The organism is Streptosporangium amethystogenes, from assembly GCF_000721075.1.
GTDB lineage: Bacteria > Actinomycetota > Actinomycetes > Streptosporangiales > Streptosporangiaceae > Streptosporangium > Streptosporangium amethystogenes.
The window spans coordinates 57282-172624 of sequence record NZ_JOEQ01000002.1 but is presented as its reverse complement, the minus strand read 5'-3'; the positions used below and the strand labels follow the sequence as shown (position 1 = coordinate 172624).

104 protein-coding genes (2 of these 104 cut by a window edge) are annotated in these 115343 nt (G+C 69.8%); 73 read left to right on the top strand and 31 right to left on the bottom strand.

The window, feature by feature from the left end; translation table 11 throughout:
* On the top strand, positions 1–548 hold the 3' portion of the coding sequence (locus IG98_RS0102535) for an ABC transporter ATP-binding protein (protein ID WP_030904762.1). The gene continues 1330 nt to the left of window position 1, outside the view; 548 of the gene's 1878 nt are visible here — the last part of the coding sequence; its start codon lies off the left edge, out of view; it ends in the stop codon at positions 546–548.
* Between the two features lie 70 nt (positions 549–618).
* Positions 619–951 carry a transposase gene (locus IG98_RS0102530; RefSeq protein ID WP_169750050.1) on the top strand — a complete coding sequence of 111 codons (333 nt, stop codon included), beginning with the start codon at positions 619–621 and terminating at the stop codon, positions 949–951.
* Between the two features lie 30 nt (positions 952–981).
* On the opposite strand, the gene IG98_RS0102525 is transcribed toward IG98_RS0102530, so the two are convergent.
* Positions 982–1872: a sulfotransferase family protein gene (locus tag IG98_RS0102525; protein ID WP_030904755.1), complete on the bottom strand. Its 891-nt coding sequence runs from the start codon at positions 1870–1872 to the stop codon at positions 982–984.
* A gap of 30 nt (positions 1873–1902) precedes the next feature.
* Between IG98_RS0102525 and IG98_RS0102520 the strand changes: the two genes are divergently transcribed.
* The 3 genes from IG98_RS0102520 to IG98_RS54155 all read left to right on the top strand — a co-directional run bounded on the left by IG98_RS0102520 (position 1903) and on the right by IG98_RS54155 (position 6773).
* On the top strand, positions 1903–2829 hold the full coding sequence (locus IG98_RS0102520; RefSeq protein WP_245651377.1) for a S66 peptidase family protein: 927 nt from the start codon (positions 1903–1905) through the stop codon (positions 2827–2829).
* Positions 2830–2868: 39 nt separating this feature from the next.
* Positions 2869–3813: a hypothetical protein gene (locus tag IG98_RS0102515; protein ID WP_030904752.1), complete on the top strand. Its 945-nt coding sequence runs from the start codon at positions 2869–2871 to the stop codon at positions 3811–3813.
* Positions 3814–4022: 209 nt separating this feature from the next.
* Positions 4023–6773 carry an Hsp70 family protein gene (locus IG98_RS54155; RefSeq protein WP_051751403.1) on the top strand — a complete coding sequence of 917 codons (2751 nt, stop codon included), beginning with the start codon at positions 4023–4025 and terminating at the stop codon, positions 6771–6773.
* Positions 6774–6853: 80 nt separating this feature from the next.
* Here IG98_RS54155 and IG98_RS0102505 read toward each other — a convergent pair whose 3' ends face one another.
* From IG98_RS0102505 to yczE, 6 genes are all read right to left on the bottom strand, one after another.
* Positions 6854–8779: a dynamin family protein gene (locus IG98_RS0102505; protein ID WP_030904748.1), complete on the bottom strand. Its 1926-nt coding sequence runs from the start codon at positions 8777–8779 to the stop codon at positions 6854–6856.
* Positions 8780–8843: 64 nt separating this feature from the next.
* A complete protein-coding gene (locus tag IG98_RS0102500) occupies positions 8844–10673 on the bottom strand; it encodes a dynamin family protein (RefSeq protein ID WP_030904732.1) in 1830 nt (609 codons plus the stop codon).
* Positions 10674–10773: 100 nt separating this feature from the next.
* Entirely contained in the window at positions 10774–11616 is an 843-nt protein-coding gene (locus IG98_RS46500; protein WP_051751401.1) for a nucleotide exchange factor GrpE, read from the bottom strand.
* A 103-nt stretch (positions 11617–11719) separates the two neighbouring features.
* Positions 11720–11974 (bottom strand): hypothetical protein, encoded by a 255-nt coding sequence (locus IG98_RS44405; RefSeq protein WP_051751398.1) that lies wholly within the window; start codon positions 11972–11974, stop codon positions 11720–11722.
* Positions 11975–12136: 162 nt separating this feature from the next.
* A complete protein-coding gene (locus IG98_RS0102485) occupies positions 12137–13897 on the bottom strand; it encodes a glycoside hydrolase family 15 protein (protein WP_030904727.1) in 1761 nt (586 codons plus the stop codon).
* A gap of 9 nt (positions 13898–13906) precedes the next feature.
* Complete coding sequence (yczE, locus tag IG98_RS0102480; RefSeq protein WP_051751396.1) at positions 13907–14551, bottom strand: membrane protein YczE; 645 nt, start codon at positions 14549–14551, stop codon at positions 13907–13909.
* 63 nt (positions 14552–14614) lie between these two features.
* Here yczE and yczR point away from each other — a divergent pair, with 63 nt between their 5' ends.
* Positions 14615–16063, top strand: a complete 1449-nt coding sequence (gene yczR, locus IG98_RS0102475) for a MocR-like transcription factor YczR (RefSeq protein WP_030904724.1) — start codon at positions 14615–14617, stop codon at positions 16061–16063.
* A gap of 17 nt (positions 16064–16080) precedes the next feature.
* On the opposite strand, the gene IG98_RS0102470 is transcribed toward yczR, so the two are convergent.
* Entirely contained in the window at positions 16081–16692 is a 612-nt protein-coding gene (locus IG98_RS0102470; RefSeq protein WP_211263861.1) for a trimeric intracellular cation channel family protein, read from the bottom strand.
* Positions 16693–16730: 38 nt separating this feature from the next.
* Entirely contained in the window at positions 16731–18230 is a 1500-nt protein-coding gene (locus IG98_RS0102465; RefSeq protein ID WP_030904720.1) for a peptide MFS transporter, read from the bottom strand.
* A 180-nt stretch (positions 18231–18410) separates the two neighbouring features.
* Here IG98_RS0102465 and IG98_RS0102460 point away from each other — a divergent pair, with 180 nt between their 5' ends.
* Both IG98_RS0102460 and IG98_RS0102455 read left to right on the top strand, forming a co-directional pair.
* The gene (locus IG98_RS0102460; RefSeq protein WP_030904717.1) at positions 18411–20246 is read left to right on the top strand and encodes an AMP-dependent synthetase/ligase; all 1836 of its coding nucleotides are present in this window, start codon (positions 18411–18413) and stop codon (positions 20244–20246) included.
* 123 nt (positions 20247–20369) lie between these two features.
* On the top strand, positions 20370–21206 hold the full coding sequence (locus IG98_RS0102455; protein WP_157594114.1) for a hypothetical protein: 837 nt from the start codon (positions 20370–20372) through the stop codon (positions 21204–21206).
* A gap of 82 nt (positions 21207–21288) precedes the next feature.
* Here IG98_RS0102455 and IG98_RS0102450 read toward each other — a convergent pair whose 3' ends face one another.
* Genes IG98_RS0102450 through IG98_RS53070 form a run of 3 tightly spaced genes read right to left on the bottom strand, consistent with a single transcriptional unit; the run spans position 21289 to position 24123 of the window.
* Positions 21289–22302, bottom strand: a complete 1014-nt coding sequence (locus tag IG98_RS0102450) for an NAD(P)/FAD-dependent oxidoreductase (RefSeq protein ID WP_030904712.1) — start codon at positions 22300–22302, stop codon at positions 21289–21291.
* Entirely contained in the window at positions 22299–22877 is a 579-nt protein-coding gene (locus tag IG98_RS0102445) for an isoprenylcysteine carboxyl methyltransferase family protein (protein WP_030904709.1), read from the bottom strand. The genes IG98_RS0102450 and IG98_RS0102445 overlap by 4 nt, the downstream gene beginning before the upstream one ends.
* Before the next feature lie 7 nt (positions 22878–22884).
* On the bottom strand, positions 22885–24123 hold the full coding sequence (locus tag IG98_RS53070; RefSeq protein WP_030904706.1) for a type III polyketide synthase: 1239 nt from the start codon (positions 24121–24123) through the stop codon (positions 22885–22887).
* A 195-nt stretch (positions 24124–24318) separates the two neighbouring features.
* Here IG98_RS53070 and IG98_RS0102435 point away from each other — a divergent pair, with 195 nt between their 5' ends.
* Positions 24319–25188 (top strand): UbiA family prenyltransferase, encoded by an 870-nt coding sequence (locus IG98_RS0102435; protein ID WP_245651376.1) that lies wholly within the window; start codon positions 24319–24321, stop codon positions 25186–25188.
* A 31-nt stretch (positions 25189–25219) separates the two neighbouring features.
* Here the strand turns inward: IG98_RS0102435 and IG98_RS0102430 are convergent, their stop codons facing one another.
* Positions 25220–26401 (bottom strand): FAD-dependent oxidoreductase, encoded by a 1182-nt coding sequence (locus IG98_RS0102430; RefSeq protein WP_030904694.1) that lies wholly within the window; start codon positions 26399–26401, stop codon positions 25220–25222.
* Positions 26402–26455: 54 nt separating this feature from the next.
* Here IG98_RS0102430 and IG98_RS0102425 point away from each other — a divergent pair, with 54 nt between their 5' ends.
* The 13 genes from IG98_RS0102425 (at position 26456) to IG98_RS53065 (ending at position 39652) form a co-directional block, all read left to right on the top strand.
* Positions 26456–27025 carry a PadR family transcriptional regulator gene (locus tag IG98_RS0102425; RefSeq protein WP_030904691.1) on the top strand — a complete coding sequence of 190 codons (570 nt, stop codon included), beginning with the start codon at positions 26456–26458 and terminating at the stop codon, positions 27023–27025.
* Between the two features lie 606 nt (positions 27026–27631).
* Entirely contained in the window at positions 27632–29041 is a 1410-nt protein-coding gene (locus IG98_RS0102420; RefSeq protein WP_084195083.1) for a DegT/DnrJ/EryC1/StrS family aminotransferase, read from the top strand.
* A gap of 2 nt (positions 29042–29043) precedes the next feature.
* Positions 29044–30225 carry an MFS transporter gene (locus IG98_RS0102415; protein ID WP_030904684.1) on the top strand — a complete coding sequence of 394 codons (1182 nt, stop codon included), beginning with the start codon at positions 29044–29046 and terminating at the stop codon, positions 30223–30225.
* Positions 30222–31232, top strand: a complete 1011-nt coding sequence (locus IG98_RS0102410) for a sulfotransferase (RefSeq protein ID WP_245651375.1) — start codon at positions 30222–30224, stop codon at positions 31230–31232. The genes IG98_RS0102415 and IG98_RS0102410 overlap by 4 nt, the downstream gene beginning before the upstream one ends.
* A 42-nt stretch (positions 31233–31274) precedes the next feature.
* A complete protein-coding gene (locus IG98_RS0102405; protein WP_030904678.1) occupies positions 31275–32102 on the top strand; it encodes an SDR family oxidoreductase in 828 nt (275 codons plus the stop codon).
* Between the two features lie 37 nt (positions 32103–32139).
* On the top strand, positions 32140–32991 hold the full coding sequence (locus tag IG98_RS0102400; RefSeq protein WP_030904677.1) for a class I SAM-dependent methyltransferase: 852 nt from the start codon (positions 32140–32142) through the stop codon (positions 32989–32991).
* A gap of 27 nt (positions 32992–33018) precedes the next feature.
* A complete protein-coding gene (locus IG98_RS0102395) occupies positions 33019–33894 on the top strand; it encodes a family 3 encapsulin nanocompartment shell protein (protein ID WP_030904676.1) in 876 nt (291 codons plus the stop codon).
* Positions 33895–33931: 37 nt separating this feature from the next.
* Entirely contained in the window at positions 33932–35260 is a 1329-nt protein-coding gene (locus tag IG98_RS0102390; protein WP_030904675.1) for an NAD(P)/FAD-dependent oxidoreductase, read from the top strand.
* Between the two features lie 113 nt (positions 35261–35373).
* On the top strand, positions 35374–36165 hold the full coding sequence (locus IG98_RS0102385) for an aspartate/glutamate racemase family protein (RefSeq protein WP_030904674.1): 792 nt from the start codon (positions 35374–35376) through the stop codon (positions 36163–36165).
* Positions 36166–36386: 221 nt separating this feature from the next.
* A complete protein-coding gene (locus IG98_RS0102380) occupies positions 36387–37574 on the top strand; it encodes an RtcB family protein (protein WP_030904673.1) in 1188 nt (395 codons plus the stop codon).
* Between the two features lie 217 nt (positions 37575–37791).
* On the top strand, positions 37792–38781 hold the full coding sequence (gene moaA / locus IG98_RS0102375; RefSeq protein ID WP_030904670.1) for a GTP 3',8-cyclase MoaA: 990 nt from the start codon (positions 37792–37794) through the stop codon (positions 38779–38781).
* On the top strand, positions 38778–39401 hold the full coding sequence (gene mobA / locus IG98_RS0102370; RefSeq protein ID WP_030904667.1) for a molybdenum cofactor guanylyltransferase: 624 nt from the start codon (positions 38778–38780) through the stop codon (positions 39399–39401). Before moaA ends, mobA begins: the two co-directional genes overlap by 4 nt.
* Before the next feature lie 2 nt (positions 39402–39403).
* On the top strand, positions 39404–39652 hold the full coding sequence (locus IG98_RS53065) for a DUF6457 domain-containing protein (RefSeq protein ID WP_245651382.1): 249 nt from the start codon (positions 39404–39406) through the stop codon (positions 39650–39652).
* A gap of 196 nt (positions 39653–39848) precedes the next feature.
* Here the strand turns inward: IG98_RS53065 and IG98_RS0102360 are convergent, their stop codons facing one another.
* Complete coding sequence (locus IG98_RS0102360) at positions 39849–40160, bottom strand: DUF3099 domain-containing protein (RefSeq protein ID WP_030904661.1); 312 nt, start codon at positions 40158–40160, stop codon at positions 39849–39851.
* A 75-nt stretch (positions 40161–40235) separates the two neighbouring features.
* Between IG98_RS0102360 and IG98_RS0102355 the strand changes: the two genes are divergently transcribed.
* Positions 40236–40448, top strand: a complete 213-nt coding sequence (locus IG98_RS0102355; RefSeq protein WP_030904659.1) for a dodecin — start codon at positions 40236–40238, stop codon at positions 40446–40448.
* A 64-nt stretch (positions 40449–40512) separates the two neighbouring features.
* Here IG98_RS0102355 and IG98_RS0102350 read toward each other — a convergent pair whose 3' ends face one another.
* Both IG98_RS0102350 and IG98_RS0102345 read right to left on the bottom strand, forming a co-directional pair.
* Positions 40513–41880: a TldD/PmbA family protein gene (locus IG98_RS0102350; protein WP_030904657.1), complete on the bottom strand. Its 1368-nt coding sequence runs from the start codon at positions 41878–41880 to the stop codon at positions 40513–40515.
* A gap of 59 nt (positions 41881–41939) precedes the next feature.
* Entirely contained in the window at positions 41940–43439 is a 1500-nt protein-coding gene (locus IG98_RS0102345; protein ID WP_030904654.1) for a TldD/PmbA family protein, read from the bottom strand.
* 76 nt (positions 43440–43515) lie between these two features.
* Between IG98_RS0102345 and IG98_RS0102340 the strand changes: the two genes are divergently transcribed.
* Both IG98_RS0102340 and fabI read left to right on the top strand, forming a co-directional pair.
* A complete protein-coding gene (locus IG98_RS0102340) occupies positions 43516–44220 on the top strand; it encodes a beta-ketoacyl-ACP reductase (RefSeq protein WP_030904652.1) in 705 nt (234 codons plus the stop codon).
* 1 nt (position 44221) lies between these two features.
* Positions 44222–44986, top strand: a complete 765-nt coding sequence (gene fabI, locus IG98_RS0102335) for an enoyl-ACP reductase FabI (protein WP_030904649.1) — start codon at positions 44222–44224, stop codon at positions 44984–44986.
* A gap of 66 nt (positions 44987–45052) precedes the next feature.
* Here fabI and IG98_RS0102330 read toward each other — a convergent pair whose 3' ends face one another.
* Positions 45053–45934, bottom strand: a complete 882-nt coding sequence (locus IG98_RS0102330) for a hypothetical protein (RefSeq protein ID WP_157594112.1) — start codon at positions 45932–45934, stop codon at positions 45053–45055.
* Between the two features lie 188 nt (positions 45935–46122).
* Positions 46123–47067: an aldo/keto reductase gene (locus IG98_RS0102325; protein ID WP_030904644.1), complete on the bottom strand. Its 945-nt coding sequence runs from the start codon at positions 47065–47067 to the stop codon at positions 46123–46125.
* A 65-nt stretch (positions 47068–47132) separates the two neighbouring features.
* Here IG98_RS0102325 and IG98_RS0102320 point away from each other — a divergent pair, with 65 nt between their 5' ends.
* The 5 genes from IG98_RS0102320 to mshC all read left to right on the top strand — a co-directional run bounded on the left by IG98_RS0102320 (position 47133) and on the right by mshC (position 51312).
* Positions 47133–47837 (top strand): histidine phosphatase family protein, encoded by a 705-nt coding sequence (locus IG98_RS0102320; RefSeq protein WP_030904643.1) that lies wholly within the window; start codon positions 47133–47135, stop codon positions 47835–47837.
* Between the two features lie 9 nt (positions 47838–47846).
* Positions 47847–48419: a DUF3090 domain-containing protein gene (locus IG98_RS0102315; protein ID WP_030904642.1), complete on the top strand. Its 573-nt coding sequence runs from the start codon at positions 47847–47849 to the stop codon at positions 48417–48419.
* The gene (locus IG98_RS0102310) at positions 48416–49177 is read left to right on the top strand and encodes an SCO1664 family protein (RefSeq protein WP_030904641.1); all 762 of its coding nucleotides are present in this window, start codon (positions 48416–48418) and stop codon (positions 49175–49177) included. The genes IG98_RS0102315 and IG98_RS0102310 overlap by 4 nt, the downstream gene beginning before the upstream one ends.
* Positions 49178–49268: 91 nt before the next feature.
* Positions 49269–49997 (top strand): NRDE family protein, encoded by a 729-nt coding sequence (locus IG98_RS0102305; RefSeq protein WP_030904640.1) that lies wholly within the window; start codon positions 49269–49271, stop codon positions 49995–49997.
* Between the two features lie 91 nt (positions 49998–50088).
* Complete coding sequence (mshC, locus tag IG98_RS0102300) at positions 50089–51312, top strand: cysteine--1-D-myo-inosityl 2-amino-2-deoxy-alpha-D-glucopyranoside ligase (protein WP_030904639.1); 1224 nt, start codon at positions 50089–50091, stop codon at positions 51310–51312.
* 215 nt (positions 51313–51527) lie between these two features.
* On the opposite strand, the gene IG98_RS0102295 is transcribed toward mshC, so the two are convergent.
* Together IG98_RS0102295 and def are read right to left on the bottom strand one after the other, a co-directional pair.
* Complete coding sequence (locus IG98_RS0102295) at positions 51528–51731, bottom strand: cold-shock protein (RefSeq protein WP_030904638.1); 204 nt, start codon at positions 51729–51731, stop codon at positions 51528–51530.
* A gap of 213 nt (positions 51732–51944) precedes the next feature.
* Positions 51945–52421 carry a peptide deformylase gene (gene def / locus IG98_RS0102290; protein ID WP_030904637.1) on the bottom strand — a complete coding sequence of 159 codons (477 nt, stop codon included), beginning with the start codon at positions 52419–52421 and terminating at the stop codon, positions 51945–51947.
* Positions 52422–52888: 467 nt separating this feature from the next.
* Here def and IG98_RS0102285 point away from each other — a divergent pair, with 467 nt between their 5' ends.
* The 7 genes from IG98_RS0102285 (at position 52889) to IG98_RS0102255 (ending at position 62823) form a co-directional block, all read left to right on the top strand.
* The gene (locus IG98_RS0102285; protein WP_030904636.1) at positions 52889–54208 is read left to right on the top strand and encodes an MFS transporter; all 1320 of its coding nucleotides are present in this window, start codon (positions 52889–52891) and stop codon (positions 54206–54208) included.
* Positions 54209–54374: 166 nt separating this feature from the next.
* Positions 54375–56456: a molybdopterin oxidoreductase family protein gene (locus IG98_RS0102280; protein ID WP_030904635.1), complete on the top strand. Its 2082-nt coding sequence runs from the start codon at positions 54375–54377 to the stop codon at positions 56454–56456.
* Positions 56453–57856: an FAD-dependent oxidoreductase gene (locus tag IG98_RS0102275; RefSeq protein WP_030904633.1), complete on the top strand. Its 1404-nt coding sequence runs from the start codon at positions 56453–56455 to the stop codon at positions 57854–57856. The genes IG98_RS0102280 and IG98_RS0102275 overlap by 4 nt, the downstream gene beginning before the upstream one ends.
* A 119-nt stretch (positions 57857–57975) precedes the next feature.
* Complete coding sequence (nirB, locus tag IG98_RS0102270; protein WP_030904631.1) at positions 57976–60423, top strand: nitrite reductase large subunit NirB; 2448 nt, start codon at positions 57976–57978, stop codon at positions 60421–60423.
* A 75-nt stretch (positions 60424–60498) separates the two neighbouring features.
* On the top strand, positions 60499–60852 hold the full coding sequence (nirD, locus tag IG98_RS0102265) for a nitrite reductase small subunit NirD (RefSeq protein ID WP_030904629.1): 354 nt from the start codon (positions 60499–60501) through the stop codon (positions 60850–60852).
* A 55-nt stretch (positions 60853–60907) separates the two neighbouring features.
* A complete protein-coding gene (locus IG98_RS0102260; protein WP_030904627.1) occupies positions 60908–62077 on the top strand; it encodes a uroporphyrinogen-III synthase in 1170 nt (389 codons plus the stop codon).
* Positions 62074–62823, top strand: coding sequence for a sirohydrochlorin chelatase (locus IG98_RS0102255; protein WP_063766157.1), 750 nt, complete (start codon positions 62074–62076; stop codon positions 62821–62823). Before IG98_RS0102260 ends, IG98_RS0102255 begins: the two co-directional genes overlap by 4 nt.
* Before the next feature lie 15 nt (positions 62824–62838).
* Here IG98_RS0102255 and IG98_RS0102250 read toward each other — a convergent pair whose 3' ends face one another.
* Together IG98_RS0102250 and IG98_RS0102245 are read right to left on the bottom strand one after the other, a co-directional pair.
* Complete coding sequence (locus tag IG98_RS0102250) at positions 62839–63693, bottom strand: PAC2 family protein (RefSeq protein WP_030904623.1); 855 nt, start codon at positions 63691–63693, stop codon at positions 62839–62841.
* A gap of 65 nt (positions 63694–63758) precedes the next feature.
* Positions 63759–64217, bottom strand: coding sequence for a universal stress protein (locus tag IG98_RS0102245; RefSeq protein WP_030904622.1), 459 nt, complete (start codon positions 64215–64217; stop codon positions 63759–63761).
* A gap of 94 nt (positions 64218–64311) precedes the next feature.
* On the opposite strand from IG98_RS0102245, the gene metH reads away from it, so the two are divergent.
* The 8 genes from metH (at position 64312) to IG98_RS0102205 (ending at position 75475) form a co-directional block, all read left to right on the top strand.
* Entirely contained in the window at positions 64312–67776 is a 3465-nt protein-coding gene (gene metH / locus IG98_RS0102240) for a methionine synthase (protein ID WP_030904620.1), read from the top strand.
* Entirely contained in the window at positions 67773–68453 is a 681-nt protein-coding gene (locus IG98_RS0102235) for an HAD-IA family hydrolase (RefSeq protein WP_030904618.1), read from the top strand. The genes metH and IG98_RS0102235 overlap by 4 nt, the downstream gene beginning before the upstream one ends.
* 201 nt (positions 68454–68654) lie before the next feature.
* Entirely contained in the window at positions 68655–69200 is a 546-nt protein-coding gene (locus IG98_RS0102230; protein WP_030904616.1) for a hypothetical protein, read from the top strand.
* Positions 69201–69466: 266 nt separating this feature from the next.
* Positions 69467–70468, top strand: coding sequence for an ABC transporter permease (locus IG98_RS0102225; RefSeq protein WP_030904614.1), 1002 nt, complete (start codon positions 69467–69469; stop codon positions 70466–70468).
* Between the two features lie 45 nt (positions 70469–70513).
* A complete protein-coding gene (locus IG98_RS0102220) occupies positions 70514–72277 on the top strand; it encodes an ABC transporter substrate-binding protein (RefSeq protein WP_030904611.1) in 1764 nt (587 codons plus the stop codon).
* 77 nt (positions 72278–72354) lie between these two features.
* A complete protein-coding gene (locus IG98_RS0102215) occupies positions 72355–73368 on the top strand; it encodes an ABC transporter permease (protein WP_030904608.1) in 1014 nt (337 codons plus the stop codon).
* Positions 73365–74402: an ABC transporter ATP-binding protein gene (locus IG98_RS0102210; RefSeq protein ID WP_030904605.1), complete on the top strand. Its 1038-nt coding sequence runs from the start codon at positions 73365–73367 to the stop codon at positions 74400–74402. The genes IG98_RS0102215 and IG98_RS0102210 overlap by 4 nt, the downstream gene beginning before the upstream one ends.
* Before the next feature lie 56 nt (positions 74403–74458).
* Positions 74459–75475 (top strand): ABC transporter ATP-binding protein, encoded by a 1017-nt coding sequence (locus IG98_RS0102205; RefSeq protein ID WP_037969204.1) that lies wholly within the window; start codon positions 74459–74461, stop codon positions 75473–75475.
* Positions 75476–75555: 80 nt separating this feature from the next.
* Here IG98_RS0102205 and IG98_RS0102200 read toward each other — a convergent pair whose 3' ends face one another.
* From IG98_RS0102200 to IG98_RS0102190, 3 genes are all read right to left on the bottom strand, one after another.
* Entirely contained in the window at positions 75556–76236 is a 681-nt protein-coding gene (locus IG98_RS0102200; protein ID WP_030904601.1) for a response regulator, read from the bottom strand.
* Positions 76236–77438, bottom strand: a complete 1203-nt coding sequence (locus tag IG98_RS0102195; protein ID WP_030904599.1) for a sensor histidine kinase — start codon at positions 77436–77438, stop codon at positions 76236–76238. The genes IG98_RS0102200 and IG98_RS0102195 overlap by 1 nt, the downstream gene beginning before the upstream one ends.
* A gap of 319 nt (positions 77439–77757) precedes the next feature.
* Entirely contained in the window at positions 77758–78636 is an 879-nt protein-coding gene (locus IG98_RS0102190) for a RecB family exonuclease (RefSeq protein ID WP_037969203.1), read from the bottom strand.
* A gap of 179 nt (positions 78637–78815) precedes the next feature.
* Here IG98_RS0102190 and IG98_RS0102185 point away from each other — a divergent pair, with 179 nt between their 5' ends.
* The 4 genes from IG98_RS0102185 (at position 78816) to IG98_RS0102170 (ending at position 83473) form a co-directional block, all read left to right on the top strand.
* A complete protein-coding gene (locus IG98_RS0102185) occupies positions 78816–79904 on the top strand; it encodes a site-2 protease family protein (RefSeq protein WP_084195081.1) in 1089 nt (362 codons plus the stop codon).
* 158 nt (positions 79905–80062) lie between these two features.
* On the top strand, positions 80063–81598 hold the full coding sequence (locus IG98_RS0102180) for a hypothetical protein (protein WP_030904593.1): 1536 nt from the start codon (positions 80063–80065) through the stop codon (positions 81596–81598).
* 13 nt (positions 81599–81611) lie between these two features.
* Positions 81612–82049 carry a hypothetical protein gene (locus IG98_RS0102175; RefSeq protein ID WP_030904591.1) on the top strand — a complete coding sequence of 146 codons (438 nt, stop codon included), beginning with the start codon at positions 81612–81614 and terminating at the stop codon, positions 82047–82049.
* Entirely contained in the window at positions 82046–83473 is a 1428-nt protein-coding gene (locus IG98_RS0102170; protein ID WP_030904589.1) for an FHA domain-containing protein, read from the top strand. Before IG98_RS0102175 ends, IG98_RS0102170 begins: the two co-directional genes overlap by 4 nt.
* A gap of 90 nt (positions 83474–83563) precedes the next feature.
* On the opposite strand, the gene IG98_RS0102165 is transcribed toward IG98_RS0102170, so the two are convergent.
* A complete protein-coding gene (locus tag IG98_RS0102165) occupies positions 83564–85555 on the bottom strand; it encodes a cation:proton antiporter domain-containing protein (protein ID WP_051751392.1) in 1992 nt (663 codons plus the stop codon).
* 119 nt (positions 85556–85674) lie between these two features.
* Here IG98_RS0102165 and IG98_RS0102160 point away from each other — a divergent pair, with 119 nt between their 5' ends.
* Entirely contained in the window at positions 85675–86463 is a 789-nt protein-coding gene (locus IG98_RS0102160) for a serine/threonine-protein kinase (protein ID WP_030904584.1), read from the top strand.
* Positions 86464–86543: 80 nt separating this feature from the next.
* On the opposite strand, the gene IG98_RS0102155 is transcribed toward IG98_RS0102160, so the two are convergent.
* Positions 86544–87143, bottom strand: coding sequence for a TetR/AcrR family transcriptional regulator (locus tag IG98_RS0102155; protein WP_030904582.1), 600 nt, complete (start codon positions 87141–87143; stop codon positions 86544–86546).
* An 84-nt stretch (positions 87144–87227) separates the two neighbouring features.
* Here IG98_RS0102155 and IG98_RS0102150 point away from each other — a divergent pair, with 84 nt between their 5' ends.
* Both IG98_RS0102150 and IG98_RS0102145 read left to right on the top strand, forming a co-directional pair.
* Positions 87228–88142, top strand: a complete 915-nt coding sequence (locus IG98_RS0102150; RefSeq protein ID WP_030904580.1) for a carbohydrate kinase family protein — start codon at positions 87228–87230, stop codon at positions 88140–88142.
* 67 nt (positions 88143–88209) lie between these two features.
* Positions 88210–89433 carry an aminotransferase class III-fold pyridoxal phosphate-dependent enzyme gene (locus IG98_RS0102145; protein ID WP_030904578.1) on the top strand — a complete coding sequence of 408 codons (1224 nt, stop codon included), beginning with the start codon at positions 88210–88212 and terminating at the stop codon, positions 89431–89433.
* Between the two features lie 9 nt (positions 89434–89442).
* On the opposite strand, the gene IG98_RS0102140 is transcribed toward IG98_RS0102145, so the two are convergent.
* Positions 89443–90549: a GNAT family N-acetyltransferase gene (locus IG98_RS0102140; protein WP_030904576.1), complete on the bottom strand. Its 1107-nt coding sequence runs from the start codon at positions 90547–90549 to the stop codon at positions 89443–89445.
* A gap of 159 nt (positions 90550–90708) precedes the next feature.
* Here IG98_RS0102140 and IG98_RS0102135 point away from each other — a divergent pair, with 159 nt between their 5' ends.
* The 5 genes from IG98_RS0102135 (at position 90709) to IG98_RS54570 (ending at position 96979) form a co-directional block, all read left to right on the top strand.
* Positions 90709–91578: a tRNA (adenine-N1)-methyltransferase gene (locus IG98_RS0102135; protein WP_030904574.1), complete on the top strand. Its 870-nt coding sequence runs from the start codon at positions 90709–90711 to the stop codon at positions 91576–91578.
* Positions 91579–91783: 205 nt separating this feature from the next.
* Positions 91784–93547 carry a proteasome ATPase gene (gene arc, locus IG98_RS0102130; protein WP_030904572.1) on the top strand — a complete coding sequence of 588 codons (1764 nt, stop codon included), beginning with the start codon at positions 91784–91786 and terminating at the stop codon, positions 93545–93547.
* Between the two features lie 284 nt (positions 93548–93831).
* Positions 93832–94989 (top strand): acyltransferase family protein, encoded by a 1158-nt coding sequence (locus tag IG98_RS0102125; RefSeq protein ID WP_030904570.1) that lies wholly within the window; start codon positions 93832–93834, stop codon positions 94987–94989.
* Positions 94990–95076: 87 nt separating this feature from the next.
* Positions 95077–96591 carry a depupylase/deamidase Dop gene (dop, locus tag IG98_RS0102120; RefSeq protein ID WP_030904568.1) on the top strand — a complete coding sequence of 505 codons (1515 nt, stop codon included), beginning with the start codon at positions 95077–95079 and terminating at the stop codon, positions 96589–96591.
* Between the two features lie 145 nt (positions 96592–96736).
* A complete protein-coding gene (locus IG98_RS54570) occupies positions 96737–96979 on the top strand; it encodes a zinc ribbon domain-containing protein (RefSeq protein ID WP_342666791.1) in 243 nt (80 codons plus the stop codon).
* A 48-nt stretch (positions 96980–97027) separates the two neighbouring features.
* Here the strand turns inward: IG98_RS54570 and IG98_RS0102115 are convergent, their stop codons facing one another.
* The gene (locus tag IG98_RS0102115) at positions 97028–97915 is read right to left on the bottom strand and encodes a serine/threonine-protein kinase (protein ID WP_084195079.1); all 888 of its coding nucleotides are present in this window, start codon (positions 97913–97915) and stop codon (positions 97028–97030) included.
* 214 nt (positions 97916–98129) lie between these two features.
* The gene (locus tag IG98_RS0102110; RefSeq protein WP_030904564.1) at positions 98130–98924 is read right to left on the bottom strand and encodes a serine/threonine-protein kinase; all 795 of its coding nucleotides are present in this window, start codon (positions 98922–98924) and stop codon (positions 98130–98132) included.
* A 328-nt stretch (positions 98925–99252) separates the two neighbouring features.
* On the opposite strand from IG98_RS0102110, the gene IG98_RS0102105 reads away from it, so the two are divergent.
* The 9 genes from IG98_RS0102105 (at position 99253) to IG98_RS0102065 (ending at position 107316) form a co-directional block, all read left to right on the top strand.
* Positions 99253–99462, top strand: coding sequence for a ubiquitin-like protein Pup (locus tag IG98_RS0102105; RefSeq protein WP_030904562.1), 210 nt, complete (start codon positions 99253–99255; stop codon positions 99460–99462).
* A 648-nt stretch (positions 99463–100110) separates the two neighbouring features.
* Complete coding sequence (prcB, locus tag IG98_RS0102100; protein WP_030904559.1) at positions 100111–100929, top strand: proteasome subunit beta; 819 nt, start codon at positions 100111–100113, stop codon at positions 100927–100929.
* A 25-nt stretch (positions 100930–100954) separates the two neighbouring features.
* Positions 100955–101767: a proteasome subunit alpha gene (gene prcA / locus IG98_RS0102095; RefSeq protein WP_037969199.1), complete on the top strand. Its 813-nt coding sequence runs from the start codon at positions 100955–100957 to the stop codon at positions 101765–101767.
* Positions 101768–101891: 124 nt separating this feature from the next.
* Positions 101892–102512 carry a hypothetical protein gene (locus IG98_RS0102090; protein ID WP_157594110.1) on the top strand — a complete coding sequence of 207 codons (621 nt, stop codon included), beginning with the start codon at positions 101892–101894 and terminating at the stop codon, positions 102510–102512.
* 162 nt (positions 102513–102674) lie between these two features.
* A complete protein-coding gene (gene pafA, locus IG98_RS0102085) occupies positions 102675–104033 on the top strand; it encodes a Pup--protein ligase (protein ID WP_030904553.1) in 1359 nt (452 codons plus the stop codon).
* A gap of 95 nt (positions 104034–104128) precedes the next feature.
* Positions 104129–105079, top strand: a complete 951-nt coding sequence (locus IG98_RS46495) for an FKBP-type peptidyl-prolyl cis-trans isomerase (RefSeq protein WP_051751387.1) — start codon at positions 104129–104131, stop codon at positions 105077–105079.
* Positions 105080–105221: 142 nt separating this feature from the next.
* Positions 105222–106118: an FKBP-type peptidyl-prolyl cis-trans isomerase gene (locus IG98_RS0102075; RefSeq protein WP_051751384.1), complete on the top strand. Its 897-nt coding sequence runs from the start codon at positions 105222–105224 to the stop codon at positions 106116–106118.
* Positions 106119–106166: 48 nt separating this feature from the next.
* The gene (locus IG98_RS0102070; protein WP_030904546.1) at positions 106167–106808 is read left to right on the top strand and encodes a helix-turn-helix transcriptional regulator; all 642 of its coding nucleotides are present in this window, start codon (positions 106167–106169) and stop codon (positions 106806–106808) included.
* A gap of 31 nt (positions 106809–106839) precedes the next feature.
* Positions 106840–107316, top strand: coding sequence for a DUF3291 domain-containing protein (locus IG98_RS0102065; protein ID WP_030904544.1), 477 nt, complete (start codon positions 106840–106842; stop codon positions 107314–107316).
* Here the strand turns inward: IG98_RS0102065 and IG98_RS0102060 are convergent.
* A complete protein-coding gene (locus IG98_RS0102060) occupies positions 107262–108359 on the bottom strand; it encodes a DUF3866 family protein (protein ID WP_030904542.1) in 1098 nt (365 codons plus the stop codon). The genes IG98_RS0102065 and IG98_RS0102060 overlap by 55 nt on opposite strands.
* A gap of 39 nt (positions 108360–108398) precedes the next feature.
* On the opposite strand from IG98_RS0102060, the gene IG98_RS50065 reads away from it, so the two are divergent.
* The 7 genes from IG98_RS50065 to IG98_RS0102025 all read left to right on the top strand — a co-directional run.
* The gene (locus IG98_RS50065) at positions 108399–109355 is read left to right on the top strand and encodes a helix-turn-helix transcriptional regulator (RefSeq protein WP_030904539.1); all 957 of its coding nucleotides are present in this window, start codon (positions 108399–108401) and stop codon (positions 109353–109355) included.
* Positions 109352–110308 carry a helix-turn-helix transcriptional regulator gene (locus IG98_RS50060; RefSeq protein WP_030904537.1) on the top strand — a complete coding sequence of 319 codons (957 nt, stop codon included), beginning with the start codon at positions 109352–109354 and terminating at the stop codon, positions 110306–110308. Before IG98_RS50065 ends, IG98_RS50060 begins: the two co-directional genes overlap by 4 nt.
* 24 nt (positions 110309–110332) lie before the next feature.
* On the top strand, positions 110333–110521 hold the full coding sequence (locus tag IG98_RS0102045) for a hypothetical protein (protein ID WP_030904535.1): 189 nt from the start codon (positions 110333–110335) through the stop codon (positions 110519–110521).
* A gap of 66 nt (positions 110522–110587) precedes the next feature.
* Positions 110588–110923 (top strand): Sec-independent protein translocase subunit TatA, encoded by a 336-nt coding sequence (gene tatA / locus IG98_RS0102040; protein WP_030904533.1) that lies wholly within the window; start codon positions 110588–110590, stop codon positions 110921–110923.
* A gap of 140 nt (positions 110924–111063) precedes the next feature.
* Positions 111064–111918: a twin-arginine translocase subunit TatC gene (gene tatC / locus IG98_RS0102035; protein ID WP_245651373.1), complete on the top strand. Its 855-nt coding sequence runs from the start codon at positions 111064–111066 to the stop codon at positions 111916–111918.
* 17 nt (positions 111919–111935) lie between these two features.
* Positions 111936–112811 carry a diacylglycerol/lipid kinase family protein gene (locus IG98_RS0102030; RefSeq protein ID WP_030904529.1) on the top strand — a complete coding sequence of 292 codons (876 nt, stop codon included), beginning with the start codon at positions 111936–111938 and terminating at the stop codon, positions 112809–112811.
* 83 nt (positions 112812–112894) lie between these two features.
* Positions 112895–115343, top strand: partial view of a DEAD/DEAH box helicase gene (locus tag IG98_RS0102025; RefSeq protein WP_030904527.1) — the 5' portion only. 281 nt of this gene lie beyond the right edge of the window; only the first 2449 of its 2730 coding nucleotides appear in the window; its start codon is at positions 112895–112897; the stop codon falls past the right edge of the window.

Here is a 115343-nt window from a genome sequence, read left to right as displayed (position 1 = left end):
TCAACGGCCTGGACGTGCGCGACGCCACCCTGGCCTCGCTGCGCGACACCGTGGGGGTGGTCATGCAGGACGCCCACCTGTTCCACGACACCATCGGGGCCAACCTCCGCTACGCCAGGCCCGAGGCGAGTGAGGAGGAGATCTGGGAGGCGCTGAGGGCCGCCCAGATCGCCGAGTTGGTGCTGGGCCTGCCCGAGGGGCTGGAGACCGTGGTGGGCGACCGGGGCCACCGGTTGTCCGGCGGTGAGAAGCAGCGGCTGGCCCTGGCGAGGCTGCTGCTCAAGGCGCCCCGGGTGGTCGTCCTCGACGAGGCCACCGCGCATCTGGACTCCGAGTCCGAGGCCGCCGTCCAGCAGGCACTGAAGGTCGCGCTGGCCGGGCGCACCTCGTTGGTCATCGCCCACCGGCTGTCCACGATCCGCGAGGCCGACCAGATCCTGGTGGTCCAGGACGGCCGCATCGTCGAGCGGGGCCGGCACGAGGAACTGCTGAGCAGGGGGGCGGTCTACGCCGAGCTCTACCGGACTCAGTTCAGTCAGGCGTCCTGACCGCGTCCGCGGCGCCGGCGGCGTGCCTTCGAGTGGCTCTTCCAGCGCGGATGGTGTAGATCATGGGGGCGTGGAAGACCGGCTTAGACGTGATGACCTGACCGACGACGAGTGGACACGGCTGGCGCCGTTACTGCCCGCTCAGGCCAGGCAGGGGAACCGGTGGGCCGATCACCGCACGATCATCGACGGAGTGTTCTTCCGGACCAGGACCGACTGCCCCTGGCGGAAGCTGCCCGAGGTCTACGGCAAGTGGAAGACGGTCTACAACCGGCATCGCCGCTGGTGCCAGGACGGCACCTGGGAGACGATCCTGGACGCGCTGCCGGGCGCCCCCGCCCGGCGGCCGGCCCCGCCCGGGGACATCCGTCCGGGTGCGATGTTCGAGGTCGCCAACTGGTGACCGGTTGACGGAGGGGAACGCGGGCCGGCGTCAGGGTGAGGGGACGTAGCCCAGGCGGGTGAGCTCCTCGCGGGCGACCTTGGCCACCAGCTCGGCGTCCTGGCCGCGCAGGCGGGTGCGCCAGACGCCGACCTTCGGCATGTTCCGGCCCAGCAAGGCGATCTTGGGGACCCGCGTCTCCAGGAAGCGGGAGAGCTCGCCCGCGGCCTCGGCCGGCGAGGAGGCCAGGTCCTCGTAGCGCAGGGTCAGCAACTGCTCGCGGGGCAGCTCCTGACGGAGCGAGGCCGCGAGCCGGACCGCGCTGCGCCAGCGCAGCGCGCACTTTCCCGCCGTGGGCATCGCCTTCCAGTGTTCGCGGTGCTCGCCGGAGCTGACGCCGAGGAAGGGGTTGGGGAACTCCGTCTCGTCGCTCAGCATGGCCGGTTTGAACCACGTCAGGGAGGTGGGGTCGGCCAGCATGTCGGCGGCCACATCCCGGCCGTCCCTGATCAACTGGACGAAACGGGCGTCCGGAAAGGCCTGCAACAGCACCGAGGCGCTGTAGAGCAGGTCGGGGCTGGCATCACCGAAGCGGGCCACCGAATCCGAGGCCACACAGGGGCCCGCTCCGGTCACGCCGCCCGCCTCCCGGCACGGGGGCGGACACTCCTCGCAGGCGCCGGGAACGATCTGCCAGGACTCGGCCATGGCGTCGCGGAGCACGCGGGTCGCGCCCATGCCCCGCCCCGCGATCGAGGGGCGCCGGGCGAAGGCGTAGACCACGTGCGCCACCGCCGCCCGTCCCATGGTGACGTGGAACCCGGGGGAGCGTTTCAGGGCACGGGCCAGCAGGTCCGCGCCAGAGTGCGGGGCGGCGAGCACGAACACCGGGTGGCGTACCTTGATGCCGTTGACCACCAGGATGTGAGGCGGAGGTCGCATATGAAAGCCCAGTGTGGCACCGTTTGGGGAGTGAACGAACCGGCTGCCGGCATACCGATCCCACCCTCGCCGCGCCCGGGTGACACCGTGGCGGTGGTCGCCCCGTCAGGACCTCCCGATTCCGGGAGGCTGGCGCGCGGCGTCCGCGTCCTGGAGGGGCTCGGCCTGAAGGTCGTCATCGGGGCCCACGTCCTCGACCGGGACCGCTACCTGGCGGGCTCCGACGCCGATCGCGCCCGCGACCTGCAGGACGCCTGGTGCGACCCCGCGGTGAGCGCGGTGTTCTGCGCCCGCGGCGGCTACGGTGCCACCCGGACCCTCGGTCTGCTGGACTGGGAGGCGATGCGGGCCGCCGCTCCCAAGACGCTCGTCGGCTCCAGCGACGTCACCGCGCTGCACAGCGCGTTCGCCGCGGAGCTGGGCGTCGCCTCCTGGTTCGGGCCGATGCCGGCCTGTTCCACGATCAGCGACCCGGAAGGGCCTGAGCCGCGCACCTTCGAGAGCCTCACGGCCGCCCTCGCCGGGATGCCGCCGCCGGTCACCGGTGACCGGGTGATCGTTCCCGGTGAGGCCACGGCGCCGGTCACCGGCGGTAACCTCAGCCTGCTGGCCGCGCTCTGCGGCACGCCGTACGCGCTGTCGGCCCGGGGGCGGATCGTCCTGCTGGAGGACGTCGACGAGGCGCCGTACCGGATCGACAGGATGCTCACCCAGCTGCTGCAGGCGGGGGCGCTCGACGGGGCGGCCGGGTTCGTGCTGGGCTCCTGGGTCGACTGCGGTGACCCCTACCCGGTGCTGGAGGAGCTGCTCGCGCCGCTCGGGGTACCCGTCATCGCGGGGCTACCGGTAGGGCATGGAACGCCACAATTTTCAGTATTGCTTGGGGCACTTGGTGCTATTGATGCAAAATCGTGCTCTCTGACCTACTCAACAGGGGGCGTCGACAAGGCACTCTAGGTGCGAACCTAGGAGGAAACCGGCAGAGGGGACGCACGCGTGAGACTGTTCCGGCGGCACCGTGACCGGCGAACCGAGGCGCTGCCGCGCCCGATCGAAGAGGTCGATCTCGACTCCTTGCTCGCCCTGGTCGCGGACAGTCTCGGCTATGTCTGCGCCTTCGACCCCGGCGGCGGCGTCCTGACGCTCACCGGCCCGCGCCGGGTCGTGGTGCGACTGGCGGGGTTGCGCGCCGAGGCGCTGAGGCGCTCCCGCGAGGACTGGCCGATGCTCGTCTCCGAGCACCTGGCCCATGTCCTGGCCACGGCCGACGAGCCGCTCGACGCCTGCGACCTGGACCAGGTGCGCCCGATGCTGCGGACCCGCATCCAGCTCGACGACGACCTCGACTCGGCCCGCGTGGTCGGCCGTCACCTCACCGCCGACCTGGTCGAGGTGCTCACCATCGGCTATGGCCCCGCCGGTCGCCCGGTCCGCCCCGAGGAGGTCGGCTGCTGGCCGATCACCGCCGCCCAGGCGCTCGATGTGGCCCTGGAGAACGCCCGCCAGGACGAACGGCTCTCGGTGACGGAGGGCGACCTCGGTGGCGTGGCGGTCCGCAGGCTGACCGGACCCACCGCCGGTGCCGCCGCCCACCTGCGCAGGCTGGGTGACTACCTGCCCGTCCCCTCCGACGGGGTCCTTGTCGCGCTGCCCGACCCGGCGACGCTGATCGTCCATCCGGTCGAGAGCATCGGCGTGGTCCGCGCGATCGAGCGGCTCCGGCTGTTCGCCCAGCGGGAGTTCGATCTGCGCGCCGAGGCACTCAGCCCGCAGGTCTACTGGTGGCACGGTGACCGCCTCTCCCTGATCAGGGCCGACCTGGTCAGCCAGGACGGACAGACCCGGCTGGTGGTCGCGCCCCCGCCGGACTTCGCGCGCGTCCTGGCGGCCATGGCCGCCCGCCCGCAGAGCCACCCCGACGGCGGGTCCGGCGTAGGCTGATCCGCCGGCCACCCGAGGCCGAGGTGGTGTGAGCACGCCTCGGCACCGAGAGTCCCGCACCTTTCGGTGCGGGGACGATGTCGACCGTTCGCCATGGCGACCACGGACGCGAGAGGATGTGTCCCGCCCCGCCACGCCCACCTCGGTGGCCGCCGCTCCCTTCCTGGATCGGCCGACGCCCCCGCCCGCGCCCTGGCCGTGGTCGCGAGATGGGGCATGATGAGGTCTGGATCTACGAGGAGTGGGACATGGCGCAGTGGTGCCTCGGTGTCGATCTGGGGACGAGTTTCTCCGCCGGGGTGATAGCGGCCGAAGGGCGTTTCGACGTCCTGGAGGTCGAGGGAGAGCGGCGTATCCCCTCCGCCGTCATGCTGGACGAGCGTGGGACGCTCGTGGCGGGCAGGATCGCCCAGCGGGGCATCGCGATCAGCCCCGAGCGGGTCGAGCGTAACCCCAAGCGCTACGTCGGCCGGGGCCGGATGCTGCTCGGCGGTGTCCCGGTGGACGTGGCCGACACCATGGCGGCGCTGCTGGAGCTGTTCGTCAGCGAGGGACGGCGGCGCTTCGACGGCGCCGATCCCGACTGCATCGCGCTGACCCACCCGGTGGCCTGGGACGCCGACCGTAAGGCGGTGCTGCTGGCGGCGGCCAGGAAGGTCGTCAGCGGCGTGCGGATCGTGCTGATCGACGAGCCCGTCGCCTCGGCCCGCTACTTCGCCTCCGCCGGGCGGGCGGACGGCGGGTCGCGGCTGGCCGTCTACGACCTCGGCGGCGGTACGTTCGACGCCGCGGTGCTCACCGTGGACGGCGGTGACTTCGCGGTCGTCGGCGAGCCGGGCGGCAGCGACGAGATCGGCGGCGAGGGGTTCGACGAGCAGGTCTTCGCGTTCCTCGGAGCCCAGATCGAGCGGCTCGACGCCGACTGGTGGCAGCAGGTGACCACCAACCCCGAGCGCCGCTACGTCAGCTACGCCGCGGACCTGCTCAAGATGGCCAGGGAGGCCAAGGAGACGCTGTCGAAGTTCGACACCTCCTCGCACTACGTGGTCGGCATCAACGAGGACGTGCACATCACCAGGGCCGACCTGGAGGGTCTCATCGGCGAGGAGATCGTCAGGACGGTCGACATCCTGGATGAGACGATCCGTGGCGCGGGGGTCGAGGCCGGCGAACTGGCCGCGGTGTTCATGACCGGCGGCCCCAGCCGGATGCCGCTGGTCCAGAAGGCGGTACGCGAGCGCTTCGGCGACCGGGTGCGGACCTACGACGACCCGAAGATCGTGGTCGCCTACGGCGCCGCGCAGCTGGCCTGGAAGCTCAAGGTCGAGCGCCACGAGCCCGGTGCGGGCCGCACCCCCACCGGCGGCCACCGGACGCCCACCGGTGCGGCGGGCCTCTCCGGCTCGGGACAGGCTCCCAGTGCCCCAGGCGTCGCCGGCACGGCGCAGCGGGCCTTCACAGGCCCGGTGGCGGCCGGACCGGCCGTGGGCCACCACGCGCCCGGTGTGCCCGGTGCGCCGGCGGTCGCTCCGACCGGTGGACACCGGGCCTTCACCGGTCCCGAGGGCGGCGCCACCGGAGGGCACCGGGTGCTCACCGGTCCCGAGGGCGGCGCCACCGGAGGGCACCGGGTGCTCACCGGTCCCGAGGGCGGCGCCACCGGAGGGCACCGGGGGCCCGGCGGCCGGCCCGCGGGCCGTGCGGGCGCGGCGGGCGGGGACGGGCCCAGCGTCCAGGGGATCGAGAAGGTGATGGACGGCGTGCTGGAGGCGCGCGTCGAGACGGGCCAGGTCTTCGTCCACCAGGCCTTCGAGCACGGCCACCTGCTGCGCAGGCTCGACGGGATCGAGGGCCGGTACGACCGGGAGCTCGGCTTCGGCAGGCTCGTGGAGTGGGCCGCCTCCAGCGAGGGCGTCGTGGCGGTGGAGCAGGTCGGGCCCGCGCAGGTGCTGGTCCGCGCCCTCACCCGCGACCTCGCCATCCGCGCCACCCACCCGCTGCAGATGTGGGGCAACCCCACGGTGATCGCCCACGGCCGCACGGCGTGGGTCTTCTTCCACTCCCGCCAGGTCGTCGGTGTCGACACCTCGATGGGCCTGCCCTGGGGGGAGACCGGGCAGCTGGCCATGATCGAGCTCGACCTGGGCGGCGGTTTCGCCTTCCAGGCCCCCCAGCCGCGTGAGCTGGGCCCCTACGCCCAGTGGTTCCTGAACGAGGACAACAGGCTGCGCCGGCTGCTCGACCAGGAGGCGCCCAGCGGCACCGAGCCGTCCTCCTCGGTGGGCGCGCCGGGCTGCACCGTGGTGCTCGGGCAGTTCAGCAGCAACAAGCCGATGTTCCAGAACCGCCACCAGGACTTTCGGCCGTGGCAGGTACTGTGCCTGGTCGACCCGGGCGGCGTGGTGCGCCCGACGGTACGCGAGCCGGGGCGCGGCTGGCTGCACCAGGTGGTCCTGCACCGGGGCAGGTGGTTCACCTCCGGCTCGGCGGGGCTGGAGGCCGACACCGCGGACGGCAGGACCAGGCTGGTCATGCCGCGTCCCCGGGGCGGCGCGCTGCGCTGGTTCTCCGCGGGCAACGAGATCTACGCGGTCGGCACCGACCAGGTGAGCCCCGCCAGGGGCTGGTCGGTCGGGATCTTCGACCAGCGTTCCCAGACGCTGGAGTTCCTGATGGGCAAGCAGTCGGCGACCCTGGCGGGCCACCTCACCTCCCGCCACCGCTGGGAGCGGCCGAGGCTGGTCGCCGACGGCGACTCGATGTGGATGACCATGCAGGACGCGGGCCGCAGCAGGCTGCTGCACATCACCCCGGGCGGGGCGCGGGAGGTGCATCGCACGCCGGGGATGTTCGAGCCGGTCGCCCGGGTCGCCACGGGCCTGTTCTGCCTGCACCGCCCCGACGACGCCACCGGCGCCGCCCGCGACCGGCCCGCGACCCTGGTGCACCTGCCACTCTGACCTGTTCTCGCCCCTGGCCGAGGCCAGGGGCGAGAACAGGTCAGAGACTCCAGACCCGGGTGACCGGCGCCGCCGTCCGATCAGGTCCCGGCGGGGACCGGCTGCTCGGTGCCCAGGGCGGCCACCGCACCGGCCAGTTCCTTGCGGAGTTCGTGGCCGCGCGTGGTGAGGGTGCCGATCGCGGCGATCCGGTCCTGGCCCGACTTGCGGGCCTTGAGGCGGTCGGCGGCCGAGCGGGCGGAAGCGGACTTCAGCTCGGCGCGTCTGGTCTCCAGCTCCCTGCGCCGCCGGGCCAGGGTGTCGTCGGCGGCCTGCTCGACGCTCACCCGCCAGGTGGCGACCATCCGCTCCAGGTCGAGTGTCATCTCCCTGGTGACCACGGCGAACTGGTCGCGCAGCGCCCCTCTGATCGCGGCCTGGCTGCGCTGTACCTTCTCCATCGAGCGCCGCCCCATGAAGATGGCCGCGCCGATGGCCGGGGCGACCAGGATGAAGCCCACCGGGCCGAGCAGGGCCGTGGCGAAGCCGCCCAGGGACAGCCCGATCGAGGCCGAGGGCAGCACGTCCCGGATGATGTCCACGCTTTCCGGGGCCTCGGCGGCCATGTCGCCCCTGACCTGTACCTGCGACAGGCTGGGCATCGCCTGCCTGTCGGCGGTCAGCTCGACCGGGTCGAGGCCGAGGTCGCGGGCGAAGGCGTCCAGCGTGGTCCTGGCCAGCCTCTCCACGTCGTAGACGATCTGCGACCAGGCGGCCTCCAGGGAACGCTGGACGCTCACCGGCAGCTCCGCCATGTACTGGTCGATCTGGGCCTGCTTCTTCAGCGTGGCGATCATGTTCTCGTACGGCTGGCGGATCTCGGCCACCCGCGCGCCCACGATGCCCCCCACTTCGCGTCCGATGAAGGTGTTGGCCACAATGCCCGCCCTGCGCCGCGCGGACAGCTCGGCCAGGCTCGCCAGGTCGGCGTCCACCTCGGCGAGCCGGGCGGTGACGTCGCCGTCGTCGTCGGAGCCCGCGGCGACGTCGTCCTTGGCGCTGGTCGCCAGCGAGCCCAGCACCGACAGGGCGGCGGCGACCACCGTGGCGCCCCGCGCCGACTCCCTGCCCTCGGCGAAGGCGCGCAGGTGCCGCTCCAGCGCGTCCATGCCGCTGCGTGCCCGCAGTGTGTTCGCCCGTTCCTCGCGTCCCTCGCGCCGTTTGGCCTCGGCGGCCTCGGCGAGCTTGGCGCTCACCGGGATCCACGGTGCCTCCAGAAGCGGGGCCAGTGTCGCGGCCCTGGCGGGATCGGCGGCGATCGCCTCGGTGACGAACGTCCTCAGGCGGGTCTTGTTCTCCTCCTGAAGGTTTCGCCAGTTGGTCGAATCCTCCACCTTGGTCAGCACGAACACGATCGCCTGGACCCGCTCGGCGGCCTCCGCGAGGAACTCCAGCTCGTGCCTGAGCACCGGCTGGTCCTGCGCGCTGAGCGCGAACAGCAGCGCGTCGGCCCGCTGGAGCATGGCCACGGTCACCTGCCGGTGTCCCACTGTCAGGCTGTCCACGCCGGGGGTGTCGAGCAGCCGCAACCCGTCGAGCAGGGGGTTGTCGAGGGTGATGTCCACACTCACCACGTCGCGGCGCTTGCCCGCGTCACCGCGCATCGAGGCGTAGTCGGGGATCGACTCGATGGTGATCGGTGTCTGCAGCGGCCCCGAGTCGGTGCTGCGGTGGACGACGGCGGCCAGGCGGGGGCCGCGCCGCAGCGACAGAAAGCAGTTGGTGGCGACGTCGGCGTCGACCGGGAGCAGGTCGGGGTGGCCCACCAGCGTGTTGAGCAGCCGGCTCTTGCCGCGTTTCTGCGCCCCGGCGACAACGATGTCGGTGCACTCGTCCTTCCAGCGGCCCGCGCACGCGGCCAGCACCTCCGCGAGGTCCTGCCTGCCGCACTGCCCGGCCAGCGTGTGGACCTCGTTGGCGTAGCGCAGCAGCCTGGCCACGGGGCCGGTCGGGTCGGGGGTCGTCATGATCCTTTTCTCCTGTCGGGGATGGATGGGGTGGGCCGGTGCCGCCTTCCGGCGCTGTCCCGCCTCAGGAACCGTCCGCGTGGTGCGACCAGATGGTCTCGTAGGCCTCGCAGAGGGTCTCGGCCGCCCGTCGCTGCCGCAGGGGGAGTGGCCGGTGGGTGATGGCGCGGAACCGGGCGCTCAGGGCCGCGGCATAACCGGCGATCTCGGCGCGCGGGGTCCCGGGGGGCGCCCCGAGCTGGGTGGCCAGCTCGGCCCCGGAGAGCAGCAGCTCCAGCGCCCGCCGGTCGTCGGCCGGGACCATGGGGGAGGCCCGCAGCGTCTCGATCGCGGCGGGGTCCACGCGGACCGGCGGGAGCCTCTCGCCGCCCCCGTCGCCGCCGGGGGGTGCCTGCTCCTCCAACGCCGCCGAGACGAGGTCCTCCAGGACGGTCAGCACGTCCCTGGCCCGGTGCCCGCCGGCGCGTCCCTCGCTCATCATGGCGAGCGTGCGCCAGCGCATCGACGCCGCGGTGGCGGCGGCGGCGATCTGCTCCGGGGAGGCCGTCGCGGGCAGGCCGAGCTGTTCGGCGGGCCCATCGTGGCGGGCCAGGCGCAGCAGCTCGGCGGTCATCTCCTCGTTGAGGACCAGCGTTCCGCGGCCGAGTGCCTCGGCGGCGGTGAAGATCCGCAGGCCGCCCAGGGAGGTCGCGATCGGCCGGTTCTCGTCGAGCTGGGCCGCCAGCGAGTCCAGGGTGGCGCGGTCGGCCCCCATCGCCGGCGTCCTGGCGAGCGCGCGGAGCCGGGTCAGCGCGTCGAGTGCCTTCAGCTGGTCGGCGCGGCGGGCGAAGTGGGCGAGGCCGGCGGCCACGGAGCCGGTCGCGGCTCGCCCCGCGGAGGAGTAGCCGGAGCGTTCCAGCAGGTGGGAGGTGAGCGCCTCGGGAGAGAGGATGCCTGCCGCGCGCACCGCCTCGACCGCGCTGGTGATGCCGTAGCGGTGCAGCCGCTCCACCAGCCGGTGGCGCACCTCGGCCGGCACGGGTATCTCGGGCGCGGAGCGGAAGTCGTCCAGGTCCAGGAGGTAGTCCTCCAGGTCGTCCTCGTCGAGTCCGGCCAGCGTCTCCAGGGCCGCCACCTCCTCACCGCCCAGTGGGAGGGCGCGCGCGGTCTCGGCCAGCAGGCCGATCACCGGGACCACGTCGAAGACGGAGGTGCGCAGGTCTTCGTACCCCTTGGCGGCCAGCCGCCTGGCGGTCGGCCACGGGTCGCCCTCGTCGCCGCGCCGGTCGACCTGGCCGAGCACGGCGAGGGTGTTGACGCAGCTCATCCCGCAGGCATCGGTCAGCCCGCGAAACTCCGCGAGGGTGGTGTCGTCGAACTTCTGGACGTAGCGCAGCACGTAGATCATCGCCTGTGCGCGGTCGTCCTCGTCGCCGGAGCCGAACAGCATGCTCCTGGCCGCCCGCTCGTTGGCGGCCGTCACCGTGTTCATGCCAGGGGTGTCGATGATGGTGATGGTGCGCAGCGACGGCAGGTCCAGGGAGACCCGCAGGCGCCGGATCCGGGCCACGTCGACGCCGAGCTCCGAGGGGAGCCGGTGGCCGGGCAACAGCCGGGAGTGGGCCACGCCGCCGTCAAGGAGCTCGATCGTGATGCGGCCGTCGTCCTCGCCGTACTCGTACTGGGTGACGACAAAGGTGCACTCACCGGCGTCCACCGGGGCGACGGGCAGGCCGAGCAGCGCGTTCACCAGCGTCGACTTGCCGCTGCTGACCGCGCCCGCCACGGCGACCCGCAGCGGTGCGTCGAGGCCGGCGCGCACCTGCGCCACCCGCTCGCGCAGCTCCGCGCTGGAAAGCCTGGCCGAGGTGGTGTCGCACAGGCGGCGCAGCAGGTCCGCGGGCCCGGTGCTCACACGTCACCGCCCTGGCCGTCCGGTACGTTCTCGCGACCTGCCGCGCACCCGATGTCCGTCGCGAGGTCCGGCAGGCTGCTCTCGCGGGGCGCCGAGCCGCTCACCGCTCCGCCCCGGAGCTCGGTGAGACGTGGCGGTAGACGACGACCTGCGGTACGCGGATCACCTGTCCGCCGTCGGCGTACCCTCGCCGGACGGTCTCGGCGACAACGTCGTGCAGTTCGGGGCTGTCGGCCGGCGCGGTGCCGAACGCCTCGTGCAGACGCGGGTCGAAGCGCTGCCCGTCCGCGACGATCTCCTGGACGCCGGCCCGGTTCAGCGCCTCCAGCAGTGTCCCGGCCAGCCGGGGGTGGCGTTCCGCGAGCTGGTCCCGGTAGCCCACGCAGGCCCCGACCAGGGCCTCACGCCCGGGGTGGCCTTCGGAGAAGAGCCTTTCCACCTGCTGGGTGAGCGCCGGGCTGATCCCGCTTCCGGAGACCTGGGCCAGTGCCTCGGACAGCGGGTCGTCCGACGGGCCGGCGGGTGGGCCGGCGGGTGGATCCGCCGCTGGGACGGCATGGCCGGCGGCGGGTCGGTCCGGCACCGAGCCCACCTGGCCCGCGGGGAACGGTGGCTGCGTCCCCTGCCACGGTGTCTCGTACGAGGCCGTCTGCCAGGTGCCCGGCATGGGGGCCTGGGCGGGGCGGCGGTTGCGGTGCCACAGGTACAGGCCCGCGGCCGCCGCGGCCAGGGTGCCCGCCGCCACCGCGAGCACCAGGGGCAGCGGGAGGAGCCCGATCGGTGTTCCCACCGTGATGGATCCCGTCTCCTCCGGGCGCAGGGAGCCGACACCGTCGCCTCGCAGGGATGCCGAGGGCGTGCCGACGGTCTCCCTTCGGAGTCCCGCCACCGCGCCGCAGCCGGTGAGTGCCGGCCAGGCCAGCAACAGCAGGGGAAGGAACACGCGTCGGTCCCTCATCGATCGCCTTTCTCGTCGGCGGCCCTTGTGACCCGGATCCGGGTCCCCCTCCCGGTGAGGTCACGCGGGCTCACGCCGGTTCTTTCCGTCAGACGGTCGGGAAGGGGCCCGAGTACTCGGTGTAGTCGGCGACCCCGTCGCCGTTCAGGTCGACCCGGGTCTCGTCGATGTAGCCGTCGCCGTCGTGGTCGAGGTAGACGACATCGGTGACGCCGTCGCCGTCGACGTCGTAGCGCTCCTCGTCGGCGATGTTGTCACCGTCGGTGTCGATCAGCTGGGCGTCGGTCCCTCCGTCGCCGTCGTAGTCGACCAGGTCCGTGGTGGTCACGTCGAAATCGCTCATTGGTTCGTTCCTTTCCGATGGTGTTACAGCGGATGAGAGTCACACTCGCACCGGATTGTTGCAGCCGAATCCCAGATTTCTTGATGATTTTTAAGAAATCTGTTGGCTTGGCTGCTCTATAGGGATTTAAGGGCACAAAACGGGCGGCTGGGCGTCGCCTTCTCAGCTGAGCGCGCGGGCGGTGTGGATCAGCGGGACGTGGCTGAAGGCCTGTGGGAAGTTGCCGACCATCCGGCCGTAGCGGGGGTCGTACTCCTCGGCGAGCAGACCGACGTCGTTGCGGAGCGACAGCAGGTGCTCGAACAGCTCGACCGCCTCGTCCTTGCGGCCGATCATCGCCAGGACCTCGGCCAGCCAGAAGCTGCACGCCAGGAACGCCCCCTCGCCGCCGGGCAGGCCGTCCACCTCGTTGTCGGCCGAGACCGGGTAGCGCAGCACGAAGCCGTCGGCCATCAGTTCGCGCTGGATCGCCTCCACCGTCCCGATCACGCGCGGGTCCTCCGGCGGCAGGAAGCCGACGATCGGGATCAGCAGCAGGGCCGCGTCCAGCTCGGGCGAGCCGTAGGACTGGGTGAAGGTGCCGCGTACCGGATCGAAGCCCTTGTCGCAGACCTCGGCGTGGACGCGGTCGCGCAGTTCCTTCCAGCGCGTCAGCGGGCCGGGCTTGCCGAAGGTCTCCATGTGCTTGATGGCCCGGTCGAGGGCGACCCAGCACATGACCTTGGAGTGCACGAAGTGCCGGCGTGGGCCGCGCACCTCCCACAGCCCCTCGTCCGGCTCGTCCCAGTGCTCCTCGACATAGGAGATCAGCTCGAACTGGATGGTCCAGGCCCGATGGTCGGACTCCAGGCCCGAGACGCGAGACAGGTACAGGGAGTTCAGGACCTCGCCGTAGACGTCCAGCTGGAGCTGGTCGACCGCGCCGTTGCCGATCCTGACCGGCCGGGAGCCCTCGTAGCCGGGCAGCCAGTCGAGCTCAAGCTCGGTGAGCCGGCGTTCCCCGGCGACGCCGTACATGATCTGCAGGTCCTGGCCGCGGCCCGCGATGGCCCGTAGCAGCCAGGACCGCCACGCGCGGGCCTCGTCCAGGTAGCCGGAGCCGATGAGGGCGTCCAGGGTCATGGTGGCGTCGCGCAGCCAGCAGTAGCGGTAGTCCCAGTTGCGCACGCCGCCGAGGTCCTCGGGCAGTGAGGTGGTGGGTGCGGCGACGATGCCGCCGGTGGGGGCGTAGGTGAGCGCCTTGAGCGTGATGAGCGAGCGGACCACGGCCTCGCGCCACGGTCCCTGGTAGCCGCACCGCTCGACCCACTCGGCCCACAGCTCCTCGGTCGCGGTCAGCTGCTCGTACGGGTCGATCTCCTCGGGCCGGGGCTCGTGTGAGGGGTGCCAGGTGAAGATGAACGCCATGCTGTCTCCCCCGGAGACCTCGAACGTCGCCTTGTGGGCGTAGTCGCCGCCCTGGAGCGGGACGGGGGAGTGCAGCCACACGGAGTCGGGTCCGCCGACGGCCTGCAGGAGGCCGTCGCTGCGGCGCACCCAGGGCACGATCCGGCCGTAGTCGAAGCGGATGCGGATCTCGGTGGCCATCTTCACCGTCCCCGACACGCCCTCCACGATCCTCACCAGGTCGGGGTTGGTGTGCCGGGTGGGCATGTAGTCGGTCACCCGGACCGTGCCGCCGGGGGTGTCCCACTCGCTCTCCAGGATGAGGGTCTCGCCCCGGTAGCGGCGCCGGGTGGCGTGGGGCCGCCCGGCGTCCGCGGGGCCGATCCACCACTGGCCGTTCCCGGCGTTGCCGAGCAGTGCCGCGAAGCACGAGGGCGAGTCGAAGCGCGGCAGGCAGAGCCAGTCGATGGAGCCGTCCCTGCCGATCAGGGCCGCTGACTGCATGTCGCCGATGAGAGCGTAGTCCTCGATCCACATGCCTCGAAGCTAACGCTTCGGCGCGCTCCCCGGGGGCCGGGAGCGCAACCGCGCTCCCGGACGGGTCCGCGGCATGAAGAACTGGGTCAGCGGACCGATGCCGAGGGCGAACACCAGCGTTCCCACTCCCACGGTCCCGCCGAGCAGCCAGCCCGCGGCCAGCACGGTGACCTCGATGACGGTGCGGGCCGAGCGGATGGACAGGCCCAGCCGGTTCAGGCCGGTCATCAGGCCGTCGCGCGGTCCGGGGCCGAGACCGGCACCGATGTAGAGGCCGGTGGCCGCGGCGGTGGTGACGACGCCGAGCAGCAGGTACGCCCAGCGCGCGGCGAGCGCGTCCGGGGTCGGGGCCAGCCAGATGGCCGCGTCGGCGAACAGTCCGAGCAGGACGACGTTGCTGAGGGTGCCCAGCCCCGGCTTCTGCCGCAGCGGGATCCACAGCAGCATGACCAGGGCGCCCACGATGATGATCCAGGTGCCGATCGACAGGCCCAGGTGGATGGAGAGCCCTTGGTGGAACACGTCCCAGGGACTACCGCCCAGCTGGGACTCGATCTGCAGGCCGACGCCGATGCCGTAGAGCGCCAGGCCCGTGTACAGACGGGTGAGCCGGTTGGGAAGGGAGCCGAGGGTGGGCAGGGAGAGTTCGCTCATGATAGTCCCAATCGTCCGGGCCACTGCTTCCAGACAAAAGGGCCAATTACGGAAAGTGGCCTTATGGTGGTTGGGGTGGATCGATATCTCAGTGGCCCCCAGCTCGCCCGTCTCCTGGCGATCGACCCCGGCGCCAGGCCGTACTACCGGGTGCTGGCCCAGAGCGTGCGGTCGCTGGTCCTCGACGGGCGGCTGCCGGTGCGGGTACGGATGCCCGCCGAGCGCCACCTCGCCGAGGCGCTGGGCGTCAGCCGCACCACCGTGACCGCGGCCTACGACCTCCTTCGCGAGCAGGGGTACCTGGAGAGCAGGCAGGGGGCGGGGAGCTGGACGGCGCTGCCCGACGCGGGCTCGCTGGGCGCGGACAACCCGTGGATCGCCGCCGAGGACGACGGGTTGCTGCCGATGCACACCGCGGCCCCGAGCGCGATCTCGACGCTGCCCGAGGCGATCACCGCCGTCGGCGGCCAGTATCCCCGCTACACGCTCGGGACGGGCTACGACCCGCTCGGGGTCGCCCCGCTGCGCCAGGCGATCGCCGCCCGCTACAGCGCGCGGGGGGTGGCCACCCGGCCGGAGCAGATCCTGGTGACCACCGGAGCCCAGCAGGCCATCCACCTGGTGACCACGATGCTGCTCTCGCGCGGGGACCCGGTGCTGCTGGAGTCGCCCACCTACCCGCACGCCATCGACCTGGCCAGGATGCGCGGCGCCCGGATCGTCGGAGTCGGCGTCCCCGACGAGGGCTGGCATCACCTGGACCTGCTGACCTGCGCGATGCGTCAGTCGGCCGCCCGCCTCGCGTACGTGATCCCCGACTTCCAGAACCCGACGGGACACCTGATGGACGACACGGCGCGAGCGGCCCTGGCCGGTGCGGCGCGGCGCTACGGCACGGTCCTGGTGGTCGACGAGAGCTGGTGTGAGCTGGCGCTCGACGAGGAGGCCCGGGCCACGCCGCTGGCCGCCTTCGACACCGACGGGAGGGTGATCACCATCGGCTCGGCGTCCAAGCTGTGGTGGGGCGGGCTGCGCATCGGCTGGATTCGCACCACCGCCGCCACGGTTCGCCGTCTTGCCGTGCTCCGTGCCTCCATCGACATCGCCAGCCCGCTCTTCGAACAGCTGGTGGTGGCCAGGTTGTTCGAGGACATCGAGGGGGCCAGGGCCGAGCGCGCCCGCCTCCTCGGCGCCTCCAGGGACGCCCTGGCGGCCGAGCTGGCGGCGCGGATGCCCGACTGGAGCTTCGTTCCGCCCAGGGGCGGCGGCTCGCTCTGGGTGCGGCTGCCGGAATCGTCGGCCACCTCGCTGGCCGACGCGGCGGCCTGCCAGGGGGTCCGGCTGGCCCCCGGGCAGTGGTTCGGCGTGGACGGCACGCTGGAGGGGCGGCTGCGCCTGCCCTTCACCCAGCCGCCCCGGGTCCTCGTCGAGGCGGTGCGGCGCATCGCCGAGGCCAGGCTCAGAGGGGTGTACGGCATCCGGCCCGCCGAGCCTCTCACCCCCGTCCTCTGAGCCCGCTCCGGGAGGGCCTACTCGGAGGTGACGCCTCTGGCCAGCGGGGCCCGCAGTTTCAGCCGCATGGCCACGATGCGCAGCCCGAAGGCCAGCAGGGCGGCGGCCAGCGTGGCCGGCCAGCCGTGCAGATTCAGGGTGTAGAGCAGAGCCATGACCGCCGAGCCGAGCATGGCGGGCACCGCGTACAGCTGGCGGTCGTACAGCAGGGTGGGGATCTGCCCGGCGAGGACGTCACGCAGGATGCCACCGCCGACCGCGGTGATGACCCCGAGCAGGGCCGCGTGCAGGGGGGTGAGGCCGAAGTACATCGCCTTCTCGGTGCCGACCGCGCAGAACAGGCCGAGGCCCGCGGCGTCCAGCACGTTCACCGCGGGCATCACCCGCTCCACCTGTGGGTGCCAGAAGAACACGATCACCGTGGCCAGCACCGGCACGACCACGTAGCCGATGCTGGAGAAGGCGGCGGGCCGCACGTTCAGGATCAGGTCGCGGGCGATTCCGCCGCCCAGCGCGGTTATCTCGGCCAGCACGGCCATGCCCACCACGTCGAGCCGCCTGCGCACGCCCACCAGGGCACCGGAGAGAGCGAAGACGAAGATCCCGACGAGATCGAGCACATTATTCACGGATAAATCATCCCATGACCGGATATATGAGATTTCCGTCAAGGCGGCGGGGTGGTGTTCGGCGGCCGGTGCTCGCGCATCATCGTGTGGAGCCTGCCGGCGAACGCGAGCAGCACCAGCGACGCCACGACGGCGATCAGCGCGAGGGTCAGGAAGTACGCGGGCTCCGACATGTGGTTCTTCAGCCGCCCCGTCTGCCCGCCCACGGCGTCGCCCACCGAGATGGAGATGAACCACAGTCCCAGCAGCTGGCTCTTGAACGCCTCGGGGGCGAGCTTGGTGGTGACCGAGAGGCCGACCGGGCTCAGCGACAGCTCGCCGAAGACCTGGACGAGGTAGACCAGCACCAGCCACCAGACCGAGATCCTCCCGCTCTCGGCCAGCTTGGCGGCCAAAGCCATGATCATGAAGCTCAGGCCGTTGATGAACAGTCCCACCGAGAACTTGTGCGGAGCGGTCACCCGGTTGCCCAGCCTGACCCAGAGCGCCGCGAAGAGCGGCACGAAGATCATGATGAACAGCGGGTTGAACGACTGCGTGGTGGCCGGGGTGATCCGGATGCCGAACAGTGACAGGTCCGTCTTGTTCTGGGCGAAGAACAGCAGCACGGTCGGCGCCAGGTCGTAGATCGTCCAGAAGATGGCGGCGGCGATGAACAGCCAGATGTAGGCCTTCATCCGGGAGTGCTCGTCATCGGTCAGGTTGTGGCTGCCCAGCAGGATGTAGCCGAAGTAGAACACCGGCACGGTCACGATGAACAGCGTCATCACCAGCGCGAAGGTGTCGAGGTCGAAGGTGCCCGACGCCGTCCAGGCGGCCAGGCCACCACAGGTCACGAGCGCGGCGACGGCCGCCGCGAGGCCGAAGTGCCTGCGCTCGCGAGGGGTCAGCCGGTGTCCCGGCCGCTCGCCCACGCCCTTCAGATGCCGTCTGCCCAGCACGTACTGGGCAAGGCCCAGGGCCATGCCGACCGCCGCCGCGCCGAAGCCCAGGTGCCAGCGGTTGCCCGAGGCGAGCCAGCCGACGACGAGGGGGGCGATGAAGGCGCCTATGTTGATGCTCATGTAGAAGATCGAGAATCCGGCGTCCCTGCGTGCGTCGTCGTCCTGCGGATAGAGCTTGCCGACCATCGTGGAGATGTTCGGCTTCATCAGCCCGGTCCCGGCGATGATGAGGAGCAGTCCGAGCGCGACGAAGGCGCCGGTCTCGACGGGGATGGCCATGCTGATGTGGCCGCACATGATGACGGAGGCGCCCCACAGCACCGCCCTGCGGGCACCGAGCATCCGGTCGGCGATCCAGCCGCCGGGCAGGGCGACGAGATAGATGAGGGCGCCGTAGATGCCGACGACCGCCTGGGCGGTCTGCTGGCTCAGGCCCAGGCCGCCGATGGCGGGGGAGGCCGCCATGAAGGTGGCGAGGATGGCCCGCAGGCCGTACCAGCTGAAGCGCTCCCATATCTCGGTGCCGAACAGCGTCGCCAGGCCGCGTGGGTGCCCGAAGAAGGTCTTCTCGCGGGCACGTCTCCCCGATGGCATGCGCCCCCCAGAATGTCACAGTGTGATCAATTGGCAACTCTACGTGCACCCCCTGCCGGGGTGCCGAAGGCAACTGTGCATTGTGATGTTTCTTCTCCCTTTCAGGGTCTTGTCCGGGAGGAACGGCGTGTGGTGCGATGCATGCCACTCGTGCAAGTGAGCACTTTCAGGAGGCTCTGTATGACCGGTGTCCTTGAGGAGCGGGCGGCCATCGAGAGGGAGATCGCGGGCCGTACGGTCTGTGGTCAACTGAAGGAGGCGGCCGAGGGCGACCCCGACGCCCCGGCGTACTCCGACCCGGTCGAGGGGGGCTGGTCCACCCTGACCTACTCCGAGGCCCGGCAGCGGGTTCTGGAGATCGCCGCAGGGTTCGCCGCCCTCGGGCTGGAGCCCGGCGAGGCGGTCGCGCTCATGATGGTGAACCGCAGTGAGCACGTGCTGGCGGACCTGGGCGCGGTGCACGCCGGCGCGGTGTCGTGCTCGGTCTACTCGACCTTCGCCCCCGAGCAGGTGGCCTTCGTCGCCGGCGACGTCAAGGCGAAGATCGCGGTGCTCGGCGGACCGGCGGAGCTGGCCAGGTGGGAGCCGGTCCTTGACGACCTTCCCGAGTTGCGCAAGGTGATCGTGCTGGAGGGTGCCCCGGCCGGTGACCGGTTCGTCTCCTGGGACGACTTCCTGGCCCTCGGCCGCGACCGGCTCGCGGCCGACCCCGCCGCCGTCGATGCCCGCTGGCAGGCGGTGACCGCCGACGACGTTCTCACGGTCCTGTACACCTCGGGCACCACCGGCAACCCCAAGGGCGTGCCGCTGACCCATTCCAACGTGTTCTTCGAGGTCGTGGCCACCAACAGGATGGCCAACCTGCCCAGCAGGGGCACCCAGATCTCCTACCTCACCTACGCGCACATCGCCGAGCGGGTGCTCAGCCTCTACCTGCCGCTCTTCAAGCTCTCCCACACCCACTTCTGCACCGACCTCGCCCAGCTCGGCGCGACCCTCGGCCAGGTCAAGCCGGTGCTGTTCTTCGGCGTCCCGCGCGTGTGGGAGAAGATGATGGCCCGCCTGCAGGCACTGCTGGCCACCCAGCCCGAGGAGCAGCAGGAGGGCGTGCGCAACGCGATGGCCGCCGGGCTCGCCTACATCGAGGCCAACCAGTACGGGCGCACCCCCTCGCCCGAGGTGCTGGCGGCCTACGAGCAGGCCGACGCGGCGCTGCTGTCGATCATCCGATCGATGATCGGCTTCGACAACGCGGGCTGGCTCGCCACCGCGGCCGCGCCCATGCCGCTGGAGGTCCAGCGCTTCTTCGCCGGCCTCGGCCTGCGGGTCCTGGACGTGTACGGGATGACCGAGACGACCGGTGCCTTCACCGCCAACGCCCCCGACAGCTTCAAGCTCGGCACCGTCGGTCAGGCGGGTCCCGGCGTCGAGGTCCGCATCGCCGAGGACGGCGAGATCATCACCCGTAGCCCGGCCAACACCCACGGCTACCTGGGACAGCCGGAGGCCACCGCCGAGCTGATCGACGCCGACGGCTGGCTGCACACCGGTGACGTGGGCTCCATCGACGACGACGGCTTCGTCAGCATCCTCGACCGCAAGAAGGAGCTCATCATCACCGCGGGAGGCGAGAACATCTCCCCGGCCAACATCGAGAACTACCTCAAGGAGCACCCGCTCATCGGTCAGGCCCTCGCCTACGGCGACCGCCGGCCCTATCCGGTGGCGATCCTCACCCTCGACGGCGAGGTGGCCCCCGGCTGGGCGCAGGCCAACGGCATCACGTTCACCACCCTGGCGGACCTCGCCGAGCACCCCGACGTCCTCAAGGCCGTCGAGGGCGCCATCGCCGTCGCCAACGAGAAACTGGCCCGTGTCCAGCAGGTCAAGCGCTGGAGCCTGCTGCCGGTGGAGTGGACCGCCGAGACCGCGGAGCTCACCCCGAGCCTGAAGCTCAAGCGTCGCATCATCCACGCCAGGTACGCCGAGATCATCGACGGCATGTACGAGGACTGAGCGCCGCCCGCCGGCGCCGGATTCGGACTGCGGTCTCCGGTGCCGGCGGGCGGGCGCCGCTTTGCCCAACGGGGCGTGTGTCCTCTACCTGCCTGTTACCGGTGGACTCCTAGCCTCCTGGTCATGACGTTGAGAGTCCTTCTCGCATCCCTGGCGGCGGGGACCGTGGCCCTGCCGGTACCGGCAGGAGCTCCGGCGGCCGCCGCCGAGGACCTGACGATCCGCTCGGTGACCCTGCGTCCCGCGAATCCCGTGGTCGGGCCCGCGGACACGGTACGCATGGTGATAGAGGTGGTGGCCCGAGGCGTCACCGGCCCCGAGGGGGTGACGATCAAGGTCGAGCCGGGCGCGATCCCCGCTTCGAAGGGGACGTCCTTCCCCGTCACCGCGTCCCGCCCGGGCGGCGGTCCCGGCAGGGGCCCCGCCCTCGCGCCCGGCCCCGTACCCGGCCCGACCGTGTCCGCCCGCCTCGCCCCGGGCGCGGCGGGGATGACCGGGTTCCGCCCGGGGGAGGGGTGGGAGACCTGGCGGTTCGCGCCGGAGAAGAGCCTGAGCCGCTGGTATCCGGCCGGACCCTGGACCGTCTCGGTGACCGCGAGGGGCACGGACGGCGCCGAGGTCACCGGACATACGGGCTTCCTGCTGAAGCGTCTGACCAGGTTCGGCGGAGTCCAGGTGGCCCCAGGGGGCTCGGGGGTGCGCGTGACGGGCGCGCTGAACCGGGTCGACCCTCAGGGGCACCTGGACTATGCTCCCTTCCCCGGCCAGCCCGTCGAGATCATGCACCGGGCCGGTAAGGACGCCGACTGGACGAAGGCGGCCGGTGCCACGACCGACTCCCACGGACGCTTCACCAGGGTGGTGGGAGGGCGTACCGGCGGTGAGTGGCGGCTCAGGTTCGAGGGCACCACGCACTACGCCCCCAGGCTGGGGGTCATCCACCGGGTCTCGCCACGCTGAGGTGAGCTCACCTGCCGCCCCGACGGCCGCGCGTCCGGGACCTCCGTCTGGGAACGGGGCAGTGTGGAGCCCGCCGGTCGGGTCAGGCCAGGGCATGCACCGCCGCGCCGAACAGGGCGGGCAGCCGCCGGGCGGCCGGAACGATCAGCCGTCCGGCCGCCCGGTAACGGCGGCTGCCCACCAGCGCCCCGGTGAGCAGCCGGTGCCGTCGCGACAGCCGCAGCCAGGCGGCCTCGTACGCCCCGGGGACACCGGCCCTCAGGCAGTCGACCAGCAACCGCGCGGACGTCAGCGCGAGCGACACCCCCTCTCCGGTGAGCGCGTCGACGTAGCCGGCCGCGTCGCCGACCAGCAGCACCCGCCCCGCCACCCGGGCGCGGACCCGCTGGCGCAGTGGCCCCGCCCCGCGCACCGGGGTCGCGGCCGGTCCCTCCAGCCGCTCCAGGAGCGAGGGGAAGTCCGCCAGGTGTTCCGGATAGCCGCGCCGTCGGGAGCTCAGTACTGCGACCCCCACCAGGTTCTCGCCCACCGGCGTCACGTACGCCTCGCCGTCCGCCGCCCAGTGGACCTCGACGAAGTCCGTCCACGGCGCGACCGGATAGTGCCGTCGAAGCCCGTACCTGCGCGGCCCGCGGCAGGGCAGTTCCAGTCCGAGCAGGGCGCGCAGCGGGGAGTGCAGGCCGTCCGCGGCCACCAGCCAGCGGGCTCGCAGCCCCGCCGCCTCGACGAGACGGCAGTCCTGCCGCACGCCGTCCACCTTGCCGGGAACGACCCGCACGCCCAGTTCCCGCGCCCGCAGGGACAGTGCGCTGTGCAGCGCGGTCCGCCGTACGCCCAGGCCCGATCCGTCGCGGAACGCCGCCTCCGCCTCGTGCCGGCCGTCCAGGTAGCGGATGCCGCGCAGCGGCCTGCCCTCGACCCGTACCCCCAGCGACCGCAGGGCCGCGACCCCGGTGGGCATCAGCCCCTCGCCGCACGCCTTGTCCACCGGTACGGCTCTGGGCTCGACGACGACGGCCTCCATCCCGGCCAGGGCGGCGTGGATGGCGGTGGCCAGCCCGGCCGGGCCCCCGCCCGCGATCAGGACGTCGATCATGACGGCGTTCGCCCGGTGGTGGGCGGCGCACCGGCCGGTGGCGCCGGGGCTAGTGAGGTCAGAGCGTCCTCCTCGCAGCGGATCCGCACCCTCATCAGCGCGGCGTTGAGCACCGTGAACGTCAGCGCGGTGACCCACGCGCCGTACACCAGCGGCAACGCCGCCCCCTCGACGGCCACCGCCACGTAGTTGGGGTGGCGGAGCAGGCGCAGCCGGTAGGGCCCCCGCTCCACCAGCGGCAGGCCCGGCACCGTGATCACCTGGGTGTTCCACTGAGGGCCCAGCGAGACCACGCACCACCAGCGCAGACCCTGCGCGGCGACCACCAGGGCGAGCATCGGCCAGCCGAGCGCGGGCACGAAGGGCCGGCCGGCCAGACCCGCCTCCAGCAGGCATCCGGCCAGCAGAGCGGTGTGCAGGGCGACCATCCACGGGTAGTGGCCCCGCCCGTACGTCACCCCGCCGCGCGCCGTGCTCCATCGCGTGTTACGGCGGGCGACGATCAGTTCGGCGACCCGCTCAAGGCCGACGAGCAACACCAGCAGCAGGTACCAGGACGACAGATGCCAGGACATCGGGCTCCTACCAGCGCAGCAGTACGAGTTCGGAGCAGAATCCCGGCCCCATCGCCAGGAGCATCCCCGGGGTGCCGGGCGGCGGTGGCCGCAGGGCGAGCGTGTCCCGCAGGACGTGCAGGACCGAGGAGGAGGAGAGGTTTCCGATCGCGGCGAGCGAGCGCCAGGTGAGGTCCAGCGCGTCCTCGGGAAGCCGCAGCGTCTCGGCCACCGCCTCCAGGACCTTGGGGCCGCCCGGATGGCAGACCCACGCCGTCACGTCCTCGCTGCCCAGATCGTGGTCGGCGAGGAAGTCGTGCACGTCGTCGGCCAGGTAGGTGCGCACCACATCGGGAACACTCGCGTCGAGCACCACGCGGAAGCCGGTGTCGCCGACGTGCCAGCCCATCACGTGCTCGGAGCCGGGATACAGATGGCTGCGCGAGGCCACCACCGCCGGAGCCGCCCGTCCGGATGACCGGTGGGAGGCCGGCTCGCCGCCGGAGGGCGAGGAGCCCGCGGGGCCCGCGGGCCAGGCGGTCGCGGGAGCGCCCGCCGCCGGAGAGGACCCCGCGGGGCCCGCGGGCCGCGTCGTCGCGGAGGCGCCACTCGCCGCGCCGGCCCTGGAGGTCGCGGGCGAGCCGGTACGCCGGGGTCGCCACTCGTCACCGCAGGCCACCACGGCCGTCGCCCCGTCGCCGAACAGGGCGCTCGCCACCATGTTGGCGACGGAGGCGTCACCGCGCTGCAGGGTGAGGGAGCACAGCTCGACCGAGAGCAGCACCGCCAGCTGCTCGGGCCAGCCGTGCAGGTAGTCGTGGAGCCGGGCGATGCCGGCCGCCCCCGCGACGCAGCCCAGTCCGAAGATGGGGATCCGCTTGACGTCCGGGCGCAGCCCGAGCCGCCCGGCCACCCTGGAGTCCACCGAGGGGGCCGCGACGCCGGTCACCGAGGTGAAGAGGATCATGTCCACGTCCTCGGGGAGGGCTCCGGCCTCCTCCAGCGCGCCGCCCAGCGCCTCGGTGCCCAGTTCCACGGCCATCTCCACGAAGATGTCGTTGGCCGCCCCGAAGCCGTCCACTTTGGCGTACTGCTCAAGCGGTAGCGTCAGGTGCCGTGACTCCACCCGCGCGGAGGTGTGCAGCCGGTCGAGCAACCGGCGGTTGGCACCCTCGGGCAGGCACACCCGTGCGAACGCCTCGGTGATCTCTGCCTGGGAGTGCCGGTTCGGCGGGAGCGCGCCGCGGACAGCGACGATTCGCGTCATAAACAGACCCCCGGCTTGCGAACAGCGGACACCTGCCTTTTGCCCAGCTGGATCTGTGGCATGCGTCGCAACAGCCTCGGTGTCCGTTTCTCGGAGCATCTCACCTCGCAACTTTGTCGGTTTCTTAGAGTGATGTCCGCTTTTTTGAGATGTTCGGTACCCGCTTGCCCGGACCCCTCGGCCTACGATCGATCCGTGACGACGAGCCGGCCGATGTGCCCGGGGACAGGGCCGGCGCTCAGGGTCGTGCGGGGGCTGCTGCTGGCCTGCCACCCCGGGCCGAGTGTGGCGGTCACCGTCCTGGTGACCGCGCTGGCCGCGCTGAGCGGGCGTGACGCGGCCGGGTGCGTCCTGGTGGCGACGGCGGTGCTGACCGGGCAGCTCTCGATCGGCTGGTGCAACGACGCGGTGGACGCGGCGCGGGACGCCGCCGCGGGTCGTACCGGCAAGCCCGTCGCCGGTGGCGCGGTGAACGTCCGCACGGTGTGGGTCGCCGCGATCGCGGCCCTGACGTTCTGCGTGCCGCTCTCCCTGGCCTCGGGGTCGGCGGCAGGTGCGGTCCACCTCGTCGGCGTCGCCGCGGCCTGGGCCTACGACCTCGGCCTGAAGGCGACCGCGCTCTCCTGGCTGCCGTACCTGGTGGGCTTCGGCGCGCTTCCCGGGTTCGTGACCCTGGGCCTGCCGGGACATCCGTGGCCCGCCTGGTGGGCGGTCCTGGCCGCGGCGCTGCTCGGCTGCGGAGCGCACCTGGCCAACGTGCTCCCCGACATCCCCGCGGACCTCGCCGGTGGGGTCCGGGGCTGGCCGCAGCGGCTCGGCGTCGCCCGCGTCCGCGTCCTGATCCCGCTGCCGCTGCTGGCCGCGACCGCCCTGCTCGTCTTCGGCCCCACGGGGTCGCCGGGCGCGGGAGGTTGGGCGGCGCTGGCGGTGGCCGGAGCCTTCACCGCCTGCGGGGTGGCGCTGGGCCGAGACTCGCCGCGCGTTCCCTTCGCCGTGGCGGTCGCCGTCGCCGCGGTCGCCGTCGTCCTGCTCCTCGCCCGCGGCACCGCCATCACAGCGCCCTGACCCTGCCGGTCGCCTGCCGGTCGCCTGCCGGTCAGCCGGACGCCGCGGATGCCGGCTCGTTCCAGGAGATCCGGTAGTCGTACATCCAGGCCAGCGCGTTCCTCCTGTTCACCTGCCGCATGATCACCGGTAGTGCGAGATCGCGGAAGAGGGCGCCGACGGCTCCCTGCGCCTTGCCGCTCCCGTTACGTCTGCCCTGCTCCACGATCCGCTCCACCCGCTTCCGCCGTGCTGCCTCGAAGGCGGCGAACGCGTCGCGGGTGCCGGGGACGTCTCGCAGGCATTTGGCCAGCACCACGGCGTCCTCGATCGCCATGGACGCCCCCTGGCCGGAGGAGGGCGAGGTCGCGTGCGCGGCGTCACCCACGATCACCATGCGCTCGTTGAACCACTTCGGCACGGTCGGGACGTCGTAGGTGTTCCAGCCGGGCATGATGTGGTCGGTCGCGCCGATGATGTCGAGCATCGGTCCGGTGTCGTCGCCGAACAGTTCTGTGAGCCTGGTGCGCCACCGCGCCGGGGTGATCGCCGAGAGTTCCTCCGGTGTCGGCTCCCCGGGGCTCGGCGGGTTGGCGAACCACCACACCTCGCCGTCCGGATGGATCAGGTAGCCGAAAAAGCATCTTTTGCCGAAGATGAAGTAGCTCGTTCCCGGCTCGCCGGGCACCTCGACGCCGCGTGCGAAACCGCCGGTGTTCAGCAGGCCGACGTGCCGGGCGCGAGGTGCTCCGGCGTCGATGATCGCGCGAGTGCGCGAGTGGAGCCCGTCGGCGCCGATCAGCAGATCGCCTTCCGCCGCGCCGCCGTCGGCGAAGACCGCGCGCACCCCGGTCTCGGTGATCGAGGCGTCGGTGAGGCGCCTGCCGTAGTGGATCCGCACGCCGCGCCGTACGGCCTCGTCGCGCAGCACCCGATAGAGATCGGCGCGCCTCAGCGTCCGGCTGGGCTGCCAGGTGGAGGCGAGCGGCCTGCCGCGCCCGTTGAGCATCAGCATCCGCGAGGAGTCCATGCCCAGCTCGCCGACGAGATCGTGCAGGTCGAGGGGGCGCAGGGCCTCCAGGCCGTTGACCGCGAGGGTGAGGAAGGCGCCCACGCCATCGGAACCTCGGTCGTACGCCTCGAAGACCTCGCTGTCGATGCCGGCGCGTCGCAGGGCCATCGCCGTCACCGGGCCGGCGATGCCTCCGCCGACTATCAGGGCTTTTTTAGTCATAAAATGACTATACATAAAATAACTATTGCTGGATAGGCCGTTACGATGTGCACCATGTCTACGAGGCGATCCCCCCTGGCCATGGCGCTGCTCTCGCTGGTCTGTGAGGCGCCGATGCACGCGTACCAGATGCAGCGGATGATCAAGGAGCGGCACAAGGACGACGTCGTCAACGTCGCGCAGCGCAACAGCGTCTACCAGACCATCGACAGGCTGCTCCGCGACGGGCTCATCGCGGTCCGCGAGACCTCGCGCGAGGAGAACCGGCCCGAGCGGACCGTCTACGAGCCCACCGACGCGGGCCGGGACACGCTGCGGCAGTGGATGCGGACGATGCTCTCCGTGCGGGCCCGCGAGTTCCCGGAGTTCCCCGCCGCACTCGCCTTCATGCCCGTGCTGCCGCCCGATGAGGTCCGGGCGGCGCTCGACGAGCGCCTGATCTCCCTGGAGGCGCGACTGTCGGAGTTGGACCGCGACCTGACCGAGGGGGCGAAGTTCCTTCCCCGCCTCTTCCTGGTGGAGACCGAGTACCAGCGGGCCGTGCTCAAGGCCGAACTCGACTATGTCCGGGGCCTCGCCGACGACCTACGCGCGAGCCTGATCGACTGGGACTTCCGTCTCTGACGCCGGCTCGGTGAACACCGAGGGGTGACCGCTCATCCGAAAAGCCTTTCGGATGAGCGGCGGGTATTGATCCGGCTGCGCGGAAAACGCCACGACATCATTGCCGGCGTCCGGAAGGTTTTTTCTCAAACACCGGTAAGGTGTCGGCCGAAACCGGGATGTCAAACGTCTTCCGGGAGTGTGAATAGGAAATGACGCCGGTTGGCGGCGGCATTCATTCCTGGTTTTCGAGTTTTATTATAGGTTTTGTGGGTTTTCCTGTTCCGGGGTCGGTGCGTCATTATTGGTCTCATAACATTCTCCCCCATTGACACCCTCCGGACATTTAGGGAACATTCAAAAGATTTTCCTTGGCCGACAATGTGATCAATAAGCCCCTCGGACTCGTCGGGTGGACCCTCGGGAGAGTCGGCCTCCCGTAGTTTCCCGGCCGACCAACAGCGCCGTTTCCGGTTCGCTCCAGCCCCGCGGCCACAGCGGGGGAGCGACGGACAAGTTCACCGCCGCCACCTTCGACAGCACCACCACCGCGCCGGTGGTGGTGATTAGACCTGCCCGGAGAACATCGACGAGAAAACCAGCCAGCCAGCAACAAGGAGCTCGACGGTGAACAGAAACAAGGAGGGTCCGGTGCCGGTCCGGCCGTTGCCGGAGACCGGACAGACCGAGGACACGCGGCTCGCCGTGAACGGTGGTGACCCCGTCCGGCACACGCCCTGGCCGACCTACGACAAGGGGGCCGTCTTCGTCCATTCCGAGGACGAGGAAGCGGCGTTACGCGCCATCCGCAGCCATCTCTACTTCCGCTACGACTACCGATCCCAGCAGGACACCGAGTGCGGCAAGTTCGAGGAGGAACTGTGCCACTATTTCGGCAGCAAGCACGCGCTGGCCGTGTCCAGCGGCACCACCGCGCTCGCGCTCGCCATCATGGCGGCGGGGATCCCGCCGGGCTCGCTGATCGCCTGTCCCGGCTTCACCTTCGTGGCCACCCCCAGCGCCATCGTGCTCGCCGGATGCACACCCATCCTGGTGGAGGTGGACGAGAACCTCCACATGGATGTCGACGATCTCCGTCGCCGCTGGACACCCGAGATCAAGGGAATCCTGGTGGTCCACATGCGTGGCTTCGCCGCCGACATGGAGGCGGTGACGCGCTTCGCCGCCGACATGGGCGTGCCGGTGTTCGAGGACGCGGTCCCGGCCCTCGGCGCGGAACTGAAAGGCAGAAAACTCGGCACCTTCGGCCTCGCGGGCGCCTTCAGCACCCAGTCCGACAAGTCGCTCAACTGCGGCGAGGGCGGTTTCCTGGCCACCGACGACAGCGTGCTCTTCGCCCGCGCCGTCGTGCTCTCGGGCGCGTACGAGGGACGCTTCCGGCGGCACTTCCCGGACGGCGAGACACCGATCGCCACCGATCTCGACCTGCCGTTGTTCAGCTTCCGCATGGACGAGATCCGCGCGGCCCTGCTGCGCGCCGAGATGACCCGGCTGCCGATGCGCCTGGAACGCTTCCGCGGCAACTACGCCTACGTGACCGCGGCCCTTTCCGACCTCCCCCAGATCGCGATCCGCCAGCCCGTGGACCCCGGCGCCTATCTGGGCGAGGCGTTCATCTTCCGGGTTCCCGGCGTGGACGCGAAATGGTTCGCCCGCGCGCTCTGCTGCGAGGGCGTCGACGCGCGAAACCTCGGCTCCGACGAGGACACCAACGTGCGGGTCTTCTGGAACTGGCGGTTCATGTTCGGCGCCAGGGGCGTCGAGGAGATCAAGGCGTTGCTGCCGAACACCACGCGATACCTGGAGCAGGCGGTGGACATCCCGCTGTCCTCCAACCTCTCGGCGCAGGACTGCGATCACCTGATCAGGGCGGTCCGCAAGGTGGCGGCGGCCGTCGCGCCGGACCGCGGCCGGCGAACCCCTCTGGTAGACGGGTACGCCTCCGTCGACCAGGGCTCCGCCCTGCCGGCGGATCCGGTCACCGGGCTGGCCGACACCGCGCCCGTCGGGCAGTAGCGATGGAAGCCCCCACGGAGAAGAGCACGATGCCACGCCTCGCCCTCGCCGGGGTCTTTGGAGGACTCTTCTGCGGTTACCTGGGCCTCACCGCGGCGATCCCGGTGCTGCCGGGCTTCGTCAGGGAGAGCTTCGGCGCCGGCGATTTCGCCGTCGGGCTGGTGGTCATGGCGACGGCGCTCACGGCCCTGCTGGTGAGGCCCGTCTCCGGCCACCTGGCCGACCGGTACGGCCATCGCCTCGTCATGCAGGCAGGCGCGCTGGTCATCGCCGTCGGCGGCCTGCTCTACTTCCTGCCGCTCGGCCTGAGCGGCCTGGTCGCCGTCCGCCTGCTGGCCGGCGTCGGCGAGGCGTCGCTCTTCACCGCGGGTGCCGTCTGGGTCGTCTCGCTCGCGCCGCACAACCGCCGCGGGCAGCTGATCGGGCTCTACGGCGTCAGCATGTGGGGCGGGATCTCGGTGGGGACCTTCCTGGGCGCGCTGCTGCTGAACTTCGGTTACGGCGCGGTGTGGGGCTTCAGCGCCGCCACCGCGCTGGTCGCCCTCCTGCTGATCAGCGCGGTTCCCGCCCCCGCACGCGCGGGGCAGCCGGGCGAGGTGCGGCAGAGCGGTGGGCACACCCTGCTGCCACGCCCGGTACTGCTGCCGGGGCTGGCCCTCGGGCTCGCCGCCGCGGGGTACGCGGGCCTCGCCGCCTTCGTCGTCCTGCACCTCCAGGCCCGCGGCGTCCAGTCGGGCGTCGTGGTGCTCAGCGGCTTCAGCGCCGTCTACGCCGGCACCAGATTGTTCATCGGCCACCTACCGGACCGGCTCGGGCCACGCAGGGTCGCCACCTGGTCCGGCATCGGCGAGGCCGGCGGCCTCGCGATCATCGCCCTGGCGCCGAACCTGCCTGTCGCCGTGTTCGGCAGCCTGGTCATGGGAGCCGGGTTCTCGCTGCTGCACCCGTCGCTCGCCCTGATGGTGATGAACCGCACCGACCCGTCGAGGCAGGGGGCCGCGATCGGCGCCTACACCTCCTTCTGGGATCTGGGCCTGGCCGTCTGGGGGCCGCTGATCGGAGTGGTCGCCGCCGGTTTCGGCTACCCCGCGGTGTTCGTCGCCGGCGCCGTCTGCGCGATGTTGGCCGTGGCCGTGGCGCTCTGTGTCCGCGGGCAGGACGCGCAGCCGGCGGCCGTGAGTTGAGTCAGGAGCACGTCATCAACGGATCGAACCTCTCGAAGACATCTCTCAAGATCCTCTGCATCACCGGATGGTGCCGCAACGGCAGCACCATCATCGGCAACATCCTCAACGAGGTCCCAGAGGTCTTCCACGTCGGGGAACTGCACTTCCTGTGGAAGAACGCGGCGGGCAGGGGAGCGAACAGCTCGTGCGGCTGCGGCAGGCCGCTGACCGAATGCCACATCTGGTCGAGGATCCTCCCGCTCGGGCGGCCGGCCGGGGTCTCCGCGCAGGCCCACGCGGACACCGTCATCCGCCGCCAGCTGGCCTGTGTGCGGACGAGGCACACCTGGCGGGTGCTCGACCGCGGGCTGCACTCCGAGGAGATCCGCGAGCACGCCGCCCTGATGACGCGGACCTACCACGCCGTCGGCGAGCTGACCGGCGCCCGCGTCCTCGTGGACACCACCAAGATCCCCGGCGAGGCGGCCCTGCTGCCGCACCTCGACGGGGTGACGCCGTACTACGTCCATCTCGTACGCGACCCCAGGGCGGTCGCCCAGTCGTGGAGCCGGGAGAAGCAGTACTGCTACGTCATGTCGTCCAGGAAGAGCACCGCCTACTGGCACGGTTTCAACGTGGCCTCGCAGGCGATCGTCCGCCGCCATCGGGACCGATCGATGTTCCTGCGCTACGAGGAGTTCATCGCCGATCCGGTGGGAACGGTCGACGCGCTGCTGCGGCTCTGCGGCGAGGACCCGGTCGCCAATCCGATGCGGGGCCGGACGATCGAGCTCCGTACCAACCACACGGTCACCGGCAATCCCGATCGTTTCCACACCGGCACCACCATCATCCGGGACCGGGACGACTCCTGGCGGACCGATCTGCCGCTGCCCGCCAGGCTGGCCGCGGCGACGCTGTCATGGCCGCTGTTCCGGCGCTATGGCTACCGCTACGGCGGCACGCCTCCCACCGGTTCACGACGGGCCGGCACCGCGCCGCCGCGGGCGACCGGGGAGCGCTAGGGGCCGGATGCCGAACAGCCCGCACGGCAAGGAGGAGGACGTTTGGAACTGGGGCTTGAGAACAAGGTCGCGCTCGTCGCTGGCGGATCCAGCGGCCTCGGCCTCGCCACCGCCATGGAGCTGGCCAGGGAGGGCGCGCATGTCGCGATCGGCGCACGCGACCGCGACCGGCTCGCGGAGGCCGAACGCGGCCTCAAGGAGGTGGCACGTGGCCGGATCCACGCCACGAGCGTCGACATCACGGACGGGGAGGCGGCGCGTCGCTGGGTCGACGAGGTCGCCGCCGACTTCGGCGTCCTGCACATCGTGCTCGTCGGCGGCGGCAGCCCGCCGATCGGCACCGCCTCGCAGTTCGAGCAGGCCGATTACCAGGCGGCCATCGACAAGGTGCTCTCCCCGGCGCTGACCCTGGCCCTCGCGGCGCTGCCGCACCTGAAGGCCGCCCAGTGGGGCCGGTTGCTCTTCGTGGCCTCGGAGACGGCGAGCGTCCCCATAGCCCAGCTGGCGCTCTCCGGGGTGACCCGCGCCGCCATCGTGCGCTTCGCCCAGTCCCTCGCCTCCGAAGTCGGCCGCGACGGCATCACCGTCAACGTGCTGGCACCCGGTACGACCCGTACCCCACCGGTGGAGCGGGCGGCGGCGAAGCTGGCCGAGGACGGCGACGTCGAAGCCCGGCTGCGTGCCATGGGCCGGCACAACGCCCTGGGCCGCGTCGGGGACCCGGCCGAGTTCGCCGCCGTCGCGGCCTTCCTCGCCGGAGAGCGGGCCTCGTTCGTCACCGGCGCGCTCCACCTGATCGACGGCGGCGCCAGCGTGGTGGGGCCGGAGCCGGCGCACCTCACGTCCGCGCGCCAGGACACCTACACATGACGACCCAGGTCATCTCCACCGAAGGAAGGACCCCGTGATGTCAACGACCGGCCAGGCCTACACCGAGAGGGACGTCAGTGACTTCTTCGACCAGACCCTTCAGACCTACCTGAGCTTCTGGGACGGTGACGGAGTCCTGCACACCGGCTACTTCGCGGACGACGCCGACGACGACTACCGTGCCGCCGCCGAGCGGACGTCCGACATCCTGGCGGCGGACGCCGGAATCGACGGTTCGTCGTTCGTGCTCGACGTCGGCTGCGGCTGCGGCAACTTCCCGATCCACCTCGCCAGGCGGTTCGGCTGCCGCTGCGGGGGACTCGACCTGAGCGCCGAGCGCGTCAGGTTCGCGCGAGAGGCCCTGACCGCCGAGAACGGGCTCGACATCGAGTTCCGCCAGGGCTCGGTCACCCGGATGCCGTACGAGACCGGCACCTTCAGTCACGTCGTCAGCCAGGACGCGCTCTGCCTCGTACCGGATAAGCCGCGCAGTCACCTCGAAATCCACCGCGTCCTGCGGCCCGGAGGCGTCTTCGCCTTCTCCGACTTCCTCCAGCCCAAGAAGGAGATCGGCGAGCGCGCCCGCAGGCACGTCTACGACCGGGTGAGATGGAACGGCGGCTACTCCTTCGTCGGCTACCAGGCCGCTCTGGAAGAGGCCGGATTCGAGATCCTCCTCGCCCGCAACCTGGAGAGCCACATCCGGCAGACCTACCGCGTGCTGGGCAGGATCGCCCGCGAGCGCGCAGAGGCGACGCCGGACGCCTCGGCGCGCGACTGGATGCTGGCCTTCTCCGAGTCCTGCGCGGAGATCCAGATCGCCATCGACGACGGCGAGTTCGGCTGGGGGATGTTCGTCACCCGCAAGCCCGGCAACGCCACGCCCTAGCGCCGAACCACCAGTAGCGAGGAAGCCATGCAGCGCACAGAAGGCATGAAGTCGACGATGGCGGAAGTCGTCGCCGAGCGGAAGAAGCAGATGTCGCCGGGCCGGCTGTTCGTCGAGGCCTGTGCCGCCAAGGGACTCGAAGCCTCGGTGGAGTACGACGTGACGATCACCGACTCGCTGACGAGTTCGCGGCGCAAACCGCGCTACCCGGCGCGCAACATGCTCAAGGTCGTCGACCTCTCCAGGGACCCCCGGCGGTTCTACTGGCACGAGAGCCCGCCCCTTCCCGGCGACCCTCAGGTCACCGAGGCCGACCTGAGACGCGAGGCGGCCAACCGCTTCCACCGGTCGCCGATCCCCGAGCTCTATCCCACCACCGCGTGGGTGCAGGTTCCGCCGGACCTGTGGGAGGACCCCGAGACCTTCGAGTCGTTCATCAACTACCGGCTGATCGTCCGTCTCGGCACGGCCGAGAACCACACGATCATCCGAGGCAGGGGCGGGTTGCTGAACATCCCGGGGGTCATCCGCATGACCTCGAAGGGACCGTTCGGCTCGACGATCCTCGCGGCGTGCAACGAGGCGGAGCAGATGGGAGGCACCGCCGACGGCCTCATCATCAATCCCGTCGACTACTACAGGTTCATGGGGCAGGGCCGCCTGATGGACGATCTGGAGCAGAACGGCGTCTTCATCGTGCGGACGCGCCTGGTCGATCCGGGAACCGCCATCGTCGGCGACTTCGGGCACGGCGCCCAACTGTTCGACGCGGGACGCTCGGTGATCCGCTTCGCCGAGCCGCCCCCGGGAACCTTCGCCGAGCCCGGCATCGCGCTGATGGCCGAGATCTACGAGCGGGTCGTGATCAACCTGCTGACCAACTTCTTCATCGTGACCCTGTAGTCGCGCCCCGTGATCGTGTCGCCGTAAAGGACAGCAGATGCCGACGATGCCCTCCCCGAACCCGGCCCCCCTCCGGTACGACCCTGACGTCCTCGTCATCGGCGGCGGCGTCGTCGGCCTGTTCTGCGCCTACTACCTGCGCCGCGCAGGCAACAGCGTGACCGTCGTGGAACGGGGGCCGGTCGGCGGCCTCCAGTCCTGTTCGTATGGAAACACCGGCTTCGTCGGCACGCAGGGCGCGCTTCCCCTCGCCGAGCCCGGCGTGATGGCCCAGGGACTGCGCTGGCTGCTGAACCCGGAAAGTCCCTTCTACATCAGACCGCGCCCGGACCCCGAGCTGTTGTCGTGGCTCTGGCACTTTCGCCGTGCCTGCAACGAGCGCGACGCGAAGGCCGGTTTCCAGGTACTGGTCGACATGAAGAAGCGGAGCCTCGGGATCCTCCGTGAGCTCTGCGCGTCGGATGGCCTGGCCTCCACCTTCACAGCCCAGGGGATGCTGCTCGCGTACCGGACACGGCAGGGATTCGAGAAGGCCTGCCGGGCGGTGCCGGGAACGGTCGCGAGCGGCGTGCCGCTGCGCGTCCTCGGCCCGGGGGAGCTGCGCGCGCTCGAACCGGACGCCGAGTTCGACATCCACGGCGCCCTGTACAACGAGGAGGGTGCCTACCTGCGTGTCCCCGACTTCGTCACCGGACTCGCCCGGACGCTCGGCGACATGGGCGTGGAGATCCACGAGCACACCGGGGTCGTCGGTTTCGAGGTCGCGGGAGCCGAGGTCAAGCGGGTCAGGACGGTTCACGGGGACTTCAGCCCTCGCGAGACGGTCATCGCCGCCGGGACCTGGTCGGCGGAATGCGCTCGCGGGCTGGACATCGGGCTCAGGCTCCAGCCCGCCAAGGGCTACTCCGTCACGGTCAAGGCACCGGGCAACGCGCCCCGGCTGCCGGTCCTGCTGGGCGAGGGGAAGGTCGCGCTCGTACCGCTCGGCGACCGCCTCCGCTTCGGCGGAACCCTGGAGCTGTCAGGCATGGACACCGCGATCTCCCGCAGCCGGGTGGACGGCATCCTGCGAACCGTTCAGGTGTACCTCCCGAAGATGGAGAGCACCGAGACTCTCGAAACCTGGAGTGGGTTTCGTCCCTGCAGCCCGGACGGCCTCCCCTTCCTGGGGCGTGCCGCCCCCTACCGCAACCTCTCCGTCGCGTGCGGTCACGGCCACATCGGCATGGGGCTCGCACCGGTCAGCGGCAGGCTGATCGCACAGCTCGTCGCCGGAGAGCGACCCGAGATGGACCTCACCCCGCTGAGTCCCGGCCGCTACGGTGGCGGGCCCCCGCGCCGCCTCCGCCTGCGTCCCGGGCGATGAGAGGCGTCCCACCCCCCCGCTTGCGGCGATGGGACACCGGACCTCGCGCCGTGACCGGCCCGGATCCCGCCGCCAGACGACACGACCGCAACACCCGACGGGAGAGAACCGCCATGGCCACCGGAGCGGAAACGGAGCACGACGTCGCGATCGGCGTCCTGTGCTGCGACACCAACTTCACCAAGGTCCCGGGGCACATCCGCAACCGGGCCACCTTCGACTTCCCCGTCATCTACCGGGTCGTGGACGGCGCGACCGCCGAACGCGTGGTGACCCAGGCCGACCCGCGCCTGCTCGACCCGTTCATCCAGGCCGCTCAGGAACTCGAAGCGCGGGGCGCGGCCGCCATCACCGGTGCCTGCGGCTTTCTCGTCATCTTCCAGAGGCAGCTGGCCGACGCGGTCAACGTCCCGCTGCACGCCTCAAGCCTGATCCAACTGCCCATGGTGCACCGCATGATCCGCTCGGATCAGAAGGTCGGGCTGCTGGTCGCCAAGAAGCCCTCCCTCACCCGGCGTCACCTGGCGGCCGTCGGCGCCGAGCACGTCCCGGTCTGCGTCGTCGGCCTGGAGGACCAGCCGGAGTTCCGCGAGGTCATGCTCGAAGCCCGGCGCCCGGACCTCGACGCCGACCGCCTGGGCCGCGAAGTGCTGGGCCAGGTCGAACAGCTGGCGAAGGAGAACCCCGACATGGGGGCGCTCGTCATCGAATGCACCGACGTGGTGCCCTATGCCCACCAGATCCAGGCACACCTCGGCATACCGGTCTTCGACATCGTGACCCTCACCGAAATGGTCCACCGGAGCCTGACCCGCCGACCCTTCGGCGCCTCCGGCACGGGCCAGTGCCCCGTCGACGGTGGTGAACACGCGGTTCTGAATCCGGGTTCCCCGGGAGGCCCCTGACCGCACCGGCACAGAGGCTGATCGCCTTGGCGTCGCCCGGCCGTTTTCGAGGATCAGGGCTCAGGGGCGGGCCGGCTCGCCGGCTGAGAGGTGGGTGTCGCCCGGCTCCCCGGGGAGCCCTTCCGGGGGTCCTGTTCGTATGGTTATTGAGTTGCGGGGAGGTGGGGGTTCTGGCGTTATTGATCTCGTTCGGGATGTGACCGGGAGGAGGCGATGTGGAGATGTCGTACAACGAGGTGATGGGTGGGCGTGCGCCGATCCGCATGTGGGCCGACCCGGCCGAGGTCGAGCCGAACGTGATGCAGCAGCTTCGTAATGTGGCGAACCTGCCGTGGGTGCAGGGGGTCGCGGTGATGCCGGACGTGCATCACGGGATGGGCGCGACGGTGGGGTCGGTTATCGCGATGCGTGACGCGGTCTCGCCCGCGGCGGTCGGGGTCGACATCGGCTGCGGGATGACCGCGGTGCGGACCTCCTACCGGGTGGAGAGCCTTCCCGACAATCTGGCCTACCTGCGTTCGAAGCTGGAGCAGGCGGTGCCGGTCGGCTTCGGGCACCACAAGCGGCCGGTCGACCCGACCAGGCTGCAGGGGTTCAAGGCCGCCGACTGGGCGGGCTTCTGGAAGGACTTCGACACGCTGGCCCCGGCGGTACACCAGAGGAGGGAGCGGGCCGAGGTGCAGATGGGCACCCTGGGTGGGGGGAACCACTTCCTGGAGGTCTGCGCCGACGACGAGGGCGTGGTCTGGGTGGTGCTGCACTCCGGGTCGCGCAACATCGGCAAGGAGCTGGCCGAGCACCACATCGGACAGGCCCAGGACCTGCCGCACAACCAGGACCTGCCGGACCGCAACCTGGCGGTGTTCGTCGGGGGCACCCCGCAGATGGACGCCTACCGGCGCGATCTGTTCTGGGCGCAGGACTACGCGCGGCGCAACCGGACGGTCATGATGGCCCTGGTCTGCGACGTGCTCCGGCGCCACCTGGCGGGCATCACCTTCGAGCAGCCGATCTCCTGCCACCACAACTACGTGGCGGAGGAGCGCTACGACGGTGTGGACGTGCTCGTCACCCGAAAGGGTGCGATCCGCGCTGGATCCGGTGAGTTCGGCATCATTCCCGGCTCGATGGCGACCGGCACCTACATCGTGAAGGGCCTGGGGAACCCCGCCGCGTTCAACTCGGCCTCGCACGGCGCGGGTCGCCGGATGAGCCGGAACAAGGCGAAGAAGACCTTCACCCTGGCGGACTTCAAGGCGCAGACCGCCGGCGTCGAGTGCCGCAAGGACACCGGGGTGATCGACGAGATCCCCGGCGCGTACAAGGACATCCAGTCGGTCATGGCCGCGCAGACCGACCTGGTCGAGGTGGTCGCGCACCTGCGGCAGCTGGTCTGCATCAAGGGCTGAGCGATCGGTCCGCGACCAGGGCGTGCGCCGTTTTCGAGGGACGTGAGGACGCGGGGACCTCAGGGACCGGATCGTCCGGACAGACCAAGCAATACCTCAAGGAATCAACCATCTCGTGGTGATGTTGGAGTGGTCGAGGCCCGTTTGGGGCTGGGTAGGGGGCTGGCCATAGGCTGGCCCCCTGCTCGATAGGTGACCGACTGGGAGGTGGCGCCCCGTGTTGCAGGATTCATTCGGCCGTGTGGCGACCGATCTGCGGGTGTCCCTCACGGACCGCTGTAACCTGCGCTGTTCTTACTGCATGCCGCCCGAGGGCCTGGAATGGTTACCCAACCCCGAACTGCTGACCGCCGACGAGATCGTCCGGTTGGTCACCATCGGGGTGGAGCGGCTGGGCATCACCGAGGTCCGCTACACCGGGGGCGAGCCCCTGCTCCGCCGCGAACTGGTCGACATCGTGACCCGCACCACCGCGCTCGTCCCCACCCCGCAGGTCTCGCTGACCACCAACGGGATCGGGCTGAGCCGGATGGCCGGCTCCCTGGCCGTCGCCGGCCTGCACCGGGTCAACGTCTCCCTCGACACCCTCGACCGCGAGACCTTCAAGAAACTCGCCCACCGTGACCGGCTGGCCGACGTTCTTGCGGGCCTGGAGGCGGCGCACGCCTCCGGCCTGCGCCCCGTCAAGGTCAACACCGTGCTGATGCGCGGGATCAACGACCACGAGGCCGTGCCGTTGCTGCGCTACTGCCTGGAACGGGAGTACGAGCTGCGGTTCATCGAGCAGATGCCGCTGGACGCCCAGCACGGCTGGCGCCGGGAGAACATGATCACAGCTGACGAGATCCTCGCCCGGCTCCAGGCCGCCTTCGACCTGACCGACGCCGATCCGGTGGAACGCGGTAGCGCTCCTGCGGAACTGTTCCTCGTCGAGGGGGGCCCGGCCAGGGTCGGCGTCATCGGCTCGGTCACCCGCCCGTTCTGCGGTGCGTGCGACCGGGTGCGGCTCACCGCCGACGGCCAGATCCGCAACTGCCTGTTCGCCACCGACGAGTCCGACCTGAGGAGCGCGATGCGCTCGGGGGCGAGCGACGACGAGATCGTCGAGCGTTGGCGGTCCGCGGTCCGGATCAAGAAGGCAGGTCACGGCATCGATGACCCGACCTTCCTGCAGCCGTCCCGCCCGATGTCCGCCATCGGCGGATGATCGCCCGCCACGACGCCTGCGTCCTGGCGGGCGGTCTCGCGAGACGGCTCGGCGGCCGGGACAAGCCCGCCCTGCACGTCTCGGGCCGCCCGCTGGTCGAGTCGGTGGCCGCTGCCGTACCCGGCGCCGGCAGGCTGGTCGTCGTCGGGCCGCCCCGCCCCGGGCTGCCACACGCGATCTTCCGCCGTGAGGATCCACCCGGAGGCGGCCCCGTTCCGGCGCTGCGGGCGGGGCTGGCCGAGGTGACCGCGCCGTGGGTGGCGCTGCTCGCCGCCGACCTTCCGTTCCTGACCGCCGAGCACGTGTCCGCGCTGCTGGACGCGGCAGGCGCGGGAACGGGGACGATGGCGTACACGGAGGGGGCGCGGGCGGGAGCGGTGCTCGTCGACGACGGTGGCCGCGAGCAGTGGCTCGCCGGGGTCTGGCATACGGCGAGCCTGGTGCGGGCGCTCGCCCGCTACGAGGGGCGGTCGCTGCACGGGCTGCTGGCCCCGCTCGACCCGGTCACGCTTCGTCTCGCCGGGCAGCCGTGGTTCGATTGCGACACGATGGACGATCTACAGCGGGCACGGGCTTCGAAGGCCCAGGTGGCACCACCGCTGAGAGGGAGTGAGAGTTGAACGTGCTGACGGAGTGGACCGCGCTGGTCTGCCGGGAGTTGGGCATCGATCCCGCGACGGTCGACCGTGACGAGGTGCTCGACCTGACGAAGGAGGTCGCGCACGGAGTGGCTCGGCCCGCCGCGCCGCTGACGGCCTATCTGCTCGGTGTGGCGCTGGGGGCGGGCACGGCGCCGCCGGATGCCGTGGAAAGGCTGACCGCGCTGGCGCGTAACTGGGAGCAGACAACCGATACTCAGGGTGAGAAATAATGTCAAGGAAAAGGTGAGGACAACTAAAAGTCATAAGAAAAGGGCGACGCCGGGTGGTTACGGGGGCAAACCACCCGGCGTCGCTTCATCGGCGTTCCGACGGGGGCCCGGAACGCCGGCACCAGTGCCCCGACGGGGGACCAGGGCACTTGGCTAAAGCGTACACCTACAACCCTTAGAGTGCGTCAAGACTTAGTCACGACCCGATCTCGCGTCGGTGGCGTGGAATCTCACTCTGTCCGGAATCTTCCACGTCAGGGGCTCCCGGCACCCCGCGTGGCGGCGCATTGGCCCCGATCACGGCAATATATGGTAAAAAGATCGCCCCGGCGAAGAGCAGCAGCCGTACGGGTAGCGGAGCGGGCACGGTGAAGGCGAGGATCAGGCAGATCAGCCGGATCCCCATCTTGATGAAGTAGCTCTTCTCGCGCTTGCCGATGTCGGCACTCAGGGAGGGCTGGGCATCCGTCACCTGATGAACCACCGGGCGCTTGTGCCATCCCTTCACGATTCCCAATCTAGGCCTCATATCGGCTGGTGGCGAACGGTCATGTAATCATCGCTTTCCGGGAAGAAGCATGAGATGACAGATCGAACGTACCGGGTGACCGAGATAGTCGGCACTTCGGGGGAGAGCATCGAGGCAGCCGTGCGCAACGGAGTCCGCCGTGCCTCCCGGACCCTGCGTCACCTCGACTGGTTCGAGGTGACCGAGATCAGAGGGCACATCGAGGAGGGGGAGGTCGGCCATTTCCAGGTCGGGATGAAGGTCGGATTCCGGCTGGAGGACGACTGAGCCCGCCCGCGGCGGCCCCCCGATGGAGGACCCCTTCGGCACGGCACGATCCGCCCGGCAGGGCCTAGCTGGCCTGGCTGACCGTCGACATGTTGAAATCGGGCACCCGGATCGCCGGCATGATCGCGCGATTGAAGTAGTCGCTCCACTCGCGCGGCAGGGTCTGCTCGGAGGCGCCGACCTCGGTGAGGCGGCGGAGCAGGTCCACCGGGCTCTCGTTGAAGCGGAAGTTGTTCACCTCGCCCACGACCTCGCCGTTCTCCACCAGGTAGACGCCGTCGCGGGTCAGGCCGGTCAGTAGCAGCGTCTGCGGGTCGACCTCGCGGATGTACCACAGACAGGTGAGCAGCAGGCCGCGCTCGGTGGAGGCGATCATCTCCTCCAGCGACCGGCCGCCTTCGGGGCCTCGCATGATCAGGTTGTCGATGGCCGGGGTCACCGGCAGGCCGGTCAGCTCGGCGGAGTGCCGGGTCTGCAGCAGGTTGGCCAGTCTGCCGTCGGAGATCCAGTCGGTGGCCGCCAGTGGCAGCCCGTTGTCGAACACCGAGCTCTCCCGGCTGGAGGCGTGCGCCACCACGAACGGCGGGCACTCGATACCCGGCGCGGCGGGGTCGGCGTACAGGCGGATCGGCGACTCGGAGAGGACCTCGCCGACGCGGGTGCCGCCGCCGGGCCTGGAGAAGACGGTGCGTCCCTCCAGGGCGTCGCGGGCTCCGGCCGTCCAGTACAGGTAGATCATCAGATCGGCCACGGCCGTCGGCGGCAGCAGCGTCTCGTACCGGCCCGCGGGCAGGTCGACACGGTTCTCAGCCCACTCAAGCCGCCGGGCCAGCGTGGCGTCCAGGGCCGCCACGTCGACGTCGGAGAAGTCGCGGGTGGACACGCCCGTCCACGCCGAGCGCTTCATGTCCAAGGACTTGGCGTTGAGCTCCAGGCGCCCGGTGGGCTGGGTGTGCCGCAGCCTGGTGCCCGTGGAGGTGCCCACGAAGGTCGTCGTGACCGTGTGCTCGGCGAATCCGTACAGCCTGCGCCCGCTCGCCTCGGCCACGGTGAAGGCCTCGCCCAGGGCGGGGGCGAAGGCGCCGAACACCCCTATCGAGGTCGGTTCGGCCGGGTCGTCCCAGCCGTCGGATCGGGTGCCCTCCAGCAGCGGCCGGGCGTCCTCGGAGGGCTGGGCGTCCTCAGCGGCGTGGTCGGCGGCCGCCACGACGTCGTCGAGTTGCTCGGGGCGGACCGCCGCCCGTGACACCACGCCCACCCCCCGGCCCACGATCGAGATCACGGTGAGCTGCGCGGAGCGGGACACGCCGTTGGTGGTGAGGGTGTTGCCCGCGAAGCGCAGGTTGGCGCTCGACCCCTCGTCCACGATCACAACGACCTCGTCGGCCGTGGAGAGCTCAAGAACCTTCTCGATCATCTCCTGGGGGCTCATGCCGCTCCTCTCCTGCCGGCTCGTCCGGCCGCCGCCTTCGTCCGCCTCACCGTACGCGCTCAACTGCCACTCTCCTGGGCGGTGTTGAGGACGCGCACGCCACGGAAGAGCGCCGACGGGCAGCCGTGGCTGACCGGGGCGACCTGGCCCGGTTGCCCCTTGCCGCAGTTGAACGCCCCGCCGAGCACGTACGTCTGCGGCCCGCCGACCGCCGCCATCGACCGCCAGAAGTCGGTGGTCGTGGCCTGGTATGCGACGTCGCGCAACTGTCCGGCGAGCCTGCCGTTCTTGATCAGATAAAACCGCTGACCGGTGAACTGGAAATTGTAACGCTGCATGTCGATGGACCAGCTCTTGTCGCCCACCACGTAGATGCCCCGGTCGACACCGGAGATCAGCTCCTCGGTGGTGGGGCCGTCGGGTGCCGGTCGCAGCGACACGTTCGCCATGCGCTGGATCGGGGGGTTGCCGGGGGAGTCGGCGAAGGCACAGCCGTTGGAGGCGCCCAGGCCCTTCAGCAGCGCCATCCGCCGGTCGAGCTGGTAGCCGACCAGTACGCCGCCGGAGACGATGTCGAACTCCCTGGTCGCCACCCCCTCGTCGTCGTAGCCGATCGTGGCCAGGCCGTGCTCGGCGGTGCGGTCACCGACCACGTTCATCACCTGCGAGCCGTACACCAGCTTGCCGAGCTGGTCGAAGGTGGCGAAGCTCGTCCCGGCGTACGCCGCCTCGTAGCCGAGGGCGCGGTCGAGTTCGGTGGCGTGCCCGACCGACTCGTGGATCGTCAGCCACAGGTTCGACGGGTCGATCACCAGGTCGTAGGGGCCGGCCTCGACGGAGGGAGCCCTGAGCTTCTCCTCAAGGAGTTCGGGAACGCGCGCCAGCTCGCCGGGGAAGTCCCAGCCGGTGCCGGTGAGGTACTCGTACCCCCGGCCCGCGGGCGGGGCGAGCGTCCGCATCGAGTCGAAGCGGCCGTCCAGCACCCGCGTCGCCTCCAACTGGGGGTGGACGCGCACCCGCTGCTGCGTGGTGGAGGTCCCGGCCGTGTCGGCGTAGAACTTCTGCTCCTTGACCTGCATCAGCGACGCCTGGACGTGGTCCACCCTGGGATCTGCCAGCAGGCCGCGGGACCAGTCGGCGAGCAGCTCCGTCTTGTCGCGCATCGGCACCTCGAACGGGTCGAGTTCGTAGGAGGAGACCCAGGTGACGTCGGAGTGCACCGGTTCCGGCGCCAGCTCGACGGGCTCGCGGTTGATCGCCGCCGAGACGAGCGCCACCTCCACCGCCTGCTCGGCGACGCGGACGGCCGCCTCGGGGGTCAGCTCGATGCCTCCGGCGAAGCCCCAGGTGCCGTTCTTGACGACCCGTACGGCATAGCCGAGGGTGTCGGCGTCGATGGAGCCCTCAAGCGCGGCGTCGGACAGGCGTACGGTCTCTCCGCGGATGCGTTCCAGCCGGAAGTCGGCGTGCTCGGCGCCCAGGTCCCGGGCGCGCCGCAGGGCCGCGTCCGCCAGCCGCCGCAGCGGCAGGGCGAGAAAGTCGGAGTCGATCTGGCGCATGTCAACGATCCTAACCCTGTGATCTTGTCCTTCCCGGACAAGAGGGTTACCCCCAAGTAGCCGATACCGTCTGACCATGGCTCGATCTGTTCTCGTAACCGGCGGCAATCGCGGCATCGGCCTCGCGATCGCCCGCGAACTCGCCCAGGCAGGCGACGCCGTCGCCGTGACCTACCGTTCCGGACAGCCCCCCGAGGGGCTGTTCGGCGTGCGCTGCGACGTGACCAGCACGGCCGACGTGGACGCCGCGTTCGCGAAGGTCGAGGCCGAGTACGGCCCGGTCGAGGTGCTCGTCGCCAACGCGGGCATCACCAAGGACACGCTGCTGCCGATGATGAAGGAGGAGACCTTCACCGATGTCATCGACGCCAATCTGACCGGCGCCTACCGGGTCGCCAAGCGCGCCACCCGCGGCATGCTGCGGCTCAAGCGCGGGCGTATCGTGCTGATCTCCTCGGTGGTGGCCATGCTCGGCTCCGCGGGGCAGAGCAACTACGCCGCCTCCAAGGCCGGGATGATCGGTTTCGCCCGGTCGGCGGCCAGGGAGCTGGGCTCGCGCAACATCACGGTCAACGTGGTCGCCCCCGGTTTCGTGGAGACCGACATGACGGCCGAGCTCGACGAGTCGTACCAAGAGCAGATCAGAAAGAACATCCCCCTGGGCCGCTACGCCAGCCCTGAGGAGATCGCACGCGTGGTCAGATTCCTGGCCGGCGAGGACGCCGCCTACATCACGGGAGCTGTCATCCCCGTTGACGGCGGCCTTGGAATGGGGCACTGACGTGGGAATTCTCGAAGGTAAGCGGCTTCTGGTCACCGGGGTGCTCACCGACTCCTCCATCGCCTTCTCGGTGGCCAAACTGGCCCAGCAGGAGGGCGCCCAGATCGTGCTCACCGGTTTCGGCCGGCTCAGCCTGGTCGAGCGCATCGCCAAGCGCCTGCCGGAGCCGCCGCCGGTGCTGGAGCTCGACGTCACCAGCGCCGAGCACCTCGACTCCCTGGCCGACCGGGTCGGCGAACACCTCGGCGGCCTGGACGGGGTGGTGCACGCCATCGGTTTCGCCCCGCAGACCGCCCTGGGCGGCAACTTCCTGAACACCTCCTGGGAGGACGTGGCGACCGCCGTCCAGGTCTCCACCTACTCGTTCAAGTCGCTCGCGGTGGCCGCGCTCCCGCTCATGAAGGAGGGCGGTGCGATCGTCGGCCTCGACTTCGACGCCACCAAGGCCTGGCCGGTGTACGACTGGATGGGGGTGGCCAAGGCCGGCCTGGAGTCCTGCTCCCGCTACCTGGCCCGCGATCTGGGCAAGCACGGCATCCGGGTCAACCTTGTCGCGGCGGGTCCGCTCCGGACCATGGCCGCCAAGAGCATCCCCGGCTTCGGTGAGTTCGAGGACAGCTGGCCCGCCAAGGCCCCGATCGGCTGGGACATCAACGACCCGATTCCGACGGCCAAGGCGTGTGTCGCCCTGCTGTCGGACTGGTTCCCCGCCACGACCGGTGAGATCGTCCATGTCGACGGCGGCGTGCACGCCATCGGAGCCTAGGTCCTGTCCCGCGGGTCAGGTGGCGCCGGTGACCGAGGTGGGCAAAAAGATCCAGGGAGCAGGGGTCTAGGCCACCCGGTGATGGCCCGGCGGCACCGGCTCGAAGGGGATCGACTCCTTGACCCTCCGCCTGCTGTACAGCAGGCGGACCGCGAGGATGGCCAGAGTGAGCAGCGCGGTGGTGAGCACGGTGCCCGCCGTGTTGGATGGCCGGCTGGGTGTCACCGGCCGTTCGTTCGACATCTGCCGCTGTAACTCCTGCATCAGCGGGGCCGGCCAGAGCAGTTCCACCCGGGGGGCCTCGGCGTCGACCACGGGTGACGGCTCGGAGGTCACCGGTGCGTCCACGCTGGTCGTGGGCGTGTCGGCCTCCGGATACAGCGGCAGTGAGGGCTGTCGCGCCCGGCCGGTCGGCACCGGTTCCTTCCGCGCGGGCTGGTGACCGTGGTCGCGCGAAGGGCTCGGCGACGGCTTGGACCGGGCCGCCTCCTGAGAGGGGGAACTCTCCGACGGGTCTGGGCACTTGGGGGAGGCCGCCGTGGGCCGGCAGGTGCCGGCGGGATTCTCGGGGCGCGACTCGTTGCCCGAGGAGGTCTCCTTGCCTTCTGCGGGGCGGGTTTTGGCGGCCGAGGTGGCCGGGGCCGGTGTCTCCTCCTCGGCGGCGGGCGTCTTCTCGGCGGCGGGCGTCTGAGCCGTGGTGCCGGCGGTGTCGTCGCCGGCGGCCGAGGATGAGAGCGGGGACAGCAGGGGGGAGAGCGGGGAGGCGCTGCCCGTGATGCCGCTCACCACGTTGTCCACGGTCCGGCAGATCCCGCCCGTCACGGTACCCAGCAGTCCTCCGTGATCGCAGTCGTCCACCCGTGTGACGGTGTCCCCCCAGGCGGTGTCCACCGGCGAAACCGCCGGGATCCCGCTGCCCAGCACCAGCGCCATTGCGCCTGCCGACATCGCGGTTCGCACTCGTCTCCCTTCCCCCGGTCGGATATCGGCCGTGATGTGCTGCCGACATCCGGGTGCCCCCGCCACCTGCTTTGACAGTCTTGTGGGGAGGCCCGGTTTTTTCACGGAAAGTTGCTATTCGGTATCGACTAGTGATACGCGAGGCGAATTCTCGTTCGGTTTCCGTTCTGAGCGTCTCAGTCGGCCGACACGTCGTCGAGTGCTTCCCTTATCTCCACGGGCAACGACAGATCCTCGGCCTGGAGCACCCCGGACAGCTGCGCGTGGGTGCGGGCGCCGACGATGGCGGAGGCCACCCCCGGCTGGTCGCGTACCCACGACAGGGCCACCGACAGCGGCGAGACGCCAAGCCCCTCGGCGGCGGTCGTCACCGACTCCACGACCCGGCGGCACCGCTCGTCGAGGTAGGGCGTGACGAAATCGGCGAAGTGCGGGGTCGCGGCCCGAGAGTCGGCGGGGATGCCCGTGCGGTACTTGCCGGTGAGGACCCCGCGCCCGAGCGGCGACCAGGCGAGCACCCCGGCGCCGACATGCTCGGCGGCGGGGATCAGCTCGCGCTCGGCCTCTCTGGCCAGGAGCGAGTACTCGACCTGGGCCGCGACGATCGGCACCCGCCCTGGAACCGCCCGTTGCCCGACTGCGGCGGTCGCCAGCTGCCAGCCCGAGTAGTCGCACACCCCGGCGTACGCGGCCCGCCCGGAGGACACGATCGCGTCCACGGCGGCCAGGGTCTCCTCCAGCGGGACGTCGGGATCAAAGGCGTGCAGCTGCCACAGGTCGACCTCGTTGACGCCCAGGCGGGTCAGGGAGGCGTCGATCGCGGCGACCAGGTGCTTCCTTGAGGCGTCGCGGGGTCTGCGTCCGGCGGGGGTGAGCACGGCCTTGGTGGACAGCACCAGCTCCGAACGCGGTACCGAGTCGCGCAGCAGCCGCCCGAGCAGCCGTTCGGCGTCGCCGCCCGTGTAGACGTCGGCGGTGTCGATGAGCGTGCCGCCGGCTTCGGCGAACATGCGGAGCTGCGCCGCGGCCTCCTCGGCGCCGGTGTCACGCCCCCACGTCATCGTCCCCAGTCCCAGGCGGGACACCGACAAGCCGCTCCGGCCCACATAGCGCTGCTCCATGATCCGGCCAGATTACCGCTCGGCCACTTAAAAGTAGTGGAGTGAGGGCTGCAAGACTTGCCCGCGTGACGACCTTGTTGCTGGCCAGACACGGCCTTACCCACCTCACCGGTCCGGTCCTCGCGGGATGGACCCCGGATGTTCACCTCAGCGACGCGGGACAGGCCCAGGCGAAGGCCCTCGCCACCCGGCTGACCTCGCTGGAGCTCGACGCGATCGTCTCCAGCCCGCTGGAACGCTGTCAGGAGACCGCGCAGGCGGTCGCCGAGGGGCGGCAGGGGGCGGAGGTACTGACAGACGAGCGCTTCGGCGAGTGCCGTTACGGTGACTGGACGGGCCGCCCGATCGCCGAACTCGTCAAGGACCCCCTCTGGCCGGTGGTGCAGGCCCATCCGAGCGCGGTGACGTTCCCCGGCGGGGGAGAGTCCCTGTCAGCGGTCCAGTACCGCGCCGTGGCGGCGGTCAGGGAATGGAACGAGCGTCTGGGCCCGAAGGCGGTCTACCTCGTCTGCAGCCACGGAGACGTGATCAAGGCCATCGTGGCCGACGCCATGGGTCTGCATCTGGACCAGTTCCAACGGATAACCGCTGATCCGGCCTCGCTCACCGTCATTCGCTACACCCCCTTGCGCCCCTTCGTGCTCAGGCTCAACGACACGGGTGGAGATACGGCCGGATTGCGTGCCGCGGAGGGTTCGGAAGGCGAGGACGGGGGAGAAAATCCCACCGGGAGTGATGCCGCAGTCGGCGGCGGATCCGGGACCACGTAAGGTCGGGCTATGCCGGTCTTCGACTACGATCCACCCGAGAGATTCGTGGCCGGTGCCGTGGGGCAACCGGGATCACGAACCTTCTTCCTGCAGGCGCGGGGACAGGGCAGGCTGACCACCGTGGCGCTGGAGAAGTTCCAGGTGGCCGCGCTGGCCGACCGCCTCGACCAACTGCTCGACGAGGTGTTGCGGCGCGGCGAGGCCGGTGTCCCGGTGCCCGCCGTCGCTCCGGCCGCGCTGGCCGACAACGCCCCTCTCGACATGCCGATCAGTGAGGACTTCCGTGTCGGCACCATGGCCCTGGCCTGGGACCCCGAGGCCGACCAGGTGGTCATCGAGGCCCAGGAGGCCGAGGTCGAGGAGGAGTTCGAGCCGTCCTCGTCCGCCGATCTCACGGTGCTGCGCGTGCACATCAGCCCAAGCGCCGCCAGGGCCTTCACCAAGCGGGCCATGGCACTCGTCGCCGCCGGGCGTCCGCCCTGCCCGCTCTGCGCCCAGCCTCTCGATGCCGAAGGGCATATTTGTGTGCGGCTCAACGGTTACCGGGGTAGTAGCGCTTCATCTGGTGGAGGAGGCGAATGAGCGCTGAGAGCGAGCCGACGCTGAGCACGGTGCCGGCCGCGGGGCTGGATGACGAGACCGCGATACGTCTGCTCCGTGACGGACGGCTGGATGTGGCGGGTCGCCTGGTCGAGGCGACCAACATGACGCTTTACTGCTCGGTCCGGCTCGGCGGGCTCGCGGCGGCCTGTGTGTACAAGCCGGTACGGGGGGAGCGCCCGCTCTGGGACTTCCCCGACGGGACCCTGGCCGCCCGCGAGGTCGCCGCCTACGAGGTCTCCGCGGCGATCGGCTGGCGGATCGTGCCGCCCACCGTCTACCGGGACGGCCCGTTCGGCCCGGGAATGTGCCAGCTCTGGATCGACACCGACCCCGAGATCGACCTGATGGTGCTGATCCGCAGCCGCCAGCCCTCGCTGCGGCGGATGGCCGTCTTCGACGCGGTCGTCAACAACGCCGACCGCAAGGGTGGCCACCTGCTACCGCTCGCCGACGGCCATGTCTACGGGGTCGATCACGGGGTCTCCTTCTCCGCCGAGGACAAGCTCCGTACCGTGCTCTGGCAGTGGCGCGGCAAGCCCCTGTCCCGCGAGGCCATGAACGTCCTGACCCGTCTTGAACGCGACCTGGAGCAGGGGCGGCTTGGCCGCCGCCTCCGAGAACTCCTCACCCTCCCCGAGGTCGAGGCGACCTGGTCGCGGGTCCGCAGGCTTCTCGACACCGGCCTGCACCCCCTTCCCTCCAAGGAGTGGCCGGCGATCCCGTGGCCGCCGATCTGAGTCCCCGGGTGGCGGTGCCGTGACCTCGGACCCCTTGCCGGTGAAGGACCCCGCTCCGCGTCCGTTCGCGGCGAAGGCGTAGCCTCCGGGCATGTGCACGGTTGTCATCAGCATCGATCCGAGCGCCGAGATCCCCCTGATCGTGGTCGGGGTGCGTGATGAGTTCACGGGCCGCCCCTGGGTTCCACCGGCGGAACACTGGCACGAGGACCGGCCCGGCCTGATCGGCGGTCGTGACCTTCAGGGCGGGGGCACCTGGCTGGCCGTCGACCCCCGAGGCAGGAGGGTCGGAGCCCTTCTCAACGGGCACGGCGTGCTCGCCTCGGAGGAGACGCGCCGCTCACGCGGTGACCTCCCGCTCCTGGCGGCCGCCGGAGGCCGGCCGATGGAGGGCGACCTTGCTTGCTATGACCCCTTTCACCTGCTGTGCGCCGATCCCGCCGGGGCCTGTCTGTGGCACTGGGACGGGATCGCGCTGGAGCGGAACGTCCTTCCTCCGGGAACCCACATGATCGTCAACAGCGGCTGGGAACGCGGTGCGGAGAACGAGCGCGTCGCGTTCTTCCGCCCCCTGTTCGCCAAGGCGGGCCGCCCCGCGGAGCTCGACGGCCCCTGGACGGAGTGGCGGGAACTCGCCACCGGGGCGGGGATTCCCCCCGAGGACCCCCGGTCCATGATCATTCATCATGAGCTGCCCGACGGGCGGATCTTCGGCTCTCTCTCCGTCACCCTGCTCGCCCTGGCGCCGGGCGGCGTCCGCTACGACTTCACCGCCGCCCCCCGTGATCCGGGCGCCTTCCGCGAAGTCCGCACGGAATGATCTGGGCGCTTCACGGAGTTGAGACGAATGCCTCTGTATCCCGCCACTCCGAGCTGATCGGGGTGGTCTGTCTGCTCGATAGGCTCACTTTATGAGATCGTGGTCTACGCCGAAGGTTCCTCGGCTTCCCGGTGCCGGTGTCCCGCTGCGGCTTTTCGACACCGCCGTGCGAGATGTCGTCCCCACCAAGCCGGGTCCCACGGCACGGATGTACGTCTGCGGCATCACGCCCTACGACGCCACCCATCTGGGCCACGCCAACACCTACCTCGCCTTCGACCTGGTCAACCGGGCCTGGCGGGATGCCGGGCACGAGGTGCACTTCACTCAGAACGCCACGGATGTCGACGACCCCCTGCTGGAGCGTGCGGCGCAGACCGGCATTGACTGGCGCGACCTCGCCGAGCGCGAGATCGAGCTGTTCCGGTCGGACATGGAGGCGCTGCGCATCCTCCCGCCGCGCGACTACGTCGCCGTGACCGAGGTGATCGATCAGGTCGCGACCCTGATCGAGCTGTTGCGTGACAAGGGTGCCACCTACGACCTGGAGGGGGACGTCTACTTCGACATGGCCGCGGCCCCCAAGTTCGGTGCCGTCTCCGGTTACCCGGAGGAGCAGATGCTCGCCCTGTTCGGCGAGCGCGGAGGGGATCCGGACCGTCCAGGCAAGAAACACCCGCTCGACTGGCTGCTCTGGCGTGCGGAGCGCCCGGGGGAGCCGTCCTGGCCCTCGCCCTTCGGCCAGGGAAGGCCCGGCTGGCACATCGAGTGCACCGCGATCGCTCTGGCGAACCTGTCCAGTGGCTTCGACGTCGCCGGTGGCGGCTCGGACCTGATCTTCCCGCACCACGAGTGCGGCGCCCACGAGGGCCACGTGGCGTGTGGCGAGTGGCCTTTCGCCAAGGCCTACGTGCACGCGGGCATGGTCGCCCTGGATGGCGAGAAGATGTCCAAGTCGAAGGGCAACCTGGTCTTCGTCTCCCGCCTGCGCCAGGAGACCGATCCGATGGCCATCCGGCTGGCCCTGCTGGCGCGTCACTACCGTTCCGACTGGGAGTGGACCTCCGACCAGCTGGCCTCAGCGGAGGTGCGGCTGGCGCGCTGGCGCTCGGCGGCGGGCCTGCAGACCGGTCCCGACGCCGATGTCGTGCTCGACAGGGTCCGCGCCCGGATGGCCGACGACCTGGATGCTCCCGGCGCCCTCGCGGTCATCGACGACTGGGCCGAGCGTGCCCTGTCGGAGGGCGGCAGGGACCCGGGCGCGCCACTCCTTGTCGGGCGGATCGCGGACGCGTTGCTCGGAGTCGCGCTCTGAAGGGCCTTTGAGGGCAGGGTGTTTTAAGGCCACCTATGGCGCAGGTCGGGGCTCTCGGCCGCGCTGAGAGCCCCGACCTGCCCGCTCCGAGGTCGGTGCTCTTCGGGCGGCCACCCGAAGAGCACTCCCTGACGGGGAGCGGGGGCCGGAAAATGACTGAGCCCGCACCGCTTGCGCGGTGCGGGCTCAGCCCGAAGCCTTTAGGTCAAACCAGGTCAGATGAGCTCGACCTTGTCGGCCTGCGGGCCCTTCTGGCCCTGCGTGGTGACGAAGCTGACACGCTGGTTCTCCTCCAGGCTGCGGTAGCCACTGGAGTTGATAGCCGAGTAGTGCACGAAGACATCGGCGGTGCCGTCATCCGGTGCGATGAATCCGAAGCCCTTTTCGGCGTTGAACCACTTAACGGTGCCCTCAGACAAAACTACTTCTCCTCATTGGGAGCCTCACCGAACCACCAGGTCGGCGGCACGGGGCTGCGTTGCGGACCCTACCATGCACCCGCGGAAACCATCCGGAGAAACTGTAACGTCCGCTGTCGGCGGACTTCTCATAAGCACTTGAGATGATAAGGCTAAGCTGAGAATTACGACTGCAACCACAACACTCTATCGGGCATTTGTGAGGTGTGCAAGTCAAGAGATCGAAGCGAGGAAGCGTTCCCGCTCCTCCTCTGGGAGGCGGTCGACGAAGAGGGTGCCGTCGAGGTGGTCGGCCTCGTGCTGGAGGACGCGGGCCAGCATGCCCAGGGCCCGGACGGTGACGGGTTTGCCGAACATGTCGCGACCGCGGGCCGTGACCATGTAGGAGCGTTCCAGTGGCCACCAGTGACCGGGGGCGGACAGGCACGCCTCGTCGGCCACGATCCTTCGCTCGGACAGTTCCAGCCGCGGGTTGACCAGGTGGCCGGACTTGCCGTCCAACTCGTAGACGACGACCCTGAGCGGGACGCCGATCTGCGGGGCGGCGAGCCCCGCGCGGCCCGTGCCGGCGCGCATCGTGGCCTGGAGCGACTTCACCAGGACGCGCAACGCGCGGTCGAAGGTGGTCACCGGCTCGGCCACCGTGCGCAGCACGGGATCGTCGAACAGTCGGATTGGCTGGACGGCCACGCGCACTCCCCGAGGCGGATGAATCGGCACCGGTGACGGTTCCCGCTGTCGCGCCGGCTCAACCATTGCCGTTACTTGTGAATGCGCTTCGGTAAGCGCGCTCCGACCGGCCCGCGCCTTACGGCATGAGCGTTCTCCCGCTTCGAGCCCGTCGCCCGGCCCGGTCTCACCTCGGCTCCACGAGCGTTCGGCGTCTCCCCGTGCCTCCGGGCAGCATGATCATGAGTGCGATCAGCACCCTGGGAGCCGGCCGCACCGCTACCCTGGCGGCGCCGGAGCGTGGCGGAACGGTCGCAGACTTCCGCCCCCCAGGTTTCCGGAATGTTGCGAGGGTGCGGCGTGTGCATTGCGTATTTCCAGGGTTAGTCACGTGTAACCGGCGCACCATCACAGACAGTGAATGTGCGTAACGCCGCCCTCCTAGTTTCGGGGATCGAAGCCCCCCCGAAACCACAGGAGGACAGACGATGAGGCCCTGGATCAGTGACTGGCGGCCCGACGATCCGGATTTCTGGCAGGAGCACGGCCGGAAGGTGGCCAGGCGGAACCTGGTCTTCTCCATCTTCGCCGAGCACCTCGGGTTCACGCTGTGGACCGTCTGGAGCATCGTGGCCGTGCAACTCGGCTCCTACGACTTCTCCACCGACCAGCTCTTCTGGATCGTCGCCCTGCCCAACCTGGTCGGCTCGGCGCTGCGCATCCCGTACACCTTCGCCCCGGCCAGGTTCGGCGGCCGGAACTTCACGGTGGTCAGCGCTCTGCTCCTGCTCGTGCCCGCGGTGCTGCTGGCCATCGCGGTCGGCGATCCGGGCACCCCCTACGGGGTGTTCCTGCTCATCGCGGCCACAGCGGGACTGGGCGGCGGCAACTTCGCCTCCAGCATGGCCAACATCACCCACTTCTACCCTCGGGACAGACAGGGGGCCGCACTCGGGCTCAACGCGGCCGGCGGCAACATCGGGGTCAGTTCCGTCCAGCTCCTCATGCCGTTGGTGATCGGGGCGTTCGGGCTGGCCGCCGCGGGGCTGTTCTGGATTCCCTTCATCCTGGCCGCCGCGGTGGGCGCCTACTTCTTCATGGACAACCTGACCTCGGCCAAGGCCAGTCCCGCGGACCAGCTGAAGGTCGTCGGCCGGGTCCAGACCTGGATCATGTCAGTCCTGTACATCGGCACGTTCGGCTCCTTCATCGGCTACTCCACCGCGTTCCCGCTGCTCATCAAGAGCCAGTTTCCCGAGCAGGCCTCGCTGGTCTGGCTGGCCTTCCTCGGCCCGCTGCTCGGCTCCCTGGTCCGCCCGGCGGGCGGCTGGCTGTCGGACCGGCTCGGCGGGGCGCGGGTGACGTTCGTCAACTTCGCCGCGATGGCGGGCTCGGCGGTGCTGGTCTGGCAGGGGCTGTCCCAGCGCGGCTTCGCGCTGTTCTTCTGTGCCTACATGCTCCTGGTCGCCACCACCGGTATCGGCAACGGCTCCACCTACCGGATGATTCCGGCGATCTTCCGGGCCAAGGCGGTCGCCGGCGTCACCCCGGGCACGGCCGCTCACGACGCAGCCGTGGCCGTCGGAAAGCGGGACGCCTCCGCGGCCATCGGAATCATCTCCGCGATCGGCGCCTTCGGCGGGTTCTTCATCAACCGCGGATTCGGCAGCTCCATCGCCGCGACCGGCGGGGTGGGCGCCGCACTGGCCTCCTTCGCCTGCTTCTACCTGGTGTGCGCGGCCATCACCTGGGCCTGTTACCTGCGTGTCGCGGGCGGTGTGCCGAGCCTGGCGGCGGCCCGGGTGTGAGGCCGCGGCCGGGCCGGGCACCCGCCCTGTTCACATCCGGCACCGGGCCGGCCGACGGATAACTCACATCCACCTCATTGCGAATGTGAACACGGTTAGTGGCTTGTAGCACATCGGTAACAGGGGAGACCTCGCGGTGAAACCGCCTGAAAGCACCATCGGATCCATGCCGGTCTCACTTCCCCCCCAGACACCTGTGAAGGGTGGGACGGCGACGCACTGCCCCTACTGCGCTCTGCAGTGCGGCATGAACGTCGCGGTGGACGAGACCGTCACGATCACTCCGCGTCACGACGTCCCGGCCAATGCGGGAGGACTGTGCCAGAAGGGCTGGACCGCCGGTGAGCTCCTCACCGGCGAGCGACTGACCGTCCCGCTGTTGCACGGCGAGGAGGTCGGCTGGGACGAGGCGCTCGGCTTTGTCGCCGACCGGATACGTGCCGTCCAGGCCGAACACGGTCTCGACGGCGTGGCCGTGTTCGGCGGCGGCGGCCTCACCAACGAGAAGGCGTACCAACTCGGCAAGTTCGCCCGGGTGGTGTTGCGGACCAGCCAGATCGACTACAACGGCCGGTTCTGCATGTCCTCGGCCGCCGCGGCCACCAACCGGGCCTTCGGGATGGACCGTGGCCTGCCCTTCCCGATCACCGACCTCGCCCGCGCCGACGCGGTCCTGATCGCGGGCGGAAACGTGGCCGAGACCATGCCGCCGTTCGTCCGTCACCTCACCGCGATGCGTGCGGCGGGCGGCCGGCTGATCGTCATCGACCCGCGGGCCACCGCGACCGTTCGGCAGGCCGACCTGCACCTGCAGCCGACCCCCGGCACCGACCTGGCGCTGGCCCTGGGCCTGCTGCACATCGTGGTCGCCGAAGGCGATGTCGACGAGGACTACGTGGCCGCCAGGACGAGCGGGTTCGACGCGGTCCGCACCTCGGTCGCGTCCTGGTGGCCCGAGCGAGTGGAACGGATCACCGGTGTGCCGGTCGCCCGGATGCGCGCCGCGGTCGCGATCCTCGTGGGTGCGAGCCGGGCGGCGATCCTCACCGGGCGCGGCGCCGAGCAGCACGCCAAGGGCACCGACACCATCAGCGCGTTCGTCAACCTCGCGCTCGCTCTCGGGCTGCCGGGGCGCGAGGGGTCGGGCTACGGCTGTGTCACCGGGCAGGGCAACGGACAGGGAGGTCGCGAACACGGACAGAAGGCCGACCAGCTTCCCGGCTACCGCCGGATCGATGATCCGGCGGCCCGCGCCCACGTCGCCGCAGTGTGGGGCGTCGACCCCGGTGACCTACCGGGGCCCGGCCGCTCCGCCTACGAACTGCTGGACGCGCTCGGCACCGGCGGCGGCCCCCGGGCGCTGCTGCTGTTCGGCTCCAACCCGCTGGTCTCCGCGCCGCGTGCCGGGCACGTCGCCGAGCGGCTCGGATCACTGGACCTGCTCGTGGTCTCGGACCTGGTCCTGTCGGAGACGGCCGCGATGGCCGACGTCGTGCTGCCCACCACCCAGTGGGCCGAGGAGAGCGGCACCATGACGAATCTGGAAGGCCGGGTGCTGCTCCGCCGTCAGGCGGTCGCTCCGCCGTCAGGGGTGCGGAGCGACCTCGAGATCCTTCGGGGGCTCGCCACGAGACTGCGCGGGACATCCGGAGCCGAGGGTTTTCCCACCGATCCGCGCGAGGTCTTCGATGAGCTCCGCCGGGCCTCGTCAGGTGGGATCGCCGACTACGCCGGCATCACCTATGAGCGGATCGCCGCCGAGACCGGGGTGTTCTGGCCCTGCCCGGCCGAGGACCACCCGGGTACTCCCCGGCCTTTCCTGGACGGCTTCGCCACGCCCGACGGGCGCGCCCGGTTCGTACCGGTCGAGCACCGTCCGCCCGAGGAGGAGGTCGATCCGGAATATCCGCTCCATCTCACGACGGGGCGGGTGCTCGCGCACTACCAGAGCGGTGCGCAGACCCGGCGGATCGCCACCCTGAACAGGGTGGCACCCGAGGCGTTCGTGGAACTCCACCCCGACCTCGCCGAGCACCTGGGCGTGGCCTCGGGGGAGATGCTGCGGGTGGTCAGCAGGCGTGGCGCGACCGAGGCACCGGCCAGGGTCAACCCGGCGATCCGGCAGGACACCGTGTTCATGCCGTTCCACTGGCCGGGCGTCAACCTGCTCACCAACCCCGCGCTGGACCCGGTGTCGAGGATGCCGGAGTTCAAGGTCTGCGCGGTCAGAGTGGAGCGTGCCGGATGACCCGGATCGTGGTCGTGGGCAACGGGATGGCGGGCGCCCGTCTGGTGGGCGAGATCCGCGCCCGTGACCGGCACGTCGGGCTGACCGTGTTCGGGGCCGAGGAGTCGCAGCCCTACAACCGCGTGCTGCTGTCGAACGTCGTGGCCGGGACGATGCCGCCAGAACAGGTGCGATTACTCGACCCGGCCTGGTACGCCGACCATTCGGTGACGGCGCTGCCCGGGGTCGAGGTGACCGCCGTGGACCGGGAGAACCGGGCCGTGCTCACCGCCACGGGCAGGCGCGAGCCGTACGACGTCCTCGTGCTGGCGACGGGCAGCGAGGCGGTCGTGCCGCCGGTACCGGGCGCGGACAGGGCCGTCACGTTCCGCACGATGGACGACTGCAGGAGGATCCTGCGGGCCGCCGGCGCGGCGCGGCACGCCGTGGTGATCGGAGGTGGTCTGCTCGGAGTCGAGGCGGCGCGTGGCCTGGCCGGGCGCGGCCTGCCGGTGACGCTGCTGCACCTGGCCGGGCACCTGATGGATCGTCAGCTGGATGCCGAGGCCGGGCTGGTGCTCGGCCAGACCCTGGGCGGGCTGGGGGTGAGGACCAGGACCGGCGTCGTGGTCGAGGAGATCCTCGACGGCGGTGTGCGGCTCGCGGGAGACGAGACGGTCGAGGCCGATCTGGTGGTGCTCGCCTGCGGGGTCCGCCCGGTGACCGGGCTGGCTCGCGAGGCCGGGCTGGAGGTGGCGCGCGGGATCGTCGTCGACGACGAGATGCGCACCGACGATCCGTCGATCTTCGCGATCGGCGAGTGCGCCGAGCACCGGGGCAGGGTCTACGGGCTGGTCGCGCCCGCCTGGGAGCAGGCCACGGTGGTCGCCGACATCGTCACGGGGGCCGACAAGGCCGCCCGATACCGGGGGTCGCGGCTGGTGACCCGGTTGAAGGCCAGGAGCGTGGAGCTGGCCGCGATGGGTGAGACGCATCTGACCGAGGACGACGCAGAGGTCGTGCGGTTCAGCCACCGGGCGGCGGGCACCTACCGCAAGCTCGTCATCCGGGACGGCCGCCTGGTCGGTGTGATCCTCCTCGGTGAGACGTCGGCGGTGGGCAACCTCACCCAGTTGTTCGACCGGGGCGGGCCGCTGCCGGGAGACCGGGCCGGCCTGCTCTTCCCCGGTCCGCAGGGCAACGCGGTGGCCGAGAGCCCGGTCAGGATGCCGGACGCGGCGAAGGTCTGCCAGTGCAACGACGTGACCAAGGGGCAGATCAGGGCCTGCTGGGAGTCGGGCGCCAGAGACGTCGCGGCCGTGGCCGCCGCGACCCGTGCCACCACCGGCTGCGGCGGCTGCCGCGACGCGGTCGAGGGCATCGTCGGCTGGCTCTGCGAGCAGGAAGGAGTCTCGGCGTGACCGGCGAGGGAGGCGGGGGAACGGCCGGGTGCCGGGCAGGCACGGAGCCGCCCCGCCCGATGAGCGGAGCGATCCATCGGGGACGGGCGGACGGAACGGAAGGAAAGGTGAGCGCGATCATGTCACGACTTGTCGTGGTGGGAAACGGACCGACATCGCACCGGCTGGTCGAGGCCCTGGTCGCCAAGGGGTTCACGGGCCGGATCACGGTGCTGGGGGAGGAGCCCCGAGCGGCCTACGACCGGGTGGCGCTGACCTCCTACCTGGCGGGCAGAAGCGTCGAGGATCTCACCTACCCGGTGCCGGAGGGGGTCGTGCCGCGCCTGTCGTCCAGGGTCGTCGACATCGACAGGCGGAAGAAGGAGGTCACCACCGCGGACGGCCGTCGCGAGCCGTACGACGTGCTGGTGCTGGCCACCGGGTCCAGCCCGTTCGTGCCGCCGGTGCCGGGCAGGGAACTGGACGGCTGCTTCACCTACCGCACAATCGACGATCTCGACGCGATCAGGGAGGCCGCCTCGGCCGCCACAAGCGGCGTCGTGATCGGCGGGGGGCTGCTGGGGCTGGAGGCCGCCGACGCCCTGCGTGGCCTGGGCCTGTCGACGCACGTGGTGGAGATGGGCGGCTGGCTCATGCCCCGGCAGGTCGACGAGGGCGGCGGCGCGGTCCTGCGCGGTCACGTGGAGGCACTCGGTCTGAGGGTGCACACCGACGCGGGGGTGAAGGAGATCGTCGCGGGCCCGGACGGGCGGGTGGCGGGCCTGGTCAAGCCGGACGGGGAGACCGTCGAGGCGCAGATCGTGGTCTTCTCCGCCGGGGTCAGGCCCCGTGACGAACTGGCCAGGCAGGCCGGCCTGGAGGTTGGCGGGCGCGGCGGGATCGCCGTGGACGACCGGATGCGTACCGCCGACCCGGCGATCTACGCGATCGGCGAGTGCGCGTCGCACGAGGGCGTGGTCTACGGGCTGGTCGGCCCGTGCTTCACGATGGCCGAGGTCGCGGCCGACCGCGTCCTCGGCGGCGGGGCGGTCTTCACCCGGGCGGATCTCTCCACCAAGCTCAAACTGCTCGGCGTGGAGGTCGCGCAGTTCGGCGCCATGGACGGCGCGCTGGACGTGACCTTCATGGATCCGGTGGGCGGGGTCTACCAGAAGCTGTTCGTCAGCGACGACGCGCGCACCCTGCTCGGTGGGATCTGCGTCGGCGACGCCACCCCGTACAACACCCTGAAGCCCTTCGTCGGCCGCGATCTGCCGGGATCGCCGAGCGAGCTGTTGTTCAGCGGTGGCCCGGCGAGCACGGAGCTTCCCGACGACGCGCAGGTCTGCTCCTGCAACAACGTCACCAAGGGTCAGGTACGCGCCGCCGTCGCCGACCACGGCCTCACCGACGTGGCCGGGATCAAGGGGTGCACCCGCGCGGGCACCACCTGCGGCAGCTGTGTCCCGATGCTCAGCCAGATCCTCGCCAAATCGGGTGTCGAACCCTCCAAGGCGTTGTGCGAGCACTTCGCGTACAGCAGGGCGGAGCTGTTCGACATCGTCCGGGTGCGCGCCATCACGACCTTCTCCCGGCTGATCGCCGAGCACGGCACCGGGCGCGGTTGTGACGTGTGCAAGCCGGTGGTCGCCTCGATCCTCGCCTCGCTCGGCGGCGGCCACATCCTCGACGGAGAGCAGGCCGCCCTGCAGGACACCAACGATCACTTCCTGGCCAACATCCAGCGCAACGGCACCTACTCGGTGGTGCCGCGCGTCCCCGGTGGGGAGATCACCCCGGACGGGCTCATCGTGATCGGCGAGGTGGCCCGCGACTTCGGCCTGTACACCAAGATCACTGGCGGGCAGCGGATCGACCTGCTGGGGGCCCGGGTGGAGCAACTTCCACTGATCTGGAAGCGCCTGGTGGACGCGGGCTTCGAGTCCGGGCACGCGTACGGCAAGGCGCTGCGCACCGTGAAGTCCTGCGTGGGGTCGACCTGGTGCCGGTACGGCGTGCAGGACGCCGTCGGCCTGGCCATCGCGTTGGAACTGCGCTATCGGGGGCTGCGTTCGCCGCACAAGCTGAAGTCGGCGGTCTCCGGCTGCGCCCGCGAGTGCGCCGAGGCCAGAGGCAAGGACTTCGGCGTCATCGCCACCGAGCGAGGCTGGAACCTCTACGTGGGCGGTAACGGCGGCTTCAGCCCGCGCCACGCCGACCTGTTCGCCTCCGACCTGGGCACCGAGGAACTGGTCCGGGTCATCGACCGGTTCCTGATGTTCTACATCCGTACCGCCGACCGCCTGCAGCGCACCTCCGCCTGGCTGGAGGCACAGGGGGCGGCCTATGTCAGGGAGGTCGTCCTGGAGGACTCCCTCGGGATCTGCGCCGACCTGGAGGCGCAGATGGAGCGGCACGTGGCCGGCTACGCCGACGAGTGGCGCACCACGATCGAAGACCCGGAGAAGCTACGGCGGTTCGTCTCCTTCATCAACGCCCCCGGGACGCCGGACCCCTCGATCGCCTTCGAACCCCAGCGTGAGCAGGTGAAACCGGTCCTCGCCCCACTGGAGGCGGTCCGTTCCTGACCGGCCGCCCCCATGTCCCGCATCCCCCGCCGGAGCTGGCCTCCAACGCCGACATCCCGAGAGAGGCACCCACCGATGACCGTCCTGAGCGAAGAGCTGGAGCAGGCTGGCTGGACGCCGGTCTGCTCCTACACCGATCTGCTGCCCGAGCGCGGCGTGTGCGCGCTCGTCGGCGGTCGTCAGATCGCGCTGTTCCGTGCCTTCGACGGCACCCTGTTCGCGATCGGCAACCGCGACCCGTTCAGCGGTGCCCACGTCCTGTCCCGCGGGATCATGGGCACCAGGGCCGGCGAGCCCGTGGTGGCCTCCCCCATGCACAAGCAGGCTTTCTCCCTTGCGACGGGGGTGTGCCTGGACGACCCCGCGACGGCCGTGCCGACCTACCCGGTCCGCCTCACCGGCGAAACGGTGGAGGTGGGCACGGGGTGAGCCCGCAGGCGGCCGGACACCTGAAGAAGATCAAGTGAGGAGTGGTGAACGACAGATGAGCATCGCCGTTCTGGACAGCCCCGTCGACTCTCCCGAGACCGCGCCCGACGCGCTGGCCGGGTTCACGATCGGGGTCACCGCCACCCGGCGGCGCGAGGAGTTCTGCGCGCTGCTGGAACGCAGGGGCGCCAGGGTGGTGCGCGCTCCCGCGATCCGCCTGGTACCCCTGGCCGAGGACGCCGACCTGCTGGCCGCGACGCGCGCCGGCCTGTCCGCCCCGATCGACGACGTGGTGGTCACCACCGGCGTCGGCTTCCGGGGATGGATGGCCGCCGCCGAGGGCTGGGGGCTGGCGGGCGACCTCGCCGAGCACCTGACCTCCGCGCGGCTGCTGACACGCGGGCCCAAGGCCCGCGGCGCGGTCAGGGCCGCCGGACTGAACGACCACTGGACCCCGTCCACGGAGTCGTGCGAGGAGGTCAAGCAGCACCTCCTGGCCCAGGACCTGCGTGGCCGCCGCATCGCCGTGCAACTGCACGGGGAGCCGCTGACCGACTTCGTGGCCGCACTGCGCGAAGCCGGTGCGGAGGTCATCGAGGTGCCGGTCTACCGGTGGCTGCCCTACCGGGACGTGTCGCCGCTGCGCCGCCTGGTCAGCCAGGCGATCTCCGGCGGGGTGGACGCGGTGGCCTTCACCAGTGCCCCGGCCGTGCTGGCCATGCTCAACTCGGCCCGCGCGGACGGCCTGGAGGACGCGCTGGTCGCGGCCTTCGCGGGGCCGGTCGTCGCCGCCTGCGTGGGCCCGGTCACCGCCGGGCCCCTGGAGGCGCGCGGGGTGCCCACCGTGCAGCCCGAGCGCTCCCGTCTGGGCACGCTGGCCCGTACCCTCGCCAGGCACCTGCCCGAACACAGCGTCACCCGCCTGGTCGCGGGTGGCCACCGGCTGGAGATCCGCGGTCACGCCGTCGCGGTGGACGGCGAGCTGAAGCCGCTGCCGCCGGCGCCGATGGCGGTGCTCAAGCGTCTGGCCGACAAACCCGGGCACGTGGTGGCCCGCTCCGACCTGCGGACAGTGCTCCCCGGCGGCCCGTCGCGGGACTCGGCCGAGCACGCGGTCGAGATGGCCATCACCCGCCTGCGCCGGGCGCTCGGCCCCTCGGGAATCGTCGAGACGGTCGTCAAACGCGGTTACCGCCTGGCCTGCGACCGGGGCGAAGGCCTGTGACGACGCTGGTCCTCGCCGGGCACGGGACGCGCAGCGCGAGGGGGGAGGAGACCCTGGCCGGGCTGCGTGACCTGGTACGCGAGGGCCGCCGGGGAACGCGTGTCGAGCAGGCCTTCCTGGAGATCAGCTCACCCCCGCTGGCCGACGTGCTCGTCGAGGTGCCCGGCCCTGTCGTGGTGGTCCCGCTGCTGCTGGCGGGCGGCTACCACGTCCACATCGACCTGCCCGCGGTGGTGGCCGCGGCCAGGCCGGACGCCACGGTGACGGCCCCGCTGGGGCCGCATCCGCTGCTCGCGGCCGTGCTCGCCAGACGACTGGCCGCCGCGGGGCTGAGGGCGGCGGACTCGGTGATCCTGGGAGCCGCGGGGTCGTCCGACCCCGCGGCGCTGGCCGACGTGCGGGCGGCGGCCCGGCTGCTTTCGGTCCGGATCTCGCGCCCGGTCACCGCGGCCTTCGCCGCCACGGGCACCCCCTCGATAGCCGAGGCCCTGGAGCGGCTGCGTTCAGGGCCCGCGCCGCGGATCGCGCTCGCCTCCTACCTCCTGGCCCCGGGCTTCTTCCAGGACCGCCTGGAGGCGTCCGGCGCCGACCTGGTCACCGCCCCCCTGGGGGTGGACGCCGACCTGGCCGCGCTGGTGTGGGCCCGGTTCGACCAGGCGTGCCCGGCGCCGGTGACCTCGGACCCGTACCGAAGGCGCCTGGTCTCCGCGCGCCCGGTCCTGGAGGAGCGGAACGACCGGTGGTGACCGCCGGCCGCGGGCTCAGCCGTCGGAGTCGCGGTCGCGTCGGCGCAGGTAGCGCTCGAACTCGGCGGCGATGGCGTCACCGCTGGCCTCGGGCAGCTCGGCGGCGTCCTTGCGCTCCTCCAGCTCCTTGACGTACTCGGCGACCTCGCTGTCCTGGGAGGCCAGCTCGTCGACGCCGTGCTCCCAGGCCCGGGCCTCCTCGGCCAGCTCGCCCAGCGGCATCGGGATGTCGAGCAGGTCCTCCATCCGGCTGAGCAGTGCCATGGTGGCCTTCGGGTTGGGGGGCTGGGCCACGTAGTGCGGCACCGAGGCCCACAGTGACACGGCGTGCAGCCCGGCCGCGCCCAGGGACTGCTGGAGCACGCCGACGATGCCGGTCGGTCCCTCGTAGCGGCTCAGCTCCAGGTTGATCGCCCTGGCCAGCCCCTCGTCGGTCGCCGAGCCCACGATCGGCACCGGACGGGTGTGCGGCGAGTCGTTGAGCAGCGCGCCGAGCAGAACCGCGAGCTCGACCCCCAGCTCCCGGCAGACCAGGACGATCTCCTCGCAGAAAGCGCGCCAGCGCATGTTGGGCTCGATGCCGCGGAGCAGCACCACGTCGCGGTCGACGCCCGGCGGCCTGGCCACCGACAGCTTCGTGGTCGGCCAGGTGATGGAGCGTGTCAGCCCCTCGCCCATCTCGACGATCGGGCGGGTCACCTGGAAGTCGTAGTACTCCTCGGGGTCCAGGGAGACCAGCGGGGTCGCCTTCCACTCGCCCTCGAGATGCGCGATCACTCCGCTCGAAGCCTCGCCCGCGTCGTTCCACCCCTCGAACGCGGCGATCATCACCGGGTCGACGAGCTCGGGCAGACCTTCGATCTCGATCACGCGCCCCCTCCTTCTCACCGCACCGTCCTATCCGGCTAAGCCTATGCCGTGAGGGGGCCTTCACGTCACCTTCCGGATGTGGTGTGGACGATCAGGACGTCGCAGCCCGCGCGCTGGGACACGCCGGACGGCACCGAGCCGAGCAGCCGCCCCGCCAGGCTGTTGAGCCCCCGGTTGCCGACGACCACGAGATCGGCCCCGTGCCTGCCGGCGAGCGAGACCAGCACGTCCACCGCGTCGCCCTCCTCGGCGGCCAGTTCGATCGTCCGGGCGCCCGCGGCGACCGCGCGCTCCCGGGCGGCGCGCAGGGCGTCGTCCGCCGGGGTGGAGCCGGTCACCTTGTAGGAGAGGTCGCCGAGGGCGTCGGCGGCGGCGTTGCGGTCGCGCTCACGCATGGGGGAGTAGGCGCAGGCCAGGATCAGGCCGGCGCCGGTGGCGGCGGCGAGGGAGGCGGCCGAGGAGACCGCGCGGAGGGAGGAGGTGGAGCCGTCGGTGCCGACAAGGATGGTGCGGTAGGTCGCCATCGGTGCCTCACAGGGGTGACCGTATTAATTGGACAAGAAGTTCAATTGCTGTCAACAACAATAACGGCCAGGTGGATCCCAGTACTCTTGTCTCATGACAAGCACCCCGTCTTTCCGTGAAGTCCTGGCCGAGCGAGTGATGGTCGCCGACGGGGCAATGGGGACGATGCTTCAGGCCCACGACGTCACCATGGACGACTTCCAGGGTCACGAGGGCTGCAACGAGGTGCTCAATGTCACCCGCCCCGACATCGTGCGTGCCGTGCACGAGGCCTACTTCGAGGTGGGGGTCGACTGCGTCGAGACCAACACCTTCGGGGCCAATCTTTCGGCTCTCGGTGAATACGACATCTCCGAGCGGGTCTTCGAGTACTCGGAGGCCGGTGCCCGCGTCGCCCGGCAGGCGGCCGACGTCTGGTCCACCCCCGAGCGGCCGCGCTTCGTGCTCGGCTCCATCGGCCCCGGCACCAAGCTCCCGACTCTCGGGCACAGGCCGTACGCCGTGTTGCGCGACGCCTACTACGACAACGCCGCGGGGCTGGTCAGCGGTGGCGCCGACGCCCTGATCATCGAGACCGCCCAGGACCTGCTCCAGGTCAAGGCGGCGGTGATCGGCGCGCGCCGGGCCATCGCCGACGCCGGCCGGGACGTGCCGATCATCGCCCAGGTGACCATCGAGACCAACGGTGCGATGCTGCTGGGCTCGGAGATCGGCGCGGCACTGACCGCGATCGAGCCGCTCGGCGTCGACGTGATCGGCCTGAACTGCGCGACCGGTCCCGCCGAGATGAGCGAGCACCTCCGCTACCTGGCCCGCCACGCCCGGGTCCGCCTCTCGTGCATGCCCAACGCCGGACTGCCCGTGCTGACCTCCGACGGCGCCTACTACCCGCTTACCCCCGAGGAACTGGCCTCGGCGCACGAGAACTTCACCCGCGACTACGGCCTCTCCCTCGTCGGCGGCTGCTGTGGCACCACGCCCGAGCACCTGCGCCGGGTCGTCGAGAGGGTACGCGGGCTCCAGACGGCCTCGCGCCGGCCCCGCCCCGAGGCCGGCGCAGCCTCTCTCTACCAGAGCGTCCCCTTCCGCCAGGACATCTCGTACATGGCCATCGGCGAGCGCACCAACGCCGTCGGTTCCAAGGCCTTCCGGGAGGCGATGCTCGCCCAGGACTGGGAGGAGTGCGTGGAGATCGCGCGGGCGCAGGCCCGTGACGGCGCGCACATGCTCGACCTCTGCGTCGACTACGTGGGGCGCGACGGCGTGGCCGACATGAAGGAGCTGGCCTTCCGCTTCGCCACCGCCTCCACGCTGCCGATCGTCCTCGACTCCACCGAGCCCGCCGTGCTGGAGGCCGGGCTGCAGATGCTCGGCGGGCGCGCGGTCGTCAACTCGGTCAACTACGAGGAGGGCGACGGCGTCGAGTCGCGCTTCCACAAGAACATGAAGCTGGTCCGCGAGTACGGTGCGGCCGTGGTGGCCCTGACCATCGACGAGGAGGGCCAGGCACGCACCGCCGACTGGAAGGTCCGGATCGCGCTGCGCCTCATCGAGGACCTGACCGCGAAGTGGGGCATGAACGTCGAGGACATCCTCGTCGACGTGCTCACCTTCCCCATCGCCACCGGCCAGGAGGAGACCAGGCGCGACGCGCTGGAGTCGATCGAGGCGATCAAGGAGATCAAGCGACACCACCCCGGGGTGCAGACGGTCCTGGGCCTGTCGAACGTGTCGTTCGGTCTCAACCCCGCTGCCCGCATCGTGCTCAACTCGGTCTTCCTCAACGAGTGCGTCAACGCCGGCCTCGACGCGGCGATCGTGCACGCCTCCAAGATCCTGCCGATGGCGCGCATCCCCGAGGAGCAGCGCCAGGTCGCCCTGGACATGGTCTACGACCGGCGCCGGGAGGGTTACGACCCGCTGCAGCGGTTCATGGAGCTGTTCGACGGCGTCGACGCCGCCGCTCTCAAAGCGAGCAAGGCCGAGGAACTCGCCGCGCTGCCGCTGTGGGAGCGGCTCAAGCGCCGGATCGTCGACGGCGAGCGCAAGGGCCTGGAGGCCGACCTCGACGAGGCCCTCGCCCAGCGCCCCGCTCTGGAGATCGTCAACGATGTGCTGCTCGACGGCATGAAGACCGTCGGCGAGTTGTTCGGCTCCGGCCAGATGCAGCTGCCGTTCGTGCTCCAGTCGGCCGAGGTGATGAAGACCTCGGTCGCCTACCTGGAGCCGCACATGGACCGGGTCGAGGGCGAGACCAAGGGGCGCATCGTGCTCGCCACGGTCAAGGGCGACGTGCACGACATCGGCAAGAACCTGGTCGACATCATCCTCTCCAACAACGGCTACGAGGTCGTCAACCTCGGTATCAAGCAGCCGGTGTCGGTCATCCTGGAGGCCGCGGAGGAGAAGAGGGCCGACGTCATCGGCATGTCCGGACTGCTGGTGAAGTCCACGGTCGTCATGAAGGAGAACCTGGAGGAGATGAACTCCAGGGGCATCTCCGACAGGTTTCCCGTGCTGCTCGGCGGGGCCGCGCTGACCCGTGCCTATGTCGAGCAGGACCTCGCGGAACTCTTCCAGGGCGAGGTCCGCTATGCCCGCGACGCCTTCGAGGGACTGCGCCTGATGGACGCCTTCATGGCGGTCAAGCGCGGGGAGAAGGGCGCGAGCCTGCCGCCGCTGCGCGAGCGCCGGGTCAAGACCGGAGCCACGCTGGTCAGGACACCGATGGAGGAACTGCCGGCCCGCTCCGACGTGGCCGACGGCAACGCGGTGCCGACGGCGCCCTTCCTCGGCGAGCGCGTCATCAAGGGCGTACCGCTCGCGGAGTACGCCGCGTTCCTTGACGAGCGGGCGACGTTCATGGGGCAGTGGGGCCTCAAGGCCGCCCGCGGCGGTGACGGGCCCTCCTACGAGGAACTGGTCGAGACCGAGGGCAGGCCGCGCCTGCGGATGTGGCTGGAACGGATGCAGACCGAGGGCCTGCTGGAGGCGGCGGTCGTCTACGGCTACTTCCCGTGCGTCAGCGACGGCGACTCGCTGATCATCCTGGACGAGGGGGGCAACGAGCGCACCCGGTTCACCTTCCCGCGCCAGCGCCGCGACCGGCACCTGTGTCTGTCCGACTTCTTCCGCTCCAAGGACTCCGGCGAGGTCGACGTCGTCGCCTTCCAGGTCGCGACGATGGGCAACCGGGTCTCCGAGGCGGCGGCCGAGCTGTTCGCCAAGGACGCCTACCGCGACTACCTGGAGTTGCACGGCCTGTCGGTGCAGCTGACCGAGGCACTGGCCGAGTACTGGCACGCACGGGTACGCACCGAACTGGGCATCGGCGGTGACGAGTCCCTGGAGGACATGCTCAAGGTCAACGTCATGGGCTGCCGCTACTCCTTCGGCTACCCGGCCTGCCCCAACCTGGAGGATCAGGTCCAGCTGATGGGGTTGCTCGACCCCTCCAGGATCGGCGTCGAGCTGTCCGAGGAGTTCCAGCTCCACCCCGAGCAGTCGACGTCCGCGCTGATCGTCCATCACCCTGAGGCCAACTACTTCAACGTGTGACCGTCTGCCGGAAGGGCTACAAGGGCATGGAAGCGGTTCTCTTCGACATGGACGGGCTTCTCGTCGACAGCGAGAAGATCTGGTTTCAGGTCGAGACCGAGGTGATGGAGCGGCTCGGCGGCGAGTGGGGGGCCGCCCACCAGGCGAACATGGTGGGCGGCTCGATGTCGGCGGCCGTGGCGTACATGCTCCGGGTCTCCGGCGGGAGCGCCGCCCCCGAGGAGGTGGAGAACTGGATGCTGGAAGGCATGATCTCCAGGCTCGCCGGTGGTGTGGAGATGATGCCGGGCGCCGCCGAACTACTGGCGGGAGTGCACGGGGAGGGCCTGGCCACTGCCCTGGTCACCTCCTCGGCGCGGCCGATCGCCGAGACGTGCCTGCGGAGCATCGGCAGGCACCACTTCGACCACGTGGTCACCGGTGACGATGTCGCGGGGACCAAGCCCGATCCCGAGCCCTACCTGACGGCGGCCCGTCTGCTGGGCGTGGACCCGGCCCGCTGCGTCGCGCTGGAGGATTCCCCGAACGGGGTGACATCGGCCACCTCGGCGGGCTGCCGGGTGGTGGCGGTGCCGAGCGTGCTGCCGATTCCCGGTGCGCCTGGCCGTCTTGTCGTCGGATCGCTGCACGAGATCGATGTGGAGGTCCTGCGCTCACTGTCCGCCGGTGCTCTCTGAGCGGCCCTGTCGTCCGGCGGGCGGGATGAAGATCCGATGCGCTCCTTTCATGAGAGTGCGCGATTGGGGATCCTCCCTGATCTTTCATGCGATCCTGGCCGTATCCCCCTAGGGGATGATCCCTCCTTGAGAAGGAGAGCTCGTCCCGATCCGACGTGCCAGGATGGATGTCGGATAGGTCAACATGAGGGGCGGTCCGCTGTGTCGTTCAATCAGATCGCGTGGTTGCCGCTCTGCGCCGGGGTCACCGGTGTGGGGCTGGTGCTGAGTTTCCTGCTGATGCGGCGCCGTGGCGTCGTGGCGGGATTGCGTGCCGCGGCCTGGTCACTGCTGCCCGTCGCCGCCTTCCTGACCGGCGCGCTTCCCACCCTGTGGCAGATCGGTACGGCGATCATCGGTTTCCTCACAGGTCTGGTGTTCAACCCCGTGGTGTGGTCCGGGGTGGCGGTGACCGGACTCGCCGTGCTGCTCTTCCTGGTCTCCGGGTTCCTTCGTGGCCGCCGCCTCAGGGCCGCGGCATCTTCGACGTCTCCGGTGTCCTCTGCGCCCTCTGCGCCCGCTGTGGCCGCGGCGGGCCCCGGCGGGCGGGACGGGGCCGCGACGGCCGCCACGCAGCCGTTGCCCAAGCGCAAGGTTGCGCCCGCGCCCGCCTCCGGGCCCGCCGCGGCCAGGCCCGCCGCGAAGCCGGCCGCCGACGACGATTTCTCCGACATCGAGGACATCCTCAAGCGTCGAGGGATCGGGTAACGCTGAGTAATCGACTCGTTCCCGTGTCACGAATCCAAGACAGAAGCGGAACGGCTTCCGGACATTGGCTCCAAGATCAGAACGAATGAATTTCACGTGAATCACAGTTAAGCCACATAGCGCCCCAGGGGGCTGGTCAGCGCAGTTCAGCCCATAGATTCTGCGCACGGGGCCACGAACTACTGGCCCGTAGACTTACGGCGCGCTACCCGACCCGGGAAACGCGTTGACGGACAACGTCGTCTGGGATCCAGGGGGCCAACTGTATGACCGCACCGCTCGACGCCCCCGGTAAGACCACCGAGGTCGTACCGGAGGCAGTGCTCGCGGGAGCGGGCGTGAAGGCCGTCCAAGGCCGCTCGCTCGGGCAGATCGCGTGGATGCATCTGAAGCGCGACAAGGTCGCGCTCCTCGGTGCCGGCGTGGTCATTCTGCTGATCGTCATTGCGATCTTCGCTCCGCTGATCGTGGACGTGTTCGGTCATCCGCCGAACGAGTTCCACCAGGAGATGATCGACACCTCCACCATGACGCCCAAGGGCGGCACGGGCATCAGCGGGGACTTCCTGTTCGGGGTGGAGCCGGTCAACGGTCGTGACCTTTTCAGCAGGGTCGTCTACGGAGCGCGGATCTCGCTGCTGATCGCGGTCCTCGCCACCATGCTCTCGGTGGTCATCGGCACCGTCATGGGGGTTATGGCCGGTTACTTCGGCGGCTGGGTCGACACCGTGATCAGCCGTACGATGGACGTCTTCCTCGCCTTCCCCCTGCTCGTCTTCGCGATGGCGCTGGTCGGGGTCCTCGGCCAGTTCGAGAAGAACCTCGGGGTGACGGGCGACACGCTACGCATCGGTCTGCTGATTTTCGTGATCGGTTTCTTCAACTGGCCGTACATCGGCAGGATCATTCGCGGCCAGACGCTGTCTCTGCGAGAACGCGAATTCGTCGACGCCGCCCGTAGCCTGGGAGCCCGCGGACCGTACATCCTGTTCCGCGAGATTTTGCCGAATCTGATCGCGCCGATTCTCATCTACGCGACGTTGCTCATTCCGACGAACGTCATGTTCGAGGCGGCGCTCTCGTTCCTGGGAGTCGGTATCCAGGCGCCCACGGCGACCTGGGGAGGCATGATCTCGCAGGCGGTGAAGTTCTACAACGTGCCGCATTTCATGTTCTTCCCCGGTATGGCGATCTTCATCACGGTGCTGGCCTTCAATCTCTTCGGTGACGGGCTGCGCGATGCCCTCGACCCGAAATCGTCCCGTTGACCCTCAACCTCCCGTTCTCCTGGAATTAACAAGGGGTGCAAGTAAATGAACAAGAGATCCGCACTGGCCTTCGCGGCCGCGGGTGCCGCTCTCTCCCTGGGGCTCTCCGCCTGCGGCGGCGGCGGCAGCGAGACGAAGTCGGCCGATGGTTCGTCGGCCGCGCCGGCGACCGCGGACGCGTTCAACGCCGGGCTCGAGGCGGTGTTCAACCCTTCTGACAAGAAGGGGGGCGTCCTGAAGATGGCCATCTCCGAGGACTGGGACTCGGTGGACCCCGGTGACACCTACTACGCACTCTCCTGGAACTTTGTCCGGATCTACGGTCGTTCGCTGGTGACCTACACCCCGGCTCCCGGTGCCGAAGGCCGCAAGCTCTCCCCCGACCTGGCCGAGAAGCTGGGCGAGTCGAGTGACGGCGGCAAGACCTGGACCTACAAGCTCCGCGCCGGTCTGAAGTTCGAGGACGGCACGCCGATCACGTCCAAGGACGTGAAGTACGCGGTTCTGCGCTCCATGGACAAGGAGACGCTGGTCAACGGTCCGACGTACTTCAACGACTGGCTGGACCTGCCGAAGGACTTCAAGAGCGTCTACAAGACCCCGGACGTCAACACCGACTCCGCGATCGAGACGCCGGACGACCAGACGATCATCTTCCACCTGAAGAAGGCCTACGGCGGCTTCGACAACTTCGCGGCCCTGCCCGGCACGATCCCGGTCCCCAAGGACAAGGACACCGGCGTCAAGTACCGCGAGCACGTGATGGCCTCCGGCCCCTACAAGTTCGACAAGGTCGAGGCCGGCAAGCAGTACACCCTGGTGCGCAACGAGCACTGGGACCCGGCGACCGACCCGATCCGCAAGGCGCTGCCGGACAGCTACGAGATCTCCCTCGGTGTCAACGCCGACGACCTGGACAACCGGATCCTCTCCGGCGACCTGCACATCGACCTCGCCGGCTCGGGCGTCCAGCCCGCCGCGCTCGGTCGCGTGCTGGGCGACCCGACGCTGAAGGCCCGGGCGGACAACCCCACCGGTGCCCGCACCTGGTACACCTCGATCGTCTCCGACGTGCCCCCGCTGGACAACCTGGAGTGCCGCAAGGCTGTCATCTACGGCGCCGACCGGGTGGGCCTGCAGAACGCCTACGGCGGCGAGTTCGCCGGCGGTGAGATCGCGACCGGTCTGCTGCCGCCGTCGATCGGAGGCTGGAAGAAGCTGGACCTCTACCCGTCCGGCACCGGCGACGTGGAGAAGGCCAAGGCAGCACTCGCCGCCTGTGGCAAGCCTGACGGCTTCGAGACCATCATGTCCTACCGCGCCGACCGTCCCAAGGAGAAGGCGACCGCCGAGTCGCTCCAGCAGGCGCTGGCCAAGGTCGGCATCAAGCTGGAGCTCAAGGGTTACCCCACCGGTGACTACTTCGCGCTCTACGCCGGCAAGCCGGACTTCGTGAAGAAGAACGGCATCGGCCTGGCCGTCAACGGCTGGGGTGCCGACTGGAACGACGGTTTCGGCTTCATGTCGCAGATCGTCGACAGCCGCACCATCCGTGAGTCGGGTGGTAACTACAACATCAGCATCAAGGACAAGGAAATCGACGCGAAGATCGACCAGATCTTCGCGGAGACCGATGTCGCCAAGCGTGACGCGCTCTGGGGCGAGATCGACCAGAGGGTCATGGAGCAGGCCTACGTGCTGCCCGGGGTCTGGTCCAAGAGCGTCCTCGTCCGTCCCCTGGGTGTGACGAACGTCTTCGTCACCGGTGCGTTCGACATGTACGACTACCTGAACCTGGGTGTCCAGTAACCGTCGGAAATCCTGTTCAGTTAGTCGAGGCTTGAAGGGGCCGGCCCACAAGGTCGGCCCCTGGAGCCGGGGGGACTGTGGTCACTTACATCATCCGGCGCCTGATCGGCGCGGTGCTCATGCTCGTCATCGTGAGCATGGTCACGTTCTCGATCTTCTTTGTGGTTCCCCGTATCGCGGGCGCCACAGCTGAGGGCTTCGCCAGCCGCTATATGGGCAGATCCGCCAACGCGGAGATGATCGCGGTCACGGCGGAAAAACTCGGGTTCAACGACCCGCTTCCCGTGCAGTACGGCCGCTGGATCTCAGGTGTCTTCGTCGGCTCGGAGTACGACACCGGTGCCACCATCGAGGAGTGCCCAGCTCCCTGTTTCGGCTACTCCTTCATCAGAAGGCAGCCGGTCTGGCCCGACCTGGTGGATCGCATCCCGGTGACCCTCTCGCTCGCCTCGGGCGCGGCGGTCATCTGGTTGCTCTGCGGCGTCGCGACAGGTGTGCTGTCCGCGCTGCGAAAAGGCACGGTCTTCGACCGGGCGGCGATGAGCATCGCGCTCGCCGGGGTCTCCCTGCCGGTCTTCTTCACCGGCATCGTCTCCCTCGTCATCTTCAGCTACGGGTTGGGCATCACCGCGCCGGGCGGCAGCTTCACGCCGTTCCTGGAGAATCCGGTGGAATGGGCCTACAGCCTCCTCCTGCCATGGATCACCCTCGCGTTCCTCTATGCCGCCTCCTACGCCCGTCTGACCAGGGCGGGAATGCTGGAGACCATGAGCGAGGACTACATCCGCACGGCCAGGGCCAAGGGCATGAAGGAGTCCAGGGTGGTCGTCAGGCACGGGCTGCGCGCCGCGCTGACCCCCATCCTGACGATCTTCGGTCTGGACCTCGGCCTGCTGCTCGGTGGCGCGGTGCTCACCGAGAGCACGTTCTCGCTGAAGGGCATCGGCGACTACGCCGTCCAGGCCATCGTGACGAACGACCTTCCGAAGATCATGGGCGTCACCATGGTCGCGGCACTCTTCGTCGTGCTGGCCAGTCTGATCGTCGACCTGCTGTACGCGGTGGTCGACCCGAGGGTGAGGCTGGGATGAGCGCTCCGTCGAGCTTTCTCGAACTGAGGGACCTGCGGATCCACTTTCCGACGGACGACGGCCTGGTCAAGTCCGTCGACGGGCTCTCCTTCCAACTGGAGCGCGGCAAGACGCTCGGGATCGTAGGCGAGTCCGGATCAGGCAAGAGCGTCACCTCGCTGGGCATCCTCGGCCTGCACAAGGGCGGCCGGGCGAAGATCTCCGGTGAGATCTGGCTGGACGGCGAGGAACTCGTCACCGCCTCCGCGGACCACGTCCGGACGTTGCGCGGCAAGAAGATGGCGATGATCTTCCAGGATCCGCTCTCGGCGATGCACCCCTTCTACACGGTGGGTGCGCAGATCGTGGAGGCGTACCGGATCCACCACCCGGTCAGCAAGAAGGTCGCGCGCAAGCACGCCATCGACATGCTGGGCCGGGTGGGCATCCCGCAGCCGGAAAAGCGCGTCGACAGCTATCCGCACGAGTTCTCCGGCGGCATGCGCCAGCGCGCGATGATCGCCATGGCGCTCTCCTGCGACCCGGAACTGCTGATCGCGGACGAGCCGACCACGGCCCTCGACGTGACGGTCCAGGCACAGATCCTGGACCTGATGCGCGACCTGCAGCGTGACTTCAACGCCGCGCTGATCGTCATCACCCACGATCTGGGTGTCGTCGCGGAGCTGTCGGACGACATCCTGGTGATGTACGGCGGAAAGGGCATCGAGTACGGCACGGCGGAGGACATCTTCGAGCGGCCCGAACATCCCTACACGTGGGGCCTGCTGGGATCGATGCCACGCCTGGACCGGGAGCGGAGTGAACGGCTGCTGCCGATCAAGGGCGCTCCTCCCTCGCTGATCAACCTGCCCTCCGGCTGTGCGTTTCACCCGCGTTGCGTCTATGCCGACCGCACCGGTGGAAAGTCGAGCGCCGAGGTGCCTGAGCTGCTCGAGAGCGACGGCGGCCATCTGGTCCGGTGCCACCTGCCCCACGAGGTCAGGCGGGACATCTGGGAGAACGAGATCAAAGTGAACCTGGAGTCCTCGTGAGCGAGCGAGCCGACAAGCCCGTTGCTCCGGACGCGCGTTCGACGAACGGAAAGCCTGTGACCGAGCCAATTCTGTCAGTGCAAGGGCTGGAGAAGCACTTCCCCGTCACCAAGGGCCTGCTCAAACGCCAGGTCGGTGCGGTCAAAGCGGTCGACGGGATCAGCTTCGACGTCTTCAAGGGGGAGACCCTCGGCCTGGTGGGCGAGTCCGGCTGTGGCAAGACCACGACGGGGCGCATGATCACCAGGCTCATCGAGCCGACCGGCGGGAAGGTCCTCTTCGAGGGCCACGACATCACTCACATGTCGCAGTCCAAGATCCGGCCACTCCGGCGCGACATGCAGATCATCTTCCAGGACCCCTACTCCTCGCTCAACCCCCGCCACACGGTCGGCACCATCGTCGGTGCGCCGTTCCGTATCCAGGGGGTCAAGACCGAGCAGGGGATCAAGAAGGAAGTCCAGGACATCCTTGCCCTGGTCGGTCTCAACCCCGAGCACTACAACCGTTACCCGCACGAGTTCTCCGGTGGCCAGCGCCAGCGCATCGGCATCGCCCGCACGCTCGCGCTCAAGCCCAAGCTCATCGTCGCCGACGAGCCGGTGTCCGCGCTGGACGTGTCGATCCAGGCCCAGGTCGTCAACCTGCTGGAGGACCTGCAGAACGAGCTCGACCTGACCTATGTGGTCATCGCGCACGACCTGTCGGTGGTCCGGCACATCAGCGACCGGGTCGCGGTCATGTACCTCGGCAAGATCGTCGAACTGGCGGATCGTAAGAACCTGTACGAGTCGCCCATGCACCCCTACACCACCGCGCTGATGTCCGCGGTCCCCATTCCGGACGTCAAGCGGCGCGAGGGGCGCGAGCGCATCCGCCTCCAGGGCGACGTGCCCAGCCCGCTCAACCCGCCGCCCGCCTGTCGCTTCCACACCCGGTGCTGGAAGGCCCAGGAGATCTGCAAGACCGTGGAACCGCCGCTGGCGGAGCTGGCGGCGGGCCACCAGGTGGCCTGTCACTTCCCGGAGAACGCCCCCAAGGAGCAGCCGTCTCCGCAGACCGCCTCGGACTGATCGATTCCCGGCCGGGGCCCGCGCACTCGCCGTGCTGACCGGCCGGTGCGCGGGCGTGCCCGTTCGCGCCGGATGCCGGATCAGGCAGGCGAGCCGGGGGTGATCAGGCCGGTCTCGTAGGCGAGGACGACGGCCTGGACGCGGTCGCGCAGGCTCAGCTTGGTGAGCACGTTGCCGACGTGGGTCTTGACCGTCGTCTCGCTCACCACCAGCTCGGCGGCGATCTCCGCATTGGACATGCCCTTGGCGATCAGCTTGAGCACCTCCAGCTCACGCTCGGTCAGCCGCTCCAGACGATTGGGGGTGGACTGCCGGTGGGTCGGCAGGTGTGCGCCGAACCTGTCCAGCAGTCGCCTGGTGATGCTCGGCGCGACGATGGCGTCGCCGGCCGCCACCACCCGGATGGCCTGCACCAGTTCCTCCGGCGGGACGTCCTTCAGCAGGAAGCCGCTGGCTCCGGCACGCAGCGCCTCCACGATGTACTCGTCCAGGTCGAAGGTCGTCAGCACCAGCACCCGGGGCACGTGCGCACCCCCGGCGGCCTCCCGTACGATCCGGCGGGTCGCCTCGATGCCGTCCACGCCCGGCATCCGGATGTCCATCAGCACCACGTCGGGCAGCAGTGCCCGCGACTGGTCCTGCGCGGTCTTGCCGTCCCCCGCCTCACCGACCACGGTGAGGTCGGGTTCGGCCTCGAGGATCAGGCGGAAACCGGTGCGCAGGAGTGGCTGGTCGTCCACCAGCAGCACTCTGATCGTCATCATGTGTCCTTGAGGGGGAACCGGGCATCGACCTCGAATCCGCCCTCGGGACGTGGGCCGATCCTCAGAAGTCCACCATAGAGGGCAACGCGTTCGCGGATGCCCACCAGGCCGTGACCGGTCGCCCCCTCGCTCGTTTCGCCCGCTTTCTGGCCGAGGCCGTCGTCGGTGACCCGCACGGCCAACTCGCCTGACTCGTGCCGCACCGTCACCCAGGCTCGTGCCTGCGGCCCCGCGTGCCGCAGGCTGTTGGTCAGGGCCTCCTGCACCAGCCGGTACGCGGCCAGGTCGACTCCGGGTGGCAGCGCCCCAGTGGTCCCGCACTCGTCCTCGATCCACAGCTGTGTCCGCAGCCCCGCCTCGCGCATCTGGTCGACCAGGGCGGGAATCTCACGCATCCCCGGCTGCGGATTGCGCTCGGCGGGCACCGCGTCGGTCCTGAGCACGCCCACGAGGCTGCGCATCTCCGACATCGCGGTCCGGCCCAGTTCCTCGATCGCGGACAGGGCCTCTCGGGCCCCCTCGGGGTTTCCGGCCAGCACCCGGCGTGCCGCGGCCGCCTGGACGGTCATCACGCTCACGTGGTGGGCCACCACGTCGTGCAGCTCACGGGCGATGCGGGAGCGCTCCTCGGCCCTGGCCGCCCGGGTGTCGGCCTCCCGGATATGCTCCATGCGCCGTGCCCGGTCGTGCAGCTCCGCCTGGTAGGCCCGGCGCAGCCGCACGTTCCGGCCGGCGATCCACAGGGAGGCGGCGAAGACGACCATCAGCAGGTGGGTGCTCCACTCGCCAAGCCCGCCGCCGGCCGCCGCAGACAGGAAATGGCCGGCCAGGGCCAGTGCGGGAGCGCACAGGCTGACCGCCAGGCCGCGCCGGACGGCGATCGTGTAGACCAGCACCAGGGCGGCGAGCCAGAGCAGGGAGGGGTTCCGTCCCGTCGCGGCCAGCGTGATCTCGATCAGGCAGACCAGACAGAGCAGCAGGAAAGGCCAGTGGCGGCGCAGCGCCACCGACAGGCAACCGGTCATGATCAGGCCGAGACCCATCGCGTCCGGCTCCCCGAGCCGGGCCGGGTCGCCGAAAACCTGGGTGACGTGGGCGAAGGGAGCCGAGGCGGCCGCCAGCGCCCCCCCGAGGAACAGATCAGGGATCAGCGGATGCCCGTGGAACCACGCCCGCAGGCTACCGATGGTGTTGCGCACACAACCAACCTAGGTGCCCTTCCTGCCCGGCCACCCTGCCACAGGTGGATATCCCACTCATCCCCACGTAGGACGGTGTTGATTGCGACGCGGGTTGCCGGCGACGCTGGCGCGTCGCGGTTCGGCCGCTGGGATCCGGCTCCTTCCCTCGTCGAGAGAGGTCGCTCGTTCCTCGCGACCTCTCTCTCCTCGGTCCAGTCGCCGGCGCGGCCTCACGGGTCGTCCCTCAAGGACAGATCGCGGGCATGTCTCCAGGGAGGCTTCCCGAGGTAGGTCACGTTGGGCGGTTCCAGTCGTCCTCAACGTGACGACACAGCCGCTACAGCTCGTCGGTGGCGGCCCTTGAGGTCTTGGCGGGGCGGCGGTTGCTGCGGACGGTGTCGCCCGGCTGGCGCTCGGGCACCGGCGGGGGAGTGCCGCCGAACTCCGGACACAGGTCCTTGTAGCTGCACCAGCCGCACAGCCTGCTGGGCCTGGCCCGCCACTCGCCCGTCTCCAGCGCCCGCTCGATGGCCTGCCACAGAGCCTGGACCTTCCTCTCGGTGGCCAGCAGGTCGGCCTCGTCGGGGGCGTAGCGCAGGACCTCGCCGCCACCCCCCAGATACATCAACTGGAGCAGGCGGGGCACCGAGCCGCGCAGCCGCCACAGCACCAGCGCGTAGAACTTCATCTGGAACAGCGCCTTGGCCTCGAAGGCGGGCCCCGGGGCGCTGCCGGTCTTGTAGTCGACGACGCGGACCTCGCCGCCGGGTGCCACGTCCAGCCTGTCGATGTAGCCTCGCAGCATCAGGCCGCTGCCGAGCACCGCCTCCACGTAGAGTTCCCGCTCGGCGGGCTCCAGGCAGGTGGGGTCCTCAAGGGTGAAGTAACTTTCCAGCATGACGCGGGCCTGGGCCAGCCACTCGGCGCGGTCGTCGTCACCGGTGAACATGTCGGCATACGAAGGGTCCTCCTGCTGCAGCCTGTGCCACTGCGGCTCCAGCAGGTCCTGGGCCGCGGCGACCGTGCGACCGGGGGCGGGCAGGTCGTACAGCCGTTCCAGCACGGAGTGGACCATCGTGCCGCGCACGGCGGCCGGCGACGGAGGCTCGGGCAGCCTGTCGATCACCCGGAAGCGGTAGAGCAGCGGGCACGTCATGAAGTCACCCGCCCGCGACGGCGACAGGGCTCCGATGATCGTGGGCTCGGTCAGCGACATGACCGCACTGTAGGTCACGGTGACGACAGTTTGCGCCCGAGGTGCCCTTGTGGCGTCTGCCGGTGGTCCGGCGGCGCGTACCATCGAGGCTTGAGGGTGGATTGAACACGGGTTGAACGAGGAGTGGTGAGCCAGCGGTGAGCAGCGACAGCCCACGCCGGGACAGTTCAGGGCTGCGGATGGGCCGGCCGTTCGGCATCCCGGTCTACGTCTCGCCGACCTGGCTCATCGTGGCGGCGTTCATCACCTACTCGTTCCAGGGCGTGGTGGCCTTCTGGCTGCCCGAGCTGAGCATCCCGATCACGTACGTCGTCGCATTCGTCTTCGCGGTGCTGCTTTATGTCTCGGTGCTCCTGCACGAGCTGGCGCACTGCGTGGTCGCCAGGATGTACGGCCTGCCGGTCCGGCGCATCACGCTCTACCTGCTCGGCGGCGTCTCGGAGATCGAACGTGAGCCGGAGACGCCCGGCAGGGAGTTCATGGTGGCCTTCGCGGGCCCGCTGCTCTCGCTCGGCCTGGCCGCGCTCGGTTTCGCCGTCTCCCGGGTCATCGACCCCGGTACGATCGTCGGCGTCCTGGTCTTCCAGCTCTGGTTCGCCAACCTGATCGTCGGTGTCTTCAACATGCTGCCGGGATTGCCGCTCGACGGGGGGCGCATGCTCCGCGCGGGCGTCTGGAAGATCACCCGCAAGCCCGGTACGGGCACGGTCGCCGCAGCCTGGGCGGGCCGGGGGCTGGCCGTGGCCCTGGTCACGATCCCCATCGGGCTGGCACTGGCGACCGGGTCGGCGCCGGACATGACGTTCGCCTGGTCGGTGCTGCTGGCCGCCTTCATCTGGTTCGGCGCCACCCAGGCGCTGCGCGGTGCCCGGGTGCGCGCCCGCATCCCCAAGGTCAACGCCCGTGCCCTGGCCAGGAGGGCCATCGCGGTCACCGGTGACGTGCCGCTGGCCGAGGCCCTGCGCCGGGCGGCGGAGGCGCAGGCGGGGGCGATGGTGGTCGTCGACCATGAGGGCCACCCCACAGGCATCGTCAACGAGGTGGCGGTGGAGGCCACTCCGGAGAGCCGCCGCCCCTGGGTGACGACGGGTTCGCTCTCGCGCAGCCTCGAACCGTCGCTGGTGCTGGCCGCCGACCTGGAGGGGGAGCCGTTGATCGACGCCATGCGTGAATCCCCGGCGGGTGAGTATCTCCTGGTGGAACGTGGTGGCGAGATCTTCGGGGTGCTCGCGACGTCTGACGTGAATCGAGTGTTCAGCGGAGTTTAAGCGAACCACATGTCATTTGCATGCGTCTCACTGAATACTCGCCGAAGGCAGGACGACCAGAGAAAATTATCCCTGTTTGTCCCACTCGTTTTCGGCTCGTACCAGGACTAGGGTTTTGGCTAGTGAACTGGCTGGCCATGTAGCTTAAGGGACGTCAATTGGCACCCCCCCACACGCCGGCTCCGGCCGGCGATCTGACGCCGGATCTCCTCGGCGCGCCCGAATGGACCGACCAGATGGTCGCCGCCGCGGGCATACCCATGTACGACATCCCGTTCCTCACGGTCGGTGGCGGCATGGGCTCCTTTGTGACGCTCGACTATCTGCGGATTTACGGCGTCCCCACCTCGCAGATGCGGGTGGTCTCCAATATCGATCACCCATGGCAGACCTACGAGTTCCTCACCAGGTGCTCGCAGATCCCCCGTGGGGAGCGGATCCGCTCCGACTCCTCCTCCCGCCCGGACAACCTGTGGGGGTTCCCCTCCTACGCCCTGGAAGAGGCGTGGAAGGAGAAGAAACTGTCGTACCTGTGGCAGATCCTCACCGAGCCGCTCCTGAACGACTACTGGACCCCGCGTGCGGGCACGGTCTTCAAGAACCTGGAGCGCGAGGCCAAACGCATCAACTACTGGGACATGCTGGTCAAGGGACAGGTGCGGATGGTCCGACGCCGGGCCGGTGGCGGCTACTTCACGGTGGTCACTCCGCCGGACGGCGCGGCGGCGACCAAGCGCATCATCTTCCGCTCGCGCTTCGTGCACATCGCGATCGGCTACCCGGGTCTGAAGTTCCTGCCCGACCTGCAGGAGTTCCGGACCAAGCACGGTGACTACCAGCACGTCGTCAACGCCTATGAGCCGCACGAGCAGGTCTACGAGTTCCTGAAGACCAGGCCGGGCACCGTGGTCATTCGCGGCGGTGGCATCGTCGCCTCCCGGGTGCTCCAGCGACTGTTCGACGACCGGGAGCGGCACGGCCTGCAGACCCAGATCATCCACATCTTCCGCACGTTCGTCAGCGGCTCCCACGGCCCGCACATCTGGGCGCGCCGCAAAGGCGGGGACGGCTGGGCCTACCAGGGCTTCAACTACCCCAAGTCGGTGTGGGGCGGTCAGCTCAAGGCGCAGATGCGCAAGCTGGAGGGCACCGAACGGGCGAAGAAGTACAAGGAGATGGGCGGCACCAACACCCCCTACCGGCGGCGCTGGCAGGAGCAGATGCGCGCGGGGCGCAGCGGCGGTTACTACCACCCTGTGCAGGGCACCGTCGACCGCGTGGAGCACAGCCAGGACGGGCGGCTGGTCAGCTACGTGCGCAGCAGCGACGGCATCGTCCGCGAGCCGGTCTCCGACTACATCATCGACTGCACCGGCCTGGAGGCCGACATCGCCGAGCATCGGATCTTTGCGGACCTGCTCCAGCACGGTGGGGCGTTCCGCAATCCGGTGGGCAGGCTCGAGGTGGAGCGCCACTTCGAGGTGAAGGGGACGGCCAATGGTGACGGTGCCCTCTACGCCTCGGGATCGGCCACGCTCGGAGGTTACTTCCCGGGCGTCGACACCTTCCTCGGCCTGCAGATCGCGGCTCAGGAGATAGCCGACGACCTGGCAGGACGAGGGTTCGTCAAAAAGATGGGACCGCTGCGCTCGACCTCGCAGTGGTTCAAGTGGGCCTTCAACTCGTCGGTGTAAGGAGTAGTCCCCCGTGGTTCCGACTCTGTGGGGCCGTATTCAGACGCGCCTCTTCATGCTCGCCACCGTTGGTGCGATCATCACCCTGCTGATCGTGCCGGTGCTTCCCGGCTCCTCCGGGCCGCTCTCCGAGCGCTACGTCAACGGGTTCCTGGTCCTCGCGGCGGTAGGTGTGCTGGGGATCATCTGGGAGCTGATATACCACTTCCTGATGCAGTTCAGATGGGAGAAGGACTGGCCGACCCTCTTCGGTCTGCTGACGCTCGTACCCGAAGGCCTTGTGCTGTACTTTTTGCTACGGTCCGGTGCAGTCGATGTTATCGATCCGGTTCCGCCGGCCGCCTTCTGGACGCACTTCACGGTCGTCTGGGTATGCATCTGGCTGGTGACGAACGGCCCCATGCGGGTGCCGTTCATCCGGTGGCGTTTCCGGGGAGGGAGAGTTCTGTGACCGACCAGGGCTTCGGGGTGGTGCGTCCGCTTCCGGGCAACGGGCTGGTGGCCTATGTAGGCGGCCTGCTGCTGGTGTGCGACGCGGCCGAGGCCGTCGTTGAGGATCTGCTGGGGGCGCTGCGGGAGACCGCGGCCTCGGGCGGCGACGGCCGGTCGCTGGCCCGCCGGGTCGCCCAGATCCTCGCCGTCGTGATAGGCGAGCCGGTGGCGTGTGCCGTCGCCGGTCCGGTCAGCGGGGGAGTGGCCGTCCTGGTCAGCGGTCCGGCATTCGCGGCGGTGACCGGCGCGGCCGGTGAGATCCAGCTCGCCGGGCGTGACGCGCTCACCTGGTCCGACCGCTTGGTTCCCGGCCCGGTGACCCGGGTGGAGCTGAGCCTGCCCGACGCCGGGGCCGCGCACCCGTTGTCCCGGCTGGACGCCGGAGTGATCGTCGCGGGAGGCGTCTGGTGCGACCTGACGGAGGTGGGGGCCGCCCCGCAGGCCATGCCGCGGATGGAGCCCGCCGCGCCACAGGTCCAGCAGGCGCCCCGGATGGAGCCCGTGGCCCCCGCGCCAACCCCGATGCCCGTGCCACCCGAGCGGCCGACCTCCCCCGAGTGGTCGGCCCCACCGGAGAGCGCCCCGCCGGCGCCCTATCCGCTGGGCCCGGCGGATCCCTATCCGCCGGTCATCGCCCCGCCGCCGATGGAGCCGCAGCCGCAGGCGTGGCACTCCGAGCCGCACCCCGGGGCCTCCCCGCAGGGGCCGATGCCCTCCACCGGACCCGCTCCCGCGATGGTCCACCATGAAGAGGTCCATCACGAGGACATCGACACGGCCATGGCCAGTGGGATGGGCGGGGATCCCGTCGACGTCCGCGACCAGCCGTTCGAGTACGAGTTGCTGACGCCCGGCGCGGCCGAGCCTCCGGGGCCCGCGCCGAACTCCGGGGCCGAACCCGAGGCACGGCCGCTGGTCTACGGGGTCGACTGCAAGAACGACCACTTCAACGACCCTCGCGTGCCCTACTGCGCGGTCTGCGGTATCGCACTGGTCCAGCGCACCCTCGTTCCCTACAAGGGGCCGCGCCCGCCGCTGGGGGTCCTGCTCCTGGACGACGGCCTCACGCTGCGGCTCGACACCGACTACCTGGTGGGCCGCGACCCTGAGCGGGCACCCGAGGTGGCCGACGGCTCTGTGCGCCCGGCCAAGGTCACCAGCCCCGACGGCTCGGTCTCCCGCCGGCATCTGCGGGTGGCGCTGGACGGCTGGGACGTCAACCTGGTCGATCTGGGATCTGTCAACGGCACTCAGATCCAGCCGCCCGGTGACCCCAACTTCTACGACATCCCGCCGAACGAGCCGGTTACGATCATGCCCGGCACCACCGTGCGGATCGGTGTCTCGCGCACCATGCGCTACGAGTCGCACCGTAACCGCTGAGAACGCCTTCCGGGTGGTTTCCGGGTGGTACGAGGCCGTACCACCCGGCGTGTCCCGGGGGGTCTTTCGCCATGCCGCTCGCGTGCCAGGTCAGAGCTGCGGGGCCGGGGCGCGTAGGGCGGAGACGGCCTCGGCCCAGTCGACCGGATCGGGGTCCTGCTCGGTGCGGACCAGCAGGTGCGTGCCCTCCGAGGTGGTCCCGGTGTCGGCGGCCACGACCAGCGCGTTCTCGGGGATCGCAGCCGCGGTGGCCGCGACGCCGAGCTTGGACAGCCGCTGGGCCAGGGCTGAGGCCCGGTTCCCGCCGGTGACGATCAGTGGCCGGTTCCACAGCATCGCGAGGGTGAGCGCCACGTGCGCGGCCGCGTCGTCACCGGAGCCGTAACGTACCGCGACCGGCCCCGGCTCGGAGCCGGACTCGGCCTGTTTTGGCACGGGTAAGAACACGGTCACCACGCGGCAGACCGCGCCGTCACGCACGGCGGCATAGCCGGGGACACCGGCGGGCAGCACCAGCAGGTCGGCTTGGGCACCGGCGGCCAGCTCCGGCAACTCACCTGCCACATCCGCGCTGAACCGGCTCACCACCCTGGTCTCCGAGCCGCGCTCGCGGGCACTGCCGGCCAGCGCCTCCAGGTCGTGGAGGGTCTCGGCCAGCTCGGCCAGCTCCGAGGAGAGGCCGCTGCCGACCTCCAGGCGGCCTGCCGGGTAGGGGCGAAGGTGGCCCAGGACCACCTCGGACGGCGACCTGGACAGGGCCAGGGTGGTGGTCAGGCCGACCAGCGGGGCCTGCTCGGCGGGTGGATCGGGCACGATCACCAGTATCCGGTGGGCGGCGGTTACGCCGAGGGCGGCACGTTCGGCCTCGGCGATGTCGCGGGCCACCCGCCTGTCGGGGTAGATCCTGCGCACCAGTGGGCCGGTCATCGCGGTCGTGACGAGAGCCATGACCACCATCAGCGAGTAGAGCTCGTCGTCGAGCACGCCCTTCTGCAGGCCGACGGTGAGGATGACGATCTCGGTGAGCCCTCGCGTGTTGAGCAGGGAGGCCAGTGCCCAAGACTGCCGGTTGGGCAGCCGCTGGGTCCGCGCGGCGGCGTAGGAGCCGAGCAGCTTGCCACCGATCGCGACGACCAGGATCGCGGAAAGCGTGCCGAGGCTGGACAGGTCGAGTTCGCGCAGGTTGACGTTGAGCCCCGCCACCACGAAGAACATCGGCAACAGCAGCAGTACGGCGAGCTGTTCCAGCCGCTCCAGGATCTCGTGGTTGAGCCGTTCCGCCCCCTCACGGGGCATCACCGCGCCGAACACGAACGCGCCGAAGATGAAGTGGACGTGCATCCACTCGGTGGCCCAGGCCGATCCGATCAGACCGAGGAGCACCAGGGAGAGCAGGCCGGGCGTCAGCCGCCTGGCCTGCTCGTACGCGGGCACCAGCCGGGCCAGCAGAGGCTTGACGACCAGGAACATCACCAGTACGTACGGCAGGGCGAGCAGGACCTTCCACTGCCCCTCGGACTCTCCGGCCCCCGCGATGCCCACCACCACTGCCAGGACGGTCCAGGCGAGCACGTCGATGACGGCCGCCGAGGCCAGGGCGAGGCCGCCGAGCGTGATCCGCTGCATTCCCCGGTCGGTGAGGACCCGCGCCAGCACCGGGAAGGCGGTGGCGGCCATCGCCGCGCCCATGAACAGCACGAACGGCAGGGTCTTGTCGCCTCCCACGTGCTCACCCGCGATGGCCAGCGCGAGCACGCAGCCCAGGACGAACGGCACCACGGTCGAGCCGAGTGCCACGGTCACCGCGATCCGTCCCTTGCCCCTGACCAGCTTCTGGTCCAGTTCCAGGCCGACGACGAACATGAACAGCACCAGGCCGACGTTGGCCAGGGCCTGCAACGGAGGCCGCATCTCGGAGCCGAACAGTTCGTCACCGATCAGAGGGCCCAGCAGGGTGGGGCCCAGCAGGATGCCGGCCACGATCTCGCCGATGACCGGAGGTTGGCCGAGCCATCTGGCCAGCGCTCCGAAAAGCCGCGCGGCCGCGAGGACGATGACAAGGTCCAGGAGGAGCAGATCCATGTGCAGCAATTGCGAGCACGCTTTCCGTATGCAAAGAAAAGCCCCGAGAATGGCAAAGGCGACGTTACCGTGTGTGGGATGTCGTCGCGAACGTTGCGCAGGCATGGAGGGAGACCGTTGTGGAAGGCATCGCCGACTATGAGTTCATCCGGCCACTGGGAGCCGGTAATCACGGTGAGTTCTACTTGGCGAAAAGGCCCGAGCGGTTACCCGTCGAGGCGGATCTGGTCGCGGTGAAGGTGGTGGGGGGCACGGGGAACGACGCCTTCCGCCGGGCCACGAGAGAGTTGAAGGCGTTCGCCGCGGTGCGCTCCCCGTATCTGGTGCGGCTCTACGACGCCGGTCAGCAGGGCGGGGTGTTCTACTACTCAATGGAGTACCTGCCGGACGGCTCGCTGGCGCATCCCGCGGAACGGCCGTCGCGTGAGCGGGTGCTGCGCTCGATCGCCTGCGTCTCCCACGCGGCGCAGGCACTGCACGAGGAGGGCATCGTCCATCGCGACATCCGCCCCGGCAACGTGCTGCTCGCCGACGACGGGGGCAAGCTCTCCGACCTGGGCCTGTCGCAGGTGCTGACGCCGGGCGTGACGGTGACCGGGATGGGGGACATCGGGTCGGTGGAGTTCACCGACCCCGCGTTGCTGCAGGGGGAGACGCCCACCCCCGGCGGCGATGTGTGGTCGCTGGGCGCGACGCTGCACTGGGCGGTGAGCGGAGTCGGGCTTTACGGGAAACTGCCCACCCACGATCCGCTGCTGACCCTGCGGAAGGTGTACAGCACGCCGCCGTCGATCGATCCGGGGTTGGAGCCCGAGCTGTCGGATCTCGTCCGGGCATGCCTCGGTGACGTGGCCAAGCGGCCCACCGCGCGGGGGGTGGCCGACCGGCTCTACGCCCTGCTGGTCTGAGCTTCCGCCCGCGCGCTCCGGGCCGTGGCCTCGGCTCCCTGAGCGTACGTGCCGGGAGCCGGGCGGGCACGGGCGGGCGGCTACGTGTCGGTGGGGCGCAGGCGGTCCAGTTCGGCGTTGAGCACCCGCTCCAGGCGTGCGGTGCCGAGCCTGTCCGGATAGAGCAGGCGGTGCACGCTCAGCCCGTCGACCAGGGCGAGTAGCCGCTCGGTCACGTCGTCGAGGTCTTCGGTGGTGGAGATCTCCCCACCGGCGACCGCGGCGCCAAGCAGGCTGCGCACCAGGTAGCGCAGTTCCTCGGCCTCGGCGCGTTGTGCCTCCAGCATCGCCGGGCTGGTCATGCTGCGACTCCAGAAGCCGACCTCCAGCCCGCTCTCCCGGGTGCGCTCCTCGTCCAGTGGCAGGTTGTCGAGGAGGAGCTCGCGGAGCGCCGCCAGCCCGGTGAGGCCGGCCAGCTTGCCGCGCAGGCGCTCCACGATGCGCCGGTGCGAGGAGCGCAGCGCCGACAGCATGATGTCGTCCTTGTCGGCGAAGTAGTGGGTCAGCACGCCGTTGGAGTAGCCGGCCTCCTTGGCGATCGCCCTGGTCGTGGCGGCCTCGATGCCCTCGCGCAGGATGATGCGGCGAGTGGCCTCGATGACCTCCTCGCGGCGCTCTCCATGATCGACGATCTTTGGCAACTCGGTTCCCTCCCGAACGGAATCCGTTGACATTGTAGTCGGTCGCCCGTCTATTATCCGCTGAAGACATGAGGAGGACTCGCTATGACCGTCGTAGCCCTCGGGGTGCACATCGTGGACGTGCTCGCCAGGCCGGTGGAGTCGATTCCCGCCGGGCAGGACACCCACCTGCTGGAGCAGATCCGGGTCACCGCCGCGGGTGCCGCGGCCGCGACCGCCGTCGACCTGGCCGCGCTCGGTGTCCCGGTGGCCTCGGTGGGGGCGGTCGGCGACGACGAGCTCGGAGATCTGCTCGTCATGATGATGGGGCGGCGCGGCGTCGATGTGACCGGGGTGGTCCGCAGGCGGGGAGAGCAGACCGCCGCCTCGATCCTGCCCATCCGCCCGGACGGCGGGCGCCCGTCCTTCCACGTCCCCGGAGCCAACCTGGGCCTGGCCGTCGCCGACGTCGGCCGCGAGCGGATCCTGGGCGCGCGCGTCGTGCACCTGGGGGGCATGGACGTGACCTGGGGTCTGTACGACCCCGCTTTCTTCGCGCTGCTTGACGAGGCACGCGCGGCGGGCACGATCATCACAATGGACCTTCTGTCCAACATGCCGGACCTCATGCAGGGGGTTCGGAGCTTTCTCCCGCACGTCGACTACCTCCTGCCCAACGAGGAGCAGGCACTGCTGATGAGCGGTGCGGGCAGTGCGGAGGAGGCCGCGCTGGCCCTGCTGGCGGAGGGGCCCTCGGCGGTCCTGGTCACGCTCGGCGCGGACGGAAGCCTGATCGCCGAGGCGGAGGGCGTCACCCGCGTTCCCGCCCTCGACGTCGAGGTGGTCGACACCACGGGGTGTGGCGACGCCTACTGCGCCGGGTTCATCGCCGGCCTGGTCGACGGCCGTGACGTGGCCGGCGCCGCACGGCTCGGCACCGAGCTGGCCGCTCGCGTCGCGGGCGGCCTGGGGTCGGATGCCGGCCTGGACGGGGCGCGCGCACTACGTGAGGAGAAGTGATCCCGCCGCTCGCGGCCGGACACGGCACCGAACCGCCCGAACCGATCCAGATCTGAAAGGACGACGCATGTCCATCGACGCCAGACTCAGGGAGCGGGCCGCCAAGGTCGTCCCCGGCGGTATGTACGGCCACCTCAACGCGGCCCTGCACGGCCCCGCCTACCCGCAGTTCTTCGTCGGCGGCGAGGGGTGCCGCCAGCGGGACGCCGACGGGCGCGAGTACGTCGACCTCATGTGCTCCTGGGGTCCCGTCGTGCTCGGCCATCGCCACCCGTCGGTCGAGGCCGCCGTCGCGGCCCAGCTCGCCGTGGGCGACTGCCTCAACGGCCCCGGCCCCGTCTACGTGGAGCTCGCGGAGCTCCTGGTGGACACCGTCCCGCAGGCCGACTGGGTGATGTTCTCCAAGAACGGCACCGACGCCACCACCCAGGCGCTGATGGTGGCCCGCGCCGCCACCGGCAGGACCAAGGTCCTCATGGCGCACGGCGCGTACCACGGGGCCGACCCGTGGTGCACGCCCAGTACGGCGGGGACCACTCCCAGCGAGCGCGCGGACCTGGTCGAGTTCACCTACAACGACCTCGCCAGCGTCGAGGCCGCCGCGGCGCAGGCGGAGGGCGACGTCGCCGCGATCATCGTGACGCCGTTCAAGCACGACTCGTTCGAGGACCAGGAACTCGTCGCCGCGGAGTTCGCCCGGGGGGTGCGGGCACTGGCCGACCGGATCGGCGCCGCCCTGGTGATCGACGACGTACGCGGTGGCTGGCGGATCGACCTGGGCGGCTCCTGGGAACCCCTGGGTGTGCGCCCCGATCTGTACGCCTTCAGCAAGGCCATGGCCAACGGTCACCCGATCGCCGCCGTCACCGGTGTGGACGCCCTGCGGGGGCCCGCCCAGACGCTCTACTCCACGGGTTCCTTCTGGTTCAACGCCGCTCCGATGGCCGCGGCCAAGGCCACCATCGAGACGTTGCGCGACATCGACGGTATAGCCCTGATGGAGCGCGCGGGCACCCGCCTGCGGGAGGGCCTCGCCGCCCAGGCCGCCTCCCACGGCTTCACGGTCAACCAGACCGGCCCGGTGCAGATCCCCTGGCTCTCCTTCGAGGGGGACGCGACGCTGGACAAGGGCATGTTCTGGGCGGCGGCCTGCCTGCAGGAGGGCGTCTACCTTCACCCGTGGCACAACTGGTTCCTGTCCGCGGCCCACACCGACGCCGACATCGACCGGGCGCTGCAGGGCACCGACGCCGCCTACGCCAGGCTCAGGGCCCACTTCGGCGCCGACTGAACGCGGCCCCTAGTGTGGGGCGTCCCGCAGCCGGCACCACTGCAGGTCGTCCAGGCGGGTGCCGTCGGGACCGGGCAGCAACCCGCGCAGCAGCGCCTCGCGGGTGAAGCCCGCGCGCTCCAGTACACGCTGCGAGGCGACGTTGGCGGGGGAGGTGCCCGCGATGATCCGGTTCAGGGAGGTGTGCTCGAAGGTCCAGCCGACCAGCAGATTCACCGCCCTGGTGGTGAAGCCCCTGCCGCGGAACGCCGGTAGCAGACTGTAGCCCGTCATGGCCTGCCTCAGCGGCGGGGTCACGTTGGAGAGCTGGATCTCCCCGGCGAACGCGCCCGTCGCGGCGTCCGTGATCACCGCCTCGAGCCCCCAGCCGGCCAGCTGGTTCGCGCCCGCCGCGCGGCACCGCTCCTCGGCCTGCTCGGCGCTTTCTGGCTCGGGCGGGACGCTGTACCTCACGACGTCGGGCAGGTTGCGCAGCGCCAGATAGTCGGCGGCGTCGGCGGAGGTGAGCGGCCGCAGCCGTACGACCCCGTCGGTCAGTGAGCCGCCGGGGAAGTCCGGCAGGAACAGCGCCACGCGCTCGCCGGAGTCGCCGCGCAGGCGTGCGAAGGACACCAGGTCGCGGCGGGTGCCGTCACGCTGCTGCTCGGCCCCGCGCCGCACGCCCTCGCGCTGGAAGCCGGCGGCCAGGGCCACCCGCTGGCTGGCCAGGTTCTCCACGTCGGCGAGGAGTTCGACGCGTTCCACCCCGTGGCCGAAGCCCCATCCGGCCAGCGCGGCGGTGGCGGCCGTGGCCACCCCCCGGCCCCGCGCCCACGGGGCGACCAGGTAGCCGATCTCGTTGGTGTTCCGCAGGCGGGAGGGTTTGAGGCCGATGTTGCCCAGCCACTCGCCCGTCTCGGCGTCCGCGATGGCGAACGCGGCTCCTCCGCTCTTCCAGTCCTCCTCGGCCATCTCCAGGTACTGGAGTGCGTCGTCTCGGGTGTAGGGCACGGGCACCAGGGGGAGGAACCGGACGATCTCCGGGTCCGCACAGGCGCGGACGATCGCTTCGGTGTCCGCAAGGGTGAGGGGCCTCAGGACGACGGAGCCTGCCGGAATCACATCTTGGGGAAACATGCGACAACAGCTACCAGTTCCCCCGTAGTGGGGCGAACTTTTTTGAGGACCGTCGCTGTCCGCCCGCTCCGGACAGCGGTGTCCGTTTCCCGCTGCCCGGCCGCGGCTCCCAGGCCGAGGCGGGATCGGCCGCGGTCGCGCGCCGTTAACCTTGCGGTCATGGGTTTTCGCAGGCATGGGCCGTTTCAGGCCGGGGATCAGGTTCAGCTCACCGACCCCAAGAACAAGCGTCACACGGTGACGTTGAAGGAAGACGGCGTGTTCCACACGCACAAGGGCGGGATCCCGCACAGTGAGCTGATCGGCCAGCCCGAGGGCTCGGTGGTGCGTTCGTCCGGGGGCACCCAGTATCTGGCGTTCAGGCACCTGCTCCAGGACTACACGCTCTCCATGCCGCGCGGCGCGGCGGTCATCTACCCCAAGGACTCGGCGCAGATCGTGGCCATGGCCGACATCTTCCCGGGTGCCCGGGTGGTGGAGGCGGGGGTCGGCTCCGGCGCGCTCACCTGCTTCCTGCTGCGCGCGGTGGGCTCCGAGGGCACCGTCACCTCCTACGAACGGCGCCAGGACTTCGCCGAGATCGCCACCAAGAACGTGGAGAAGTTCTACGGCGGCCCGATGTCGCAGTGGCGCCTGGTGGTCGGCGACTTTGTCGCGGACCTCGACGAGAGTGACGTCGACCGGATCATCCTCGACATGCTCGCCCCGTGGGAATGTGTGGACGCCGCAGCCAAGGCTCTCACCCCTGGCGGTGTGATCTGCTGTTATGTCGCGACCACAACCCAGCTGTCGCGTACGGTCGAAACTCTCCGGGAGCACGGGAGTTTCACCGAGCCCCATGCGTGGGAGACCCTGGTTCGTGACTGGCATGTCGAGGGGCTGGCTGTGCGGCCCGACCACAGGATGGTCGGCCACACCGGCTTTCTGGTCACGGCCCGTCGCATGGCCGACGGGGTGACGCCACCACCTCGACGTAGACGTCCGGCGAAGGGTGCACAGGGTGAGGACTCCACGTCTTCCGCCACATGATGACGATTCGGCCACGACGGTCCGTGAAGGAGTGACACGGGAGCGGACCTTCGTGTTCTTATGCTTCTAGTACTAAAAGCGCCAAAAGGGATTAATCATCACGCACTTAATGTAGTCATACGAACACTGCTCAGCCAGGTAAGGGACAGCCCTTAGATGGGTAGGGTTTTGAGTAGTCGGTCTCGACTGGGAAGGAGGTGACGCCGTGGCAGCTCGCGACGACGCTGAGGCTCGAGCCGCGCAGCGCGAACGGGAGGTCGCTGACCTCACAACACAGGTCTCCTTCCTGCAGGAGGAGATCACCGTGTTGCGTCGGAAGCTGACGGAGTCTCCCCGGCAGGCCAGGATCCTTGAAGAGCGTCTCCATGACTTGCAGGCGAACCTCGCGGCCGTAACCGGCCAGAACGAGCGTCTGGTGGCCACCCTCAAGGAGGCCAGAGACCAGATCGTCGCCTTGAAGGAGGAAGTAGACCGGTTGGCGCAGCCGCCATCCGGGTTCGGCGTGTTCCTCGAAACCAGAGAAGACGGCACGGTGGAGGTTTTCACCGGTGGCCGCAAACTCAGAGTGAACGTCAGTCCGGCGGTGGACGTCGACTCGCTGAAGCGTGGCCAGGAGGTCATGCTCAACGAGGCGCTCAACGTGGTCGAGGCCCTCGGTTTCGAGGAGCTTGGCGAGATCGTGATGCTCAAGGAGCTCCTTGAGGACGGCCAGCGCGCCTTGGTGATCTCGCATGCCGACGAGGAGCGGGTGGTGAAGCTCGCCGAGTCGCTGGTGGGCCAGCCGATCCGGGCAGGCGACTCCCTGTTGCTCGAACCCCGTTCCGGCTACGTCTACGAGCGCATCCCCAAGTCCGAGGTCGAGGAGCTCGTCCTGGAGGAGGTGCCCGACATCTCCTACGAGGAGATCGGCGGGCTGATGCGGCAGATCGAGCAGATCCGGGACGCCATCGAGCTCCCGTACCTGCACGCCGACCTCTTCCGCGAGCACAAGCTCCGCCCGCCCAAGGGCGTCCTGCTCTACGGACCACCCGGCTGTGGCAAGACGCTCATCGCCAAGGCCGTCGCCAACTCCCTGGCCAAGCAGGTCGCGGAGAAGACCGGCCAGTCCGGCAAGAGCTTCTTCCTCAACATCAAGGGTCCCGAGCTTCTCAACAAGTACGTCGGCGAGACCGAGCGGCACATCCGCCTGGTCTTCCAGCGGGCTCGCGAGAAGGCCTCCGAGGGCACTCCGGTGATCGTGTTCTTCGACGAGATGGACTCGATCTTCCGGACCCGAGGCTCGGGTGTCTCCTCCGACGTCGAGAACACCATCGTCCCCCAGCTCCTGTCGGAGATCGACGGCGTCGAGGGCCTGGAGAACGTCATCGTGATCGGCGCCTCCAACCGCGAGGACATGATCGACCCGGCGATCCTGCGGCCCGGCCGCCTGGACGTCAAGATCAAGATCGAGCGGCCGGACGCCGAGGCGGCCAGGGACATCTTCTCGAAGTACCTCATCGCGGAGCTCCCACTCCACTCCGAGGACCTCTCCGAGCACGGCGGGAACCGGCAGGAGACCATCTTCGGGATGATCCAGCGAGTCGTCGAGCGGATGTACACCGAGAGCGAGGAGAACCGCTTCCTTGAGGTGACCTACGCCAACGGGGACAAGGAGGTCCTGTACTTCAAGGACTTCAACTCCGGTGCGATGATCCAGAACATCGTCGACCGCGGCAAGAAGATGGCGATCAAGCAGTTCCTGGAGACCGGGCAGAAAGGTCTGCGGATCCAGCACCTGCTGGCGGCCTGCGTGGACGAGTTCTCCGAGAACGAGGACCTGCCCAACACCACCAACCCCGACGACTGGGCCCGTATCTCCGGCAAGAAGGGCGAGCGGATCGTCTACATCCGCACCCTCGTGACGGGCAAGCAGGGCACCGAGGCCGGGCGTTCCATCGACACGGTGGCCAACACCGGTCAGTACCTGTAACAGCGGCACGCGTGCCGATCGACGGCGCGGCCTCCCCGGGGGTCGCGCCGTTGGCATCTCGCCAGATTTTTGTCTAGTTTTGCGATGTTTCGCGGCGTTGAAAGAATTTTGTCGCTTTTTTGAGTGCTTGTTACTCATACTCGGCTGGTGCGGACCCGCCGCCACCCGTATCTCCGGTCACATCCGTCCCAAAAGTGACTGGAAATCAACAGCCGTCACAGGGAACCCGAATGATCGAAGCGCCGTCCAAGTGGCGTGCGTGAACATTCCGGCCCGGCCGTCAGGTGACCGGCACGGGGTCTCGCGAGGCGCTTGGGGGAAGCGGCCGCCTCGCCGAACTCGACCTCCTGCGCTTCACCGCCGCCATGGCGGTGCTCGCCTTCCACTACTTCATCGCCTTCGCCTCGGTGTGGGGCGACCGTCCCGCCACGTTGTTCCCGGCGATCTCCACGATCTCCGGACTCGGCATCCTCGGCGTCGAGCTGTTCTTCATGATCAGTGGCTTCGTGATCCTGATGAGCATCTGGGGCCGGGGCCTGGGGGCGTTCGCCCTCTCTCGGCTGGTGCGGCTCTTTCCCGCCTACTGGGTCAGCGTGGTGGTCACCGCCGCGGTCTACGGGCTGACCGCGGCCACGGCCCTGGACCCCAAACTCAGCCTCGGCGAGTACGGGGTCAACCTCACCATGCTTCAGCGGGCCTTCGGCGTCTATGACGCCAACGGTGTCTACTGGTCGCTCTGGGTGGAGCTCCGCTTCTACGTGCTGATCTCGATCCTGGTGATCACCGGGGTCACGCTCAACCGCTGCCTGGCCTTCATGGGCGTCTGGCTCCTGGCCGCGGGTTTCTTCGCGGGAAGCGATGAGGCGTGGGTCGAACTCGTGATCATGCCCAAGTACGCGGCCTACTTCGTCGGTGGCATGGCGTTCTTCCTGATGACCAGATTCGGTCCCAGGCTGGTCCTGTGGTGTCTGGCCGGGATCAGTGGCGGCCTGGCCGTCAGCGCGGCGCTCGATCGGGTGGCCGGGCGGGTGGAGAAGGTCGGTTACGCCGCGATGCCCGTGCCCGACTGGGCCGTCGTCGCCACGGTGGTCGGCTTCTACGTACTCATGGCGATGGTGGCGCTCGGCTGGCTGCGCCGGCTGCGCTGGCGCGGCCTGGTGGTCCTGGGCGCGCTCACCTACCCGCTCTACCTCTTCCACACCGCGGCCGCCGTCCTGATCGTCCCGGCCCTGCGGGACACGCTGCCGCCGCCGCTGACCGCTCTGGTCACCGTGCTGGCCGCGATGGCGTTCTCCTACCTGGTGTACCGGGTGGCCGAGCGTCCCCTCCAAGAGTTCGTCAAGTCGAGGAGGCGCGGGAAGGCCGCGCAGGCGTCGCCCGCACAGCCTCCCGGGTTCTCCTCGATCCCTCTCGCAACGGGCGAAAAGGCTTCGGTGCCATAACTGTCCGACCACCGGGCATAGTGAAGGGTCTAGGGTCGGGAATAGATACCTCGGAGAGAAACAGTCCCTGATGAACAGAGGGTGCGCATGACGGTACGGCGGGTGATGGGCATCGAGACCGAGTACGGCATCTCCGTGCCCGGACAGCCGGGGGCCAACGCGATGGTGACCTCCTCTCAGGTCGTGAACGCCTATCTGGCGGCCTCGGCGGCCAGAGCGCGGCGCGCGCGGTGGGACTTCGAGGAGGAGAATCCGTTGCGCGACGCGCGAGGGTTCGACCTCGCGCGGGAGGTGGCCGACCAGAGCCAGCTGACCGACGAGGACCTCGGCCTGGCGAACGTGATCCTCACCAACGGGGCCCGGTTGTACGTGGACCATGCCCACCCCGAATACTCCACTCCCGAGTGCACCAACCCTCGGGCGGCGGTGCTCTGGGACAAGGCAGGCGAGCGGGTGATGCACGACGCGGCGGTTCGCGCCTCGGCGATGCCGGCCAACGCCCCGATCCAGCTTTACAAGAACAACACCGACAACAAGGGCGCCTCCTACGGCTGCCACGAGAACTACCTCATGCGCCGGGCGACCTCGTTCGCTGACATCGTCAGGCACCTGACGCCGTTCTTCGTCTCCCGGCAGGTCGTCACCGGCGCGGGCAAGGTCGGCATCGGCCAGGACTCCCGGGGCGAGGGCTTCCAGATCAGCCAGCGGGCCGACTTCTTCGAGGTCGAGGTGGGCCTGGAGACGACGCTCAAGCGGCCGATCATCAACACCCGGGACGAGCCGCACGCCGACCCGGAGAAGTACCGCCGCCTGCACGTCATCATCGGTGACGCCAACATGTCGGAGATCTCGACCTACCTGAAACTGGGATCCACCGCGCTCGTCCTGGCCATGATCGAGGACGGTTACTTCACCCGTGACCTCACCGTGGACAACCCGGTCCAGGCGCTGCGCGCGGTGTCGCACGACCCGACGCTCAAGTACGAGATCTCCATGCGCGACGGCCGCAAGCTGACGGCGGTGCAGCTCCAGATGGAATACCTGGAACTCGCGCGTAAGTATGCCGAGGAACGCAGCGTCAACGGCATGGACGAGCCCACCAAGGACGTCCTGGAGCGCTGGGAGTCGGTTCTCACCCGCCTGGCGGATGACCCGATGCAGCTGTCCAGGGAGCTTGACTGGGTGGCCAAGCTGGAGCTCCTGGAGGGCTATCGCACCCGCGACGGCCTTTCCTGGTCGCATCCGCGCCTGCAACTCGTCGACCTTCAGTACTCCGACATCCGCCCCGACCGAGGTCTCTACAACCGGCTGGTCGCCCGGGGGCGCATGCAGCGCCTGGTCACCGAGGAAGAGGTGCAGAGGGCTGTCGAGGTGCCGCCCAACGACACCCGCGCCTACTTCCGAGGCCGCTGCCTGAGCCAGTACAGCGAGTCGGTGGCCGCGGCCTCCTGGGATTCGGTCATCTTCGACATCCCCGGCCGCGAGTCGCTGCAGCGTGTCCCCACCCTTGAGCCGTTGCGCGGTACCAAGGCCCACGTGGGCGAGCTGTTCGACCGCTGCCGTACCGCCGCGGAGCTGGTGACGGCGCTGACCGGTGAGTAGTGACGCTTCCCGAGGGGGAGGCTCCCGGCGGCCTCCCTCTCGATTCAGGTTGTCCTTACCTGCCACACGAGGTCCATGCGGAAGCGGCCGTCCGGCCCGACGGTGATCGATAGGTGCCGCACGGCCTGCCCGTCTGACCGAAAGCGTGCGCGAGGTGCTACCGAATTACCGCGGGTGGATGTGTTCATGTGGTGTCGTCCACGACCGGGACGTCAATGCCGCACGTAATGTGCCGACCGAAGGGAAGCACATCGTCGCCGCTGGACGGAAACCTGTCGCCATGGCGCGGCGGGAGGCGGAGACGTTAAACGCCTGTGGAGGCCAGGTAGGACCACCGCTCGCGGTGGCACAGGCCGATGAGGCAGGAAACCACCGAAGCGCCGCATGAGCGTGTGCGGCACAGGCGGAATTCCCGGGCCTCAGCCCGGAGAGCACGTCAAGCGTGGGCGTCCGGTGGCAGCCGGGCCGCGGGCAGTCGCGGCCGGGCCAGGGCCACGCCCTCCGCGTGCAGGACCGCCGAGAGCATGCGACCTGCCTGGCCTATGCTGATGCGAGCCGCCGGGTCGCGCCGGAGCAGCCCTTCCAGAACGGGACGCAGCGTTCCCGCCCTTACCATCGTCTCCGGGTTCCTGTCGGCGGCCGGGCCCCGGGGCGTCGGCGCGCGGTGACCGGAGCGCGGCGGCCGGCCCTCCACCGCGAAGTACAGGCTCGCCCCGAACGACCACAGGTCGCCCGCCGGGGTCGGTGAGCCGCCCCGTAGTCGTTCCGGCGCGATGAAGGCGGGAGCATGGGTGAGCGGCAGGGTCGTGGAGGTGCCCGAGTCGCGGTGCAGCGCCGCGATTCCGAAGTCGGCCAGCACCACCCGGTCGCCGGTCAGCAGGATGTTGCGCGGGTTGATGGACCGGTGCAGGACGCCGGCCCCGTGCGCGTGGCGCAGCCCGCCCAGCAACTGGAAGCCGATCCACGCCACCCAGTGGATCGGCAGGTGGCCCATGTGCCGCACCGTCTCCTTGAGTGTGAGGGCCTCCAGCAACTCCATGACGATCCAGAGCCGCCCGTCCTCCTCAAGCAGGTCGTGCACGGAGATCACCGCCGGATGGTTCAGCCGCCCGGCCGAGCGCGCCTCACGCAGGGCTCGCCGCCGCGCGTCGCGCATGTCCGCCCCGTATTCGCCGAACCGCGGCTGGATCTCCTTGATCGCCACATTCCGCCTGAGCAGGGAATCATGGGCACGCCACACAGTGCCCATGCCGTCCTGTCCGATCGGCGAGGTCAGATGATAACGATCACCCAGTGGGCGTGCCTTTTCTGCGCCTGTTCCCATGAATCACCTGTTGCACATAGAAGCCGGGCCCCTCAGCTGATTCATATTTTCACCCTGGAACGGTGCACTATGTGGTTACTTATGGTAATTATGTGTAACAATTTAGTTGCGCAGGCATGATGGAATTTTGTTTCGCGCCCTTAAATCCCTATTCTGTATTCAGAAAAACTGCCCAGAAGTCGGTGAGTACACCGGAAAAACACCGGGAAACACATCAGGCCGCGCTGAAACAGCGCACGTCCTCCAGCATCTTCGACGTCCGCTCGGCGCTCAGCCGAGCCCGTGGATCCTTGCGCAGCAACCCTCGCAGCACCGGTTCCAGGGCGCCCGCCCGCTTCGGCGCGCGCGGCGGCTCTCGCAGCGCCGCCACCAGGGACGCCATCGAGTTCACCGTACGGAACGGGGTTCTGCCCTCCACCGCCATGTAGAGCGTCGCGCCGAACGACCACATGTCCGCCTCGCGGGTGCCGCCCCTGCCCTGCAACGCCTCCGGCGCGATGAAGGCCGGCGTGCCCCGCATCGATGTCGTCGCCGCACCCTCCGGCGCCGCGAACCCGAAGTCGGCCAGGACCACCCGATCACCGGTCAGCATGATGTTGGCCGGCTTGATGTCGCGGTGGATCACTCCGCCGTCATGCGCGTGCCGCAGCGCGTCCAGCAGGCGGCACCCCATCGCCGCCACCAGGTCTACCGGGAGCGGGCCCGCCTGCACGAGCGTGTCGTGCAGTGTGAGGGCCTCCAGGAACTCCATGACGATCCAGAGGCGCTCGGCCTCCTCGGTCAGGTTGTGCACCGTCACGATGCCGCGGTGGCTCAGCCGTGCCGCCATCCGCGCCTCCCGGACCACCCGCCGCCGCTGCTCGGCCGCGGCGGGTCCAGGTGGCAGGGGTATCTCCTTGAGGGCCACCTCTCGCTCCAGAAGCAGGTCGTATGCGCGCCAGACGACGCCGGTCGCCCCCTGGCCGACGCGGGAGACGAGCTTGTACCTGCGCGCGATGATGGTGCTCACCCCTCAATGATCGCAGTTTTCGATTCGATAGGCCTACCTGGAACGTTCCCCACCTTCCCGTGAGCGCCGGATAAGCCCGGATTCGCTAGTGATGGTGGTCACACAGGGCCGATCAGGGCGGCGGCCTGCCCGAGTGCGACGGCATCTCGTCCAGGAGAACGGGGCCGAGGGGATTTGCCGCGGAGCCTCTGGGGAGGTTTCCTGACGGGAGGTACCCCGGGACGGAGCAGGGGAGCTCCCGTAAAGATCGCGGGACGATCCGCGCGCAATGTCGTCCGGTTCGGGGAAGATATGAGTCAGATGCGTCCCCCAAGCGGAGGTGCCACAGATGGCAAGTAAGGACACCGGCGGCCAGAAGCAGACCGGCCGGACCGACAAGGAAGTCGAGGAGACCGCCGCGGCGGAGACCTCCGACGTCCAGGAGCGTCACGAGAAGCTCTCCGACGACGTCGACGCGATCCTCGACGAGATCGACGAGGTTCTTGAGGAGAACGCGGAGGAATTCGTTCGGAGTTACGTGCAAAAGGGCGGGGAGTAGGGGGCCGAGCGGGAAAAGCCGGCAGGGAGCGGCCGGAGGGTTCCACCGGCCGCGAATATCGTCGGAGATACCAGGCGACCAGGCCGTAGGCCGAATTCAACCGTGACCGAGCACGACCAGATGGACTGACTTCTCACCGCAGGCCCTGTCGCAGCTGGATGAAAGAGGGCCGGCGAAGTCAAGAACCACGGCGGCGAGCGCGGCTACCGGCCGAAACCGAGCCATGGCACTACCGAGAGACGTCATCGAGGCCGACGTCGGTCGGATGTTCGCCGAGTGAGTCGGCTTCCGCTCGATCCACCGGGCGGAAGAGCGGAGCGGCGGGAGGAGGGGGCCCGGGCACCGGGTGGGTCTTCGGCCCGCCCGCCCGCGCGCCCGGGGGCAGGCCGTGCGGCTCGCGCCTGGCGTCGACACCAAGGTGCGCTCGCCCGCGCCCGGGGGCAAGCCAGTGGTCCGGCATGTCGCGACGACTCGGCCACTACACGGATGTAGTCGCCCGTAAAGATTCAAAAGCCCGGCGGAGGTGGGTTCGCGCTGAGCTGATCCAGGGAAGTGCAAGCAGGACGGCAAGATGAGTAAGGTCGGGCCTTAAAGGACCGCACCTTTGGAGGGAGTCGCGTGGGATCGCACAGGGACCTGCCCGCCGGCATGGTGAACCATATCTTTACCGACACCGGGAGCTCCTCGTTCACCGAGTTCGTCAGGTCCCATTCGCCGGACTTGTTGCCTGGTCGTAACGAGACTCTGGCGACCCCGGTGGGTGACCAGATCCCGCATGCCACCACGATCGTCGCGGCGATATGCGCGGGTGGCGTGGTGATCGCGGGAGACCGCCGGGCGACCTCGGGAAACATCATCTCCCAGCGTGACATGGAGAAGGTGTTCCGCACGGACGACTACTCGGGCATGGGCATCGCGGGGGCGGCGAGCGCCGGTATCGAGATGGCCCGCCTCTACCGGGTGGAACTCGAGCACTACGAGAAGCGGGAGGGCCGCACACTCTCGGTGGAGGGTAAGGCCAACCGGCTCGCCACGATGATCCGCGGCAACCTGCCGATGGCGATGCAGGGGCTTGCGGTCGTGCCGCTCTTCGCCGCCTACGACCCCGATGTCGACGGCGGCCGGATCTTCAGCTACGACGTGGGCGGTGGCCCCTACGAGCAGCGCCAGCACCACGCGATCGGGTCCGGCTCGATCTTCGCGCGGGGCGCGCTGAAGAAGCTCTACCGCGAGGGCGCCTCACCCGAGGACACCGTGCTGACGCTGATTCACGCCCTCTACGACGCGGCCGACGACGACTCGGCGACCGGCGGCCCCGATGTGATCCGCAAGATCTGGCCCGTCGTCGCGGTGATCACCGCCGACGGATACCACCGACTCCCCGACGAGGAGGTGGGGGAGTTCGTCCGGACCGTGATCGATTCCAGAACGAACTTCCCCGACGGCCCCATCGCCCCGCTGCGCTAACACGAGAGGATCACCCCAGGTGTCCATGCCTTTTGGATATGTCTCGCCCGAGCAGCAGATGCGAGACAAGGCGGACTACGCGCGCAAGGGGATCGCGCGGGGCCGTAGTGTCGTCGTCCTGCAGTACGAGGACGGCATCCTGTTCGTCGCGCCCAACCCGTCCCGCGCCCTGCATAAGATCAGCGAGATCTACGACAAGATCGGCTTCGCCGCGGTGGGCCGTTACAACGAGTTCGAGGCGCTGCGCCTCGGCGGCATCCGCTACGCCGACATCAACGGCTACACCTACGCCCGTGACGACGTCACCGCCCGCGGCCTGGCCAACCTCTACGCGCAGAATCTCGGCCAGATCTTCACCGAGTCGCTGAAGCCGTTCGAGGTGGAGATCGTGGTCGCCGAGGTCGGCGACTCCTCCGACGAGGACCACATCTACCGGCTGACCTTCGACGGCTCGGTCTTCGACGAGGCGGGTCTGGTTGCCATGGGCGGCCAGGCCGAGGCGGTGGCCGGCCGGCTCAAGGAGCACTACCGCGACGGCCTGTCGCTGGCCGAGGCCCTGGAGGCGGCGCTGTTCGCCCTGACCGAGCCGGGCGGCGAACGCTTCCCCGCGAGCCAGCTGGAGGTCGCGGTCCTGGACCGGAACCGGCCGCACCGCAAGTTCCTGCGGCTCAGCGGCCCGAGGCTGGAGCGCCTGCTTTCCGACGGGGCCCCCGCGGCCGAAGCGGCCACCCAACCCGCTCAACCCGCCCAGCCGGAGAGTCCCCTTTCCGCGCCCGAGACGCCCGGTGCCCCGCCGACCGCGCCCGACGGCGACATCGACACCGGGGCGAACGGCTGACCGGGCCCGACGATCGACCATGAGACACCGAGAGCGCCGCCCTGCCCGGGGCGGCGCTCTCGGTGTGTCCTGGATCACCTCTTCTCCTGACAACCGAACCCGCTCACCGATGGTCACAGTCTGTGTGAGAAACGCCACCCCCCGAGCCTGGACCAGGCTCGCTTTCCCCTTTGCCGGTCCCGCCGCGCTCGCACTGCTCGCGGCCATGGTGCTGACGTCCGGCTGTGGCGGGACGCCGGCACCCGCCTCCTCGCCGCGGGCGGCCGCCCCCGCCACCTCCAGCCTCGCAGTCACCCCCGAGCTTTTCGGCACCGAGTTCCAGACCGCTCCCGAGCACGACTGGAGCAAGGGTGGCCCGCCCCCCTTCGAGGGTGTCCTGCGCGGCTGGCTCACCGACGTGGACGAGGGCGGCGTGGCCGAGTACCGGCCGATCCGCTTCACCCAGAGCGGCGGCGAGGACGGCCACTTCGACGGCCCCGAGGAAGGCGACGTGACCCGCTACGCGGCACCCATCGCCGAGGACGTGCTGTTCCTCGCGGACAGTGGCTGCGACGGCTCGTCGCAGACCTACGACAAGGCCACCAACCTCGGCACCGAGAGGTGCACCCGCCAGAGGTTGATCGACAACGTCAAGGAGGCGGCGTCCCTGGCCGGGGTGGAGGGCCTCTACCGGCCGGCCCTGATCACCACGGAGAACGGCAGGATCACCAAGGTTGTCGAGATCTTCTGGCAGGGCGGCGGCTGATCCGGCCCACTGGGCCCGATGCCCGCGCATCGCTCGCACCCGGCGATGATCCGGGTGCGAGACGCGTCCGCGCTTAGCCGCTCACAGCCCGGGGCATAAGCCGTACGACCGAAAACCCCATGATCCCTCCCACGAGAGGGGTTCGGCGAATAGTGTGAGGCAATGGATCGTCGCATCTTCGGGCTTGAGAACGAGTACGGCGTCACCTGCACATTCAGGGGGCAGCGGCGGCTGTCACCCGACGAGGTAGCGCGTTATCTATTCCGCCGTGTCGTCTCCTGGGGCCGATCGAGCAACGTCTTCCTCCGCAACGGGGCACGCCTGTATCTCGACGTGGGCAGCCACCCCGAGTACGCCACCCCCGAGTGTGACAACGTCGTGGAGCTCGTCACCCACGACAAGGCGGGCGAGCGCATCCTGGAGGGCCTCCTCGTCGACGCCGAGAAGCGCCTTCGCGAGGAGGGCATCGCCGGCGACATCTACCTGTTCAAGAACAACACCGACTCCGCGGGAAACTCGTACGGCTGCCACGAGAACTACCTGGTGGGCCGGCACGGCGAGTTCGGCCGCCTGGCCGACGTGCTGATCCCGTTCCTGGTCACCCGGCAGATCATCTGCGGGGCCGGCAAGGTGCTGCAGACCCCGCGTGGGGCGGTCTACTGCGTCTCCCAGCGGGCCGAGCACATCTGGGAGGGCGTCTCCAGCGCCACCACCAGGTCACGCCCGATCATCAACACCCGTGACGAGCCGCACGCCGACGCCGAGCGGTTCCGCCGCCTGCACGTCATCGTCGGCGACTCCAACATGAGCGAGACGACCATGCTGCTCAAGGTCGGTGCCACCGACCTGGTGCTGCGCATGATCGAGGCGGGCACCGTGATGCGTGACCTGTCCCTGGAGAATCCGATCAGGGCCATCCGGGAGGTCTCCCACGACATGACCGGGCGGCGGCGGGTCCGGCTGGCCAACGGCAGGGAGGCGTCCTCGCTGGAGATACAGGAGGAGTACCTCTCCAAGGCCCGTGACTTCGTCGACCGCCGTGGCGGCGACGAGATCAGCCACCGGGTGCTGGAACTGTGGGAGCGCACGCTCAACGCGGTCGAGACCGGCAACCTCGACAAGGTGGCCCGCGAGATCGACTGGGTGACCAAATACCAGCTGATCGAGCGTTACCGCAAGAAGTACGACCTGCCGCTGTCGAGCCCCCGGGTCGCCCAGCTCGACCTCGCCTACCACGACGTGCACCGCCGCCGCGGCCTGTTCTACCTGCTACAGAAGCGTGGCGCGGTGGAGCGGGTGGCCTCCGATCTGAAGATCTTCGAGGCCAAGTCGGTGCCGCCGCAGACCACCCGCGCCCGGCTGCGCGGGGAGTTCATCCGTAAGGCGCAGGAGAAGCGCCGTGACTTCACGGTCGACTGGGTGCACCTGAAACTCAATGACCAGGCACAGCGCACGGTGCTGTGCAAGGATCCCTTCCGCAGTGTCGACGAGAGGGTGGACAAGCTCATCGCCGGAATGTGATGGTCACGCTTCGGCAAGCTCCTTTAATGCTTACCTCCTCCGTATGCCAGTACGGGTAGTGTGGCGCGAACCTGACGTCTGCTTGAGGGATACCTATGCGCCGCCGCAGCATGGCCGTACTGGCCGCAGTGCCTCTGATGTTCGCCGCAGCATGCGGCTCGGGAGGGGAGACCGCCACCGGCGCCTCCACTTCTGCCGGCAGCGGAGTCACCGAGCCACAGGTGACCGGGGCGATCGGTGCCAAGCCGAACGTGGTCTTCCCGGCCAAGGTCATGGAGACCTCCTCCTACAAGGTGCTCACCCCCGGCACCGAGGGGGAGACCGCCAAGCTCGGCACCAATGTGGTGGCCAACTTCACGGTCTTCGCCTGGGACGGCAAGGAGAACAAGCTCGCCGGCTCGACCTACGACGAGGGCGGTCCACAGGTCATCACGCTCAACGAGCAGGTCCCGGAGATCCTCAGAAAGGGCTTCGCCGAGACCAAGAGCGGCGGCAGGTTCATGTCCGTCGTCGGCAAGGACGCACTGCCCCAGGAGCAGCAGGCGCAGGCCCCCGCGGGCCAGTCGCAGGTCTTCGTGGTCGACGTGGTCGGCGTCCCCGAGGGGAAGGCGGCCCAGGGCACCGCGACCGACCCCGGCCTCGCCGGCGTCAAGGTGGAGAACCCGGGCGGCGAGACCGCGCCGAAGCTCACCACCAAGACCAAGGAGAAGGCGCCCAAGGAACTCGTCGTCAAGACGGTGATCAAGGGTGCGGGGCCCAAGGTCAAGTCCGGTCAGTCGATCCTGGTCCAGTACGCCGGGAAGATCTGGGGCTCGGACGTCGAGTTCGACAGCAGTTGGTCCCGCGGTGGCCAGCCGATCATGTTCCAGATCGGCACCGGCAAGGTCATCAAGGGCTGGGACCAGGGGCTGGTCGACGTGCCCGTGGGCAGCCGGGTGCTGCTGAGCATCCCGCCGGACCTCGGCTACGGCAAGGCGGGCTCCGGCGACAAGATCAAGGGAACCGACACCCTGGTCTTCCTGGTCGACGTGCTGGCCGCCTACTGACGCTCCCCGCGGAGCGACTCACCTTCGAACCCGGCCGTGCGCGTACGGCCGGGTTCGCGTTTTCCGATCGCGATCTCCAGCTACTGACAATTCTCCCAATAGGGCGTTAGGGTTGGCGCAGCCACCGGCCCCGGGAGTTCGGATGCGTCCCACGGCACTGCTCGCCGCGCTTTCGCTCGTGCTGGTCACCGCCTGCGCCTCCGGCGACGGGCAGGCGGGGCCGGAGGTCGAGGTGCTCGGGAACTTCGGTGACAGGCCCACCGTGCGCTTTCCCGAGGGCGCGCCCTCCGGCGGCCTGAAATTCACCGAGCTGATGACGGGCACCGGCGCCGAGATCGGGGGGAACGACCTGGTCGTCGCCCAGTACACCGCGCACGTGTGGGACGGCAAGGACAACCGTCTGCTGGCCTCCAGCTTCAACCAGGGCGCCCCGGCGTCCTTTCCGCTGAACCAGACGATCACCGGTGTGGGCAAGGCCCTGCGCGGCCACAAGGTCGGCAGCCGGGTGGTCGTCGCGGTTCCGCCGGAGGAGGCGTACGGCCCCAACCCGCCCGGCGGGATGACCGTCGAGGACGAGCTGTTCTACGTGGTCGACGTGCTCGGCGCCTTCCCGCCCGACGCCGCCGCGAAGGGCGGGGGCGGGGTTCTCGACGGGGTCAGGGTCACCGGAACCTCCGGTGGGCGCCCGGCCATCTCCCTGCCGGGCACCGCGCCTCCCGGCGGCCTGAGGAGCAAGATCCTCGTCCGGGGCGCCGGGGCCGAGACCCGTGCGGGGCAGCTCGTCGTCACCCAGTACGAGAGCAGGGTCTGGGGCAAGGACGCCTCCGACTCCACCTGGGCGGCGGGGCACCCCAAGGCCTTCCAGATCGGCAAGGGCCGCGTCATCGCGGGCTGGGACCGGGCGCTGGTCGGCGTTCCGGTGGGCAGCCGGGTCCTGGTGATCGTCCCGCCCAGGTTCGGCTACGAGAACGGCCTGCCGCCGTCCGTCGAACCCGGCGAGACGCTCGTCTTCGTCGTCGACGTGCTGGCCGCCTACTGATCCGTGCGCCGGACGCGACCTTCGCCGCCCCCACCTACAATCCGGGCTGTGAGCGGTGATGACCTCGACAAGGTGGCGGTACTTCACGACCCGGTGCGCCGGGCCGTCTACGACTATGTGACCTCCCGTGGCCGGGAGGTGGGGCGAAACGAGGTGGCCGAGGCGGTGGGGATCCAGCGGACTCTGGCCGCCTTCCACCTCGACAGGCTCGTCGAGGCCGGCCTGCTTGACGCGGGCTTCAGGCGGCTGACGGAGCGGACGGGCCCCGGCAGCGGCCGGCCGGCGAAGGTCTATCACAGGGCGCCGGGGGAGTGGCAGGTCAGCGTGCCCGCCAGGGACTACCGAACGCTCGCCCTGGTGCTGGCCGAGGCGGTCGAGTCGCTCGGCGGGGAGGAGCGGGCCGAGCAGGTCGCGCGACGCGCCGGGGCCGGGTTCGCGCGGCAGGACGATGATCTCGTCGGGGTGCTGCGGCGGCGCGGCTACGAGCCGTACGAGGAGGAGGGCAGGGTGCGGCTGCGCAACTGCCCGTTCCACGTGCCGGCCGAGGAGCATCCGCTGCTGGTCTGCTCGGTGAACCTGGGGCTGTGCAGAGGGCTGCTGGAGGCACTTGGCCAGGACACCTCGGCGGCCCGTCTGGACCCGCGCCCGGAGGAGTGCTGCGTCACCTTCTCTAAAAACAATGAGAATTGACATAGAAGCGTCGGAATGATCTGCTGTGCTCATGCACTTGGCCCAACTGAACATCGCCCACATGCGCGCTCCCGTCGACTCCCCGGAGCTGGCCTCCTTCGTCGCCGGTCTCGACCCCATCGACCGGCTGGCCGAGGCGACCCCCGGTTTCGTCTGGAGGCTCAAGGGCGGTGACGCCCCCGAGGACACGGTCAAGCACGACTACGGTGACGACCTGCTGGTCAACTTCTCGGTCTGGGAGTCGCGCGAGGCGCTGTGGGACTACGTCTACCGCAGCGGCCACCTGGAGTTCCTGCAGCGGCGCAGAGAATGGTTCCTGCGCATGGCGGAGCCGTCCTCGGTGATGTGGTGGATTCCCGAGGGGTACGAGCCGAGGCTGGCTGAGGGAATGGAACGTCTGGAGCGGCTCAGGAGGGAAGGCCCCACACCTGAGGCCTTTACCTTCAAGGACTTCTACGACAGCAGCGAGGTCGTGTGGCGTCCGGCGGCGGCCGAGGCCAGGAAGTAGGCCAGGTCCTCGTCCAGGCCGCGGCCCATCGTCGACAGCCTGACCGGAGACTCCCGCAACGCCGCGTACAGCCCGTCCACCGGTACCTCGACCAGCTCGTGCCGCGCGGCGAGCGGGCGCGACTGCTCGGTCACCCGCCTGCCGAAGTCGCCGGGCAGCACGGGTACGGCGATCTGGGCGGGGGCCAGCGCCACCCGGCCGTAGGCGGTCAGCGAGTGGTGGGAGACCCCGACGTGGCGCTCGCGCAGGTCCCCCTCGCTGACCCGCAGCGCCGCGACCGGCCGGCCCCCGAGGACGGCGGCGGCGTTGACCGCCTCGCCGGCCGAGACGCCGGAGAAGCCCCAGCGGGTGCCGCTGCCCAGGTTGCCCGGCCCCTGGGTGACGATCGCGACATCGGCCCCCAGGACGTGCCGGGCCGCCAGCAGGCCGGTGTGCGGCGTCACCGCCTCCACGTCGCCGCCGAAGGCCTGGCCCACCGTGACCACCCCGCACAGCCAGCCGGCCTCCCGTAGCCGCGCGCACGACATGGAGAACCAGGCGGGCAGCGCGCCCCCGTCGAGCATCACGTAGGCGACCCTGGCGGGCCGGTGCCCGCCGGACTCCCCGGTACGCGGCGGATTCGAGCCGTACAGGCCGCAGAGAATCGCCGGCAGGGCCGAGTGCAGGTCGGCGACGATCACCGGCATGCCGTCCACGGAGTCGGCGTCACGCAGGAGGTGGTGGAAGGGCGAGTCCTGCTCGTCCGCGCCGAGTACGGTGGTCTGCAACGGGGTGTAGCGTGCCTTCACCAGGTGTCCGGGACCTTGAGGATCTTGTGGCAATCGGTCGGGAACAGCCACCACCATGGCGTAACCTCCCGTACCGAGACCCATCGCGAGCGCGGTCGTGTTGAGCAGCACCACGTCACCGGGCTCGGGGCGTCCCACCAGGGCCGGATAGGCGAGCGCGCGCGCCTCACCGTCCTCGGTGGTCACGTCGAGTTCCATTGCCCCCGGCCATTCGCGCCGGATCCGTACGACCTCGCCCCTGCGCCATCTGATCACGGGGGAAGGGTAGCGTCACTTGAACAGGGAGGAGGCCGGATGTCGCGTCGGAAGACCGAGCGGCTGCTCAATCTCGTGATCTGCCTGCTGGCCACGCGGCGGCCGCTCAGCGCCGAACACATCCGCCAGGCGGTGCCGGGCTACGACGCCGACAACGACGAGGCCTTCCAGCGGATGTTCGAGCGGGACAAGAACGAGCTGCGTGAGATCGGCATCCCGATCGAGGTCCACAAGGACCCCTGGGAGGAGGATCCCGGTTACCGGATCGTCCGCCAGGCCTACGAGCTGCCGGAGATCACCCTGGAGCCGGACGAGGCCGCGGTGGTGGGCCTGGCGGCCCAGGTGTGGCAACGGGCCAGTCTGGCCGAGGCGGCCAGTGGCGCGCTGCTGAAACTGCGCGCCGGGGGCGTGGAGACCGACGAGGCGTACGGGGTGCTCGGCGGGGCACTGGAGTTGCGCGTCGACACCCAGGATCCGGCCTTTCCCGCGCTCTGGGAGGCCGTGCGTGACCGGCGGGCGGTCCGCTTCGCCTACCGGGCGGCGGCCAGCCAGAACGTGCTGACCCGCACCGTGGAGCCGTGGGGCGTGGTCAGCCGCCGCGGCCGTTGGTACATGGTCGGCCACGACCGTGACCGGGACGCGCCGCGGGTCTTCAGGCTCAGCCGGATCGGCGGGGCGGTCACCACCGTCGGCCGCCCGGGCTCCGTGGTGGTGCCCGAGGGCGTCGACATCAAGTCCATGGTCGTCTACAGCGACGCCGCGATCCGGGAGCGTACCGCCCTCGTCCGGGTCAGGCAGGACACCTGCCAGGGACTGCGCCAGGTGGCGAAGGCGGTGCGGCCCGTCGGCGACGGATGGGACGAGCTGGAGGTCGACTTCACCGATCCCGGCCGGCTGGCCGGGTGGATCGTGGGCTTCGCCGCCGACGCGGAGGTGGTCGGCCCGCCGGACGCCCGCGACGCGGTGATCTGCCGTCTGAAGGGAGCACTCGCGTGAGCACCGCCGATCGCCTGCCCAGGTTGCTGGCGCTGGTGCCCTATCTGATGTCGCACCCCGGGGCACAGGTGCCCGAGGTCGCGAAGATCTTCGGCCTGAGCGAGAAGCAGCTCATCGACGACCTGCAGCTGGTGTGGATGTGCGGGCTGCCCGGCCACACCCCCGGCGACCTGATCGACGTGTCGTGGGACGGTGGAGAGATCGTCATCGACAACGCCGACACCATCGCCCGCCCGCTGCGGCTGGGGGTGGACGAGGCCAGCGCCCTGCTGGTCGCGCTGCGCCTGCTCGCCGAGATGCCGGAGTTCGGGGAACGTGACGCGCTGGCCCGGGTCATCGCCAAGTTCGAGCAGGCCTCGGGCGAGGGCGCGGCGGCGGTCAGCAGCCAGGTCGCGGTGGAGGTCGACGCCGCGCCCGACGCGCTGCCCAGCGTCAACGAGGCGCTGCGGCGCGGTAGACGGCTGTCGCTGCGCTACTACGTGCCGGGGCGCGACGAGATCACCCCGCGCGAGGTCGACCCGATGCGCCTGGTCGTCGTGGACGGCCGTCCCTACCTGTCGGGCTGGTGCTACCGGGCCGAGGCGGTCCGGCTGTTCCGGCTGGACCGGATGCTCTCCGTCGACGTGCTCGACGTGCCCGCCGACCCGCCCGCCGACGCCGTGCCGGACGAGGTGACGCCCGGGGTGTTCCGGCCCTCGCCGACCGACGAGCTGGTGGAGCTGGAGCTGACCGCCGCGGGCCGCTGGGTCGCCGAGTACTACCCGTGCGAGCGGGTCACCGAGCTCGGCGAGGGCCGCGTGCGGGTGGCGCTGCGGGCCAGGGACCAGGGCTGGGTGGTACGCCTGGCGCTGCGCCTGGGCGACACCGGCAGGGTGATCTCGCCCGCCTCGCTGGACGAGAGCGTGCGCGCCGCCGCGACGGCCGCGCTGAATCGTTACGAATCGATCTTCTGACGTGCGGTACTAGGATCTCCCACCATGAGCTGGATCATCGCCGCGCTCTCGCTGGCCCTCGTGGGGCTGGGAACCCTCGGTTTCCTGGCCGTTCGCGTACTGCGCGCGGCCACCGAACTCGGCCGCGAGATCGACCGTGCGCACGGGAGGCTGGAGCCTGTCCGGGTGCTGTTCGGCGAGAGCGGGGGGACGATACGTGTTCCGAAGGGGTGAGTCTGCCCCCGGGGCAGCGTACGATCGGATGCAGAGACTGCACGTCGTTCGGCGTAAGGATGTGTAATGCCAAACCTCGGACCCACTGAGCTGATCATCATCGGCTTGATCCTGGTGCTGCTTTTCGGTGCCAAGAAGTTGCCGGAAGCCGCCCGCGGGCTCGGCCGGTCGCTGCGCATCTTCAAGTCGGAGACCGCCAAGCTCCGCGATGACGACGAGGCCGACAACGCGACCACCACGGTCGTCCAGGCCCACGCCCAGCCCGCCGCCCCGGCACCGCAGCCGATCCCGGCCGCGACTTCGACGCCGGCCTCCGCGCTGAGCGTCGAGGAGCAGGCCCGCCAGCTCGAGGAGCAGGCGGCCAGGCTGCGGGCCCAGGCTGGAGCGCCCAAGACGCAGTGATCGGCGGTAGCCTGAAGATCTACCCCTGATCAACCGACTCGTCACCCCAGGATTCGTGAATGGCGCTGCTGAAGTGGCCTAAACCGGGCCGGAACGGGGCGGAACCGCCCGCTGACTCTGGCGACGGTCGTATGCCGCTCATGGAGCACCTGCGCGAGCTGCGCAACCGGCTGATCATCGCCATGCTCGGCCTGCTCGCGGGCATCGTGGTTGGTTTCATCTTCTTCGGCCCAATCTGGCAGTTCGTCTCCGCCCCTTACTGCGGGCTCCCCCAGGCGCAGGAGCTGCGGCCCGGGCAGTGCACGATGCTGATCCTCGGCGTCTTCGACTCCTTCTTCGTGAACCTCAAGGTCGCGGCGATGTTCGGCCTCGTCGTCTCCTCACCGATCTGGCTCTGGCAGATCTGGGGTTTCGTCACCCCCGGCCTGTACCGCAACGAGAAGCGCTACTCGATCCTGTTCATCGTGCTGGCCGTCCCGCTGTTCCTCGCGGGCGCGGCTCTGGCCTACTTCGTGATGGACACGGGGCTGTCGATCCTGCTCGGGTTCGCCCCGCCGGGAACGCTGACCGGCATCACGATCGACGAGTACCTCGGCTACGCGCTGATCATGCTCATCGTGTTCGGCATCTCCTTCGAACTGCCGCTGCTCATGGTGTTCCTGAACATCATCGGGGTGCTGCCGCACGCGCTGGTGGCCAAGCACCGCCGTATGGTCATCTTTCTGATGTTCGTCTTCGGAGCGATCGCCACCCCCGGTGGCGACCCGTTCACGATGATCGCGCTCGCCCTGCCGATGGTGCTGCTGTTCGGCCTGGCCGAGGGATTTATGTACCTGCGGGAGAAGAGGCAGCCGAAGGGCGAGGACTTCTCCCACCTCGACGACGACGAGGCCTCCTCACTCGACGACGACGCCGCGCCCTTGGGCGACGTGACACCCATCGGTGATCCGGCTCCTATCGATTCGAGAACGACCGACACCGATCCCAGTAAATAGGGGATAAGTTCCGGTCTGTGCCCGCAGAGATCGCAGTCCTCGTCAATCCCGCCGCCCGTGGCGGCCGTTCACGGGGACTGCTCTCCCCGGTGCTCGACCGGTTGCGGCAGGGCGGTCGCGAGGTCTCGGTGATCCTCGGAGACTCCGCCGCCGACGCCCTGGACCGCGCCTGCACGGCCGTGGCCGAGGAACCGGAGGCGCTGGTGGCCTTCGGCGGTGACGGCCTGGTCCACCTGGCACTCCAGGCGGTCGCGGGCAGCGGCGTGCCGCTGGGCGTCATCCCGGTGGGCACCGGCAACGACATCGCGGGCGCGCTCGGCATCCCGCTGAAGGCGCCCCTGGCCGCCGCCGACACCGTGCTGCGCGGGCGGGTGCGCACCGTCGACGCCGCGAAGGTGGGCGAGGAGGAGTGGTTCGCCGGGGTGGTGGCCTGCGGCTTCGACTCCCGCGTCAACGAGCGGGCCAACCAGATGACCTGGCCGCCAGGCATGGCCAAATACCTGGTCGCCCTCGCCGAGGAACTGCGCTCCTTCCGGTCCATCCCGTTCCGGATCGACCTGGACGGTGAGATCGTCGAGCGGGAGGCCATGCTGGTCGCGGTCGGCAACACCCGCTCGTACGGCGCGGGCATGCGGGTGTGCCCCGATGCCGTGCCCGACGACGGTCTGCTGGACGTGACGATCCTCGGCGCCGTCCCCCGGGGGGAGTTCCTGCGCGCCTTTCCCCGCGTCTACCGGGGCTCGCACGCGAGCCACCCCGCCGTCACCATGCACCGCGCCCGAAGGGTGCGGCTGGAGGCCCCCGGAGTGATCGCCTACGCCGATGGCGAGCGGGTCGGTCCCACCCCGCTGACCTGCGAGGTCGTTCCCGGAGCGCTGGCGGTCCTGGTTTAGGGCGGCGCCGCCCGCGCGATCGGCCGGATCGCCGGGTAAAAAGGGGGACGGACCGGAATCCCGATATCGGTAGGCTGAGAGGTATGACGACCCCAGCGGAACGATACGCTGCCTTCCGTCAGAGCCAGGCTGAGAGTGGGCCGGCGCTGACCTCGTTCCGCGGCCTGTACGACTTCGATCTGGATGACTTCCAGATCGACGCCTGCCGGGCGCTGGAGGCGGGCGACGGGGTCCTCGTGGCGGCTCCCACCGGCTCGGGAAAGACGGTCGTCGGCGAGTTCGCCGTGCACCTGGCCCTGGCGGAGGGCCGCAAGTGCTTCTACACCACCCCGATCAAGGCACTGTCCAACCAGAAGTACAACGACCTGGTCAGGCGGTACGGCGCGACCAAGGTGGGCCTGCTCACCGGTGACAACAGCGTCAACGGCGAGGCTCCCATCGTCGTCATGACGACCGAGGTGCTGCGCAACATGCTCTACGCCGGCTCCGGCACCCTGGCGGGGCTCGGCTTCGTCGTCATGGACGAGGTCCACTACCTCGCCGACCGGTTCCGTGGCGCGGTCTGGGAAGAGGTGATCATCCACCTACCCGAGTCGGTGCGGCTGGTCGCCCTGTCCGCCACGGTCAGCAATGCCGAGGAGTTCGGCGAGTGGATGGGAGAGGTCCGCGGCGACACCAGCGTCATCGTCGACGAGCACCGCCCGGTCCCGCTCTGGCAGCACATGCTCGTCGGCAACCGGATCTACGACCTGTTCGTCACCGGCGACGAGGATCGTCGCCCCCAGATCAATCCCAACCTGCTGCGCATCGCCAGGGACGAGGAGCGTCAGGCGTACGGCAAGGGCCGCCGCGGCTACTCGCGGCCCCGCAGGAGCGGCCCGCCGGACCGGGCCGCGGCCATCGAGCGGCTGGACGCCGACGCCCTGCTGCCCGCGATCACGTTCATCTTCTCCAGGGCCGGTTGCGACGCCGCCGTCATGCAGTGTCTGCACGACGGCATCCGGCTCACCACCGACGCCGAGCGCCACGAGATCCGCCAGATCGTCGACGAGCGCACCGCGCACCTGCCCGACGAGGACCTGGCCGTGCTCGGCTACCTCGAGTGGCGCGACGCCCTGGAGCGGGGCCTGGCCGCCCATCACGCGGGCATGCTCCCGGCCTTCAAGGAGGTCGTCGAGGAGTTGTTCACCCGCGGCCTCGTCAAGGCCGTGTTCGCCACCGAGACCCTCGCGCTGGGCATCAACATGCCCGCCCGCTCCGTGGTGATCGAGAAGCTCGACAAGTGGAACGGCGAGACCCACGCCGACCTCACTCCCGGCGAGTACACCCAGCTCACCGGGCGAGCCGGGCGCCGCGGCATCGACGTGGAGGGCCACGCGGTGGTCCAGTGGCAGCCGGGCACCGACCCCCTCCAGGTCGCCGGCCTGGCCAGTACCCGCACCTACCCGCTGCGTTCCAGCTTCCGCCCCTCGTACAACATGGCGGTCAACCTGGTCGGCCAGGTGGGCAGGGAGCGGGCCAGGACGCTGCTGGAGTCCTCGTTCGCGCAGTTCCAGGCCGACCGGGCCGTGGTGGGCATCGCCAAGCAGGTGCGCCGGGCCGAGGAGGCCCTGGAGGGCTACCGCCAGGCGATGACCTGCCATCTGGGCGACTTCGAGGAGTACGCCGCGATGCGCAGGGCACTGTCCGACAGGGAGGCCGAGCTGTCACGCCAGCGCGGCGCGGCCCGCAGGACGCAGGCGCTGCGCTCGCTGGAGGCGCTCAAGCCCGGCGACATCATCAGGATTCCCGGCGGGCGCCGCGCCGGCCTGGCCGTCGTTCTCGATCCCGGCCTCAACTCCCGGGGCGAGGGCCCGTCCCCGCTGGTGCTGACCATCGGCAAGCAGGTCAAGAAGCTGTCCCCGGCCGACTTCCCCGTCCCGGTCGAACCGGTCGAGCATCTGCGCATCCCGAAGAACTTCAACGCCCGCTCGCCGAAGGAGCGGGCCAACCTGGTCTCCTCGGTACACGCCAAGATCGGCGACCGGGACTTCGGCAAGCCCGTCAGGGCACGCGACCATGCCACCGAGGACGAGGAGATCACCCGCCTGCGCCGGGAGATCCGCCGGCACCCCTGCCACGGGTGTGACGAGCGTGAGGACCACGCCCGCTGGGCCGAGCGCTACCACAAGCTGCTCCGCGAGACCGAGGGGCTGCGCCGCCGGGTCGAGGGCCGCTCCCACGTCATCGCCCGCACCTTCGACAAGGTCTGCGGGGTGCTCGACCAGCTCGGCTACCTCGACGGTGAGAGCGTCACGACCGAGGGCCGCCGCCTGGCCCAGCTCTACACCGAGCTGGACCTGCTGACCGCCGAGTGTCTGCGCGCCGGACTCTGGAACGACCTGGACCCGGCCGAGCTGGCCGCGTGCGTCTCCTCGCTGGTCTTCGAGTCCAGACAGGCCGACGACGCCCGCCAGCCCAGGATTCCCGCGGGCGGCGCGCAGCAGACGCTGGCCGACATGGTCCGTCTCTGGAGTGAGCTGGAGTCGATCG

Excerpts from the sequence above, each read along its gene's own strand:
- IG98_RS0102525 (WP_030904755.1), bottom strand. The coding sequence starts at position 1,872 with ATGCGACCTCCGCCTCACATCCTGGTGGTCAACGGCATCAAGGTACGC.
- IG98_RS54155 (WP_051751403.1), top strand. The coding sequence starts at position 4,023 with ATGGGGCATGATGAGGTCTGGATCTACGAGGAGTGGGACATGGCGCAG.
- IG98_RS0102505 (WP_030904748.1), bottom strand. The coding sequence starts at position 8,779 with ATGACGACCCCCGACCCGACCGGCCCCGTGGCCAGGCTGCTGCGCTAC.
- IG98_RS44405 (WP_051751398.1), bottom strand. The coding sequence starts at position 11,974 with ATGAGCGATTTCGACGTGACCACCACGGACCTGGTCGACTACGACGGC.
- IG98_RS0102485 (WP_030904727.1), bottom strand. The coding sequence starts at position 13,897 with ATGTGGATCGAGGACTACGCTCTCATCGGCGACATGCAGTCAGCGGCC.
- yczE (WP_051751396.1), bottom strand. The coding sequence starts at position 14,551 with ATGAGCGAACTCTCCCTGCCCACCCTCGGCTCCCTTCCCAACCGGCTC.
- yczR (WP_030904724.1), top strand. The coding sequence starts at position 14,615 with ATGGTGGTTGGGGTGGATCGATATCTCAGTGGCCCCCAGCTCGCCCGT.
- IG98_RS0102465 (WP_030904720.1), bottom strand. The coding sequence starts at position 18,230 with ATGCCATCGGGGAGACGTGCCCGCGAGAAGACCTTCTTCGGGCACCCA.
- IG98_RS0102460 (WP_030904717.1), top strand. The coding sequence starts at position 18,411 with ATGACCGGTGTCCTTGAGGAGCGGGCGGCCATCGAGAGGGAGATCGCG.
- IG98_RS0102455 (WP_157594114.1), top strand. The coding sequence starts at position 20,370 with ATGACGTTGAGAGTCCTTCTCGCATCCCTGGCGGCGGGGACCGTGGCC.
- IG98_RS0102450 (WP_030904712.1), bottom strand. The coding sequence starts at position 22,302 with ATGATCGACGTCCTGATCGCGGGCGGGGGCCCGGCCGGGCTGGCCACC.
- IG98_RS0102445 (WP_030904709.1), bottom strand. The coding sequence starts at position 22,877 with ATGTCCTGGCATCTGTCGTCCTGGTACCTGCTGCTGGTGTTGCTCGTC.
- IG98_RS53070 (WP_030904706.1), bottom strand. The coding sequence starts at position 24,123 with ATGACGCGAATCGTCGCTGTCCGCGGCGCGCTCCCGCCGAACCGGCAC.
- IG98_RS0102430 (WP_030904694.1), bottom strand. The coding sequence starts at position 26,401 with ATGACTAAAAAAGCCCTGATAGTCGGCGGAGGCATCGCCGGCCCGGTG.
- IG98_RS0102425 (WP_030904691.1), top strand. The coding sequence starts at position 26,456 with ATGTCTACGAGGCGATCCCCCCTGGCCATGGCGCTGCTCTCGCTGGTC.
- IG98_RS0102415 (WP_030904684.1), top strand. The coding sequence starts at position 29,044 with ATGGAAGCCCCCACGGAGAAGAGCACGATGCCACGCCTCGCCCTCGCC.
- IG98_RS0102400 (WP_030904677.1), top strand. The coding sequence starts at position 32,140 with ATGTCAACGACCGGCCAGGCCTACACCGAGAGGGACGTCAGTGACTTC.
- IG98_RS0102395 (WP_030904676.1), top strand. The coding sequence starts at position 33,019 with ATGCAGCGCACAGAAGGCATGAAGTCGACGATGGCGGAAGTCGTCGCC.
- IG98_RS0102390 (WP_030904675.1), top strand. The coding sequence starts at position 33,932 with ATGCCGACGATGCCCTCCCCGAACCCGGCCCCCCTCCGGTACGACCCT.
- IG98_RS0102385 (WP_030904674.1), top strand. The coding sequence starts at position 35,374 with ATGGCCACCGGAGCGGAAACGGAGCACGACGTCGCGATCGGCGTCCTG.
- IG98_RS0102380 (WP_030904673.1), top strand. The coding sequence starts at position 36,387 with ATGTCGTACAACGAGGTGATGGGTGGGCGTGCGCCGATCCGCATGTGG.
- mobA (WP_030904667.1), top strand. The coding sequence starts at position 38,778 with ATGATCGCCCGCCACGACGCCTGCGTCCTGGCGGGCGGTCTCGCGAGA.
- IG98_RS0102355 (WP_030904659.1), top strand. The coding sequence starts at position 40,236 with ATGACAGATCGAACGTACCGGGTGACCGAGATAGTCGGCACTTCGGGG.
- IG98_RS0102350 (WP_030904657.1), bottom strand. The coding sequence starts at position 41,880 with ATGAGCCCCCAGGAGATGATCGAGAAGGTTCTTGAGCTCTCCACGGCC.
- IG98_RS0102345 (WP_030904654.1), bottom strand. The coding sequence starts at position 43,439 with ATGCGCCAGATCGACTCCGACTTTCTCGCCCTGCCGCTGCGGCGGCTG.
- IG98_RS0102340 (WP_030904652.1), top strand. The coding sequence starts at position 43,516 with ATGGCTCGATCTGTTCTCGTAACCGGCGGCAATCGCGGCATCGGCCTC.
- IG98_RS0102330 (WP_157594112.1), bottom strand. The coding sequence starts at position 45,934 with ATGTCGGCAGGCGCAATGGCGCTGGTGCTGGGCAGCGGGATCCCGGCG.
- IG98_RS0102325 (WP_030904644.1), bottom strand. The coding sequence starts at position 47,067 with ATGGAGCAGCGCTATGTGGGCCGGAGCGGCTTGTCGGTGTCCCGCCTG.
- IG98_RS0102315 (WP_030904642.1), top strand. The coding sequence starts at position 47,847 with ATGCCGGTCTTCGACTACGATCCACCCGAGAGATTCGTGGCCGGTGCC.
- IG98_RS0102310 (WP_030904641.1), top strand. The coding sequence starts at position 48,416 with ATGAGCGCTGAGAGCGAGCCGACGCTGAGCACGGTGCCGGCCGCGGGG.
- IG98_RS0102305 (WP_030904640.1), top strand. The coding sequence starts at position 49,269 with ATGTGCACGGTTGTCATCAGCATCGATCCGAGCGCCGAGATCCCCCTG.
- mshC (WP_030904639.1), top strand. The coding sequence starts at position 50,089 with ATGAGATCGTGGTCTACGCCGAAGGTTCCTCGGCTTCCCGGTGCCGGT.
- IG98_RS0102285 (WP_030904636.1), top strand. The coding sequence starts at position 52,889 with ATGAGGCCCTGGATCAGTGACTGGCGGCCCGACGATCCGGATTTCTGG.
- IG98_RS0102280 (WP_030904635.1), top strand. The coding sequence starts at position 54,375 with ATGCCGGTCTCACTTCCCCCCCAGACACCTGTGAAGGGTGGGACGGCG.
- IG98_RS0102275 (WP_030904633.1), top strand. The coding sequence starts at position 56,453 with ATGACCCGGATCGTGGTCGTGGGCAACGGGATGGCGGGCGCCCGTCTG.
- nirB (WP_030904631.1), top strand. The coding sequence starts at position 57,976 with ATGTCACGACTTGTCGTGGTGGGAAACGGACCGACATCGCACCGGCTG.
- nirD (WP_030904629.1), top strand. The coding sequence starts at position 60,499 with ATGACCGTCCTGAGCGAAGAGCTGGAGCAGGCTGGCTGGACGCCGGTC.
- IG98_RS0102260 (WP_030904627.1), top strand. The coding sequence starts at position 60,908 with ATGAGCATCGCCGTTCTGGACAGCCCCGTCGACTCTCCCGAGACCGCG.
- IG98_RS0102245 (WP_030904622.1), bottom strand. The coding sequence starts at position 64,217 with ATGGCGACCTACCGCACCATCCTTGTCGGCACCGACGGCTCCACCTCC.
- metH (WP_030904620.1), top strand. The coding sequence starts at position 64,312 with ATGACAAGCACCCCGTCTTTCCGTGAAGTCCTGGCCGAGCGAGTGATG.
- IG98_RS0102225 (WP_030904614.1), top strand. The coding sequence starts at position 69,467 with ATGACCGCACCGCTCGACGCCCCCGGTAAGACCACCGAGGTCGTACCG.
- IG98_RS0102220 (WP_030904611.1), top strand. The coding sequence starts at position 70,514 with ATGAACAAGAGATCCGCACTGGCCTTCGCGGCCGCGGGTGCCGCTCTC.
- IG98_RS0102210 (WP_030904605.1), top strand. The coding sequence starts at position 73,365 with ATGAGCGCTCCGTCGAGCTTTCTCGAACTGAGGGACCTGCGGATCCAC.
- IG98_RS0102200 (WP_030904601.1), bottom strand. The coding sequence starts at position 76,236 with ATGACGATCAGAGTGCTGCTGGTGGACGACCAGCCACTCCTGCGCACC.
- IG98_RS0102190 (WP_037969203.1), bottom strand. The coding sequence starts at position 78,636 with ATGTCGCTGACCGAGCCCACGATCATCGGAGCCCTGTCGCCGTCGCGG.
- IG98_RS0102185 (WP_084195081.1), top strand. The coding sequence starts at position 78,816 with ATGGGCCGGCCGTTCGGCATCCCGGTCTACGTCTCGCCGACCTGGCTC.
- IG98_RS0102165 (WP_051751392.1), bottom strand. The coding sequence starts at position 85,555 with ATGGATCTGCTCCTCCTGGACCTTGTCATCGTCCTCGCGGCCGCGCGG.
- IG98_RS0102150 (WP_030904580.1), top strand. The coding sequence starts at position 87,228 with ATGACCGTCGTAGCCCTCGGGGTGCACATCGTGGACGTGCTCGCCAGG.
- IG98_RS0102145 (WP_030904578.1), top strand. The coding sequence starts at position 88,210 with ATGTCCATCGACGCCAGACTCAGGGAGCGGGCCGCCAAGGTCGTCCCC.
- IG98_RS0102140 (WP_030904576.1), bottom strand. The coding sequence starts at position 90,549 with ATGTTTCCCCAAGATGTGATTCCGGCAGGCTCCGTCGTCCTGAGGCCC.
- IG98_RS0102135 (WP_030904574.1), top strand. The coding sequence starts at position 90,709 with ATGGGTTTTCGCAGGCATGGGCCGTTTCAGGCCGGGGATCAGGTTCAG.
- dop (WP_030904568.1), top strand. The coding sequence starts at position 95,077 with ATGACGGTACGGCGGGTGATGGGCATCGAGACCGAGTACGGCATCTCC.
- IG98_RS0102115 (WP_084195079.1), bottom strand. The coding sequence starts at position 97,915 with ATGGGAACAGGCGCAGAAAAGGCACGCCCACTGGGTGATCGTTATCAT.
- IG98_RS0102105 (WP_030904562.1), top strand. The coding sequence starts at position 99,253 with ATGGCAAGTAAGGACACCGGCGGCCAGAAGCAGACCGGCCGGACCGAC.
- prcB (WP_030904559.1), top strand. The coding sequence starts at position 100,111 with ATGGTGAACCATATCTTTACCGACACCGGGAGCTCCTCGTTCACCGAG.
- prcA (WP_037969199.1), top strand. The coding sequence starts at position 100,955 with ATGCCTTTTGGATATGTCTCGCCCGAGCAGCAGATGCGAGACAAGGCG.
- pafA (WP_030904553.1), top strand. The coding sequence starts at position 102,675 with ATGGATCGTCGCATCTTCGGGCTTGAGAACGAGTACGGCGTCACCTGC.
- IG98_RS46495 (WP_051751387.1), top strand. The coding sequence starts at position 104,129 with ATGCGCCGCCGCAGCATGGCCGTACTGGCCGCAGTGCCTCTGATGTTC.
- IG98_RS0102075 (WP_051751384.1), top strand. The coding sequence starts at position 105,222 with ATGCGTCCCACGGCACTGCTCGCCGCGCTTTCGCTCGTGCTGGTCACC.
- IG98_RS0102065 (WP_030904544.1), top strand. The coding sequence starts at position 106,840 with ATGCACTTGGCCCAACTGAACATCGCCCACATGCGCGCTCCCGTCGAC.
- IG98_RS50065 (WP_030904539.1), top strand. The coding sequence starts at position 108,399 with ATGTCGCGTCGGAAGACCGAGCGGCTGCTCAATCTCGTGATCTGCCTG.
- IG98_RS0102045 (WP_030904535.1), top strand. The coding sequence starts at position 110,333 with ATGAGCTGGATCATCGCCGCGCTCTCGCTGGCCCTCGTGGGGCTGGGA.
- tatA (WP_030904533.1), top strand. The coding sequence starts at position 110,588 with ATGCCAAACCTCGGACCCACTGAGCTGATCATCATCGGCTTGATCCTG.
- tatC (WP_245651373.1), top strand. The coding sequence starts at position 111,064 with ATGGAGCACCTGCGCGAGCTGCGCAACCGGCTGATCATCGCCATGCTC.